Below are 85,227 nucleotides of genomic sequence, written 5' to 3'. Positions count from 1 at the left end.
GGTGTGTAAGGACTGCGAGGTCTTGAGCTAACTGATACTAATTGCCCGTGAGGCTTAACCATACAACACCCAAGTAGTTTTGAACTATGAAGTGATTTGTATGAAGACTGACACAACTATTACCTTAGGGTAAAATCACGTACTTACGTGTTACTTGAATCACGAATAAAGAACAAAACGATATTTATTGCTCTTGAGCATAAGCTTTCTAAGATTGTACCTTTTTTGTTTAGCGACAATAGCGCTGTGGTCCCACCTGATCCCTTTCCGAACTCAGAAGTGAAACGCAGTTGCGCCGATGGTAGTGTGGGAGTTCCCATGTGAGAGTAGGACATTGCTAAACTTCTATTTAGAGAAACCCGTTACGAAAGTGACGGGTTTTTTGCTATCTGACGTTTACAAAAATGAAACGTAGTTGCGCCGATGCTAGTGTGACTTATGTCGCAGTAAAGCCCATGTGAGAGCGTAGCGGGAGATTGCTCGACTTCTAATTTGTGCTTAGGCACTTAGAAACCCGTAGCTGACGCTACGGGTTTTTTGCTGTCTAGTGCTTAGCACTTGAGATATCGAAGTCTAATCTACAGATAAGTGCATGTATGAAGAAGGTTGGACAGTATTAGGTTTTGAGATAATAAGAGGCCACCTTAAATCGTGTAAAATTATATGTTTACTATATACAAATAGTTCATTCGACTTGCATCCGTTAAATCCGTCAGTATTGATAATGAAGTATTTGATCAATGCCAGTTTATGGTCTCGCTAATACCATTAAGAAGTTATTATTGCTTTCCATCGGCTACAGAAAATAATCCAATTTATGTGTATTGCAAGATTCAGAATACCTTCATTAAATTGTGACTTGATGTTTGTCATAAATGTTTAAGCTTAAGGTTCAAAAGCACCGACAACCATCGAAATAAGTAGCATAGCTGAAGCAGGTATCATGGTTAATATGAATAATGTATTTAAGTCTAACATGGTCATTCCTTGTCTATTTTGCACAGATGGTAAAGATAAAATTTATGCAAAAATGTTTGTAGTTATTACTAAGTTGCAATAAGTGTTACAAAGGTTGTGCCAATGTTAATGTTATTTGTTATGTAATTGAAATATAGGGTTATTTAGTTTTGTCAAATGTGTATTCATAATTAACATGAATAGTTATTAGATTAAGGTGGTGAGAAGCACTATAAACTGGTTATAAAGAGTGTTTTGTGGTTTAAGCAGTATTTTTTGATTAGGTAATTAATTGCAACAGAATTTCTAACTCTCAATATCGGGACAACTATTCCCAATATCGAGATCATAGAGGTGCTATTCTGGTAATGTAACTTTATTGAATGCATCGAGAAGGACTTGTCCATCAGCGCCATCTTTACCTGCACATTCACTGAGGTGTTGTCTAAATTTACGTGCACCTGACAGCCCATTACACAGTCCAAGCATATGACGTAATATGTGCCATGCTCTTCCGCCAGTGTCAACATGACTGTCAATGTAAGGAATCATTAACTCAATAACCTCTGTTCTTGTTAACTTTGCTGCATCTGATTTATATATCTCACTATCAGCATCTACCAGCATATAGGGATTATTATATATCTCGCGACCTATCATTACGCCATCAATATGTTGAAGATGATCATTTACTTCAGTGAAAGATTTAATGCCACCATTAATGGAGATATCTAAATTTTGAAAAGCATCCTTAATTTGGTAAACGCGATTATAGTCTAAAGGCGGAACGTCACGATTCTGCTTAGGACTTAACCCGGTTAACCAGGCTTTTCTTGCGTGGATAATGAAATGTTGACAGCCAGCTCGTGCTACCTGATCGATGAAGGTATGCAAGAACTCGTAAGAGTCAAGATCATCAATACCAATACGTGATTTAACCGTAACAGGAATGTTTGTGGCTGCTTGCATCTGATCAACACATTCTGCAACTAAGGAAGGCTCGGCCATCAAACAAGCGCCGAAACGACCATTTTGTACTCTGTCTGATGGACAACCAACATTAATGTTGATTTCATCATAACCGTATTGCTCGGCTATCTTTGTACACTCTGTCATGGCTTTAACGTCACTGCCCCCTAACTGCAATACCAGTGGATGTTCAGCGTCATTATAGGTTAGGTAATCGCCTTTACCGTGCAAAATAGCACCGGTAGTCACCATTTCGGTATAGAGCACAGTATGCTTTGACATAAGTCGGTAGAAGTAACGGCAATGTTTGTCAGTCCAATCTAGCATAGGCGCAACGCTTAGCCTGTGATCTATTGTAGGCCTTGTACTGTATGGTGTTGTGTCAGTAATTATGGTCATTTGGTTATACTCTAAGTTGCCTTGAATCGCCTGTACTTTCGTTGAGTTTCCGTTTATGGTGTTCCAAATGCGCCCCATTTTGGGTAGGACGATTAAGGATAATTCAATGGCTTCAGTAACAATTGATAAACGCCAAAAGGCTAACGGAGATTTCAGTTACCGTTGCACTATTCGCGTAAAAAAGAATGGCGTAATTATACATAGAGAATCCAAAACATTCAGTAAAAAAGAATTAGCCAAAACATGGGGCAAGATAAGAAGAGAAGCTGTAGAGCTAAGCAGTATTTCAGCTCGAGAAAAGATAATTACAATTGGTGAATTGCTAGACCTCTATATCAATGACATTGATTTGTGGGCCGCCACAGGAAGAACGAAGCAATACGTTGTGAAAATGGTAAGAGATTGCCCAATAGCAAATGTATTAACCAACGAACTTAAGAGCAGTGATTTAATAGCACACTGTAAAATGCGGAGAGATGCAGGAGCTGGTGGTGCAACAATTTATCATGACATTGCATATTTGCGCAGTGTAATGAAAGTAGCTTTACCTGTTTTTGATGTAACTGCCAATTGGAAAATATTTGAAGATGCTGTACCCGTATTAATTGAAATGAAGCTAGTAGGTAAGAGCCAAAAGAGAACACGTAGGCCTACAGAAGACGAACTTGAAAAGTTGATAGCCGCATTAACTGAAAGACAAGAGAAGCAAGGAAGCAATATTCCATTTGTTGATATTCTAAACTTCTCAATTCTTACCTACATGAGAATAGGGGAAGTTTGTAAAATTGAATGGAAAGACTTAAACCATGAACATAAAACAGTAATTGTTCGCGATAGAAAAGACCCAAGGAAAAAAGAGAGTAATCATATGATCGTACCATTATTAGCTGGTTCGTATGACTTAGTTAAAAAACAACAAGAAACGGACGATAGAATTTTTCCATATAACTCTCGCTCTGTAACAGCTGGTTTTCAGCGAGTTAGGAAAGCTCTAGATATAACTGACCTAAGATATCATGATTTAAGACGAGAGGGCGCTTCTAGGCTGTTTGAGAAAGGCTACTCCATTGAGGAAGTAGCACAAGTTACAGGTCATAGAAATCTAAATATACTTTGGCAAGTATATACACAGCTCTTTCCGCATAAGCTACACGATAAGTTTAAAGTATAGTGCCCCTATAAGGGGCACAGAATGATTGGTAAAAATAAACGACTGAGAAGTAATAACCAACTGTGAATCATTATTATTTCGTTGAATGCAGTCGTGTTTACATTTCCCAACCAACAGAAATACTAAACCAACCTTCTCCTTCATGTTGCCAATTTTGATCACCTATTCTGTCTTGCCCATACACGATACCTATATTAACGCTATCCCAGTTCTTGATCAAAATTCCTGTAGCCCATGTGAAACCAGACTTAGAATCAGTTTTACTGGTTCCATCTGCAGCTTCGGACAAAACAGAAACTTGTGTTAAACCTGCAGATAAGAATGGTGTAAAAGTCACGTATTTATCACTAATATCAAAAAAATTAGTTTCAACCCCCCAACCTGCGTAATAACCTATAGTAGCATCACCAGAGATGCTTTTATCATCCAATCGATATTTGAATGGAACAATTAGTGGGCCACTAACAAGACCCCCAAAGCTCTGTTGAACCCTATTTTCAATGGGTACACCATCTACGGGAGCTCTACTTAAATAGTAAATGTCGCCTTTAATAACTTGTGAAACCTTCAACTCTATAAAATCGTCGTCTTTTTGTTTATCTACCGGTAACAATTTTGCGTATTTATAAATATTCATAAATTTTATGGCATATTTATTTTTATCAGTATTATTAAGGACTACGAATTTAGACTGATATCCAACTTTGAGTACTTCTTTAGGTTTTTTGCTTGGGTCAATATAAACTTCTAGGCTTGTTCTAGCCCTATAAGATTTATCTTTAATCAGTTCAGCTGATTGTGAACTAAGAGAAAAAACAATAGCTATAGTCATTAAAATTAATTCTTTCATTCAAAACTCCATGTTTTATTTGTGATTCTCCGACTACAGAATTCCTGAAGATATATATTTTTACGTTAATAGTTTTCTATAAAGCAACAACCGATCTAACAGGAAAAAACTTGCCATTAAAAGTCCTGATTAAATACATTTTATTATTGATCGATTTTTACTCGCTTGTAAATGAGAAGTAAACAAAAAGTCGTGGTGAAGATAGTTTTATCTATTGCGTTAGGATTAGTGGGCGGTTAATCACCAAAGATAATCCCTTACAAGCGGGACTAGAAAACAAATATATTAAGCCAAGGCTGCATAGTTTGGTGGAATCTACCCCCGTAATACATGACGGGGTTTTTCATTCTCCGCTCATTCCTCTTCCTCCTTGCTCAGGCTTCGCCGTCGCTCATCGTCGTTCGCTACCTAAACAAAGACACCTAAAGTTCAAAAGAAAGTTCAAGAGAAGGTTCCAAAGAGCTTCAAGCCTAATTTAGTAAAGTAAAATGACGGTTTCTAAGAACATTTTCAAAGACACGAAAATAACCTCAGACACTCCGCAATTTTCATTGACAAAATTATTATCTCACTCTGTTTGATTAGCATCAAATTAAGCGCGCACCCCTATGTCGCTACGCGACGGGTACACATTAAATTGAGCTATCAAGGAACATTGAGCATGACTAATACTACAAATGAAATCGAAGAGCTTGAAAAAGAAATTGCTGAATTAATGAATGAGACTAGAGCAATAGTTGCGAAGGCACTTAATGAAGCTGATGTGATAAAAAATGAAATTGTTAAAGTCGAAAGAGATCGATTGGCCGTAAGCTTTAATGAAAAGAAAGATATCATATCTCTGACTGCTTGCACTTTAACTTCACCACTAATTAAGGATTCTCATTATGTTAATCAAAATAAATGAATCTGAGCCTGAGTTTGTAGAGTTCGTTGAGGGACTGAAGCAACAGCAGCTGGTGCAACAAAAAAAGCGATCGTTAGCCATGTATCGGTTGTTAATGATTTAACGAAAACAAAAAAGAAGCTGGAAAGGCTAGAGGACATACTTGCTGAAATCAAAAAGATAAAACTACAGCAAAAAGGTTTAAAGCAGCCTTAGATATTTTAACTGATTAGTACCAAAATAGAGAATGCTAGTCGTTTAGCCAATAAAAAATTTAAATCTATGGCTTTGCTTCAATATGCCATTTCTCGGGACTTGTAGGGTGATTCAATAGTGGGCGATGTAACCCATATAAAGCTAAATATGCGTCTAGTGTGCCTGCTTTTGCTGCGGTAAGTTTAGAGGTTAGTGTAACTAAATGGCTGCTGTTTAGATCTGCTGCAACACCATCTAAATGTTTAGACCTTCCAGCTCCACATTTACATGGTTGACCACAAGGTTTTAAGCCCGAAGATACCATCGCTTTACCTGCATTGCCGATACCTGCTTTAGTTTGCAGTGACTTTACATGTTTCTCAGTTGCCTTTTGGTCAGGTTCAAAACCACTTTTCCACTTTTGCCCTTCTTTTATGGGTGATTGGTTTTTGGCTGTTTTTAAAAAGTCGCCAAACTTAACTGTGGCCCAAATAACTTTTGGGTCAGAAAAGTGTGACCAAGCGATGGTTCTTTTCCCTGTAGCAACTTTTGAAGGTTTAGTAGATTTATATGAGTTGTATAAAAACATGTGGGCAACATGATATTTTTGTTGCCAAGCGATAGTGCGTCCAGAGTCTTGGCCTACTGTAATATTGTATGTAGATTTAGCATCGTCTAAAAATGCTTTAAGTCTCTTTGAAAAAGGTTTACCTTTTGGATCGAATTGATTAGCCATCCTAGCTCCTATTATTCTTTAAATTAATTGATATATATTGCACGCAGTTTCAAAGATTTTTTGTCTAATCCTAAAACTACAATATGTTCAACATCACCTTGCCCACGAAAAAAAACAAATAACTCCAAAGGCTCCCAGTAGTATTCGATACCCGAAAATTCATCAGTGAAATCTATAAGATTAAATCCTTGCTCTAATGGGTAATCACCTTCAATCTCTACGTTTTTTAAGATACTAAAAATACCGTCTAGTTCTTCAGTATTATTTGCTACCAGAGTGTTTTTCGACCCAAATACAAAACCATATCCATCATCAGCTGTTTTCCAGTCTTGCTTGCTAAGAATTATGGGCAGGGAGATAGAGTTAGCCAGAAAAGCAAAGTTGTTTGTGTTTATTGCATTACGTATAGAGACAGCCTTTTTTTCAGGTGTTTCTGTAACAGATTGATTAGTACAGCCAGAGATAAATATGACTAAGAATGCCGCGAAAAAAATATGAATATATTTACGCATGAAAGAAATCCTCCTTGAATTTCGAACGAGTATATCTTAGATAAGTATGCTCATCAAGATAAGGTGATTTCTCTTAAAAATCAAAATGATTAGCTTGCATTCTTACATGCCACAGAATCTCAGGAGGATTAGATTAGGTGCCGTATCAAAGTAATAGTTACAGCATTTAATTTTACCCACTAAACAAAATACAAAGGGTTATGCATAACAATGGAGTTAAGTTATAAGATATCACTAAGCATAGCGTGATCAACATACACAATGAGTAGTTACTTTGTTAGAATATAGGCAAATCAAAGGAGAGCACTTTCATGCCAAATTACGTTGTAGGTCACAAGATACCAGATTCAGACTCTATCTGTTCGGCTATCGCATTATCATATTTGAAAACTACCTTAGGTGAGGAAACTGTTCCTGCTCGTCTAGGTGAACTTACCCCTGAAACTATGTTTATCTTAAATAAATTCGGTTTTGAGCAACCTGAGCTAAAAACAAGTTATGCGGGAGAGGGAGTATACATTGTAGATCATAGTGATATTGAACTTGCACCTGATGATATTGATCAAGCGACAATTTTAGGCATTATCGATCACCATAAACTTGGTGACTTAACAACTACTTCTCCTCTTGAGATTTGGGTACGCCCTGTGGGTTGTACTAATACAATCATTAAGATGATGTATGATTTTCATAATGTAGAGATCCCAAAAAATATTGCAGGTGCTATGTTATGTGCAATTTTAAGTGATACGGTTATTTTTAAATCTCCAACTTGTACTACAGCAGATATTAAATGTGTTGAAGCATTAGCTGATATCGCAGGTATTGAAGATTTTAAAGAGCTGGGCATGGATATGTTCAGAGTTAAGTCTGCTGTTGCAGGTACGCCAATTAGAGCTTTAGTGAAGCGTGATTTTAAAGACTTCAATATGAATGGTCACAAGGTTGGTATTGGTCAACTGGAAGTTATTGATTTAGCCGTTTTTGATGAAATCAAAGATGAGTTATATGCAGATATAGCTAAGCTTAAAACTGAAGGCGGACGTCATAGTGTCTTTTTACTGTTAACTGATATTATGAAAGAAGGCTCAGAGCTTCTAATCGCCAGTGATAGCGATACCTTAGCTGAACAAGCATTTGGTGTTGTACCAAAAGATGGCAAAGCTTGGTTAGACGGTGTATTAAGCCGTAAAAAACAAGTAGTTCCACCACTGCAAGAAATCCTTCTTAAGTAGCTGTTAAGTCACGCTTAATTAGATTCAATAAAAAACCCAGCAATAGCTGGGTTTTTATTATCTATTCCTTGAAAGTATTCATCGTTATTACCGAAGTTAATAGGTGTTTAGATAAGGAGAAAGCACGGAGTTGACGCTAGTCAATGAGTACTTTTATCGCAGTATAAATACCTACTTAGCAAAGATAATTATGATTAATTAGACTCGTTCGAAGATAGTTGCAATACCTTGACCTAAGCCGATACACATAGTGGCTAAACCAATATTTACATCTTGCCCTTCCATCAAATTAATCAAGGTGCCCGATATACGCGTACCTGAACAACCTAAAGGATGGCCAAGTGCAATAGCCCCGCCATTTAAGTTAATTTGATCCATTTTATCTTCAACTTTTAATGAACGAACACAAGAAAGTGCTTGGGCAGCAAAAGCTTCATTAAATTCAAATAACTCAATATCTTCAATAGACAAACCAGCACGTTTTAATGCTTTCTTAGTTGCCGGTACTGGACCAAAACCCATCGTAGCAGGATCGCAACCAGCAACGGCCATACCACGAACTTTAATGCGAGGTGTTAAGCCTAATTCTTTGGCTTTCTTAGCAGACATAATTAACATTGCTGAAGCACCGTCAGAAAGTGCAGAAGACGTTCCCGCAGTAACGGTACCATTCACTGGGTCAAACACTGGACGTAATGCTGATAAGCTTTCAGCCGTTGTGTCAGGACGAATTACTTCATCATGCTCAACTAACGTTAGTGCACCTGTAGCATCATGACCTTGCGTGGCAACAATTTCATTGTTCCAACGACCAGCCAAGTGTGCTTCATGGGCTTTTTGATGCGAACGTGCACCAAAAGCATCTTGCATTTCACGGGTAATGCCGTGTTGTTTACCTAGCAATTCAGCAGTTAAACCCATATTACCTGATGCTAAGGCAATGTGTTTATTTAGTGCCGGATCAAAATCAACATCATACATCATAGGTACATGACCCATGTGTTCAACACCACCAATTAGAAATACATCACCTTGACCAGACATGATACTAGTACTTGCTTGGTGTAATGCTTCCATAGAAGAACCACATAAGCGGTTAACAGTTACGCCACCAATGGATTTTGGTAAACCTGCAAGTAATGATGCATTACGAGCGATATTAAAACCTTGTTCTTTAGTTTGCTTCACACAGCCCCAAATAACATCTTCAATGTCTTCAGGGTTTAATGCCGGATTACGTACTAAAATTTGTTTCATTAAGTGTGCTGATAATGCTTCAGCACGTACATTGCGAAAAACACCGGCCTTAGAGCGACCCATTGGAGTTCGTATGCAGTCTACAATTACAACTTCGTTCATTTTATTCTCCTAGGCTTAAGCTGATTTAACATCGGTAGTGAAGTAAGATTTGCCTGATTTAGCCATTTCACGTAGGCCATCAGTAACTTGATATATCTCACCTAAATCAGCATATTTATCAGCCATTGCGATGAAGTTATCTAGCCCAAGTGTTTCTAAATAACGGATGGCACCACCTCTAAACGGTGGAAACCCAACGCCATAAATTAAGCCCATATCTGCTTCAGCTGCTGTATCTACAACACCTTCTTCTAAACAACGTACTACTTCGTTAACCATAGGAATCATCATACGAGCAATAATTTCTTCGCTGCTGAAGTCTTTCTTATCAGCACAATATTGGCCAAGTAATTCGTAAGCAATAGGAGCAGGTACTTTCATTGGACGACCACGTTTGTCTTTCATGTGGTCATAGAAACCTTTGCCATTTTTCTGACCAAAACGCTCATTAGCATACAAAGTACTAACCGGATCATTGGCAATTTTTTTCATGCGCGTAGGGAAACCAGCTGACATAACACCTGTGCAGTGATCAGCAGTATCAACACCAACAACATCAAGCAAGTAAGCCGGGCCCATTGGCCAGCCAAATTGTTTTTCCATTACTTTATCGATAGCAGTAAAGTCAGCACCTTCAAGTACTAACTGGCTGAAACCAGCAAAATATGGGAATAAAACACGGTTTACATAAAAACCTGGGCAATCATTAACAACAATTGGTGACTTACCCATTTTCGCTGCATAAGCAACAACAGCCGCTACCGTTTCATCGGAGGTATCTTTACCGCGAATTACTTCAACTAATGGCATTTTATTTACGGGATTGAAAAAGTGCATGCCACAAAAGTTTTGCGGACGTTTTACGCTTTGTGCTAATAAATCAATTGAGATAGTAGAAGTATTGGAAGTAAGAATGGCATCTTCACTGATCACGCCTTCAACTTCGGCTAAAACCATGCCTTTTACTTTAGGGTTTTCAACAACGGCTTCAACAACAATATCTACATCTTTAACGCTGTCGTAACTTAAGCTTGGCGTGATGTTATTTAACACACCAGCCATTTTTTTAACATTCATACGTCCACGTTCAACTTGTTTAGTTAAAATGCCCGTAGCTGTAGTTAAACCTAAATCAAGTGCTTGGTCATTAATATCTTTCATAATGATCGGCGTGCCTTTATAGGCTGATTGATAGGCAATACCACCACCCATAATACCTGCACCTAATACAGCGGCTTTCTTGACAGTTTTAGTGGCAAGTTTTCCTGCTTTTTTAGCCTTGCCTTTAATAACTTGGTCTGCCATAAACAAACCAATTTGTGCTGTTGCGGCATCTGTTTTTGCTAATTTGGCAAAACCTGCATTCTCAGCTGCCATTGCGCCAGTGCGATCTAAGTTTGCACTAGCAATCAATGTATTTATCATCACCATTGGTGCGGGATAATGTTTGCCAGCTTTTGCAGCAATCATACCTTTGCACGTTGTCGATGACATGATTAATTCTGTCGGAGATAAGTTTAATGCTTCTAATTTAGGTTGACGTTTAGCGCGCCAATCTAGCTTGCCATTAATTGCTAATTTAAGCATGCTAATAGCTGCAGCGCGTAAATTTTCTGGTACAACTACAGCATCAAGAACGCCTTGTGCAAGCGCTGCTGCTGGTTTGAATGCTTTACCAGTTGACATCCAAGTTGCAGCATTATCAAAACCGATAAGCCGAGGAAGACGTACAGTACCACCAAAACCAGGCATTAATCCTAGTTTAACTTCAGGCAGACCGATGCTGGCATTAGTATCAGCAACACGATAATCACACGCTAAAGTCATTTCACAACCACCGCCTAATGCGATGCCGTTAACAGCTGCTATCGTGGGTAATTGAATATCTTCAAATGAGTCGAAAACATCAGATGCCTTCTTTGCCCATGATGCTAATGAATCTTCAGGCTGACTAAATGAGGTTAAAAATTCAGTGATATCTGCACCAACAATAAATGTTGATTTAGCTGAGGTAACCATAACGCCTTTAGCCTCACTGCAGTTGTTAATTGCGGCAACTACAGCGATATATTCTTCAAAAGTTGCTTGATCAAATTTGTTTACTGATCCTTGAGCATCGAAATTAAGTTCTACAATGCCGTCTTCGAGTAATTGGGCAGAAAGGCTGTTGCCTTGATATATCATGCTTCGTCTCCTTCACCTAAAAGTGGTGTTGATGTTTGAATGATTTATCTATTTTTTTAGCGAAATTATCACTCTAAAAAACTTAGATAACTAATAATAGCTGACTGAGTGTGCCTTGAAAAAAAGTTAAATGCAATAAATTTAAACAGGTGTTTTAATTGCCTGTATTATTTTATTCATAGAGTGAGCCATACAGACAAAAAAATACCCAGCGAAAATATTACTGGGTATTTAGTAAACAGGCTTTATTGTAATGTGAAGGTAAGCAAAAGCTGATTTATATACTTTAGTTTTGTTGATGGAGAAAGTTTATAAAGTCTTCCGCTGGCATTGGCTTAGCATAATAGAAGCCTTGAACTTCATCACAGCCTAGTTCAATTAAACGTTCTTGCTGTTCAATCTCCTCAATACCTTCTGCAATAACTTTAAGCTGCATCTTTTTGCCTAAGTTAATAATTGTTTCAGCAATCACTGATTGACCTTCTTGATTAATATCGGTGACAAAAGCGCGATCAACTTTAAGTCGATCAAGAGGTAGCTTTTGCAAGTAACTTAATGATGAGAAGCCAGTACCAAAATCATCTAGAGCAATACTTATGCCTTGCGCTTTTAACTTGGTTAAGGCATCAATGATGATTTGTGGCTCATCCATTAAAATATTTTCTGTAATTTCCAATTCAAGTTTACTGGGTTTAATTTTATGCTGATTGATTGTATTAATAATATTATCAACAAAATTATCTTGTCTAAATTGCGGTATAGAAACATTGACTGAAATACTGAGCTCGGAGAAGTCTTGTTCTAGAGCTTGTAGTTGCTTACATGCTTGACTAATGACCCAATCGCCAATTTCTATGATTAAGCCTGAATATTCGGCCAACGGAATAAAAACCGCAGGAGAAACAAATTTCCCATCAGCTGTACGCCAGCGTAGCAGAGCTTCGGCACCAATAACTTTACCTGTGCTTAAGGAAAGCTGTGGTTGATACCAAAGTTCAAGGCAGTTATTGGCAAAGTCGTTACGCAATTGGCGGATCATATTGAGTCGCCATTGCATTTGATCTTCTATATCTGAATGATAATAAGCAAAATGTTCTAATCTATTTTTCTTGGCAATATTTAAAGCGATATTGATTTGATTTAAAACTTGCACACCACTGCTTTGAGCATGCTCTTTAGTGCAAAGGCCAAAACAAGCATTTATCGGTAAATGTTGCTCACCTGCAGAAAATGGCTGGTGAAACAAAGCCATTAATTTTTCAGGAGTTACACAATCAGCAGGACCGATAATGCCAAAAACATCCGCGCCAACACGGGCCAACTGACAGCCACAATCGATACTTTTCAAACGTTGACCAACAGCTGAAAGCAGTTTATTACCAATATCTTGCCCTAAAGCATCGTTAATATCGCTAAAATGATTTATATCAATTAGTGCTGCAACATAGTTTTTCTGACCACTTTGAGCAAATTGGTCAAGTAAACGTACAAATTCGAGACGGTTAGGTAAATTAGTAAGCCAATCTTTATAGGCAGCATTGGTGAGTTTTTGAAATAAATGAACATTTTCATAACCAACGGCAACCCCGGTTAAAAAAACATTAAGTAATTGAATTTGTATTTCAGTAAGAGGGGTTAAAAGTTCGACGTGAATTACCGCACGGTAATCACCTTTTGCAACATATAAGTTTAAGCTGTTATCTAGGTATTGGTGCTTCTGTTGTAAGAAACAAGACTTTACTTGTTTACTTGCTTGCTCATTTTGCAGCATATCAAGTTTTTGATTAATTAAATTATCATCAAAACCTGCTTGTGCTAAAACGTAAAAGCTTAAGTCATCAATATTATCAATGATTCCCTGACCTCTTGCACAAAATACCGCTGAGATATCATCACTAATTAGGCTTTTTAGTTGCGATAGAACACCTTGACTATAAGTTGCCAGTGAATGTTTAGAAGACAACTCGGTAGCACCTGAAACTATACGTTCTAAGCCTAAGCGGTTTTCGTTAACGGTTGCTATTTGTTGGAAGGAGCGAATTGCAGCAAAAACGGTAGTTACTAGCTTACGACGAGTTAATTCAGTTTTTGTCTTATAATCATTAATATCATACTCTTTGATAACACTTTCTTCGGGAGCATAACCCGGTTGACCAGTACGTAAAACAATGCGAATATCTTTACGTTTTAGAGTCTCTCTTATATATTTTACCACGTTCAAACCAGCGTCATCAGTTTCCATAACTACATCTAGCAGTACAAGTACAATATCACTATGTTCTTTAATGAGTTGGCAGGCATCTTTACCTGAGTACGCATGCAAGTACTCAAGGCGTCGCCCTAGTACAACCAAATCTGATAATGCTAATTGAGTAACTGAGTGAATTTCTGGATCATCGTCGACAATCAAAACCTGCCAAGTCTCATCACTGCCAAACGCTAAAATCTCGTCTTCATCACTGTCATCGATAAATAAAAAATCATCGTTTGAATTTTCGGATGCTTGCATACTGCCCTCATAACTAGACATATTTATTACACATATACCTAGTTAAAATTGAAATCTAATTTATTTAGCTTAACTATAACCTAATACTACTTTTTTACACTATTGCACCGGAGATTAAAAGCCTGTTTACTATAATTTTAATTGATTTAATTCGGTGAGTTATAATAAATTGAATTGACTGCTGCTTGGTTAGCTGCACTTTATCATGTAGCTCAGTGATTTAAGTGGCTTAGTAATGAGCATAAAGAGTATTATTTATAATTTATCTGACGATACTGCAAGATGGAGTTAGGGCAATGAGTAAGAAAAAAGCAGAGGTTGTAGTACTTGAAAAGGACCTTCATAAATCACAGGATGAGACTGAAATAGTCACCACTAATAAATCGCGTCAAAGCTCAGCAGAGGGGGGTGTATCTCAGCAATTTTTGAAACTTGCTAAGAAGTTTGCCATTGATGGTGCGTTGTTGCCTGAAGACAAACAAATGCTTATTGAAGATAGGACAGTTAAGCGGGCTAGATTAAGTCAATTAAGAAAACAGCAGAATATTGAACACATTATGCAGAAAACTTTAGGTTACTGCGCAGATTTCGAACTTGGACAAAGAACAGACCTTGATTGGTTTAGTCGTTATATTGCTCTATCTGAAGAGGTTAGTAATGCGACCATGCAAGATTTATGGGCGAAGATTTTAGCTGGTGAGCTGACTAAACCTGGGACTTTTTCTTTTAAGGCATTACAGGTTTTCCGGGACATGAGTATTTATGATGCAAAATTATTAGCAAAGGCTTGCTCTTTAGCAATAAAAGATCCTAATAAAAAAGGCATTCGGTTAATCAGTGGAGTTTACCAACAACCGGGTTTACTTAATTTCTTTTCTAAGCAGCGACAACAATATTGTAACTTAAGTCATTATGGTTTGAATTATGCTGATTTATTAGCTTTATCTGAGAACCATCTTATATATTTACAAGAAAGTGAGTCGAGTTTAATAAGTAAAGGTGAAGCTCTACAATTTACTTATAACGGTTTACCATTAAAGTTCACCGCAAAAAAATCGAATGTTTGTTTACAGTTTTACAAATTCACGCCACTAGGGGCCGAACTTGCTCACTTAATAAGTGACAAAAGTAATGACGAATTTTTTGCACATTTAAAAAATATGTTAAGTCATTATTTTTTAATTAATAGCGATTAACAACCACAGCTATTCTTTTAGTTATCTCTGGCATGTCGGCTTGGATTTTACATGCTTGCAACAGCTAAGTTAATTTACTAATGTTATATTATATCAATTGTGATATTATCTCATTTTGAAGGTCCAAGTTGACCAATGAACAATAAATTAATTTAGCTTCGCGGAATAATCATGTTAGATAGAATAGGCATTACAGCAACTTCCTTATGTGCATTACACTGCATATTATTACCTATTTTATTACCAATGTTACCCTTACTTGGTTTAAGTTTTCTAGCAGACCATGCATGGGAACATGTTTTTCTGCTCATGACAGCTGCGCTAGGTACGATAGCGCTTTTCTCTGGCTTTAAACGCTATCACAAACGTCTTTACCCTTTCTATTTGCTTTATTTAGGCGTGGCTTTATATTGGATAAAACACGATTTTTCTTCTGAATTAGAACCGTTTTTTATTATCGGCGGTGCCAGCCTAATTATTGCCGCGCATTTTATTAATATTAAACTGTGTAATAGCTGTAAACAATGTGATGATGAGACTTGTAGTAGTTAAGCACCCGAAAGTGTTTCTTCTACGCTCTATTGCTTTAGCTTTCAAACTCTTTTAATTTTCTTGTTAAAGTATTCCTACCCCAACCCAATTTTTTTGCCGCATCTTGTTTATGCCCTTGAGTGAATATAAGTGCCCGTTCAAGCATTATTTTTTCAAATTCAATCTGAGCATAATCAAGAATAGCCGATTTCCCTTGGGCTAACTCTTGGTCTACCCATGTACGCAGAACTTCCTGCCATGCATCGGAGGAATGCTTCAATGGTGCTGAATTTTCAGTTAATTCATTAGGTAAATCTTCAACCAGTATTTCTTGGCCACTTGCCATGACGGTTAAAAATCGACAAATATTTTCAAGTTGTCTAACGTTTCCGGGCCAAAGACAGTTTTTTAATACATCACTGGCTTTTTTACTGACGGTTTTAACTTCTACGCTTAGCTCATTTGCGGCTTGGGTTAAAAAATGCTGACTTAACTGGGCGATATCTTCTTTACGCTCTCTAAGACTAGGTAGATGAATTCGAATGACATTAAGTCGATGAAATAAATCTTCTCTAAACTCACCTTTATTTACTCGCTCTTCAAGGTGTTGATGAGTAGCGGCAATTATACGTACATCAACCTGAACAGGAGAATGCCCACCTACACGGTAAAACTGCCCATCTGAAAGAACGCGTAATAAACGAGTTTGAATGTCTAAAGGCATATCACCTATTTCATCTAAAAATAGAGTACCACCGTGGGCCTGTTCGAATCTTCCTTGCCGAACAGCATTAGCGCCAGTAAATGCGCCTTTTTCATGACCAAATAACTCTGATTCAATTAAGTCTTTAGGGATAGCGGCCATATTCAAAGGAATAAAGGGTGCATTGACGCGAGGGCTATGCGAATGAAGTGCTTGCGCGACTAGTTCTTTACCTGTTCCGGATTCTCCATTAATTAAAACACTAATACTTGATCGAGATAAGCGGCCAATGGCACGAAATACCTCTTGCATAGCTGGCGCTTCACCAATCAAACCAACCGCTAATGGGGGGGCTTCTTGCTGCTGATTATTTTCATTTTGCTCTCTAGCATGAGTAAGTGCACGTTTGGTCAGGTTGATGGCTTCATCAATATCAAATGGTTTTGGTAAATATTCAAAGGCACCACCTTGATATGCATTAACGGCACTGTCTAAATCAGAATGTGCTGTCATGATAATTACGGGGATATGGCTATGTTGTTTACTGATTTCTCTTAATAACTCCATGCCATCAATATTGGGCATACGAATATCAGAAACAATAACTTGTGGCTGACCGTGATCTAAAGCAATAAATAAATTCTCAGCGCTTTCAAAAGCAGCGCAACTTATATTTGCCTTGGCGAAAGCCTTTTCTAACACCCATCTGATGGAGCTATCGTCGTCAACTATCCACACTTGTTCGGTGATCATAATGTACTCTCTTGAGATAAAGGTGATTGATTTAAAGGCTGTTGTTTCAATGGCAGTAAAATTGTAAATTCAGTATGGCCAGGGCGGCTACTGCACGATAGTTTACCTTGGTGTTGGTTGATTAAGGTTTGTGATATCGATAAACCTAAGCCTGTGCCATTTGAGCGTCCAGACACCATTGGGTAAAATAGCGTATCTTGAATTTTACTGGGGATGCCCGGACCATTATCAATAATACTAATTTTAACCGCTAATTTTATTCGCTTTCCATGAATGGTTATATTGCTGGCAATACGTGTTTTTAAAGTAATATCATGAACTTCATCAATTGCCTGGATGGCATTATTTACAATATTCAGTACGGCTTGTTGTAATTTTTCTTGATCACATTCAATCGCAGGTAATGAGGGGTCGTAATCGCGTAATAAGTGAAACTTTTGTCCATTAGAATAACTAACAAGCTGGCATACTTTTTCAAGGATGCCATGGATATTTTGTGATTGCATTTGCGGCAATTGATTTGGGCCAAGTAGACGATCAACTAAGTTAGTCAGCCTGTCCGCCTGCTCAATGATCATGTTGGTATATTCTTGTTGTTCATTACTCACTTCCATCCCGAGCAGTTGCGCCGCGCCACGTAGACCACCAAGTGGGTTTTTAATTTCGTGTGCTAAACCTTTTATTAAATCCCTTGCCGCAAGCCATTGTTGGTGTTGAAAAACTTCTAAACTGATTTGCTTTTGTTGATCTATTTGTTTGAACTCAAGTAACACATGAGGAGATCTTTCAAATTCAACCGAAGAAGCGGTTACTTCGGCAGTGAAGTGGTGGTTTTCATTGAGCGCAACGACAATGTCGCTATCGGTGAACTCTTGTCCAGTAGTGAGTAATTGCTGTAGCCGACTGTTATTAATACTGGTATTAGCAAAAATAGCTTCAGTTGTGGTGTTGTATAAACGATAGAGACTTTTATTTAACAACGCTTCAGCAGAAGGGTTTACATAAACGATGGCTAGGTCTTGATTAAGAATAATAACAGCAGTTACTAACTGGTTAGCAAGTGATTGCTGATAAGATAATTTTTGCTCTTGTATATCAGTGCGACTATGCATAAAGACCTTAAGATCATTAACTTTACGCACCATTTTGGTGCGTGTTTTTTAAGTTTACTAAAGAAAGGTCTTATTTGCAGTGCAATTTTAAGTTACTGAAAAGAATGAAAGTATTTATATCTTTAAATACAGTCAGTTAGCGTAAATCAATTAACTTAGTTTGTTGAAGCTCTATGCATATAAAACGTTACTGATGTGGATGATGCAATAACCTTGCCTGTTTCATCTATTAGTAACATTTTGATTTTATGCTCGCCTCTATTAATGTTTCTTAGGGAAAACATAGAGTGCTTTTGTGGTTTTTTGTGAGGTTTACCATCGAGAACTAATTGAACTTCTAGTCCTAGTTTAAATCTAGGTGTTATGCCACCGCTAATATATATTGAGCCTGTGTTGTCACGTATGGTGGCATTATTTTTAGGAATGTTTATCGCTATTTCGTATTCTTCAATAGACTTTTGTGGGGTGATATCGAGTACTTCTGTTTCAACAGAGGTGCTTGATTGTATAATATTACCAGGCTTTGTTTTAACTTCTTCAGCGCCAGCTCTAGGGGAATCAGAAAAAACTAGTACTCCATTTTCATTACGCCAGACATAAATTTTAGCTGTGTTTGGGTGCACAGGCGCAGCTAATGTGATGCCTAATAATGTAAATAGCAATAACTTAATCATAGTTCGTTATATTCTTCCTGGGCTAGATGTTCGATATGCGTAGCAATCCATAATGTACGCTTATTTAAGTATATATCTATAATTTATACAAAAAAATGTTTTTGTTGCTTTATCTGTTAATAAGTATTTTTTTGTAGTTTAACTGCTCTATTTTGTTGTTTTTTGGATGGTGCACAGTTATTTCAGTCATAAAAAAGCTCACCTAAGTGAGCTTTTTTAAATGACGCAAAGCGCTATATGGTTAATACCAGATAGTTATTAAACGCTGTAATACATATCAAATTCTACAGGGTGAGTGGTAGAGTTTAATAATTCAATCTCTTTACGTTTAATACCTACATAGGCATTGATCATATCTATATCCATAACATTGCCCGCAGTTAAGAAGTCATTATCAGCTTCTAATGCATCAAGTGCTTCGCCAAAAGAAGAACATACTTGTGGGATTTCTGCTGCTTCTTCTGCAGGTAAGTCATATAAATCTTTATCCATGGCATCACCAGGATGAATTTTATTTTTAATACCGTCAAGACCAGCCATTAACATAGCTGTAAAGCCTAAATAAGGGTTCATTGTTGGATCTGGGAAGCGAACTTCAATGCGCATTGCTTTAGGTGAAGGCACCATAGGAATACGGATTGATGCAGAGCGGTTACGTGCTGAGTAAGCAAGCATTACCGGTGCTTCAAAACCAGGAACAAGACGCTTGTATGAGTTAGTAGAAGCGTTAGTGAAAGCGTTTAGTGCTTTAGCATGCTTGATGATACCACCAATGTAGTAAAGCGCCATTTCAGATAAACCGCCGTACTTATCACCTGAAAATAAGTTAACGCCATCTTTAGCTAAAGATTGGTGAACATGCATACCTGTACCATTATCACCAACAAGTGGCTTAGGCATAAACGTAGCTGTTTTACCGTATGCGTGGGCGACGTTATGAACAACATACTTATAGATTTGTACTTCATCGGCTTTCAATACCATGGTATTGAAACGACAAGCGATTTCATTTTGGCCTGCAGTTGCTACTTCATGATGATGTGCTTCAACGACTAAGCCCATATCTTCCATAACTAAACACATAGCTGAACGTAAATCTTGAGAAGAATCTACTGGGGCTGTTGGGAAGTAACCGCCTTTAACACCAGGACGATGTCCCATGTTGCCTTCTTCATACTCAGTACCAGAATTCCAAGATGCTTCTTTATCATCAATTTTATAGAAAGAGCCACTCATGTCTGTATGGAAACGTACATCATCAAATACGAAGAACTCAGGCTCTGGACCAATTAAAACAGTATCAGCAAGGCCTGTACCACGCATGTACTCTTCAGCACGATGAGCAACAGAACGAGGATCACGGCTGTAACCTTGCATGGTGTTTGGTTCTAAAATATCACAACGGATATTTAAGGTAACGGCTTCAGCAAAAGGGTCTAAAATAGCTGTTGATGGATCAGGCATCATTACCATGTCAGATTCATCAATACCTTTCCAACCTTCAATTGAAGAACCATCGAACATTTTTCCATCTTCAAAAAAATCATCATTAACTTGATGATGAGGGATAGAAATATGTTGTTCTTTACCTTTAGTATCAGTAAAACGCAGGTCAATAAATTTGACGTCGTGTTCTTTAATTAAGTCGAATACTGCTTGTGACATTTTGTCTCTCCAGTGAGGTTAATTTTATAAGTTGTTATAAATAATCGAATAAGTTTTATAATGGATGAAGTTATAAAGGTACGTTATTATCATTATTCATCTATTAGTGGTTGTTTAATTAGCTAAAATCATGCCAAGACAAAGCTCATTGATTAATAAGCTTTTTTGTTAGTTCATCTGTCGTTTATGCACTTTTATGGTGCTTTATATGCACCTTTTTGGTGCTTTCTTGTCTATTGTAATAATCCCACTATAGAATAAATTTAACTGTTTGCCCTTAATAATTTATATTTTTTTTATTTTGTTATGTTTAAAATACAAAACGACAGCTAGCCCGTAAGACTCATTGGTATGAAAATGCAGATAAACCATGGTGATGCTTGTAGTTTTATTATCTTTAAATTAATGAATGCCATAAGGTTCTTTATGAAAAACCCGATAGTTGCCCGGTTAACTAACATTGTTTTTATCCTATTTTTCCTTTCTATAAATAACGTAAGTTATGCACAGGAAGATACCAGCCAGTGGCAAAAGCCGACACCTATTTTTAAGCAAGATTTTGATTGGGTAAAGCTCACTTCTGACGAGTGGCTAAAAGGCGATATCGTCTCTATGTATGATGAGAAATTAGAGTTCGATAGTGATGAACTTGATATGCAAACAATCGATTGGGAAGATGTTGCTGAATTACGTAGTAAAGAATGGCAAAGCATTCGCATGTTTGATGGCACAATTGCTGAAGGTTATCTTGTACTAAAAGATGGTCAATTATCTTTAGTCAAGAACGGCGTAACTACACATTATGAAATAAGTAATCTGTTATCCATTGCCTCTTCAGGTAAAAATGAAATAGATTTATGGGATGGCTATGTAAATTTAGGTATTAACTTACGTCAGGGTAATACAGTACAAGTTGATTATACGTTCTCTGCGGGCATGCAACGTAGAAGCTCGAGTAGTCGATTCAAGGCCGATTACACCACAGATTATAGTCGTTATGAAGATCAAGAAACAGAACAGACTAAAGTTACTGCTGATAGCGAGCGTTTAACCTCATCTTATGACTGGTTTTTTAATCCTAAGATTTATTTCCGTGTCGCTGACTTCGAATATATCGCTGATGAATTTTTAAACCTTGATTACCGTGTTCATTACGGTATCGCTCTTGGTTATCATATTGTCGATAGTAGTCGTACGACTTGGGATGTTAATGCTGGTCCTAGTTACCAAAAAAGTAAGTTTATTGATGTGCAAGCCGATGCTAGCGATAGTGAAGACTCATTTGGTTTAACTCTAGGTACTGATTTCACCTTCGAATTAAGCAATGATATTGATTTTGATGCCTCATACAATATACAGATGGTTGATAAAGCTTCCGGTGGTAATATCCACCACTTCCAAACAGGTTTAGAAATTGATCTAGCCAATGATTTTGACCTTGATTTAACTTTCTATGCCGATCGTACCAATAATCCTAAAGCTGATAGTGAAGGTGTTATACCGAAGAAAAATGATTACCGTTTAGTGGTTAGTTTTGGTTATGATTTTTAATTAATCTACTCCGTTTTATTAAGGGGTTGTATTTAAGTTTATATCAGCCTTTTTTATTCTCAATACTTTGACTGTAGGCTCTACTAAATAGTGTGAAAAATCTTTTATTACTTGGTTTTGCCATTATTATCTTGGTTCCAGCTATTAGTTATGGGCAGGATTTTTCGGAGCATACAGCTGTATGGAGTCCGCCAACACCTGTTTTTTCTCAACAATTTGATTGGCTTCAGTTACGTTCTGGTGAATGGCTTAAGGGAGACATTATCTCCATGTATGAGGATGAACTTGAGTTTGAAAGCGATGAATTTAATACCTTCATTTTTGATTGGCAAGATGTAAAAGAGTTACGTAGCCGATTCGATCAACAAATACGTTTTGCTAATGGAGAGGTAAAACAAGGGTTTCTTATTGTTAAAGATGAACACTTAATTATAATCAGTGACGGTACTGAGCAACATTATCCCTTATCTGAGCTACTATCGATAACTTCCTCATCTGATGACCGTAAAGATCTATGGGATGGTAAGGTGAGTTTAGGCATTGATGTTAATACCGGCAATGTTAATCAGCTTGATTATATGGCTAGTGCAAGATTGCAACGAAGAACGCCTTTTAGTCGATTTAAAATAGACTTTATTTATAACTATAGTAAGTCAACTTTAGATGAGGATGCACAAGTAATTACTGATACTGGTCGTCTAACGGCTTATTTTGATTGGTTTTACAGTAGTAAGATGTTCTTTCGCGTCTTTGACTATGAGCACTTTACTGACTTACAGCAAAATATTAGTTCAAGAGATACCTTAGGAGTAAGTTTAGGTTACCATCTTGTGCAAAATAAACGCTTACAATGGGATGTGACTCTTGGTCCTAGTTACCAACAAACAGTATATGAAGACAGTCACTTAGAAAGTGATCAACATAGTGGTGTAGTCGCTCTTGGGACTCTATTTGATTATAGCTTGTCAAGTCGAGTCGATTTTCTGTTTGATTATCAACTTCAGTTTGTTGAGAATGACTCAGGCAAACGAAATTCACATTTAAAGACTGGCTTTGAATTCGAGCTTAGTAATGATCTTGAATTAGAAGTAATATTTTACCTTGATCGTGTTGCAAAGCCTGTTTCATCAATAAATACAGTGGTGCCAAAATCAAATGATTATAGATTGGTATTCAGTCTCGGTTATGAGTTTTAATTGCACAGCACTCTGATTTACTGTGTTGTGATTCTGAATTATTCATGGCTGACCACAACATTTGTAAGGGCATTACAACTGCAAAGTAAAATATAACCTTGTTGTCGCTCACTAGCAGATAAGCCATTAGTTGAATGTTGCTTTACTTGGCCACTTATTAACTTTGCTTTGCAACTACCACAACAACCTGCACGACAGGAATAAGGTAAAATTAGTCCTGCAGCTTCTCCTTGCTCTAATAAAGAGTCATTTTTATTACCTTGATATTGTTTATTCCAACGCTTATAAGAAATCGATACTTTCGCTTTGTTGTATCCGGTTTTTACTACTTTACTATCAATCATAGAGTTGGCCATTGTATTTTCTTTAGTAGCAGAGCTGATATCTTGCTTTGAATATTCATATTCACCATAACTTTCGTAATGATAGTAGTTAGGCGGTAAACCTAATTTTCGTAAAAGTTGTTGCGCAGTTTTTCTGAATAACTTTGGTCCACAAACAAAGGTGTGATAGTGACTGATTTGCTCAATATTGTGCAGAATATGTTCATTTAAACGCCCTTGTAAGCCATACCATTGTGAGCTGTTAGCTTGGGTCAGAGTATAAATTATTTGGCAATTACCATGCTGCTTAGCTAAATTACTTACTTCAGCTTGAGCAATTAAATCTGTTTCCTGTTTTGCACTATGAATAAATATCACTTGGTTTTTACATTGTTTAGCAACCATATAACGTAACATTGAAAGCATTGGGGTAATGCCACTGCCAGCACTTAACAGTAATACATGTTGCGGAACAGGATCGGCAAGATAAAAACCTCCTGCTACCTCTTGGGTAGAAATTGATTGACCAACCTTAAAGTGATCATGGAAATAATTAGAGACCTTACCTTGCGGGATGCGTTTTATAGTGATGCTAATGTAATCAGAAGTGGTTGGTGACGAAGATAATGTATAGCAGCATGATTGCAATTTACCTGCCATTTTAAAAGTAAAATTGAGATGCTGGCCAGCGTAGTAGTGAAAAGCCTGGTTTTCTGGCGATCTTGGATAAGAGAAAAAAAATGTCTTTATATCATTGGTCTCAATCTGAATTTTTTGACAGACTAATTGATATGTTTGCTGGGTAGCAGTAGTGCTAGCTTGTGTCATTTTTTACGTTACTCAACTAAGTTTTAAGTGCTTGTTTACAGTTTAAGCTTAGTAATTAAGGTATGATATCGCCAATTATAGCGCTTCTTTTAGTTTGATTATTATATCTATGAGTAATAAAATTCAACACCTACATATATTGGGCATTTGTGGCACCTTCATGGGAGGACTTGCCGCTATTGCCAAAGAGCTTGGTTTTAAAGTCAGTGGCTCTGATGCCAATGTATACCCACCAATGAGTACTCAGTTAGAGCAGCTGGGTATTGAGCTGACCTCAGGTTACCAAGTAGAAAACTTTAACGATGATATTGATATGGTTATCGTGGGTAATGCTATGTCTAGGGGAAACCCTATGGTGGAATATATGTTAGATCGTAATATTCCTTATACCTCAGGGCCTGAATGGCTGTTAGAAAATGTATTAAAAGATCGCTGGGTTCTCGCTGTTTCTGGTACTCATGGTAAAACAACTACCAGTAGCATGCTGGCGTGGATTTTAGAATATTCCCATTTATCACCAGGCTTTTTAATTGGCGGAGTACCGCAAAACTTTCCTAGCTCGGCTCGTTTAGGTGATACTCCTTTTTTTATCATTGAAGCTGATGAATACGATAGTGCTTTTTTTGATAAACGTTCTAAGTTTGTACATTACCGACCTCGAACTTTAGTGATCAATAATTTAGAGTTTGATCATGGAGATATTTTTAATGATCTCAGTGATATTCAAAGACAATTTCATCACCTCATCCGCACAGTGCCCAGTAATGGTTTGATTGTGTCACCAGCCAATGAGGTGGCGATAAGTGAAACGTTAGCCATGGGCTGCTGGACTGCAACCGAGTTTTCTCAACAAAACACTGAGCTCGACTCTGACCTTAATTCTGGCTGGCAAGTTGAAAAACTAAATGCTCAAGGCAGTGAGTTTATTGTTAAATTCGACGGTATAACACAGGGTACAGTCAAGTGGGGCCTTATTGGCGATTTTAATATTGATAACGGCGTTATGGCAATAGCCGCAGCTCGTCATGCTGGAGTACCAAGTTCAGTGGCTATTGAAGCCCTAGCGGAGTTTATTAATACTAAACGTCGCTTTGAGCTGCGCGGCACAGTCAATGGTATAAGTGTTTATGATGATTTTGCCCATCATCCCACAGCCATAGCAAAAACATTAGCAGGCGTACGTGCTAAAATAGGCGAACAAACACAGCCTGGCCGGATCTTGGCGGTATTGGAACCAAGATCGAATACCATGAAGTCTGGGGTGCATAAAGACGCTCTGCCTAAGTCACTGATTGATGCTGATCAGGTTTTTATTTATCAAGGCGAACAAGTAACTTGGTCAGTGAGTGAAATGATAAAACAGTGCCAAGCACCTTGCCAAGTTGAAGACGATATTGAAAAATTAGTTGAAAATATAGCGCAACAAGTACAAGCGGGCGATATTATAGTTGTCATGAGTAACGGTAGTTTTGCCGGTATACATGATAAATTATTAGGCCGTTTAGCAATCATTACCATATAAAGAACAAAGCCGTTTAAGTATTACTATTTAAGTAATACCATTTCGTATCATAGTAGTTTAATTAAATTCGTAAAAAGAGAACCAAGCACAATGACAGTTTTAACCATACTTACCGCCCCAAATAAACAATTATTAAAGCCAGCAACACCTGTAACAGATGTCAGTAAAATTCAAGGCTTAATCGATGATTTACTTGCTACCATGTACGATACGGAGGACGGTATTGGTTTAGCGGCGACACAAGTTGGTCGCGGAGAGGCGGTAGTGGTTATCGATATTTCGGAAGACCGTGATGAGCCGTTAATTCTAGTAAACCCAGAAATCGTCAGTGGTGAAGAAAAAGCTAAAGGTCAAGAGGGGTGTTTATCTGTACCAGGTTATTACGCTGACGTGGAGCGTTTTACTAAAGTTACCGTTGAGGCGTTAGACCGCCATGGTAAAGAAATTACTATCACCAGTGATGATTTTCTTGCCATTGCTATGCAACATGAAATAGATCATTTAAAAGGTACGTTATTTATTGACTACTTGTCGCCACTTAAAAAACAAATGGCGTTAAAGAAAGTGAAAAAAATGATTAAGAACAGCTAACTTTATTCAATGACTCAGAGGACAGTTAATGACAAATAAACCAAGTAATGCTGTGATTGGACAAAGTGACTTTAATGGTAAAATAACACTAGCGATTACCGGTGCCTCAGGTGCTGGTTATGCCTTACGTTTGATTGAATGTTTAATCGCGGCAAATTATCAATTATATATACTGTGCTCAAGTGCTGGCCGAATTGTTGTAGATACTGAAGTGGGTGTCAAAATCCCTAGCTCTCCAGACGGTGCTAGTAAATTTTTAACTGAAAAGTATCAAGCCAAAGCACAACAAATTACTGTGTTTGGCAAAGAGCAATGGTTCTCCCCTGTTGCTTCCGGCTCAGCGGCACCGAAAAAAATGGTTGTTTGCCCTTGCTCGACCGGAACTATGGCGGCTATTTGTCATGGTATGAGTGATAACTTGATTGAGCGCGCTGCAGATGTGGTGATTAAAGAACGTGGTCAGTTAATTTTAATGGTCAGGGAAACGCCATTTTCGACTCTGCATTTACAAAATATGCTCAGTCTGTCTCAGCAGGGCGTTACCATAATGCCAGCCTCACCAGGCTTCTATCATAAGGCGGAGTCAATTGAAGATCTTATCGATTTTATGGTGGCTAGAGTATTAGATCATCTTGGTATTGCCCAAGACATTATGCCGCGTTGGGGTTATAGCTAATACACTCAGCTTCAATTAGAAAATTAACTATTAACTTATTTGTTAAGAATTAGGCTCGTTGGCTAATTTTAGTCATCAAAGCTAAATTCAATATAGGCTTTGCCTAATTCATTTTTTAGCGGAATGATAATGACAGGACCTTTAGCTTTGTGATGAATTGAGTGATTGGGACCTGAAACAACAATAGGTGTGGCCATATCAAACTCAATGCCCTTTTCACTTAACAAACGCTTAGCACCGCCGGTAACCATATTGGTAATTTCACCCACTAAGTCAATAATCTCTTCATTGAGTTCATCGGGTGCTTCTCCGACCATTTTTTTCATTGTAGCTAATGCTAACCCGCCTTCAAAAGTAATTGATAAAGAGCCTTTTGCTTGATCACTAACCATGCCAATTAAACCTGAGACATCACCCATGGAGACTTCATTTTTTTTAAGTCGTGGCTTTTCTGGTATTAATTCCATTTGAGCCATAGTCGACATGACATTAAGCATTGAAGATAAAAATGGATTGATAAACTCTACATTCATGAAGGTTCCGAATCTTAACTGTTTAGATAAACTACTTTCTTTGATTTTGCATGCTTATTTTACAAATGTAAATCAAATAGCGTAATAGTTTTATAATATATGGTGTTAATCGCTTGGCGGTTTAGCTAGTGATCCGTTTGGGGAGTGATTATCGCTTCTTTGATTCTATAATCGAAAGTTAAGCTGCCAAAAAGCGCTACACCTTGAAGATCTTTACCTTGAAAATTAACAGTATTCACTTGCTTAGGGTAAGTATCGATGAGTATTGCATTTTTTACCACTAATTGTGGTAAAAAACTTTGCTGTTGGCTTTCTTGATAAGCAATAACCTTTCCTGAAATCACTTCAAAGCCTAACCAATTGAGGGGGATATTTACTTGATTACGACTTAAAGTAAACTGTCGCTCAAAATACTGCTGAATATATAAATCATAATGTTTATGCTCTGCTGAAAAGTGAATCTGTTTGCTCTGAGCAATGGCATTTTCAATATCATGACCAGTGTATTGATGAATTATTTCAAGATGTTGAGTTTCAGGGTTTACATTTAACTCACTGACGCCAAAAAAATAGGTGTGACCTGTAGCCGAAGCTACAAGTCCCATATAAAAGCTGATAGCAATTAAGTACTTGCTAAATCTTTTAACCATTATTGGTTTTCTTCTTTATGTTCTTTCTCTTCGTGAATTTTTTCATCAGAACTATCTTTAAGCTTTTTATTATAATCACGCATCATATCTTTTTTCTTCGCTTTATAAAGATCAAAACGAGATTGAATAGGTCGTGCTGGCCAATAGTTATTATTAACGTCAACATCGGCTGTTTGCCAGTTAGAATCTAAGGCTATTTCGGTTATTTCTTTATCACGAATTAACAATTTAGAGACCTTTTTGCTGTTTCTACGCCAGATTTCAGCGGGAATATAGATGTGCTCAGTCGAGTTATCAGCATAGGTAATATCCAGTAAAATTGGCATCACTAAACCACCATGATTCGAGAAATCAATAACATAGAACTTGCTGTCATTAACCAATAACGCTTGTTGCCAAGGCTCTAGCGCCTTGTGGGCTTTATTGTATTTATTGCGATCTGCATTGGTGGCAGTAAACTCGTCATGTTCATTGTAAAAGTCTAATAATTCAGGCTTGTCTTGTGTGCGAACCCATTGGCCTTTATTACGTAAATCACTGATGAATTCTGGTTGTTCGTTTTCTAGCGCACGTTCCCAAGCTTCTTCCACATCAGGATTTTGACTGTTTGGACGATATATATAAACATTATCTATAGATAAATCAACGTGGTCTGTAGTGTAGAACCAACCACGCCAAAACCAATCTAAGTCAACAGCAGAAGCATCTTCCATAGTACGGAAAAAATCAGCTGGCGTAGGTCGTTTAAACTTCCAACGTTGAGCGTATTCTTTAAAAGCAAAATCAAACAGCTCACGGCCCATAATAGTTTCACGTAAAATATTTAATGCCGTTGCAGGTTTGCCGTAAGCGTTATTTCCAAATTGTAAAATTGACTCAGAATTGGTCATAATCGGTACTTGATTATCACTTTTCATATAACTTGCAATTTTGCTCGCGTGACCACGGCGAGATGGGTAACCTTCTTCCCAAGCCTGCTCAGCAAGAAATTGTAAAAAGGTATTTAAACCCTCATCCATCCAAGTCCACTGACGCTCATCAGAATTGACAATCATAGGGAAGTAATTGTGACCTACTTCATGAATAATAACGCCAACTAAACCGTATTTGGTACGACGAGAGTAGGTTTTTTCACCCGTTTTTTTATTTAAAGTAGGACGTGGACCATTGAAAGTGATCATTGGATATTCCATGCCACCGACAGGACCGTTTACTGAGATAGATACAGGGTAAGGGTAATCAAAGGTATATTTATTGTATTGCTCCATCGTATGGATAATAGCTTCGGTTGAATATTTCTCCCAAAGAGGATTACCTTCGTTAGGGTAAAATGACATAGCCATAGTGTCGCTGTTACCTTGCTGGTAACCTTGGGCATCCCAAATGAACTTTCGGCTAGAAGCGAAGGCAAAATCACGAATGTTTTTGGCTTTGAAATGCCATGTTTTTGTTTTATTGCTACGAGATTTCTCATTAGCTAACGCTTCTGCAGGGGTAATAATTAAGACAGGTTTTTTAGCTGTTTTAGCTTGTTTTAAACGCTTTTGTTGTGTGCTGGTTAATACTTTACTTTCATTTTGTAAAACACCGGTAGCCGCAACAACATGATCAGCAGGCACGGTAATTTTAACATCGTAGTCGCCAAATTCTAAGGTGAACTCACCACTACCTAAAAATTGTTTATTTTGCCAGCCCATTGCATCGTAATAGGCGGCAGCTCTTGGAAACCAACTAGCTATTTCGTAAAGGTAGTTATCATCTTCTTTAAAATACTCATAACCTGAACGGCCACCCAGTACTTTCTGCTCGTGCAGTTGATATTGCCAACTAATGTCAATTTCAACGCTTTTACCAGTTCTTAACGGTTTAGGTAAATCAACACGCATCATAGTGCCGTTAATTACATAATGTAGTGCTTTACCATTACTGGTAGTTACTTTAATAATTTCATAACCGCCATCGAACTTAGGTGCTTCTACCAGCGAACGAAAGCTTCTAAAGCTAACTTTATCTTTACTAGGAGCTGTACTGGTTATTTTGTTGGCAGAATCACGTTTCATGCGGTTTTGGTCTAGCTGCAACCACAAATAGCGTAAGGTGTCAGGAGAGTTATTCTGATAGTCCATGGTTTGTGCGCCAGTTAAACGCTGGGTTTTGTCATCTATGGCAATTGAAATATCATAATCCACTTGTTGTTGCCAATATTTATGGCCTGGTGCGCCTGACGCCGTACGGTAAATATTAGGAGTAGGTAATACTTCTTCTAGTTGACGAAATTTATCGTCAAAGACAGCTTTACTTGCTTGGCTATTTACTGACAGTAGGCCAGAAAACACCAGTACTAGGCCTATTAAGGCAGTAGATGTTGAATATTTCATAATATTTCCAATATAGAGGTGGCACACGTTTTAACGCTTTTTATGGGATGTATACTCGTTACCATTCAAAGAGCAGGATTTCAGTGGGAATTAAAATGACTTTAGGTAAGGCAAATAATTTCATCATAGTCACTCTATGGTTTGATTATTTAGCGCAGTGTAAAGTCACTTTAAACTCATCATAGAAATTGCTCAAGCACTCTGAAAGCTGCATCTTGATTGATAACGGGTATTTACAATACTTAATACTGATCTGGACTTTATATCACAATCAGAAACGCCTTGTTACTTGCAAAGCCGTATTTGCGATAAAAAGTAGATTAATCAGGGTCAGTGGGGAGAGAAAGTTAGACTTGAGTACAGTTTTTACAGCTACCATGTGCTTCAACAATTTGATGGCTGATGGTAAAGCCGTTAGCATCAGCCATAGTGCGTAGCGCTAAATCAAAATTATTAGATTGTATTTCTTCAACATGACCACATTGATCGCAAATTAATAATTGCACAGGGTGATTACACTCACCAAAATGGTGGCACATAATAAAGGCATTAATGGACTCTATTTTATGGACAAAACCCTGTTTAGATAAAAAGTCTAAGGCACGGTAAATGGTGGCAGGTTTTGCGGCGGCATCTAACTCTTTTAGTTCAGCTAACAAGTCATAGGCACCAACGGCCCCTTTATGGTTAGCCAACAATAAAAAAACCTGCTCTCTTACTTTGGTAAAACGAGCGCCTTTCTTTTGGCAAACGAGTTGTGCTTGTTGTAATAAAGATTCTGCCGTCATGGTGCTATTCGGATATTTTTTGTCTAAGAGTTGATTAGTTTTCCAGTGTAGCATAGCTCTTTATCAGGACGTAAATATTTTTAGTTAAGCTGAACTAGCCCCCTAATTATCATTCTGAGAAATCGATTGTTACAGGGAGAAGAACAGTCCCTATATAAACTATTCGCCATTTATTTATGCTAATACTCAAACCACTTCAAACTGAACAAGTACTTTGAAGTGGCTTGAGTATATATTACAATAAGGTTTACTTATAAGAAAGACAGCGCTGTCTTTTTGCGTTTTCAGACGATAAATATTGCTAGGAAATTAACATGACTCGTTATCTTGCGCTCGATGCTTTTAGGGGCATTACCATAGCTTTAATGATTTTAGTGAATACACCCGGAACATGGTCGCATGTGTATGCGCCGTTATTACATGCTGACTGGAACGGTGCTACGCCAACCGATTTAGTCTTCCCATTTTTCTTATTTATTATTGGCTCTGCGATGTTTTTCTCTTTTAAGAAGAGTAACTTTGCTGCCAGCACTGAGCAATTTAAAAAAATAATTAAACGTGGTTTTATCATGTTTTTTATTGGCTTTATGCTGAATGTTATTCCATTTACCACTAATGTTGAAGATTGGCGCATAATGGGAGTGTTACAACGTATTGGTATTGCTTATGCGATAGCGGCTTGTTTGGTCTTAATGCTAAACCGTACAGGGGTATTTATAGCGTCAGCTGTGATCTTGTTAACGTATTGGGCATTGTTATTAAGTGTGGGGGGAGGGGCTTTGACCATTGATGGTAATATTATCCGTCAGTTTGATTTAGCCGTACTGGGTGCTAATCACATGTATACCATGCGCGGCGTTGCTTTTGAGCCTGAAGGCTTGTTAAGTACTATTCCAGCCATAGTTAATATGTTGCTAGGTTTTGAGTTAACACGATATTTAACCAGCATTAAAGATAAAAAAAGTAGCGTTATTAAGTTAATCCTAATTGGCGGCTTAGCAGTAGGTTTTGGTGCACTTTGGGGTTTAGTATTACCTATAAATAAGTCGTTATGGACACCATCTTATGTGATTTACAGCACAGGCTTTGCTTGTTTGTTATTGGCAGCCTTTATCTGGTTAATTGACATAATGAAGCAAGTTAAACTTGCACAGCCTTTGCTGATTTATGGAACAAACCCATTATTTGTTTATGTATTGTCATTTTTAGTGGTGACAGTTTATTTTCAAATAAGTATTGGTGATAGCAATATGTATGCTTGGTTATACCAACAATTAAGTGCGCTATTTCCTCCTAAATTGGCTTCATTTATTTTTGCATTTTCTCATGTAGCATTGTTTTGGTATGTGTCATTAAAACTCTACCAACGTAAAATTTTCATTAAAATTTAGTCCTAGAGTTTCAACATGCCTTTTAAGACATGGTAAAATTAGGAAGTAAAAACACTGCCAAAAAGCCTTGTTTTTGCTATGATTATCTTACGGGTTGTTGATCATCAATCAGTGATAGACATAGTGAAAATAAGGAGACTTTTTTACGAGTGAATAACGCTAAACTCAGCCAAGATGAAAACCTATCTTTTAAAGTTAGTCATCAATTATTGCCGCAAGATTATCAACGTATCGACTTGTATTTCTCACTTCCGGTTGAAATGGGTATAAATCCGAGCACTCTAAACGAAGAAGAATTCTTTTACTCGAATATTAAAAGCCACAGCGCCTATTTTGCCGATAAATTACATCTGCCGTTAGTCAGAAGTCGCTTTATTAGCCAGAATAAAGGTGAACAAAGTGATTACCGATTAAACCTTAATTTGTATTCCTATCAAGTTAAAAAAGCATTGGATGCAGATATTAAACAAACGTTGAAGCTAAAAGCGGCTGAAGAGTTTTATCCCGCGGCGGTGGAGCTGGCAGAACAAACACTGGCATTAACCAAAAAACTAAGACGTTATACTCCCTCAGATAACAAGCTGAATTCATTTTTTGAGAATGCCGACAACTATTTAAGTTGGCATATCGAACAATCATTTTTAAAGTTATTAACACTTGGGCCAAAAAGCTCGGAGTTTACTAGTGAGCGTGAAGTGCTGTTGAACTTATGCAAAGGTGAAAATAGCTATCGTGTTGATAATAAATATAACTCCCGAGTAACCCTAGATGATGCCAACCGTATCACCAATAAGATGCGTTTATTACAACGATTGATTGAATACGGCGTAGTCTTTAAACGGCAAACTCGCTATTTAAATGCTAATTTAAAGCGTTTAGTACGTGGAGTCATTACGGCAATTATCATGGCTTTTGTTATGGTACTCGTTTTAAATGCCCGTTCTAATTTTACCGAAGTAACGGTTGCTTTAGTGGCATTCCTTGGGCTTATTTATGGTTTACGTGAAACCTTTAAAGAAGACTTAACCAGTTTAATATGGCGGAAAATACAAAAAGGTCGACCAAAATGGCAAAATCTATTTACGCATAGCGTCACCAAAAAACGCATTTTGAGTCAAATTCTTTGGTTAGAATATATCAGCAGTAAAGATTTGCCTAAGTCAGTAAATGCACTATTTCAGCAACGCAGGCAGCAAAACAAGCAAGACGCACAATTATTGCATTTCCGTTGTGATAATAGAGTCATGGCGAAAGAGTTTTTACCAGGTTATGATGAAATTCAGCAACAAACTTTTTTTAATTTAACCCCTTTCGTGCGTTTCTTGAAAAAAGGCGCAGGTCGATTATATAGCTTAGAAGGGCAGAAGATATCTAGCCAAGGTGTCGAGCGCCGCTATCAAATTAATCTTATCTTGCGTCATTATTGCCAGGGCGAAGAATCTTTACAACGATTTAAAATCACTTTAAATCGTTCTGAGATAGTCAATATTGAATCCATTGGCTAACCATAATGGTTGCTAAACACAGGTGGATTTTACTGTTAACCATGACCAAGCTAAGACTGCTTAGTTTTTACTTGCTTTTGCTGGTTGTTTTCCCTACAATACGCCTCCTTAATTCAGCCTGAACTTTTTGTTCCTTGCCTCAACTGGTGTTGGCTGAGCCAGGTTATGAGGCTACAACCGTAAGGAGCTCGTAATGCGTCATTACGAAATCGTATTTATGGTTCACCCTGATCAGAGTGAACAAGTGTCTGGTATGATCCAGCGCTACACAGACTTGATTAATGCTGCTGAAGGCAAAATCCACCGTCTTGAAGACTGGGGCCGTCGTCAATTAGCATACCCAATCAATAAACTACACAAAGCACACTATGTTCTTATGAACATTGAAGCGCCACAGTCAGTTATTGATGAGCTAGAAACAGCTTTCCGTTATAACGATGTTGTTATTCGTAACATGATCATGCGTACTAAAGACGCGGTAACTGATGCATCGCCTATGGCTGTTGCTAAAGATGACCGTCGTGATGACCGTCGCGAAGTTAAGAAAGAAGTTACTACTGCGCCAGTTGAAGCTACAGAAGTCTCTACAGAAGAGAAGTCTGAAGAAGCTGCTAGCGAATAAGTAATTTGTGACTTTCTTGCAAGAAAACTCGCAAGAGAATTGCCTAGTGTTGACCGGTGAAGTGGTGAAAGCCCCTAAACAATCAACCAGCCCAGCAGGTATTGTTCATAGTCAATTTTCTATAGATCATAAGTCTATACAAAATGAATCAGGCATGAGCCGACAAGCATTTGTCAGAATACAAGTTGTCGCTACAGGTGAATTATCACACTTAACACGTGAATTAGTTGCTGGACAAAATGTAAAAGTGAATGGTTTTGTTAACCGCCACGAATCTAGAAACGGAAATCCGCTTTTAGTGTTACATGCTCAGCAAATACAAATGATTAATTAAGACTGATTGTCTATCGCTCTTTTTAAAGGGTGGGTTAAGATAATTAAGTCAGGAGAATATTATGTCTCGTTTTTTTAGACGTCGTAAGTTTTGCCGCTTCACAGCGGAAGGCGCAACCTCTATCGATTATAAAGATGTTGCAACGTTAAAAAATTATATCACTGAAAGTGGTAAAATTGTTCCTAGCCGTATCACTGGTACTGCAGCTAAATATCAACGTCAATTAACTCGTGCGATCAAACGCGCTCGTTACTTGTCATTGTTACCATACACTGACTTACACAAGTAAGCTTAAAAGGGGTTTATTATGGAAGTAATTCTTCTAGACAAAATCGCCAAATTAGGCGGCCTTGGTGACAAGGTATCTGTTAAATCAGGTTATGCTCGTAACTACTTATTACCACAAGGTAAAGCAGTATTTGCATCTGATGCTAACGTTGAGCACTTTGAAGCTCGTCGTGCTGATATCGAAGCTAAATTAGCTGGCGTATTAAAAGCAGCAGAAGCTCGTGCAGCGAAAGTTGTTGAGTTAGCTGAAGTTACTATCGCATCAAAAGCTGGTGACGAAGGTAAATTATTCGGTTCTATTGGTACTCGTGATATCGCTGATGCGATCACTGAAGCTGGCGTTGAAGTTGCTAAAGCTGAAGTACGTTTACCATTAGGTGCTATCCGCGAAACAGGTGAATTCGAAATCGCTATTCACTTACACACTGATGTTGATACTAGCATCAAAGTTGTAGTTATCGCTGAAGCATAATAACTTTGCTATGGCGTTATGCTATAGCGATTAAGTTATTAATAAAAACACCGCACTCTCTTTGAGATTGCGGTGTTTTTTTATGTCTATTGCTTAATAGGTAATTAATAGAAGGCAATGCCGTGAATAGTTAGCATTTAGCGGAAGGTAATTACGTAGGGATAATAATCAAATGCAAGACGCTTGATTGAGTAATAGCGTGCTATTACAATTGAAAGCAACGAAGACAGTTGGCTATTTTACCAAGCAGAGCCTGCTTGGATGTAGAACACTGTATCCTCAGGTCCTTTAGCTATATCAACACCCATATTAAAGCCATAGCGTCTTGCAATTAAATAGCGAAAACCAGCTCCTTTGCTAATGCGACTTGGGCTTTCTGAGAATTCTGAAAAATCATTAGTAGCTTTACCAATGCCAGCAAAGGCATTCACTTCCCAGCGTAAATTAATTTTATAGATTAGTTCAAGCTCAGACATGGCAACAGATTGTCCTTGGTATCGAGCGGCTGGAATACCACGCATACTGATGCTTGGTGTTGCATAGGGAGGTAAAAAACCATCACTGTTAGCATAATTTGCTTCTACTCTAAAGGCGGTGCGCCAATGTTTAGACAACTTGAAGTAGTGTAAAGCAGTTAACTCTGTTAACTGGTAATCAACATCAGAGCCAATAGTTTCATCAAACCAAAGATAATTGAGTTGATACTTTAAGCCATTAGTTGGCGAAAAAATGTTATCTCTTGAATCATACTCTAGAGCAAAGCCGACACCTGAGGTGGTGATATTCCTGGTCAGTAAATTAGTTAATGACTCTTGCCATTCAGGTGGAAAATTTCCAATTAGGTCGTTGATATTAGTAGGCGAAATTTCTGCGTCTATGTATCTATGAGTAGGACCTAGATAAAAGTCACTGCCAGCAAGCTTAAACTTTACTGTTTGCATAATGGCCGTTGCTTGTGTTTTTATTTCTAATGGTTTGTTAAGTGTTATGTCGCCAAAGCCGTAAAAATCAATATTCACATCACCATAACCACCGCCGCCTAAATATCTAATTCTGCCTTGATTGAAAAAACCCATGTGGCCACCGCCAAGGAAATACGAGCCATTACCAGTATAAGCACCAAAGACAGCAGAAACACTCGGAGGTAGTAAATTGTGTGCGGCTTTATCATTGTTTTCATCCTGCATAGTAGCTAATCGGGCAGACTTCTCCTCTTCAGTTTCGTGAAAAAATAAGCCCATCATGCCTAGACCACCTTCTACAGCTGGGTCGGTAATAATGACAGGTACAGGTAAAAAACCATAAGCATTTTCGGAAAGGTAGCGGGAGGCGTCAAACTTGCCATCAAGATTGTCTGTAAATAGACCTGAAGCGGCAAGGAGGCTGGCCGAATAAAGCAGAGGTAAAATAGTTATGGCGATAATTCTTAATAGGGACATGGTTACTCTTTAAAAATATTTAGAGAAAAGTCTGTTAATTGTTGAAATATACGTATATTTGTAACAATTTTCCCCTAGAAATTAGTGATTAGCAAGTGATGAATTACAAGCGGCTCTGTAAAATTTTATCTTTTAACCATTGATGCGCCGCACTATTTAAGGTGCGCTGATGTTGCAGTAAGTACAACTCAACCATATTACTTTGTGTTTGTTCAAACTGATAAACACTGACCAATTGCTCTTTATAGGGGGAGGCGTTGGCGAAAAAACTTGGGGCGATAAGTAAGCTTTCAGATGACTTTAATAATTCAACTAATATGCTTAGCTGACTGGTTTTTAATTGTATATCGCGCTTAAAACCTTGTTTGAGCAGGATACTATCAATGGGGTTAGTTAAGGTGATGCCGGAATCTTCTCGCACATTGAGATCAAGAAATCGGTAAATAAAGCAATCGGCTAATTCAACTTGTGATTGAGTAGTTAACGGATGTCCATTTCTCGCAAAAACCGCTAAGGAGAGTTTACCTAAGGAAGTGGCGATAAATGCAGCATCACTTGGCTTTTCAATATGGATGACGAAGTCTAACAGACCGGACTCAAGTGATTTGATTGAGCTTATTTTTGCAGAGTACTCTGATAACTGCACTGCGGGTGCTTCACTATTAATATTTTGTACTAGCGGTAAGAATATATTATGGCTTGCCAAAGATGGCAGTGAAATAGAAAAATGTTTATCGCAACTTTCTGGCGAAAAATCATTATCTTGTAATATTGACTCAAGTTTTTGTAATAAATCGGGTAATAAGGTTTCGATGTTTTGTGCTTTTTCTGTCGGCACAATACCACTTGAAGATCGATGAAAAAGTGGGTCGTCAAATAGATCTCTTAAGCGTTGTAGGGTTCTGCTCATTGCTGATTGTGATAAATACAAACGCTCAGCAGCTCGGCTAACATTTTTTTCTTTTAATAAAACACTGAGTGAAACTAATAAGTTGAGGTCAACTCTCGCTAATTTTTGCTCTAATGAAGCCATTGTTATCACTTGTCAATTGTCGTATTAACTGGTGAGTATATCTAATTATGCGTATGGATCATATTGTTTATGATTATAAGTCGTTTGATGACATAACATAACAGGTTTACAATTTTTCCATGGTTATTACTGAGTCCCCCTTGAAGTAAAAGAGAGGTTTATATGAAAAATTTAATATTAAGCAAAGTAAGTAATACGAATAAAAAATTTGTTAAATTCACCCTAATCTATTCGGCTCTACCGCTGGTATTACTACTTGGCGCTTGTTCAAGCAACTATGTGCCAGAGACAGATCAAAGTAGTACATATGACTTTTCCAAAATCGAGACTTATAGCGTTATTGGTGATGAGCAGCTTAAAAACCCTATGTTTAGTGATATAGACCGAGAGCGTTTTGATGCCGCGATAGATATTTCAATGCAGCAGCACAGTATTGAAGAAGTTAGTGTTGAACAAGCAGATGTTTTAGTAAGCTACTTTGTCGTTACTAAAGACAAGGTCAAAGTAAGCTCTAACGGCGGTTATGCGAGTAACTGTTATCGCTGTGGTTATAGTTATGGTGGTGGAGTTACCCATATCAGTAGCCGTAACTATGTAGAAGGAACTCTAGTCTTTGATATTGTTGATAATAAAACTAACCACAGTGTTTATCGTAGTACTTTAACTAAACCATTAAAGTCATATGAAACTGCCGAAGAACGTCAGCAGGCAATTAATAAGGTGGTAAGTGATATGATGCAGAAGTTACAGTTAGGTTAACTCTTATATCAGGAAAATACTTTAACTTGTTATATATCAGTGATCCAAGTTTAATTAATAACATATTGTACATAATCCCAATTGGTTTTAGAAAATGGAGAACTTACCAATGAACACATTTCGCAAAGCCGTTGCCGTGTTAGCGACAAGTCTAATACTAACCAGCATGCAAAGCACATGGGCTTTTTCTGATAAAAAAACACCGGGCTTTAATCATAAAATACCTGAGCAAATTATGACGCCTAATACAGTGGAAACTCGTATTGGCGATTTAAACTTTTATGACGGCATTCCTACTGATGAAACACTGAGCAAAGTTTATGACCATTTAGACTTTATCCGAGGCATTGATGTATTTTTAAACTTTATTCCTGCGACTTCCATTGAAGGTATTCGCTTAGGCTTTAAGAGTGTTGGTGTTGAACGTTCTAATGAAGTTTTGGTGTTTGATAACTTAATGGACTCAAGCCCACTATTTCTAACGGGTAATACTGACACTGTTTATGCTGGTGCTATGTTAGACCTAGAAAAAGATGGTGTTACGGTTGTTGAAATTCCACCCGGAGCTGGCCCTGGCACAGTAAATGATGCTTTCTTCCGTTTTGTTGTTGATATGGGGGCACCGGGTCCAGATGCTAAAAAAGGTGGCACTTACATTATCTTGCCGCCGGATTATGAAGGTGAGCTAAAACCAACATTAAATGGCATGCAACACAGGGGTAAAGATACTCGAATTACTACTATGATTGCAGATAAAGAAACTAAAGTTTGGGTTGCCCAATCTACCAGTTATACCAATTGGCTGATATTGCGTGGCTTTTTAAAAGATGGTAAACCTGATCATGCCTCAAATATGTGGCGCACTGGTTTGAAAATTTATCCACTAAAAGATGCTAAAAACCCCAAACCAATGACATTCGTTAATGGTAGTGGTAAGTACTTTAATACCATTCATGCCAATGATTATGAATTTTATCAAGAGTTATGGCATGTATTGCAAAAAGAGCCTATTTCCTTCTTAGATCCCGAACTGCGTGGTCAAGCGGCTGCTATTGGCATTCAAAAAGGTAAACCTTTTAATCCTGATGCACGTATGCAGGCGATATTAAAAGATGCGGTGGCTGTAGGTAACGCTACAGCGCGCAGTATTGCTTTTAAGTCACGTGATGAAAATGCTTACTTGTTTGAAGGCAAGCAGTGGTTTACCGGTTTTATTGGTCGAGACTATCAGTGGTTAAAAGATGGTGGTGCTGGTGGCCGTAATATGGATGCTAGAACATTATTCTTCTATATTGCTACTGTAAATACACCGGCAATGGCATTACAAATCCCTGGCATAGGTTCAAACTATGCGATGGTAACTGCAGATAATAAGGGTGATATCTTATATGGTGAAAAAACTTATCAAGTAACACTACCGGCTAATGCGCCGGCAAAAGATTTTTGGTCAATGGTGGCTTACGATCCGCAAACTCGTTCAGAGTTACAAGTGCCGGGCGGCTCGAAATATCCAAGCAAAAATAATAAGCGTGATGTTTTGGTCTATAACAAAGATGGCTCAGTAACGTTATACTTTGGCCCTAAAGTGCCTAAAGGTAAACCTGTTGCTAACTGGACACAAACGACACCCAATAAAGCCTGGTTTTCTATGTTACGTTTATACGGACCATTACAACCTTGGTTTGATAAAACTTGGGCACCAAGTGATTTTGAGTTAATTGACTAGTGAGTTTACCGTTTTGAGTAACCTTTATACCTAGCCTTATAAAGGTTACTCTCTCATCAGGGCTTTAAGTTTGTTTGATGACAGGCTTAATTGGTATTGACTAGCAAAGAAAATAATAGCGTGATGAGTACATAGGATGAATCATTTAGGCTAACAAGGAAAAATTTTACTTGCTGGCTTATAAATATAATGTCATAAGTTACACAATTGTTTAAAATTGTTATAAATTTCAAACAATACTTAAGCTTGTACCTCCTTATCTTATGAAAAATCTACCTCTGGTTAAATTATTACAGTTACTTTTGTTTTCTTTTACTTGTGCTAGTTATGCTAATGACAATAACCAAGCCGCTAGTGAAATAAGTAAAGCATGCGTTTCTACTTCGAAATCAGAACCACAGGTAGAGCCAAAAACAAACTCAGCTTATTTTGATCGTCTTTCCTTACAAAAAAAGTCTTCATTTGATCCCTATGTAATTACGCCTCATAAAATGACTTATCTTTTACCCTTTAGCGTTTCAGATAATATGAATAGAGAAGTCTATGAGGGAATAGGGCAATGGGGTGAAGAGATACAAAGCCTTGAAGCAAAGTTTCAATTTAGTTTAAAGATACCATTAACGCAAGGTACCATTTTTACTGAGGGTGATAGCCTTGATTTTGCTTTTACTTTGCAATCTTGGTGGCAGCTTTATAACCAAGAATTATCCCGTCCGTTTAGAGAAACAAACTATCAGCCTGAGCTATTTTATACCGCACCATTAGCGTGGCAACCATTAGGTGGTCAAACAAATATGGTGCTTGGCTTTGAACATCAATCTAATGGCCGCACACAAATGTTATCGCGAAGTTGGAATCGCTTGTATTACATTTTTACTTTTGCCAAAGATAATTATGCAGTGTCATTTCGCCCGTGGTGGAAGATTCCTGAAGGCAGTAAAGCAACAACACCTGATGAATCAGCTAATGATAATGTTGATATTTCAGATTATATGGGGCATTTCGATCTGACTTTGCTCTATAAATGGCAAAGTATTGAGTTGTCATTTGTAGGTCGCCGAAACTTTAAAGAGCATAAAGGTGGCATGGAGTTAGGTATCACCTTTCCACTTTCAGGTAAGTTAAAAGGCTACTTTCAATATACGAATGGTTACGGAGAAAGTTTAATTGACTATAATCATTCACAGCAAACGGTTGGGATTGGTATTGCCTTAACCGAAATATTTTAACCTCGCTTAATTGTTTGTTTCGGCCTGATATATGTTGACGGTTTATAGAAAAAGGCGGTTACTGCATTGAGCAGCGCCTTTTTTAATGTTGTTGCCGTTAACTTGTTTCTTTTAAGAAACGGTAGTTACCTTTAATATCATTTTGGTATTGCTGGCAAAATTGACCGAGTGGTGCTTCAGTTTTTAGTACGCCATAACCTTGATGTGCTTTACGCTCTACTCTGTCCCAACTTATACCTTCAACTGTCATATAGCCTTCACTGAAAGCCTTTAATCGAGCAAGTTCTTTGAATTTATTTTTATCTATGGGTTTATCGCAATCTCTTTCAAGATAAATTAACTTGCTGGCAGCTTCAGCCAATAATAATTCAACCGCACCTTTTTCTGCTTTAGTTAATGACTCAGTGGCTAAGGTAGCATTGCTTATTAGTAATAACATTAATATGAATTTTTTCATTGGTAACCCTCACTATTTCCATGTTTGAAGATGATTATTTTTTACTGAAGCTTAAAATAAAGTACATCTTTGTTGTCTAGCCCACGCTTGTTGTATGGCTTGTGCTAACTACAATAGGGAAATGAGTTAACTAAGTACAATGACTTAGTTGCACTAGCATTATGTGTTTGGTACATAGTACTAGTACTTATTGGTCTGTAGGGTTAATAGCGAGGTAGTTTTTCTTGCTAGTTAATGAAGTTAATCAGCTGTGTTGCTATTTAATTTCGCAGTTAACGGCTCGTAGTTAGTAATGGCGGGGAAATCAGTAATAATAGTCGCTGATTTCTTACTGTCAGGGTTGGCAATGGCCAGTAAGTGTTTAATGCCGTACTGCTGAGCAGACTTGAGTATTTCGATACTGTCATCAATAAACAGCGTGCTATCACAATCAAAGCCATGCTTTTCTTGCAGACGTTGCCATAATAACTGCGACTCTTTGCTGACGCCAAATTCATGGGTAGAGTAAAGGGTATCAAAGTATTGGTCTATTTGAGTGCGTTCAATTTTAAGTGACAGAGCCTCTGGATGAGCATTGGTCACCATGACAATATCTTTACCACTGGCTCTTAGTGCTAATAAAAAACCTTTGGCATCACTGCGCAATTGTATTAAATGTTGTATTTCTCGTTTGAGCTCTTTAATTGGCATCTGGGTTTGCTCAGACCAGTAATCGAGACAATACCATTCAATCGTACCTACAACGGCTAAGTAATCAGCTTTTAGTTTTGCTTTTGCAGCCTCTACTGAGATCGACATTTTTTCACTATAACGTAACGGCAGATGCTCTAACCAAAAATGGTTGTCAAAATGTAAATCTAAAATAGTACCGTCCATATCAATTAACACGGTAGAAATTTCTGACCAACTAATGTTTGCCATATTGGCCATTCCTTAAAATAAACTGTAGTGCAATAAATATTAACATTTTGCTATTCCAAAAGTATTGTTTATCGTGTCATTATAGTGATATCTAACGAACAAAAATAACAAAAATAACAAAAATAACTAAAGTAGCTAGCTATATGGCTGATAATAATCAACTACCTACCATAACTAATCGTAAACAAGTGGCTAAAAGTGCTTTATTTGCCATTGAGCAAGTAGATCTAACTTTTAGTAATGGTGAAGAAAGGCAATATGAGCGCATGATGGGCTCTGGTCGTGGTGCTGTGATGATAGTACCTATGCTTGACGATGAGACATTATTATTAGTTCGAGAGTATTGCGCAGGCACACACAGTTATCTATTAGGCTTTCCTAAGGGGCTTATTGACGAGGGTGAACTTCCTCATCAGGCGGCAAATCGGGAGCTAATGGAAGAAATTGGTTATGGTAGCGAGCAGCTCAATCAAGTTACCGAGCTTATGATGGCTCCTGCATTTTTTAATGCAAAAATGACTGTTTTTTTGGCTAAGCAGCTTTATAGTGCAGAGCTTGAAGGTGATGAGCCAGAGCCATTACAGGTGGTATCTTGGCCAATTAAAGACTATAAAGAACTATTACAGCAAACAGACTTTACTGAAGCACGCAGTATTGCCGCATTAATGTTAGTACGTGACCTTCTTGAAAATTAATGTTCAATGAATTGAAACGTATCACGGGTATAGTACCAAAGCACGATGAAAGAGGTATAACGATGGACCAAGATAAATTACTAAATATTGCTTTAGAAAGTGCCAAAAAAGCCGGCGTAGAAGTAATGAAATATTATCGTCAGGGAAACTATACCGCGGAAATGAAAGCTGATGAAAGCCCTGTTACCAGCGCCGATATCGCAGCCAATGATATTTTAATGGACCAGTTGAAAACACTAACACCTGATATCCCTATTATTTCTGAAGAAGTAGGAACTGTGCAGTTGAGCGAGCGAAAAGATTGGTCTCGCTATTGGTTGCTTGACCCTATAGATGGTACCGGGGAATTTATTATTGGTAGTGGCGATTTTGCTGTGAATATTGCTTTAGTAGAAAATGGCTGGCCAACGCTTGGGGTTATTCATGCTCCGGATCATTGCCTTACTTATTATGGTCAAAAGAACCTAGGTGCCTTTAAAGATAATTGCCAAGCCAGCCATGCAATTAAAGTTGCACAGTATGAAGAAAATCGCCGTATTAAAGTTGCTATCAGTCGGCGTCAGCAGCTGGAACTGATGGGGCAATATTTGAATAATGAGTATGATTATGACTATGTCGCTTTGGGAAGTTGCTCATTAAAAAACTGTCTTATCGCTGAAGGTGGTGCTGACTGTTATTTGCGTATTGGCGTAACAGGTGAGTGGGATACTGGGGCAAGTCAGTGTATTTTAGAGCAAGCTGGCGGAGATATCCTTGATAGTGAGTTTAATCCGTTAAGTTACAATAAACGAGAAAGCTTACTTAACCCTGATTTTGTTAGTTTAGGTGCGAGAAATTTTTCTTGGCAGAATATTATTAAAGCGCATAGAAAAGTATATAAATAACAACTAGCTAAACTCATAAGTTGAATTCATATTGATACTCAGTGGTGAGCAAGTAAATTAGCGTCAAAACGAAGTTGTTCGTTTTGAGTAAGATTTGTGCTAAATTAGCGTTATTAATCGAAGTGCATATACAGCTCACTTCCAGTACTACTGTTTTTAGGTAATTTTGTTTTAGTTATGTTATCAAGCGTATTAAAAACACATACATCTCAGCATCAAGCAGGACAACGTCCGTGCTTCTTTAAAAGTATCGATCAAATCTAATTTTTTTGGTGGATAGCGCCTGCTGTCAGCCAAATAACTGTTTGTTATTTTCCCGACCATTTTGCTAGCTACTATTTTCAGCTATTACCCGTATTAATACTTTTAACTGTACGTTAATAGCCTGAGTTATACCCTATAAATATTCAATTAATCTTAATTAACCAATACAGTTTAGCTAATACTATTTAATTAAAACTACTCAATAAGTAAGAGGACAAACCATGGCTGCTCAAGTAACCACACTTTTTAATGAGATCTGGCAACAATACCTTAGCGTAACACCGTCAGCAAAAAAAATTCACCAATTATTAGGTAATGGCAATGATATTATTAATGACCATGTAGCTTATCGTACCTTTAATCATCCTAAAATCAACCTCGAACAATTAGCTAAAGGACTTTTGGCTTTAGGTTACACCGAATGTGGTCAATATGATTTTTCGTCTAAAAAACTCGATGCAAAACATTTTGAACATCCAGATAGTACTATGCCAAAAGTATTTATTAGTGAATTACGCGTTGAAGAATTCTCAGTTGAAGTACAAGATATTATCGCAGCTTTAGTTGCTCAGTTACCAGAAGACGTTAGTGATCGTGCAGATTTTCTTTATTCTGGTCGCCTTTGGGAAATTAGCTCAAAAGACTACGCAACATTATTAGACGTTAGTGAATATGCAGCATGGTTAGCAGCATGGGGATACCGCGCAAACCACTTCACGGTTAGTATTAATCATTTAGAAGGTTACGACGACATTGAAGTAGTCAACTCAACGCTTAAAGACGCGGGCTATGCGCTGAATACAAATGGTGGTGAAGTGAAAGGTGATGAAGCAGTGAAATTAGAGCAATCATCAACACTTGCCGATAAAGCCCCTGTTGTTTTTACTGATAAAACTATGGAAATTCCAAGTTGTTTCTATGAGTTTGCTAAACGTTACCCACTTGCTAATGGTGAGTTATATACAGGTTTTGTTGCGGCATCAGCAGATAAAATTTTTGATAGTACTAATGTTAAAGGCTAAATAAAGCCGTAATGTGAGTTACTAATCATTGTTGAAGACTCAAAATTAAAAACCAGTGCTAAGTCACTGGTTTTTTATGGGTCAACGTACATCGATGTAATACTTTTTTAAAATCGCGGCAATTACCCCTTGGTCTTTTAATTTCTTTAAGGCTTGATTAAATTGATTGATCGTAACAGGCGCATTAGGTGATAAAGCAGCTCGAATATTTTGCTGGCTAACCGTAAGTGGCAGTACTTTAAAAATGTGAGAATTTTTGTTTTGCATTAATTGGTAGTTGATCAGAATGTCAGCATCAACAAGAGCGTCTATTCTATCGAGTTCTAAACGAATAAAGTTAACATTTAAATTACTGACGTCATAACGGATAAAATAATCTTTATCAAAAAAGGGCTGCAACTTGGGGTATTTATAACCTCGAATAGTGCCAATAATCATGCCTCTAAAATCTACTAAACCATTATATTGTTTAGGATTGTCTGCTTTTACCACCATAATATCCCTTTCAATAAAAATTGTTTCACTCCACTGGAGCTTCTCACTATTACTTAGCCAAGCGGGACTGGTGATTAATTCTACATGAATGGTATTGCTTTCTAAATAGCGCTCTATTCGCTTTCGTGGCGTTTTGGCAAATGTGATAGTAATATCTAGTTCACCAGCAATTTCTGTGGCAATGTCTTTGATGATGCCTGCTGACAGTTGCTCACCTTTCTCAATGGCATAGGGCGCCGAGTTATGATCGCCATAACTAATAATTAAGTTAGCTTTATTGTCAGCGAAGACAGCAAGAGGAATGAGAGTAGAATAAAAAATTAATAACTTAAGCGTATTGAATATGTTCATAATCAAGTTTGCATCGTCTATATATTAGGTAAGGTTTGTTCTTATTATAGATGAAGCAGGGTAAATGCCTGTTAATATGAAATCAGCTTAAACCTGTTCTTCCATACCCTCTTTAAATTGGTCGTTAGGTAATATATTGACACTTTCATGCAATTCGGAATAAACCAATACCGCACTGCCTTGTTCAAGCTGCCTTTTCACTTGGGTAATCTTAGCTTGTTTACTAATATCTTCTGCGCCGTACTCTGTTCCTTCACGTAAAATAAAGTCTTCAATAATCGCGTTCAAGGTTTCATTGGACAGTTGCTCAAGGGGGATAATCATAAAGGATCTTCAGTATGGTAAGTTATGGATCACCATTGTACCGCTGAATTGTAGTATTGCTCTATACTAATTTATTAAAGAGTATGCCTTTACGCTCTTCTTCATTTTTCTTAGTGATGATGGCACTTTGTAAAAGTATTTCATTTTTCTCTAGCTCACCAGTAACTGCGGCAAAGTCTGTGTCTTCAATACGAGATCGCGAAGCACTAACATTGATAATACTGGTTTGGTAAGTGTCAACTTGGCTAACAAGCGCATTTGTTTCAGCGCCTAAAGCACTGGCACTGTCATTCACTAAGGTTGATGTGTCTTCAAGTATGGCTTGAGTTGCTGCCGGGTTACTGGCATCAAGACCACTAATAAAGTTGTCTTGACCTAAAACATCACTGGCAAGGGTATTTATTTGTTCAGTAATCTGATCTAATTCACCTTGTATAGCATCACCGCTATAAATTGGGTTGCCTGATTGAATCGATAGCTCTTGTGCACGTAATAAACCATCATTAATTGCCGATAAGGCGCCAGCTTCAATATTGTTTATATTGGCTTGATCTTGGGCGTTAAAGCTCAGTTGTTGGTTTTGATTAACTTGGCTGGTAAGTCGGTTAGCTATTTGAAAACCCGCAGCATCATCAGCGGCTTTATTAATACGCTTGCCAGAGGCGATCTTTTCAGCTAACTCTTCACGTTGCTGACTGAGCTTTTCAATAAAGCTTAAGCTTGCGGATGACTTATTGACTGATAACATACTCCACCTCTACAGACTAACTATTGCTACATAGTAGTATAGCAATAGCGTACTATTTAGCGTGTCTTAGTGGGACATTATTTTTGGTTTTAGGAGACTAATTTAGCGGCCTTTACTATCGTCTTGAATATGTTTGAGAAAGTAATAAACATAATAAGCAGAAATAGCTAGCAGAATAGCTAAACCACCAAAAGAGAACATCACTACAGGATCGTTAGCTATCATTGATAATAAGTTCATATTGAGCTCCATAATTTTCTAGGTAATTATTGATATACCTAGTGTAATTTAGTCGCCCAATAACTAAGCTGATTTAGATCAATAGAAGCGCTGTTTTTCTGCCATTTTTGCTTTGATTTTTTGCTGCTCTCTAATATTTTGATAAATTTTATTTGCGGTGTCGATGTTATTTTCAATTTTCTTTTTAGATAAGTCCCTTTCATCCATTAAACGACTTTGTTCAGCATCAGGGTAACCATTCCAAGATGCTATGGTATTCCAAACAAAAGACAGCTCCGTACTTTTTTCTACGCCTTTACCTTCGCTATAGAGTAGGGCTAAATTATATTGAGCAAGTGCATAGTTTTGATTGGCAGCGCTTTTATACCAACGTGATGCTTTAAAGTCATCTTGCTTTATCCCCGAGCCGTTAGCATACATAACGGCTAAGTTAAATTGAGCACTTGCTAAGCCTTTTTTCGCAGCCATATGGGTTAAATCAAAAGCCTTTTTCAGATCTTGTTTTACCAGCTTACCCTCAGAGTAAATTAAAGCTAATTCAAATTGAGCATCGGGATAGTTTTGTGCCGCAGAAAGCTGTAATAACTCAAGAGCTTGCATGGCATCTTTAGGTACAGAGTAACCGTGCTGATAAACCAAAGCCATTTGATATTGGGCAGGAGCATATCCTTCACTTACTAGCGGACGAAACTGCGCGATAGCTGCTTGGAATTCTCCACGGTTTAATTCATAAATACCCTGTTCAAGGTCATTACCCTGACTAATAGCTGAAAAGCTAGCTAGCAGGAGTATGGTAGGAATAGTTACCTTGATATTAAAAATCTTTTTAAAGTTAGCATTGGCTTTGGAGAACATAAATTTCCTTGGTCGGCTGAATTACTATGAATAAGTGTAGCTTAGAACTTATGCTAGTAACATTAAAGAACTGTTTTTTCAGAATATAATTTTTACTTCTATGATCATTTGTTCTTTGTCGATATTATCGATAGCTATTATGTATGGGAGTATTGAAAGGGTTTTAACGCTATTAAAAGAGTTATTATGGACTGAAAAGTGCTCTTCGGCCGAAAAGCACTTATGTGTATATTCCTTTTGAAGCTAACTTGAAACAGACATCATTTCCTCAATCTGCTCGGCAAGTTCAAGCCAATCCATCTCATTTTCTTCAATATCACCTTTCAATTTAGCTTGTTTCTTCAGTAAGTCTGTCAATTCGCTTTTACGCTCTGCTTGGTAAATATCACTGTCACTTAATAACGCTTCGACTTTTGTTAACTCTTCTTGCCATTGATGGATTTTTTTCTCTAATTTGTCTGCTTCTTTGCGCAACGGCGCCGATTTTTTTCTCAATTCGGCTTGTTGTTGGCGTAATTGTTTTTTATCTAAACCTTTATCTGTATTTAACTCTGCACTTTTTACCGACTTTAATGTTTGCTTTTTATCATCATTAAGCCACTGCTGATAATCATCAATATCACCGCTGAAATCACTGACTCGGCCGTTGGCGACCAGATAAAATTCATCTACACAAGATTCTAATAAAAATCTATCATGGGCAATCAAAATAATGGCGCCGCCAAAGTCTTGTAGGGCCATCACTAATGCTTGGCGCATTTCTAAATCTAAATGGTTGGTTGGCTCATCGAGCAGTAGTAACTGTGGCTTCTCTAAAACAATCAAGGCCAGTACTAAGCGCGCTTTTTCACCACCAGACATGGTAGAAACTTGTGACAAGGCTTGGTCACCACTAAAGCCGAACTTTCCTAAAAAGGTACGGGCTTGTGGTTCACCCAGAGCAGGTTTTGCACGCAAAATATGATCAACAGGGCTTGATGGTGCATGTAACTGTTCTAATTGATGTTGAGAAAAGTAACCTACCTTTAAATCTTGTGCGCAGTAACGTTCACCATTTAGTATGGCAAGCTCACCAGCAAGGGATTTTATCAAGGTTGATTTACCGGCGCCATTTCTGCCCAATAAACCAATACGGCTGCCAGGTACTAACGTTAAACCAACATCATTTAAAATAGTGACTTGCTCACTATGGTCAGATTTAGGGTAACCACATTCACTTTTATCGAGTGATAATAGCGGATAAGGCAAGCTTTCTGGCTCTTCAAAACTGAAAGTGAATTGGCTATCAACATGTGCTGGTGCTAAATCGGGTAATTTTTCTAAGCGCTTTAATCGACTTTGTGCTTGTTTGGCTTTACTGGCTTTAGCACGGAAACGATCAACAAATGCTGTTAGGTGTGCCGCTTCTTTTTGTTGCTTTTGATATTGTGCATCTTGCTGTGCTAAATGTTCACGGCGCTGGCGTTCAAAGGCTGTATAGTTGCCGCTGTATAATTTAGCGCGTTGGTGTTCAATATGTAGTATTTGGCCAATAACCGTATCTAGGAAGTCTCTGTCATGTGAAATCAGCACTAAGGTGCCAGTGAAACGCTTTAACCAGCGTTGTAGCCATATAACGGCATCTAAATCTAAATGGTTGGTCGGTTCATCGAGTAATAATAAATCAGCACGAGATATTAATGCTTGCGCCAAGTTTAAGCGCATGCGCCAACCACCAGAGAAATCTTTCACTGGATTAGCAAGCTGCGACTGTAAAAAGCCTAAACCATGTAATAACTCACCCGCACGAGCAGGTAAACTATAGCCGTTGATGGTATCAATTTTGTTGATAATAGTGGCTTCAAGATTGCCGTTATCAGTAATACGAGCTTGTTCAAGCTCGTGCTCTAATTGACGAAATTCTGTATCGCCATCCATAACGTAATCAAGAGCGCTTTGCTCTAAAGAAGGGGTTTCCTGTCTTACCGTGGCAATATCCCAACTTGTCGGCATAGCTAAATCACCTGAGTCAGGAGATAACTCACCTAGAAGCGCGGCGAACAGAGAAGATTTACCACAGCCATTACTGCCGACTAAGCCAACTTTATGGTTAGGGTGAATAGTAAAGCTAGATGATTTTATTAGGTTTTTAGCCCCTCTATCTAAACTTAGGTCTGTGGCGATAATCAATGGTACTTCCTCGATAAAATGGCATAGTATGGTATTCATAATACCCACTAAAAAAATGCAGGTGCATTGTCGCTTTTCCTATGACCACTATTCAAGGTAAAATAACTATAATTCTGGATTTTATGTCGAGCTTGTTGGTCTTTCATGTTGAAAGTTATCACTGAAGTTCAGCAGTCATCAAACATAAGTAGTATATAAAAATGAACAAAGCTTTAAAAAAGAGGTTTATCGCCGGCGCAGTTTGTCCAAAATGTAAAGCGATGGATACCATGGCACTAACTAAAGAAAATAACGTGGAAAAAGTGACATGTGTAAGTTGTGGTGAGCAAATGGTGCAAACTGAAGCACAAGTTGAAGAGGTAGTTCGTGTAAACGAGCAAGTTATTGGTGTGTTTAAACCTTAATCGCATACCCTTTATTTCTTATCATCTTCAAAGTCTCGGATCGAAGCACCATGCACTGAAGTTTTATGATTTTTCTGGATTATCGACAAGTAAACTCGTGGATAATTCTTTAAGTTAGATATAATTTAGGCTTAGTTATCTAGGCATTAATAATGCGGCGGTGGTGGTTCAACTTCCTCGGCATCACCTGATAAGCTGCCAGCATCTTTAAGGCGATTAGCAACCAATTGAATTTGATGTTTTAGATCAGAAATTTCATGTTGATGGGCAGCTAGCTCTTCACTTAACTGATCAATAACATCATCTTGAAAAACATTACGCGATTCTAGGGCGTCAACACGTTCTTCTAGTTGTTGAACATAGTTAACATTCGGGTTGTGAGCGCTTAAGGTAATTTCGGCATTGGCCATGATTCAACATATCCTGATGAGCTTATCGTTAATAGATCCTTATTATCGCCAAATGCGACGCTATACACAACCGCACCAGTAGGTCTTTTTGCTTCTTTAGGGGTAACAAACCAATGCGCAAGGCGTTTGCCTGTGGCAATATCCCAAACACTGACTTTTTTGGTGGCTGCACCAGTGATCATAGTTTTTCCATCGGGTGAAAAACGCACGGTACTAAATACTTCATGGCGTTTTGTCCCTTGTAAGGCACTAATGCGTTTACCTGTTTTTAAGTCCCAAATGTAAGCCGCTTTCATACTGTCAGCAGAAAAGGCATACCGACCTCTTGCATCTAAGGCCACTTTTGATACCCGCGAGCTATGGTTAAATTGATAAACCACTTGTCCTGATTGTGTATCCCATACATAGGCGGTGAAATCGTTACCACCTGACATAGCCACGCGGCCATTAGGTAGCATATCTACAGAGTTTATTTTTTCTTTGTGACCTAAAAATTCTAAGCGTCTACCGGTATCAACAGCAACATGAACTACGGTAGCGTTACTTTTGCCAATAAGTAAGTAATCACCTCCATTGCTAATAGCAATATCTCTGATGTGAGACTCACGTACTCGCCAGTAACCTTCAGACTTACCAGATTGTAAATTCCATAGTGCAAAGTTATTTCTATTAGCCGTTAATACATGACTAGCGTTCTCACTAATATCAATGGTGAGTACTAAATTGTCACTGGTGTTTTGCTCTTGCGACCAATTATAAAGTCGCTCATGCTTGGTTAAATCCCATACACTCAAACCATGATGAATTGACGAAACCACCGAAAATTTGGCATCACTTGAAATCTGACCAGCATAAGCACCTTCAGCAGCTTGTTGCCAGCGCGCTAATGGTTTTTGCGTTACAGGCTTGCAGGCCGTGATTGTCGTCAATAAGATGACTGGAATAATCCAATTACATTTTAACAAAATATTAATACTTTTTTATTTGCGCATTTATAGTTAGTATAAGTTCTTTTTTAAAATTGTTTAGTGTTATCTTTTAAGTTGTGACTTTTATAAAATCTTCACAGCGCAATAAAAGACAAGTTAAACAGTAATTAGTCGTAAATTGGGGAATTCTCCAATTGTATCGTATAAATGGAGATATAAATGAAATTGTTCAAGCCTACCCTAGTAGCCCTTGCGTTAGTTGCCGTTGTTGGTTGTAACGAAAAAGCTGTTGAAGAAGTAAAAGCACCAGTATTAGACACTGAAGTACAAAAACAAGCCTACGGCTTGGGTGCTTCAATTGGTATGTACATGCAACGTAACTTAGAAGAGCATGACAAGCTAGGTTTAACGTTAGACAAAGAGCTAATCGTACGTGGTTTTGTTGATAGCATTGACGGTAAAGCAGTTATCGAAAAAGAAGAGATTCAAGCATTATTAATGAACCTTGATGCGAGCATGAAAGAAAAACAACAAGCAGCATCAATCGCCGCTTCTGAAGCTAGCTTAGCTGATGGTGCTAAGTTTCTTGCTGACAACGCTAAAAAAGAAGGCGTAACAGTTACTGAATCTGGTATTCAATACGAAGTATTAACAGCTGGTGAAGGTGATACACCTTTAGCAACTGATACTGTTACAGTTCACTATAAAGGTACTTTCTTAAACGGCGAGACGTTTGATAGTTCATATAAACGTGGCGAACCAGCAGTGTTCCCACTTAACCGTGTAATCAAAGGTTGGACTGAAGGTGTACAATTAATGCCTGTAGGTGCTAAGTATAAATTTACTATCCCTTCAGATTTAGCATACGGTCCTAATGGTAACCCACCAAGTATTCCGGGTAATTCAGTACTACAATTTGAAATTGAATTATTAGAAATTCAAAAAGATGCTGAAGCACCAAAAGCAGACGGTCACGACCATGCTGCTCACTAGTTAAATTAGTATTGGTTAAGCTTTCTTAGCTTAGGCAATGCACTAACTAGATAAAATATAAAGCCATCAGTAATGATTTACTAGTGGCTTTTTTGTTTTCTGAGTACCTTATTGAAAAACTATATTTAAAGTCAGATCTTGTCGTTTGTTTTATAAGTAAGAATTCAATTAGAATAAATTTTCAAGAACAAGGCGCTTGATTGAGTAATAGTGGGCTATTATAATTGAAAACAACGATGTTATTGGATATTTAGCCCATTGAAATATAATATAGTCCAATGAAAAAACTTCTTATTATTGGCTATGTATGGCCTGAGCCTAACTCTTCTGCGGCAGGTAGCCGTATGATGCAGTTAATCCATTTTTTCCAATCACAAAGCTTTCATATTACCTTTGCTAGCCCAGCGCAAAAAACCGAGCACATGGTTGATTTAACCGCTCTAAATATATCTGTTGAAAATATAAGCCTAAATTGCACTAGCTTTGATGATTTTATCAAAAGCTTACAGCCTGATGCGGTAATGTTTGATCGCTTTATGATGGAAGAGCAGTTTGGTTGGCGGGTTAGTGAGCAGTGCCCACAAGCATTACGTATTTTAGATACCGAAGATTTATTTTGCCTACGGAACAGTCGTCATCAAGCCTATAAACAAAAACGTAACATCACTGATGAAGATTTATTAACAAGTGAGCTGGCTAAACGTGAAGTTGCATCAATATTTCGCTCTGATATCAGCTTAATGATCTCCCGTATTGAGGTGGATTTATTGCAGCGCTTATTTAAAGTGGATGCCAGTTTAATTCACCATTGCCCTTTTATGTTAAGCCAGGGGCAGTTAACGCAAGAAAATCCGAGCTATCTACAGCGGCAAGATTTTATGGCCATAGGAAATTTCCGCCATGCACCTAATTGGGATGCGGTATTGTGGCTAAAACAGCAAGTTTGGCCACTTATTCGTAAACAACTGCCTAATGCCAAAGTTAATATTTATGGCGCTTATCCACCGCCAAAAGCGACTGACTTACACGATGAAAAGTCAGGCTTTCTTGTTAAAGGCTGGGTTGATGATGCAGTATTTGTCATGCAAAGTGCCAAAGTGTGTTTAGCACCGTTACGTTTTGGCGCCGGCATTAAAGGCAAACTAGCTGAAGCTATGTATTGCCAAACACCATCGGTGACTACAGATATTGGTGCCGAGAGCATGCAAACAGAGTTACCTTGGGCCGGCGTTATTGCCAATGAGCCACAAGCGATAGCTGATGCGGCGGTACAACTTTATCAAGACGAAAGTGCATGGCAAAGAGCCAGTGATTTAGGGCAGCAAAATGCCCAGTTAATGTATCAGCAAGAGAGTATATTAGCTGGGTTAGCTGGTTGCTTATCTGGGCTAGAAGCTAACCTTGAGCACCATAGGCAAGCCAACTTTATTGGCAGCATGCTTAACCACCATCATCATAAAAGTACCCAATATATGGCGCAGTGGATAGATGTTAAAACTCAGTTGAAAGTTATAACTGAAAGCGATAGCTGAATAAGATATGGATAAATAACCTGAACTCTGAAATAAGCAGCCCCCCTTTATCCAATTCTCAGCGTTAAAACGTCGATAAACATCAAGCACTCATTATCCATAGTTCAGGTTAAATAGGGAAAGTGGCTAGCTTTTGGTTAATCAACTAGCCGAAATTAAGTCATTCCGGTTGTTTCTTTGGCCGGAACCTAGTTTTTAGTGTCTGATAAAGTTGAGTAAGCAAAGATAATGCATTCCCACTTAACAGTCTTAGAGAAAGACATTTACCTGAATACTCATGTGGTACCGTTTAAATAAAGCACTAATCAACAAAAATCTGCATTTCTTCACCAATTTGTTTGCGCATTTCCATCAGTTTTACAGCGGAGGCATGTTGCTTCTTATCAGCTTCACTTTTTGGTTGCCATTGCGGGACACTTTCTGATTGTCCGTTTTGATCAACCGCTACCATAATAACAATACAGTGAGTCGTTAAACGGCGGTTTAATGATTTAGGGTCACAGGCATTCACTTCTAGAGCTATATGCATGGAAGAATTGCCGGTGTAAATCACTTTAGCTTCAACTTCGACTAAGCTGCCAACATGAATCGGCGCAACAAAACGAATTCCACCAGCATAGGCGGTAACACAGTAACGACCACTCCAACCGGCAGCACAAGCATAAGCAGCTAAATCTATCCATTTCATCACTGCACCACCGTGTACTTTACCACCAAAATTAACATCTTGTGGTTCGGCTAAAAATCGTAAGGTAATGTCGCGTTGTGGTGCATTCATATGTGTGCTCTTTATCGGTAATGAGTTAAATAGGGTGGCTCTGTAGGAGTTAGCACAAAAGTATAATGTTCATCGCTAATTAGCAAATAATATCTATCAGGCATTTCACAAAAGTAATCTAACGGTATCTTTTGATAACGGTTAGTGATTTATTTCTTCTATTGTCAGCTTTATTAAAAATTACAGGCCTATTGGAACACTAAAGTTCAATGATATAGCAAATTAGCTCTTTACTGTGTTTAATAACTGCAATAGAATGAGAATCATTATCATTTAATGTGTTTGGTGTGTTATGGAAGTCTGGCAATTACTGTTATTAAAGGGTAACGATAGTTTTAACAGACTAGAGTTGCCGTTAGCTGAGGAATATTATCACCAAGCCATAGAGTGCTTAGAGCAGAAGTGGTATGCCAATATTGAAGACAGTGATTTGCTTATGGCTTGGATCAGTGCTTTTCATAACTTGGCGGTTTTGTATGAAGCTCAAGAGCAACCCAAAATGGCTTTTCGGTATTTACAAATACCTCATCAACGCATGGCTGAATTATCACAACAGTCTCAATATAGTGAAGATTTACAAACCATTGCATTACTTTCATTAAAAATCACGTTAATGCCACTACTGGCGTTTAGCAAGAAATACCCTGCGTGCGATGGTTGTTTATCATCGCTTAATAAGATGGAAATCGCCGTTAATGCCAGCCAACCGGTAATGCATTAGCTAACTTAGCCTGAACTCCATTTAAAACATTAAACAGGTTTCAGGTGACAAATATTAAGGATATAACGATGAAAAAAACAGCTTTTACTTTTGCCTTGATGGCAATGCTACTAAGTAACCCATTGTTTGCACATCCCGGACATGACCATAGCGCTGCTGACTCAGGCTTAGTGCATTTACTTTGGTTAGTACCGGTGATTATTGCTGCTGCAGTGCTGGTATTTAAAGAAATTACCGCCCCAAAAGGCTAAGTAAACACATAAAAAGGAGATGATGATGCTTTATAATATTATTGCTAAATTAGATAAAAAACTTAACTTTCCCGTTGTTATGGCGCACTGCGATATACCTTGTAAAATTTATGATCCTATTAGTGCACAAATTGCGGCACTGACCATTATTCGTATGGTTGATTTACTGAATGAATTAAAAACTAAGCCATCACTTACTTTAGACGAGCAGGCGCAGTTTTTACGGTTAGTCAATCAAAAAGAAATTCACGGTATAAAGGTGAAAGAAGAAATAAATGTGATCTGGGGCGATTACATTAAAGCCCCACAATTAACCCAATACCCAGAATTGCATGAATTGGTACACAATATAATGCTCGCTAGCTCACAAGCCAAACAGCATATCAGCAGGGATGCTGCACTGAATTTATTGCAGCAAGTAAACCGTTTTTCTGAAATATTTTGGGCAACGAAACAAGTCAGCACCTTTAAAGCTATTTGTCCGTATCCGCCGGCAGAAACGATCGTTTATCCCAACTTACACGCTTAGTTATAAGAATTGAGAGCAGATTATGTTTGGTTTTCATTTTTGTAAAGTTACCGGGGTGAGCATGTCACCACGGATACCTGAAAACAGTTATGTTTTTGTTGTGCCTTGGTTAAAAATATTCACGTTAAAAGAGGGCTGTTTACTTAAAGTATTTCACCCTCGCTACGGCCATATAGTCAAATCTTTAGCACAAGTGGATAAGAATGGTTTATTTTGGCTTAAAGGTCATCATAAAAGCAGTGTGCCAATTGAGAAGCTAGGTCCTGTGGGCAAGTCGCAAATACAAGGCAAAGTCTTATGGGTATTTCCGCCTAGATGATGGCAGAAATCAATTTTCAGAATGAAAGCCACCCAATTAACTAAGTAGTGGCTGTGTAATACTAGGAATGCATTATAAGAAGCTTAACCCCTGTTTTAATAATGCAGCAGCTTCTTTATAACGACTCTTGTCTAAATAACCACTAAAGCTATTTATTAAGTCAGGCACTTGTTCGCTAGATACGCCTAACTTTTTAAAAGCAGAATTTAAGTAATCTAAACCCTCGGCTTTTTTACCTGCTGCACCAGCACTTGAAAATAATGAACTCATTGATGACTTAGCCACTTTAGGGGCTTTGTCTAAATAGTTTTGTGCGTCAGGCACGGATTTACTGATTAAGGCAAAGTTATCTTGGTTTAAGTTATCTTTTGCAACCTTTAATAGTGAACCAAAACTTGCGGAGACTGTATCTTTGGATAAATTTAATTGCTTGGCTGCATATTTGATCATCGCATCAGTTTGTAGTGGTACCTTTGCATCTTTTGCCGCAGACTTAAGCTGCTCTGATGATGATTTAGTGATAGCAACTAGGTCGATAGCTGTGGCTGAGAATGAGATTAAGCCAGTTTAACTAAGCAAGGTAACTGAGGTAGCAAGATAAATGGTTGTTAATTTCAAGGGAAATTCCATGTTAATTTTTTGGTATAGTTTACTTTAACATATTTATGGAAAGGTCTTTGAAGTAGCTTTATTGAGATGCTCTGATGATAACTTTGTATTTATACGCTTAAAATATGCTAGCACAAATAAAAAAGCCTTTCTCAAAGAGAAAGGCCTGAAATGCTCGCATTTTGGTCTTGTTAAACAAGATTCTTATTATTAATTTCCAGCTAATGTTTTTTATTATTATTAATTTTTAGCTATATTAATTTTAATTCTATTTATTTTTGTTTTTGTTTTTATTATTGTTTTTCTGTAGCGCATGCATTTTATACCAAAGCATTTTTGCCACCGCAACAACTTTAGTAGAGCATAAACTCCACGACTTTTTTCGTACTAAACTGGTCGGACAAGATGGGGCTGCTAAGCTATTGATTCAAAGTTCATTGGAAAAAATCAAGCTTAAATTAAGTCGTTTTAAAAAAATATTAATAAATTGAACTTTTATGCTACCGAAGTGTTTTATTGTTGAATCCGCATTTGTGTATTTTTTCAGGAGTGTTGATTTAGCGCATAGATCAAATGCCTGGTCGGTGTTAAACTGCGCTGCATTAAATACATTGGCAAAATGCTTAATAAACAGTAGTAGCTAATCAAATAAACTAAATTAATTGGGTCGTGCAGGGATTATTACTAAAGAGTAAAACCCTAATATGATTGCAAAGCAGAAAATTAAGAGGAACTATTGGTGACAGAATTAAAGAATGATACCTATTTACGTGCGCTATTAAAGCAGCCAGTAGATTACACGCCAGTATGGATGATGCGCCAAGCGGGTCGTTATTTACCTGAATATCGTGCCGTACGTAAAGATGCCGGTGATTTTATGTCAGTATGTAAAAATGCTGAACTTGCTTGTGAAGTAACCATACAGCCATTACGTAGATTTCCATTAGATGCAGCTATTTTGTTTAGCGATATTTTAACTATTCCGGATGCAATGGGCTTAGGTTTATATTTTGAAACGGGTGAAGGGCCAAAATTTGAACGTCCTATTACTTGTAAAGCTGATGTAGATAAAATTTCCGTACCTGATCCAGAAGATGAATTAGGTTATGTAATGAACGCTGTACGTACTATTCGTAAAGAGCTTAAAGGTGAAGTACCACTGATTGGTTTTTCTGGTAGCCCATGGACATTAGCAACATATATGATTGAAGGTGGTAGTTCTAAAGCTTTCACTAAAATTAAAAAAATGATGTTTGCAGAGCCACAAACTTTGCACTTATTGCTTGATAAGTTAGCAGACTCAGTTATTAGTTATTTAAACGCACAAATTGCTGCCGGCGCACAATCAGTAATGGTATTTGATACTTGGGGCGGCGTATTGTCTCCACGTGATTATAATGAATTTTCATTACAATATATGGCAAAAATCGTTGATGGTTTAACCCGTCACAACGAAGGTCGTAAAGTACCGGTAACCTTGTTTACTAAAAATGGTGGCATGTGGTTAGAATCTATCGCTGCTACAGGTTGTGATGCGGTTGGCTTGGATTGGACTATTGATATTGAGAATGCTAAAGCACGTGTTGGTGATAAAGTTGCTCTGCAAGGTAATATGGATCCATCAATGTTATACGCGCCATTACCACGTATTGAACAAGAAGTTTCAAAAATATTAGCAGGCTTTGGTGAAGGCGGTACAGGCCATGTATTCAACTTAGGTCATGGTATTCACCCTGATGTGAACCCTGATCATGCAGGTCACTTCATTGAGTCTGTACACCGTTTAAGTAAGCCTTATCATAAATAAGATCTTACTATAAGCTAGTGAAGCTTAGCAGCATTAGTATATTTCAAATTATAAAACCGTCGATATCTTATTTAAGGTATCGACGGTTTTTTGTTTTCAGCTCATAGGGTGTAACTAACTTGAACTCTGGATAATGAATACTTGCAGTTTAAGAAAAACAGTAGCTTACGGTTATTAAAAATAAAATTCATAGGATTAAATAGCGATGTACGCTATCAATGTTTCAATTTATTCGGTTATCAAGGCAAAACGTTTATGAATAACGGGTTATTTATCGACGTTTTAACGATGAGAATTGGATAAAGGGGGAATGTTGAGCAAATGCTGATTATCCAGAGTTCAGGTTAACTAACCTAATCATCAATTCAAAACGGCCACAGCTTGTTATTCATCTTTTGTTACATTCATGCTCATCACATACCCTGTAAAATTTAATATTCCTATATATCAATTGATTAGTTTGTTTTATACACATTTTATTTTCCTTATTTAACAAGTCAGGCGAAAAAAAGATCAAAACTGTACTTGTGTTATGGTGTGCTGGTGGTGTATAACACTATTATCTTTTTGGTATTATTCAAGGAAAAGGGCATGACACCTCAATGGGATCCAGAAAAACCGATATACCTACAACTATATCAGCAAGTAGTCACTCGCATATTAGATGGCTATATCAAGGAAGGAGAAGCGTTACCTTCAGTAAGGAAAGTAGCGGCTGAGTATCAGCTTAATCCAATTACAATTTCTAAGGCGTATCAGATGTTACAGGATGAACAGGTTGTAGAAAAACAACGCGGTAAAGGTTTGTTTGTTATGCCAGGCGCACAAGAATTAATGTTAGATAGAGAGCGTGATAGTTTTTTGTCGCACCAATGGCCTGAAATTCTAATGAAAATTTCACGATTAAAACTTTCAGCGGAGCAGTTACTCTCAGTGAATATGAATAACCCAGTGGAGGGCAAGGTATGAGCTCACTCATTTCAATTTCGAACTTAAATAAATCATTTGGCAATAAAAAAGTATTGTCGGGGGTAAATTTATCACTGAATGCCGGACAAATTGTCGGCTTAGTTGGCCCCAACGGTGCAGGTAAAACTACTTGTCTACAAGCAGTTTTAGGACTAACTGACTATGAAGGTGATATCAGTGTTCTAGGGCACCACCCGAGAAAAGATCGCGTTAACATGCTTAAAGATGTCGCCTATATTGCTGATGTTGCGATTTTACCAAAATGGTTAAAAGTCTCGCAAGCATTAAGTTATATGCAAGATATCCATGAGAACTTTGACATTAAAAAGGCACAAGAGTTTCTCGCTAAAACCAACATTGAAGTGAATGATAAAGTAAAAGCATTATCTAAAGGTATGGTAGCGCAATTACACTTGGCGCTTATTTTAGCCATTGATGCCAAGGTGCTAATTTTAGATGAACCAACTTTAGGTTTAGATATTTTGACTCGCCGTCAGTTTTATAGCCACTTGTTGGAAGATTTTTATACGGAAGACAAATGCATTGTTATTACTACTCATCAAATTGAAGAAATTGAACATATCTTAACTGACGTAGCTTTTATACAAGACGGTAAGATTGTACTTGCTCAAAGCACAGATGATATAAGACAGCGTTTTAATTTAGTGGCAGTAACCAGTGAACAATTACCACAAGCTGATGAGTTACAACCCTTGTTTAAAAATAGCATGATGGGTTTAACTACCATGTTATTTGATAATCAAGATAAAGCAACACTGCGGGGTTTAGGTAAGGTAACCGTGCCTAGCTTGGCTGATGTGTTTGTCGGTATAATGAATAAGGAGACTTGCTAATGAATACGTCAATAATGAAAGCCTCAATTAAAAAAGAGTTATGGGAATTCAACGGCATGTTGAAGTGGGTACCTATTTGTTTGGCCGGTGTGTTTATTTTAATTCCGCTGTTAAGTTTATTGCTTAATGGTCTTGATATGTCAGAGGTATTAGCAGGTCTGAAGCACTTAAGTGAGTCGCAAGATACGCAAGGCTTAACAAAAGTATTCTTTGTCGCTACTGCTGCATTATTTATTCCTTTTGTCTTAGTGGGTTTTATTGTGCAATTATATTACTTTGTCACTTGTTTATACGATGAGAGGCGAGATCAGTCGGTAATGTTTTGGCGTTCGCTACCAGTATCTGACGAAGTTACAATCATTAGTAAGTTATTAACCGGTGCTATTGTTATCCCAACTATCTTTTATTCTGCCGCGACCGTGTTGTTTGTTGGTGGCTTATTGCTGGCGTTTATTGGCACGGTGATTTTATCGATAGGTTTTGATATTTCATTATGGGGTGTATGGTCAAGTGCTCAAATTTTTAGTGGCTTAGGTTCAATTTGGCTAACTATGATACCAGCAGCAATATGGTTGTTACCATTATACTCTTGGTTAATGTTAACCTCTATTTATGCGAAGAAAGCGCCATTTTTATGGGCGGTATTACCGATAGTTGTATTGTTAATTATTGAAGCCATTGTGGTACATTATTTACAATTATCGCAACCTTTCTTTGGCCACTTTATTGGTGATTACTTCTCTATTACGCCAGATAAGGTAGTTACTGATGCTAATGATGTAGGCTCTGTACGTTGGGCGCCTTTACAAGCCGTACTTGCACAAATCGATTACCGCACTGCATTAGTCTCAGCAGGACTATTATTTGCTACTTATTGGGTTAGGGTGAATAAACAAGAGTCGTAGTAATCAGCAAAGCTTAGCGAAATGATTAAAATAAAATGCCAATATCTAAGTATTGGCATTTTTTATAGATAGGAAACTTTATTTCTGCCAGAGTTTTTTGCTTGATAGAGGGCTTTATCGGCACGGGAAAATAAAACATCGAATGCTTCATCATTGGCATTAAAGCTAGATACACCGACACTAACAGAAAGCTTTATTGTTCCTTGCCAGCTTCCCGTAATACACAAATCATTTTGCTCTTTACGAATACGTTCTGCAAAGGCCATTGCTGCACACTTGGGCGTTTCAGGTAAAAGGATAGAGAACTCTTCTCCGCCAATTCGTGCTAGTATATCGGGTTGTCGTAAACTCACTTTAAGCTGCTTTGCCACTTCAATTAATACTTGATCGCCAGCAGGGTGTCCTAATTTATCATTAATACTTTTAAAGTGGTCAATATCAATTGAGATGAGGGTCATTGAAAGCGAATAACGTTTTGCTCTTTGGTACTCTTTTTCTGCTTCTTTAATGAAATAACGTCGATTATATAAATTGGTTAGCGGGTCAGTATTCGCTAGTTGCTTGAATTTTTCTTTAAGCTCAAACAACTCAGTTACCTCACTTGAGAAACCAATTAAAGCAGGTAGTTTTCCTGGTTGTAATAAGGGGATTTTAGTACTGATATAGTGATGTATAGCGCCTTCATCATCAGTAGCGGTTTCTTCAATTATTTGTTTTTTGTTGCTCGAGAACACTAAACTATCTGATTGATAAAAATGATCGGCAATCTCTTTTGGTAGTACCTCCATATCTTTTTTGCCGATAATATTTTCTGCTTTATCACCAAATAGTTGTGCTACTTGAGTGTTGACGTATAGGAAGGTACGTTCGGCATCTTTCATATAAACGTGTGCGTCTATATTGTTTAAAATACTGTCTAATAGATATTTTTGTTCTACCACCTGATCTTGAAGTGCTTTTTCTGCGGTGATATCTGTTGAAATTCCGCACATACCATTTATCACACCACTTTCATCGAGCAGTGGCTTTTTAACAACACGATATATGCGTGTTTCATTGATTGATTTTATATAATTACTTTCTTCATTTTCGACTCTAATGCCTTGTTCCATGACTATGTGATCATTTATTTTTAATTGAGTAGAAAGTGCTAAATCAAAAAAATGACTATCGTCAAAACCAATAACTTCATCGAGTTTTTTTCCAAAGAGCTTTAGTACAGCTTGGTTGGCATAGGTATACTTACCTAACAAATCTTTGGTATATATAAACGAATCTATATTATCTAATACTTGGCTTGTGATGTGGTTAGCAGCAGTAGTGGTATTTTTTTTAATGCTCAAATTTTTGGCCTAGGTAGCAAGAGGTGTTAAATCACTATCAAAGAAATATGGACTATTAAGTTACATATTAGCATATTTACTTGTTTTTAAGCCTCTGCTTGACGGAAGAACAATATATAAAACTAAGTGAATAAGTTACTTGATTTGTTAGTTGCAATACGGAAGGTTTTTGTCATTATGGCTTTTCATCAGGACAATGATGAAAGTTATCTTAGTAGAGACAAGGGAAGCCATTGATTAGCAAGGAAGTAGAAGTGAACTTGTACGTTTTAGAGCAACTAGTTAGCACTTAAACGTTATGGCCTAGCTTAATTGTTATGTTATTGACCTTGATGGGCTATTTTAATGGCTTAACAGTAAATTTTGCTTTGACGGTTTGCATTTTTAGGCAATAAAAAAGGCACTTTCATAAGTACCTTTGTTGAATTATTAAAATGAGCTAATGAAGGTTACTCATCATCTACTTCATAAGCGCTAAAGTCGGTAATGCCCTTAGCTTCAAGCAAGCGCCTAACACTGGCTGGTAACTTCTCATTATTATCTTTTGCTAAGTCTTCATCATCAGGTAAAGGCTGGCCACTAAATGCATGTAAGAAAGCTTCACATAACAATTCGCTATTAGTCGCATGACGTAAGTTGTTTACTTGACGCCTAGTTCGCTCATCAGTCAATACTTTTAATACGCGCAAAGGAATAGATACGGTGATTTTTTTTACCTGTTCACTTTTTTTACCGTGTTCAGCATAGGGATTTATGTACTCGTCATTCCACTTAGCCATGGATATTCCTCTGTATTGTTATAACGTATTCGATAATGTAATAGTGTAGATTTTACCTGTTGCAAAAAACCAGTCAAGTAGAAGTTTAGATGTCTAAAATTACTTGACCCATTTAATTAAAGTGTTTAGAGTTATAGACGTCCAAACATCTAAACGTAAAACATGCTATTTGCTGATACACTTATTAATAAATAGGTGGAAAATAATAACGTTTGAGTGCTAAATAATTAACGGAGAGAACTAAATGTCGATTGAAAAAATAAGTAATATTACTACTTCGGCAGTAAGAGCTGGTATTAATACTGATGAACACCATGGCGCAGTGGTTGCTCCTCTCCATTTATCTAGTACGTATTCATTAAAAGGTTTTAATGATAAACGTCAATTTGATTATTCTCGCACCGGTAACCCAACACGAGCGACGTTTGCACAAGTTATAGCGGATTTAGAGCAAGGCAGTGTTGGTATTGTTACCAGCACGGGCATGGCGGCAGTGCATTTAATTTGTCAGTTATTATCAACTGACGATACGGTTGTTATCCCACATGATTGTTACGGTGGCAGTTTTAGATTATTTACCCATTTAGCTAAACGTGGTCAGTTTAAACTAATCGTTGTTGACCAAAATGATCAACAAGCACTTGATAATGCCTTAGCACACAAACCCAAACTTGTTCTACTTGAAAGTCCGAGTAACCCTTTGTTGCGTTTGGTAGATATTGAAGAAGTAACCAAAGTTTGTCACGCAGTTGGTGCATTAGTCGCGGTTGATAACACTTTCTTATCGCCTGCACTACAACAACCCTTAACGCTTGGCGCTGATATTGTTTTTCACTCAACCACTAAATATATTAATGGTCATAGTGATGTTGTTGGTGGTGTTTTAGTTACCAAAACTGCAGAGTTAGGTGAGAAGTTAGCGTGGTGGGCAAACTGTATTGGTATAACTGGCAGTGCTTTTGATAGTTTCTTAGCTTTACGTGGTTTAAAAACTTTACCTGTACGAATGAAGCAACATCAAGAAAATGCCTTACAAGTTGCTGATTTTTTGCAAAACCATGACGCAATTGACGCGGTATATTTCCCTGGTTTCCCAGAGCATCCAGGTCATGAAATAGCGACAAAACAACAAGCTGGTTATGGCGCTATGTTAAGTTTCGAAGTTAAAGGTGGCGTTGAAGCGGTTAAGAAGTTATTTAATAACCTTCAGATATTTACCTTGGCGCAATCATTGGGTGGTGTTGAGAGTTTAATAAGTCATCCATCAACTATGACGCATGCGGGCATGGAAATAGCCGATCAGTTAGAAGCAGGCATAACCCAATCTTTAGTACGTATTTCGGTTGGTATAGAGGATGTTGAAGATATCTTGACAGACTTATCGCATGGTTTAGCACAAAGCCAATTGTAATTATTACCGCTTCAAATAAGCACATATACATAAGCACATATACATAAGCACATATACATAAGCAATTATGATAGCAACGTCACAATTGAGTAGGCCAAGAGATGACACAAGAAAATATTAAGCTAAATAAGGTCAATGAAAATAAATCAGTACCAAGTAATGCAGCTACCGAGCATGAATTTATGGCTGACGTTAGCACTCAAAATAAACTAGCTAAGCATGCTATACAAGTGCATAAGTTTGGTGGCAGTTCATTAGCAACACCTCAGTGTATTAAACGCGCTCTTGAAATAATTCGTGAAAATTGTCAATTAAACGATATTGTTGTGGTTTCTGCTAATGGTAAAACTACCGACAGTTTATTTGCTGTTTATTCTCTAGTTGAGCAAGCTATTTCTGCACAATTAACACAAAAAAGCGATGAATTAACGCAAGCAATCGCTGAGTTATCGCAACAGCAAGGGCAATTAATTACTGAGCTATTAAATACTAAAAATACTAAACAGCTATTACAGCTACTAAAGAAAGATATTGAGCAATTAACTCTGTGGTTAGCGGGAGATATTGTTCAATACCACAATGATATTTTAGCTTTAGGTGAAGTGTGGTCAGCAAGATTACTGTCAGCACTACTTAATGAGCAAGTGTGTCCAAGTAATAGTATTGATGCGCGTGATTTTCTGGTTATTGATAATGAACAAAGCTGCGTAGTAGATACAGCGACAAGCGCTGCACAGCTAAGACAAAGACGTCAGTTTGGTAAATTAGCGGTAATCACTGGCTATATCAGTAAAGATATTCGTGGTAATAGCTGTACTTTGGGGCGAAATGGCAGTGATTACTCTGCCACTATTATTGCTTCTTTAGTCGCTGCGGGTAATGTGACCTTGTGGACAGATGTCGATGGCATTTATAGTGCTGATCCACGTGTGGTTCCTAGTGCTCGAAAACTCAATCGTTTACCCAATGGAGTAGCGAAAGAATTAGGCCGCTTAGGTAACCCTGTTTTGCACGCAAAAACTTTATTGCCGCTGATTAACCCTTTAAGTGAACATCATACTCACTTACATGTTGCTAGTAGCTTTGATGCACAAGTTAGTGGTACTGAAATTGGTAAGTTTGGTCAGATAGCTAAACAAGAATTATCAGTAACGTATTTGAACGATTTGTTGCTCGCACAATCAGTGAGTTTTATTGGCGAGGCGGCGGTCAAGGCGAAGGCAGAGTTTGCTCCTATATGTATGGATGACCAAAAAGGTTTCATGGTCATCACACAGACACAACAAAAATCGTTGAGTCAATGGTTGGCAAGCCATGACGTTGAAATTAGCTTTAAACCAGTCGCTATTATTGCAACCGTAGGCCATAGAGTAGCTGAACGTGGCGATATTCGAGCACGTTTTAAACGCTCACTAAAAAATGCAAAGCCATTAAACTTAGTTAGTAGCGATAATAATCATAGCGTTATAGCTATATTGCCAGAGCCCTGTTCAATCGAATTATTAAATACAGTGCACCATGAGATAACTAAAGATGCCCGCAACATAGGTTTAGTTGTTGCTGGTATGGGTAATATAGGTGAACGCTTTTTAGAGTTATTACCCACGCAACTTAATAAAGTATATGCTTTAGAAAACTTGCATCTTGTTGGTTTGCTTTCATCGAAAAAAGCCTTGATCAATAACGATGGTATTGATGTTAACCAAGCAACCTCATTATTTACTCAAGAAGCTCAAAGTTATGATAGTGAGCAGCTTCTTTCTTGGTTGACTCATCACCCATACGACGAATTAATTGTTGTTGATATTACCCCAAGTGAAGACTTTAGCTTATTGTATGAAAAGATTTTCGCTTTAGGTATTCATGTTATTGGAGCTAATAAATGGGCTGCTTCAAGTAGTACTGAGCATTATAATAATTTAGTCAATACTGCCGATAGCAATAATAGTATATGGTTAGGAAATACCACTGTAGGTGCTGGTTTACCTATCAACTACGCTATTGATGATTTACGTCAAAGTGGTGATAACATCAGCGAGTTATCAGGCATATTTTCAGGTACATTGTCTTGGTTGTTTGAAACATATGACGGTAGTTCCAAATTTTCAGAGCTGTTATTAAATGCCCTCGCACAAGGTATTACTGAGCCAGATCCTAGAGAAGATTTATCGGGTCGAGATGTACAGCGTAAATTATTAATTTTAGCGAGAAAGGCAGGTTTTGAATTAGCATTAGACGACATTGATTGTCAAAATTTAGTGCCTGAAGCTTTGCAGTCATTATCAACCAATGACTTTTTAGCTAGAGCGAATGAGTTAGATGAATATTTTGCCAATGCTTTATCTCAAGCGAACAGTAAAGATGCCTGCATTCGTTATGTGGCTCGTTTTCAGCATAATAATGTATCAGGTGTTAGTGCAAAGGTTAGTTTAGAGGTTTTGCCGCAGAGTGATGCTTTTGCCAATTTAACGCCTTGTGACAATATTTTTCAAATCAGTAGTCATTGGTACCAAGATAACCCATTAATTATTCGTGGCCCAGGTGCCGGTAGAGATGTCACTGCTGGCGGTTTACATTCTGATCTTGTGAAGGTGTGTCAGCAACTTGCTCATAAACAAAATCAAGTGAAAATTAAAGGCATAAACTAATTAATTGCTGCTGGGATTAATCTTATAAGTAAATAAAGTGTAATAACTATGATGAATAAGTTAATGAAATCAATTAATTTGTTCATCATGGTAACAGCCCTCTCTCTAACTATTGCTTTTAACTATTTTTACTAGCATGATAGTTCTTATTTATTCCCTTCAGCGATGCAATGGCTAAAGACTCACCAAACCAAACACATTACACTCGACAAATTAACCATTTGTTAGCAAAAGTTTACGGGCGAAGTGCTGTTAAAGACTCTATGTTAGATCGCGCTATCGACTACTTTGAGCAAGAAGAATTTCGAAAGTCAGATGAGAAGAAAACTACAGAAGGTTCTGCGCTTGAACAAATGCAACGTACAGAACGCCATTCGAGCTTATTGTCTATAGCACTCTTAATTATCGAACTGGCAGAAGGGGATAGTTACGCTGAAAACAACCGGAAATCCGCACAATTCCTTGGCACTATACAGCTGATTAGTCCTAGCGAAGGCAAGCGTGTTGCTATCACTAATGAGAAAAGTAAGTCGATATATAAAGCAGTATTATGCCTGCGTTTGCTTGACCGTTTAATTATTGATGGTCAAATGGTAGAGCCCTACATAAATAAATTTTTAACTGATGTTTCTCCTGAGCAATATATTGATTTTTCCAGCCACGATAGCCAAGCCCACCAGCGATTTTGCGCACAGGTAAAAATCCCACTGATTATGGCAGCGCTTTTACAAGATGTTGGCAATTACCACCCTAAAGCTCAAACAATACTTTTAGGAGGGGATGGTAAATTAGACCCTTTTCGTACATTAGAGATGAAAGAGCGAAAAGAACTGCTACAAATTAATTATCGTGAAACACTTAAATACCTTAGTGAAGGGGTTGGGTTACCGACTTTTGTTGGCAATACTAAGGCCGAACGGGATCAGTTTCTCGTCGACGAGCAAGGCAAACTTTCCTTTATCAAACAGCTATTAAAAAGTAGCGTTAATCCAAAGAATAGCATTGGTAATATTTTAAAAGTACCGCAAATTTATACTTCAATTATTTTGTCAACTAAAGCTAGTTATAATTACAAATTACTACCGAAAGTGTTTCAGGTGTTAAATAAAAATGCAGAGCTGGGCGCTTGTGCACAGAGTGTAGTTGATGCTTTTTATAAAATTACCGGCATGTTCCCGCAAGGTTTTGGTATTGTGTATATGCCGTTAGGAGATTTTGGTGAACAAGGTGATTGTTATGAATATGCTATTGTAAATAACCTATACCCAGAAAAACCTGAGCAACCTATTTGTCGTATGACCACACGTAAACTCACTTTTATAGGTTATGGTCAAAATAGTATTATAAAAAATAACAGTAACCTTTATTTCCCTCAAACGGCAAAGAAATTAGCTACCTTGAGTAAAGACAGATTAAACGAAATATTGGAGCTATTAAGCTCTAACTCGCAAGAACGTCAGGAATTAGATTTATTACCTCGTTGCTGGCATGCCAATGAATTTTTCTCGATAAAAGCAAATCAAAATTTGTGGAACAAAGCCGAATCATAAATTTCGCAACATTAGGTGATTATTAGATTTCTCAAAAGGAAGTGAATATATGGCAACTCAAGTAAAAAGCAAACGTATTGCTGCTATAGATTGGATGCGTGGTTTTGTGATGATCATTATGGTGCTTGATCACGTTTCAATGGTATATAACAGAGATCATTTGGCGAATGACTCTGCGGCTAATTACATTTTAGGCACAACACTACCAGCCTTTGAGTTTTTTAGCCGCTGGATTAGCCATATTTGTGCACCCGTCTTTGTCTTTTTAGCTGGCACTGCCTTAGCTATAAGTGTCGAGCGTAAGTTAGCTAAAGGCTTCGACAGCAAAGGAATTGATAAAGACATCTTGATTCGAGGCGCTTTTATTGCCTTGTTAGATCCAACCATTACCTCCTTTTTCGGTGGCAAACTTACTTTTCAAGTTCTCTATGCCATTGGCGTTGCTATGATGTTTATGGCCTTCTTTAGACGTCTATCAAGTACGCAATTGCTTGTTATTGCCATAGCCTGGATATTAGGTGGTGAATTAGTTACCGCACAGTTCTGGTTCGATGGCGGTCAAGAACAATCAATTATTGTTGGCTTGTTAATTGGTAAATATTCATCGGCAAACTTAAGTATTTCTTATGCATTAGTACCTTGGTTATCAGTGATGATATTAGGCTGGGTTTTTGGCCGTTATATTCTTGATTACGGTGATGGCAAGGTGTCTGTTAGTCCCGCTAAATTACTATTTGGTTTAGGCTTTTCTGCGTTGGCAGCTTTTGTCGCCATCCGTTATTTTAATGATTACGGTAATATGTTTCTATTAAAAGAAGATAACAGCTGGCAGCAATGGTTACATGTTAGTAAATATCCCCCATCAGCCAGTTTTATAATGCTGGAATTAGGACTAATGGCTGTGATATTGGCGTTAATGATTAAAGTTGAGCAGCGCATAGGTGTGCGCTCTAATGGTGTATTACTGGTTTTTGGCCAAACTTCTATGATGTTTTATTTAGTGCATAGAATATTCTTAACAGGAACCGGTACATTTGGCGGCATGAGGGATATAACTGATCTTTCAGGCGCTTATATTATTAGTGGCGCTATATTATTGGTGTTATACCCATTTTGTTTGTGGTATCGAGGTTTTAAAACTAAACACCCTGACTCCATTTGGCTGAAATATCTTTAGAACATACAAGTGGTAAAAAGTCAGTCATAGCAAAACTATGGCTGACTTTTGGTTTCTGTTTATAAATATAGTCATAGGTTACAAGCAGTAATGCTGGATCATTTTTGTTAATAACAGCTCTGTTTTATCAATTTCGCTATGGGCTAAAAACTCATTGGGTTGGTGAGCCTGATCAATAGAACCAGGGCCTAACACTATAGTTTGGCAGCCTAGTTGTTGAATATAAGGCGCTTCGGTTGCGTAGTTAACAGCACAGCACTTATGGCCACTAATCTCTTCTGCAATATCAATCAATGTACTGGGTTTCTTTTGCTCAAAGCTGGGTGAGCTTGGATGCATTTCTGCAAAGGTAATTCGGCCAGGGTAAAGTTCTGCTAAAGGTTTTAAAGCTTCGCTCAACCAATTAATCAATTCGTCATCACTCATGCCAGGTAAAGAGCGTAAATCAATATCTAGGTTACAGTGACCACAAATTCTATTGGCGTTATCACCGCCAGAAATTGCACCTAGATTTAAGGTTGGTGCAGTTACATCGAAGGCTTTATTTTCGTAATTGAGCTGAAATTTTTCTTTAAGCTCAATTAATTGACCTATAACCTTGTGCATTATCTCTATGGCATTAATGCCAAGGTTTGGTTTACTTGAATGGCCAGATTTACCTTCAACACTAATACGGTGAGACATATGACCTTTATGCATAACCACAGGGACCAAATTTGTAGGCTCACCAATAATGGCAACATCAGGCTTTATCGTTTGGCTTTTAGCAAAAAATCGTGCACCCGCCATGGTGGTTTCTTCATCTGCGGTAGCAAGAATGTATAAAGGTTTTTTAAGTTGTTCAGTGCTTATATTTTTACAAACTTGCAAAATGAAAGCAAAAAAACCTTTCATATCACAGGTACCTAAACCAAAAAATTTATCTCCTTGATTTAGTACTTTATGAGGGTCTGATTGCCAACTGTTTTCATCAAAGGGCACAGTATCACTGTGGCCTGCCAGCAACAATCCACCTTCACCACTACCTAACTTAGCAAGTAAATTAAACTTGTTGTCAGTATCAGGTACTGCTTGAATTTCAATAGTAAAACCTAGTTGCTCAAACCAAGTGGCCAACAGTTGAATAACGTCTTTATTGCCTTGATCCCAACTAGGTTGGGTAGAGCTAATGGAGGAGCAAGCAATTAACTGGCTTAAGCTTTGACTGAAATTAGGCAGTTTTGTCATATAGAACCTATGGTTTTTTAATAATATTGTAATAGTTATGCTGATAAGTTGCATAACTACCCATGCGATGTTACCTTAGCTCTATAGTGTAAATAACCTGCTTTAATAAGGCTACTTCAAAAATGACAAAGGCTATACCAGATTCGAATAACAGTATGCAAAAAGTGGCAATTATTGGCGCCAGTGGTTATGCGGGAGCAGAACTTGTTGGTTTGTTGTCTAAACATAGCCAAGCAGAAATTTGTCACTTGGTAGTCTCTGAAAATAGTAGCTCAGAAGGTAAATGTTTTAGTGAATTACATGGCCGTTTTCAGGGGATATGTGATTTACCATTGCAAGCGTTTTCAGCCAGCTGGTTTGATCAACATGCAGCTTATTTAGATGTGGTGTTTTTTGCCACACCACATGAATTTAGTGCTGATTGGGCGCAATCTTTTGTTGAAGCGGGTGTTAAGGTTTTTGATCTTTCTGGTGGTTTCAGATTAAAAAATGCTAATGACTACCCTAAATATTATGGTTTTGAACATGCTAATACCGATGCTTTAGTCACGGCCAAATATGGTTTAGCTGAATGGCAGCATGATGATATTGCTAATACTAACTTAGTTGCGGTACCTGGATGTTATCCAACGGCAAGTTTACTTTGCTTAAAGCCTTTAACGAGCAACAATTTAGTTGTAGATAATTCATTGGTTGTAGTGAATGGTATCAGTGGCGTTAGCGGTGCAGGCAGAAATGCCTCGTTAGCGACTAATTTTAATGAAGTGAGTTTAAAAGCTTATAACATTTTACAACACAGACATCAGCCAGAAATTTCACAAGAAGCTGCTCTTGAGGTGATTTTTAACCCGCATTTAGCACCTTATAAAAGAGGGCTATTAGCTACTGTAACTTTACAAGTTAAAAGTGGTGTTACTAATGAGCAAGTGCAACAGGCTTTTGAAAAGGCATATTCTGATAAACCTTTGGTAAGACTAGTTACTAATTGGCCAGAAATTGGCAATGTTGCCCACACCCCCTTTGCTGATGTGCACTGGAAACTTGATGAAGAGAAGCAGGTTGTTGTAGTGAGTTGTGCCATTGATAACTTATTAAAAGGTGCCGCTTCGCAAGCAGTGCAATGTTTTAATATTTCATTGGGTTTGGCCAGTGAGTATTCATTGTTAAATATATAGTCACATAGTTATAAGAGCCTATTAAGGTATAGAGAGAAATAAAGATGAGTCATTCTGCAGTAAAGCCATCAGTGAAACCATTAGTTATTAAAATTGGCGGTGCCATTCTTGAAAAAGAACCTGCCCTAAGTGCTTTGTTATGCGTCATTGCAAAACTTGAGAATAAACAAGTGGTGTTGGTACATGGTGGTGGCTGTGTGGTTGATGAAATGTTGGCACAAGCGGGTTTTACCACAGAGAAAAAACATGGCTTACGGGTTACCCCAAAAGAGCAAGTAGCATTAATCAGTGGCGCTCTCGCCGGCACGGTTAACAAAGCTATTGTTGCTACGGCCAATAGCATAGATTTAGCAGCGGTCGGTCTATCGCTAAATGATGGTGACATGATCAGTTGCACGTTATCGACGCAAGACCTAGGTCAGGTAGGAGTGCCACATACTAATAGCAGTAAGTTATTAGATGTTTTATTAACATCTAAATTTCTACCGGTAATTTCTTCAATTGGTGCATTAGATAATGGTGACTTAGTGAATGTTAATGCTGATGATGCAGCAGTGGCAATTTGTCAGCTGTTAAATGCAGAGTTATTGTTACTCACCGATGTGAATGGCGTTAAAGGAGCCGATGGCAAATATTTATCGTCACTTAATGAAGAGCAAGCTCAACAGCTTATTAAGCAAGGTGTTATTGCCGGTGGTATGACGGCAAAAGTAAATGCTGCCTTGCATGCCGCGCAACAATTACGACGAAGTATCGCGGTTGCCAGCTGGCAATCGCCTGAGCAAATCAGCCAATTACTTGATGGAAATGGCATTGGCACACAAATACAGCCAAATTAGCCTAAACGAAATATTGAGATAAAACCTTATGTCGACAGATAACACATTACAATCATTAAACAATTTTTTAGCTGATGACCAGCTAAACAAAGCGCAATTATTAGCATTAATCGAATTAGCGATTAATATCAAACAACATCCTAGCGATTATAGCCAAGCATTAGCGGGCAAATCAGTGGCGATGATTTTTGAAAAACCTTCTTTAAGAACACATGTTAGTTTTGACATGGGCATTAATAAATTAGGTGGTCATTCGCTCTACTTAGGTCAACAAAATGGCAAATTAGGTGAACGTGAGCGAGTTAGTGATTACGCAAAAAACTTATCTTGTTTTGCTGATCTTATTGTCGCTCGTGTTTTTAGCCATGATTCTATTCAAGGTTTAGCTGAACATGCCAGTATCCCGGTTATTAATGCTTTATGTGACGTTTATCACCCGTGCCAAGCACTTGCCGATTTTGTCACTTTAGCAGAAACCTACCCTGATTTAAGCCAAGTAAGACTCGCTTATGTCGGTGATGGCAACAATGTTTCTAACTCATTAATGATTATGGCGGCAATTCTAGGGGTAGATTTTACCTTAGTATCTCCTCAAGGCCATGAAGCGAAAGCAGAAATCATTGAAAAAACCAAGCAACTTGCCCAAGAGTCAGGCAGTAAATTGCACCTTACTAATGATATTAACGCTATTGGTAAACAAGACGTTATTTATACAGATACTTGGATTTCTATGGGTGATGAAGATGTCAGTAAAAAAGCGGAAATACTCGCTAAGTTTGCCCCGTATCAAGTTAATCATGCATTGATGGAAAAAGCACAGGCGAGCATGGTATTGCATTGCCAACCTGCGCACTTGGAAGAAGAAATAACAACGGAACTATTTGATAGTGAATTATCGAAAGTATTCCAACAGGCAGAAAACAGAATGTGGGCACAGAACGCCGTACTGGTCGCACTATTCACAAATTAACCATTGTTCTAACTGTTTGCTGCAATAGCTACGTCAAAAGTACTCACATACAAGAGTATGCTCCGTGCTTTTTTCTTGCTCTAGTAGCAAATAGCTTAACGAACATTGGCTAATTTAACAGTTTATAAAAATTAGTAATGAAAGAATATGAGTTAAGTTAGTAATGATACTAGCTAGTAACATTTAAAAAATTTAAGAGAGAACATCATGGCTTTAGCAAAGAAACAAATCAAAAAAGTAGTATTAGCGTATTCAGGTGGCTTAGATACCTCGGCTATCATTCCATGGTTAAAAGAAAACTATGATGGCTGTGAAGTTATCGCATTTTGCGCAGATGTTGGTCAAGGTGATGAAGAGCTGGAAGGTGTGAAAGAAAAAGCCCTTGCATCAGGCGCATCTGAATGTTATGTAGTTGATCTTAAAGAAGAGTACGTAAAAGAATATATTTACCCAATTTTAAAAACCGGCTCAGTGTACGAAGGTCAATATTTATTAGGCACTTCAATGGCCCGCCCTATTATCGCTAAGGCACACGTAGAGATTGCTCTTAAAGTTGGCGCTGATGCGGTTTGTCATGGTTGTACCGGTAAAGGTAATGACCAAGTACGTTTTGAGTCTTGTTTTGCTGCCCTAGCGCCAGAGCTTACCGTTATTGCGCCATGGCGTGAGTGGGATATGGTTTCACGTGAAGACTTGCTAGATTATTTAGCTGAGCGTGATATTCCTTGTGCAGCTTCATTAACTAAAATTTATAGCCGTGATGCTAACGCTTGGCACATCTCTCACGAAGGTGGTGAGTTAGAAGACCCATGGTGTGAACCATCAAAAGAAGTATGGACCATGACGGTTGATCCGATGGATGCACCCGATGTGCCAGAAAAAGTACAACTGAGCTTTCTTGAAGGCGAACTAGTATCTGTAGATGGTAACGATTTTTCTGATGCTGAAAATGGCGCCGGCGCTTATGATGCTTTGATGTACTTAAATGCAAAAGGTGCAGCACACGGTGTAGGTAGAATCGATATCGTTGAAAACCGTTTAGTGGGTATGAAATCACGTGGCTGTTATGAAACACCAGGTGGCACTATTTTAATGGCTGCATATAAAGGTTTAGAAACACTTATTCTCGATAAAGAATCACTTAAATATCGTGAATCAGTTGGTCTTGAGTTCTCACATGTTATTTATGATGGTCGTTGGTTCACACCACTGGCTAAAGCACAATTAGCTTCAGCAGCATCGTTTGCAGAAAAACTAACGGGCGACGTTGTTGTCAAGTTATACAAAGGCATGGCACAAGTGATTCAACGTCGCTCACCAAATAGCTTGTACTCAGAAGAGTTTGCTACTTTTGGTGCAGATGATGTTTATGACCAAAAACATGCCGAAGGTTTTATCCGTTTATTTAGCTTATCAAGCAGAATTACCGCGTTAAGTCAGAAAAGCAGCCTAAAAGATCAGGAGAAGTAATCATGGCTTTATGGGGTGGAAGGTTTAAAGAAAAGGCGAGTTTACAATTTAAGAAATTTAATGACTCACTGCCGGTAGATTATCGTATGGCTGTGCAGGATATTGTCGGTTCGATTGCCTGGGCACAAGCTATTCATGAAGTAGGTGTATTAAACGATGATGAGTTAGTGCGTTTAACCGCAGCACTTGAAGAATTAAAAGCCTCAGTCGAAGAAAATCCTAAACAGATTTTATTATCTGATGCCGAAGATATTCATAGCTGGGTAGAAATTCAGTTAATTGAAAAAACCGGTGATTTAGGTAAGAAGCTCCATACTGGTCGTAGTCGTAATGATCAGGTAGCAACCGATTTAAAGCTTTGGTGTAAAGAGACCGGCGGCGATTTATTATTTGCCCTAGTGAACTTACAACAAGCGATGATGAATTTGGCCGAACGTGAAAAAGATACTGTACTGCCTGGTTATACCCATTTACAACGTGCCCAGCCCATTACTTTTGGTCATTGGTGTTTAGCCTATGTAGAAATGTTTAATCGTGATATAGGACGTTTAAAAGATGCGCTTTATCGTTTAGATGTTTCACCACTCGGCTCTGGCGCCTTGGCAGGTACAGCCTACCCAATTGACAGAAATGCTTTAGCTAGTCGTTTAGGTTTTAGAACCGCAACCCTAAACAGCCTTGATGCTGTTTCTGATAGAGATCATGTGATTGAATTATTGGCATCAGCCAGTATTTCAATGATGCACCTATCACGTTTTGCTGAAGACTTAATCTTCTACAATTCAGGTGAAGCGGGTTTTGTCGAAATGAGCGACTTGGTTAGCTCTGGATCGTCGTTAATGCCGCAAAAGAAAAACCCGGATGCTTGTGAATTAATTCGTGGAAAGTCAGGGCGTGTTTTTGGTGCCTTAACGGGTATGTTAACCACAATGAAAGCGCTTGCTCTTGCTTATAACAAAGATATGCAAGAAGACAAAGAAGGTTTGTTTGACGCCCTTGATACTTGGCAAGAATGTATGGAAATGGCGGTGTTAGTCGCCGATGGTTTAAAAGTAAATAGATCACGTACCTTAGCCGCAGCACAGCAAGGGTATGCTAACGCCACTGAACTTGCTGATTACTTAGTCGGTAAGGATATTCCGTTCCGTGAAGCCCATCATATCGTTGGTGAAGTAGTCTTAGCTGCAATTGATAAAGGTGTGCCTTTAGAAGATTTAACCATCAGCCAATTACAAGACTTTAGCGATAAAATTGAACAAGATGTTTATCAACACCTTTCCATTGAGTCGACGCTTAATAAGCGTGAAGCGCTTGGTGGCACTTCACGGTCACAAGTTGAAAAAGCCTTAGCGACTACCCAGTCTGGTAATGAAGCTATTTTAAACGAACAAGTTGTTGGTGCGCCCGGAAAGCAAAGAATTCAAGTGGCACTTAAACAGGTTAAACAACGTTTGAATGCACAGCGTGCTGCAGCTATGTCGGTACGTCGCGCAAAAATGTCGGATGTTGATAGCATTTTTACGTTAGCCAATTTTTGGGCTGACAAAGGTGAAATCCTGCTACGTACACGTGATAATATTATTCATGATATTCAGAACTTTGTTGTGGCTGAGCTTGAGGGTAAAGTTGTCGGAATTGCCTCACTTTATATCTATCAAACAGGCCTAGCAGAGATTCGCTCGGTGGTGGTTGAGGAAAGTGCCCAGCAGCAAGGTCAAGGTGAAGCGCTGGTACAATATTTGTTAGAATTCGCCCATCAAATGGAGTTAGAACAAATTATTGTTTTGACTTATATTCCGAAATATTTTGAGCAACTTGGTTTTAACTTAATTGATAAAAGTTCACTAGCCGAAAATATTATTGAAGACAGTGAGCCTAGTCCACATAAAGATCCTGCTGATGAAGTAGCGATGGAATACATTGTTGGTCAAAGTAAGTAGTTAAAATAGAACAAGTTGAATAGAAGAATTAAAAGTATGAATAATAGTGATCAGAATTACGTAAAATGGTTTAGAAACGCAGCACCCTATATTAATGCCCATCGTGGAAAAACAGTGGTGCTTATGTTCGGTGGTGAAGCGGTGACTCACCCTAATTTTGCCAATATTATTCATGATATTTCGTTATTACGTAGCTTAGGAGTGAAATTGGTGGTGGTGCATGGAGCACGGCCACAAATTGAAGACCGTATGCAGCAGCGTGGTCTTGAAGATAACGTAGTAAATAATATTCGAGTAACTGATGCACAAACATTAGTTGCCGTTAAAGATGCCACTGGCTCATTACGTCTTCATATTGAGGCATTGCTGTCTACCGGTTTAGTTAATTCTCCAATGCACGGATCTCAAATTAGAGTGAGTACCGGTAACTTTGTTATTGCTAAGCCTATGGGTGTTCGTAATGGCGTGGATTATAAGTACACTGGAAGTGTCAGAAGAATTGACTCTGACGGCATCAATATGCAGCTAGATTATGGCTCAATCGTTTTGTTATCTCCCATTGGTTATTCTCCAACAGGTGAAGTGTTCAACTTGGCTCTTGAAGATGTAGCTACTCAAACCGCTATTGCACTTAAAGCCGATAAGCTTATCGCGCTTACTGAAGATGAAGGTCTTATTGATAAGTCGGGTGAACTAATTCGCAGTTGTAGTGTGCGTACCGTGAAAACTTTGCTTGATGAAAATGATTGCCATGTTCGTCAGTTATTGCTGCGCTCTATTATTCAAAGTGGTGAAAATGGTGTAGAACGTTGTCATTGTGTGAGCTATCAAAGTGATAGTGCCTTGTTGCAAGAACTGTTTACGCGCGATGGAGCAGGCACGCTTATTGCCAAGGACCATAAGGAGCTGATAGCTACCGCTACCATTGATGATGTTGCCGGAATTTTAGAACTAATACAGCCACTTGAGGAAGAGGGGGTTTTAGTTAAGCGCTCTCGAGAGTTGCTCGAAATGGAAATAGGCTGTTTCACTGTGCTTAAAAAGGAAGATGTCATCATTGCTTGTGCGGCTTTATATCCTTACCCAGAAGCAGAAACGGGTGAAGTTGCCTGTGTGGTTATTGACCCGGATTACCGTAAAGGTAACCGAGGTGAGAGGATCATAAGTGCTTTAGAGTTGAATGCTAAAAGTAAAGGCTTAACATCGTTGTTTTTATTAACAACTGTGAGTGGGCATTGGTTTAGGGAGCAGGGTTTTATCGAAATGCCCTTAGATAAACTACCTGAAGGTAAAAAGCAGATGTACAACTTTCAACGTAATTCAAAAGTCTTTATGAAAGATATTTAATCACACTTAAAGTAACATGTTCAAATAAAAACTTAAGCAGCTGGCATTCATAACTAGCTGCTTTTTTAGTTCTTGCAAATCTTGCGATGAGAAATTGTTATAAATAAAGCTAAAACAGCTCTTCTTGCGCTTCTTTTTGTTGACCACCAGATAATATCTCGCTGCTATTATCTTCTGTCACATATTCCGTTGGTACATTACCTAGACGAAAATACTCAAACTGACTCGTTTTATCTGTTTTAGTGGTTAGTTTTCCTGTTTTTTTATCAATACGTACAGAAACTATATCTACAGGTGGCTGAAATGCTATAACCTCAACATCCGCTAGGGCAACGCGCATAAATTCTATCCAGGCTGGTTGTGCCGATTTAGCGCCAAACTCTGTACCTGTGGTTTGATTCTTGCCCAAATTATTGTTATAAACTGTTTGGCCAAGCATGTGCCTTGGATCATCAAAACCTATCCAAGAGGTGGTGATTATATGACGGCTAAAGCCAGAAAACCATGCATCTTTCGCTTCGTTGGTAGTGCCTGTTTTACCAGCAATATCACGACGTTTTAAAGTTCTTGCGCGCCAACCAGTACCCTGCCAACCTGGGGTTGCTGACCAATCAGCGCCCCAAATAGCACTATTAAGTGCCTGTGTAATTAAAAAAGCATTTTGTGAGCTGATTACGCGAGTTGCCTGTTTAACATTAAAGGATTGCAACTCATCATTAGACTTAATTTGAGACTCACTTACTGATACAAGTTCTTCAAGTGCATTACCGCTATCTAATAAGTCTGCTTTTTGTTCAATGGTATCTAAATCACTAGTTTGAAGACAAGGATCACAAGCTAATGCAGGATTAGCTTGATAAATAACCTCTCCTTTACTGTTCTCTATTCGGTCAATTAAATAAGGCTTGACTAAAAAACCACCATTTGCAAATGTGGCAAAGCCAGTAGCAACCTCTAGTGGTGTTAATGACGCTGACCCAAGTGCCAGCGTTTCATTACGAGGTAGGTCACTAGCGTTAAAGCCAAAAGCTGTTAAATGCTTTACTGTATTGGCAACGCCGATACTTTGAAGTAATCGTACCGCAATAACATTTTTCGATTGCGCTAAACCTAAACGGACACGTAATGGACCAGCATACGTTTCAGGAGAGTTTCTAGGACGCCACACAATACCTGAACTTCTATCCCATTGATTAATCGGAGCATCGTTTACTAGTGAAGCAAGAGTAAAGCCATGTTCAAGTGCCGCAGAATAGATGAATGGTTTAATGTTGGAACCAACTTGGCGCTTAGCTTGAGTAACACGGTTAAATTGACTTTGTTTGAAACTAAAACCGCCAACTGCTGCTTTAATGGCACCATCATCGGGAGAAAGCGACACTATAGCGGCACTTGCTGTAGGGAGTTGTCCGAGACGATAGTTATTGTCAGGCATTTTACTGACTAAAATAATATCACCATAACTGAGTATATCACTTGCCGTTTTAGGTGGTATACCTTGCTTCTGATCGTTAATATAAGGGCGTGCCCAAGCTAACCCTTGCCACTTAATAGTAGCTGATTTTGCATTGCGTAGTTGAATCGTGACAGACTTTTCTGCAACAGCTGTAACTACAGCGGGTACAAGCATTTGATAATAATTAGCTGTTGAAAGTGCTTTTGTGATTTCATCTTGGCTAAGTGTAGTTGGCTGCTCTGACACAGGACTTGGACTAGTTACTACCTTGGCTCTTATTGAGCTTATAGGACCACGATAACCGTGACGTTGGTCATAATTCAAGAGGTTATTGACTAGTGCTTGTTCTGCAGCAGTCTGCAGTTTTGCGGTTACTGTGGTAAAAACCTTGTATCCTTCGGTATAGGTTTTATCTTTCCCATAACGTTGAAGCACTTTATTATGAGCCATTTCAGCTACGTAAGGAGCATTTAGTTCTATTTCAGCACCATGTTTTTTAGCTGTTATAGGTGCATTCTTTGCTGTTTGATGTTGTTGTTCGCTAATATAGCCACTGACAAACATGCGTTGTAAGACAACAGCTCGACGAGCTTTAGCTCGTTTGGGAGAACGGATTGGGTTGAGTGTTGAAGGTGCTTTAGGCAGGCCAGCTAAAACAGCTATTTGAGCAAGACTAAGTTCGGAAATATCTTTACCATAATAAACTTGTGCAGCGGCGCCAAAACCGAAAGATCTATGACCAAGTTCAATTTTATTAATGTATAACATTAATATCTCATCTTTGCTCAATAAGCTCTCAATATGAAAGGATAAGAATATCTCTCGAATTTTACGCGTGTAGGTCACTTCTCGGGTTAGAAAAAAGTTCCTAGCCACTTGCATTGTTATGGTACTAGCACCGCCTTTGTCTTGCCCCATTAACTTGCCTAACACCGCACGACCCATACCAATAGGGTCTACACCGAAATGCATATAAAAACGATCATCTTCGGTAGCAAGTAAAGCATCGATAAGTTGTTGTGGGACTTGCTCTAAAGATAAAGGTATCCGTTTCTTTTCACCGAACTGGGAAATAAGTAAACCGTCTAGGCTATAAACTTGTAATGGCGTTTGCCAATGCAAGTTTTTTAGTGACTCTACACTTGGCAATTCTGAGCGCATTGATAAGTATAAACTATAAACAGCGATTGAGGATAAAATTAGCAGTATCAGACTGACTTTTAATAATTTTTTGATAGAAAGCACAACAAAAGACCAATAAGTGGATAAAATTGTAAGATAATACTAGTATATCGTGTAAAAGCATGTAATAAATGTATTTATGCGTATTTTACGTCTAAAATAATTACAAAAATAAAATTGTAGGTCGTTTATGCTAGACAAACTATGGAAAAAGAAAACCTCAATGATGGTTGGGATCGATATCGGTTCTCATTCCGCCAAAGCCGTTTTGTTGAGTCAAGGAAATGATAGGCTTGTAGTAGAAGACTTTGCAATTGAACCTATGCCACGTGGTTCAGTTGTGGACCGCGAGATTCAAGATATTGAAGCGGTGGGAATTGTTATCGCAAAACTCCGTAAAAAAATTTCAACTAATGCAACAGAGGCAGCAGCTGCTGTGTCAGGCCAGACCGTTATTACGAAAGTAATATATATGGATGTCGCATTGACAGAAGATGAGCTCGCTAGTCAAATTGAAATTGAAGCCGATAGCCTCATCCCATTCCCATTAGATGAAGTTAGTTTAGATTTCGAGACTTTAGATGTAAATGAATCGGATCCGAGTAAAGTGAATGTTTTACTTAGTGCTGCGCGTACAGAGTCCATTGAAGCGCGAGTAGCCGCTTTAGATGCAGGTGATTTTCATGCCAAAGTGATTGATGTTGAATCATATGCCGTTGGGCGATCTTACGATCTTTGTTTATCGCAATTACCTGATGATGCAAAAGATAAAATCGTTGCCATAGTGGATATCGGTTCAACTGTGACACTTTTTTCAGCGACTGATGCGGGTAAACATATCTATAGTC

78 protein-coding genes and 1 rRNA gene (1 of these 79 cut by a window edge) are annotated in these 85,227 nt (G+C 38.0%); 45 read left to right on the top strand and 34 right to left on the bottom strand.

Annotation, left to right across the window (positions count from 1 at the left end):
* Window positions 1-228: 228 nt before the first annotated feature.
* Window positions 229-343, top strand: a 5S ribosomal RNA gene (gene rrf / locus GAB14E_RS04180).
* A 971-nt stretch (window positions 344-1,314) separates the two neighbouring features.
* Here rrf and dusA read toward each other — a convergent pair.
* Window positions 1,315-2,325, bottom strand: coding sequence for a tRNA dihydrouridine(20/20a) synthase DusA (dusA, locus tag GAB14E_RS04185; protein WP_052093979.1), 1,011 nt, complete (start codon window positions 2,323-2,325; stop codon window positions 1,315-1,317).
* A gap of 106 nt (window positions 2,326-2,431) precedes the next feature.
* Here dusA and GAB14E_RS04190 point away from each other — a divergent pair, with 106 nt between their 5' ends.
* Window positions 2,432-3,496 carry a site-specific integrase gene (locus tag GAB14E_RS04190; protein WP_033083843.1) on the top strand — a complete coding sequence of 355 codons (1,065 nt, stop codon included), beginning with the start codon at window positions 2,432-2,434 and terminating at the stop codon, window positions 3,494-3,496.
* A gap of 97 nt (window positions 3,497-3,593) precedes the next feature.
* Here the strand turns inward: GAB14E_RS04190 and GAB14E_RS04195 are convergent, their stop codons facing one another.
* A complete protein-coding gene (locus tag GAB14E_RS04195; protein ID WP_033083842.1) occupies window positions 3,594-4,346 on the bottom strand; it encodes a hypothetical protein in 753 nt (250 codons plus the stop codon).
* Window positions 4,347-5,007: 661 nt separating this feature from the next.
* On the opposite strand from GAB14E_RS04195, the gene GAB14E_RS04200 reads away from it, so the two are divergent.
* Complete coding sequence (locus GAB14E_RS04200; protein ID WP_033083841.1) at window positions 5,008-5,253, top strand: hypothetical protein; 246 nt, start codon at window positions 5,008-5,010, stop codon at window positions 5,251-5,253.
* 259 nt (window positions 5,254-5,512) lie between these two features.
* Here the strand turns inward: GAB14E_RS04200 and GAB14E_RS04205 are convergent, their stop codons facing one another.
* Entirely contained in the window at window positions 5,513-6,163 is a 651-nt protein-coding gene (locus GAB14E_RS04205; protein WP_033083840.1) for a hypothetical protein, read from the bottom strand.
* 23 nt (window positions 6,164-6,186) lie between these two features.
* Window positions 6,187-6,675 carry a hypothetical protein gene (locus GAB14E_RS04210; RefSeq protein ID WP_033083839.1) on the bottom strand — a complete coding sequence of 163 codons (489 nt, stop codon included), beginning with the start codon at window positions 6,673-6,675 and terminating at the stop codon, window positions 6,187-6,189.
* A 311-nt stretch (window positions 6,676-6,986) separates the two neighbouring features.
* On the opposite strand from GAB14E_RS04210, the gene GAB14E_RS04215 reads away from it, so the two are divergent.
* Window positions 6,987-7,910: a manganese-dependent inorganic pyrophosphatase gene (locus tag GAB14E_RS04215; protein WP_033083838.1), complete on the top strand. Its 924-nt coding sequence runs from the start codon at window positions 6,987-6,989 to the stop codon at window positions 7,908-7,910.
* Between the two features lie 198 nt (window positions 7,911-8,108).
* Here the strand turns inward: GAB14E_RS04215 and fadA are convergent, their stop codons facing one another.
* The 3 genes from fadA to GAB14E_RS04230 all read right to left on the bottom strand — a co-directional run bounded on the left by fadA (window position 8,109) and on the right by GAB14E_RS04230 (window position 13,962).
* Window positions 8,109-9,269, bottom strand: a complete 1,161-nt coding sequence (gene fadA, locus GAB14E_RS04220) for an acetyl-CoA C-acyltransferase FadA (protein ID WP_033083837.1) — start codon at window positions 9,267-9,269, stop codon at window positions 8,109-8,111.
* A gap of 15 nt (window positions 9,270-9,284) precedes the next feature.
* Window positions 9,285-11,453 (bottom strand): fatty acid oxidation complex subunit alpha FadB, encoded by a 2,169-nt coding sequence (fadB, locus tag GAB14E_RS04225; protein WP_033083836.1) that lies wholly within the window; start codon window positions 11,451-11,453, stop codon window positions 9,285-9,287.
* A gap of 286 nt (window positions 11,454-11,739) precedes the next feature.
* Window positions 11,740-13,962, bottom strand: coding sequence for a bifunctional diguanylate cyclase/phosphodiesterase (locus tag GAB14E_RS04230; RefSeq protein WP_033083869.1), 2,223 nt, complete (start codon window positions 13,960-13,962; stop codon window positions 11,740-11,742).
* Between the two features lie 296 nt (window positions 13,963-14,258).
* Here GAB14E_RS04230 and GAB14E_RS04235 point away from each other — a divergent pair, with 296 nt between their 5' ends.
* Window positions 14,259-15,158 (top strand): TIGR03899 family protein, encoded by a 900-nt coding sequence (locus GAB14E_RS04235; RefSeq protein ID WP_033083835.1) that lies wholly within the window; start codon window positions 14,259-14,261, stop codon window positions 15,156-15,158.
* A 171-nt stretch (window positions 15,159-15,329) separates the two neighbouring features.
* The gene (locus GAB14E_RS04240) at window positions 15,330-15,710 is read left to right on the top strand and encodes a MerC domain-containing protein (RefSeq protein ID WP_033083834.1); all 381 of its coding nucleotides are present in this window, start codon (window positions 15,330-15,332) and stop codon (window positions 15,708-15,710) included.
* A 34-nt stretch (window positions 15,711-15,744) separates the two neighbouring features.
* Here GAB14E_RS04240 and glnG read toward each other — a convergent pair whose 3' ends face one another.
* The 4 genes from glnG to glnA all read right to left on the bottom strand — a co-directional run bounded on the left by glnG (window position 15,745) and on the right by glnA (window position 20,596).
* Window positions 15,745-17,145, bottom strand: a complete 1,401-nt coding sequence (glnG, locus tag GAB14E_RS04245; protein WP_033083833.1) for a nitrogen regulation protein NR(I) — start codon at window positions 17,143-17,145, stop codon at window positions 15,745-15,747.
* Entirely contained in the window at window positions 17,142-18,257 is a 1,116-nt protein-coding gene (glnL, locus tag GAB14E_RS04250) for a nitrogen regulation protein NR(II) (protein ID WP_033083868.1), read from the bottom strand. The genes glnG and glnL overlap by 4 nt, the downstream gene beginning before the upstream one ends.
* A 155-nt stretch (window positions 18,258-18,412) precedes the next feature.
* Window positions 18,413-18,931 carry a DUF4124 domain-containing protein gene (locus tag GAB14E_RS04255; protein WP_033083832.1) on the bottom strand — a complete coding sequence of 173 codons (519 nt, stop codon included), beginning with the start codon at window positions 18,929-18,931 and terminating at the stop codon, window positions 18,413-18,415.
* A gap of 258 nt (window positions 18,932-19,189) precedes the next feature.
* Window positions 19,190-20,596 (bottom strand): glutamate--ammonia ligase, encoded by a 1,407-nt coding sequence (gene glnA, locus GAB14E_RS04260; protein ID WP_033083831.1) that lies wholly within the window; start codon window positions 20,594-20,596, stop codon window positions 19,190-19,192.
* 426 nt (window positions 20,597-21,022) lie between these two features.
* Here glnA and GAB14E_RS04265 point away from each other — a divergent pair, with 426 nt between their 5' ends.
* Together GAB14E_RS04265 and GAB14E_RS04270 are read left to right on the top strand one after the other, a co-directional pair.
* On the top strand, window positions 21,023-22,147 hold the full coding sequence (locus tag GAB14E_RS04265; RefSeq protein WP_052093978.1) for a DUF481 domain-containing protein: 1,125 nt from the start codon (window positions 21,023-21,025) through the stop codon (window positions 22,145-22,147).
* Between the two features lie 92 nt (window positions 22,148-22,239).
* Window positions 22,240-23,343 carry a DUF481 domain-containing protein gene (locus tag GAB14E_RS04270; RefSeq protein WP_033083830.1) on the top strand — a complete coding sequence of 368 codons (1,104 nt, stop codon included), beginning with the start codon at window positions 22,240-22,242 and terminating at the stop codon, window positions 23,341-23,343.
* Window positions 23,344-23,381: 38 nt separating this feature from the next.
* Here the strand turns inward: GAB14E_RS04270 and GAB14E_RS04275 are convergent, their stop codons facing one another.
* On the bottom strand, window positions 23,382-24,494 hold the full coding sequence (locus GAB14E_RS04275; protein WP_033083829.1) for an FAD-binding oxidoreductase: 1,113 nt from the start codon (window positions 24,492-24,494) through the stop codon (window positions 23,382-23,384).
* 109 nt (window positions 24,495-24,603) lie between these two features.
* Between GAB14E_RS04275 and mpl the strand changes: the two genes are divergently transcribed.
* The 3 genes from mpl (at window position 24,604) to GAB14E_RS04290 (ending at window position 27,283) form a co-directional block, all read left to right on the top strand.
* Window positions 24,604-26,016 carry a UDP-N-acetylmuramate:L-alanyl-gamma-D-glutamyl-meso-diaminopimelate ligase gene (gene mpl / locus GAB14E_RS04280; protein WP_081967886.1) on the top strand — a complete coding sequence of 471 codons (1,413 nt, stop codon included), beginning with the start codon at window positions 24,604-24,606 and terminating at the stop codon, window positions 26,014-26,016.
* 90 nt (window positions 26,017-26,106) lie between these two features.
* Window positions 26,107-26,607, top strand: a complete 501-nt coding sequence (def, locus tag GAB14E_RS04285) for a peptide deformylase (protein WP_033083827.1) — start codon at window positions 26,107-26,109, stop codon at window positions 26,605-26,607.
* Between the two features lie 28 nt (window positions 26,608-26,635).
* Window positions 26,636-27,283 (top strand): flavin prenyltransferase UbiX, encoded by a 648-nt coding sequence (locus GAB14E_RS04290; RefSeq protein ID WP_052093973.1) that lies wholly within the window; start codon window positions 26,636-26,638, stop codon window positions 27,281-27,283.
* A 68-nt stretch (window positions 27,284-27,351) separates the two neighbouring features.
* Here GAB14E_RS04290 and GAB14E_RS04295 read toward each other — a convergent pair whose 3' ends face one another.
* The 4 genes from GAB14E_RS04295 to GAB14E_RS04310 all read right to left on the bottom strand — a co-directional run bounded on the left by GAB14E_RS04295 (window position 27,352) and on the right by GAB14E_RS04310 (window position 31,632).
* Complete coding sequence (locus tag GAB14E_RS04295; protein WP_033083826.1) at window positions 27,352-27,816, bottom strand: chemotaxis protein CheX; 465 nt, start codon at window positions 27,814-27,816, stop codon at window positions 27,352-27,354.
* Window positions 27,817-27,941: 125 nt separating this feature from the next.
* Entirely contained in the window at window positions 27,942-28,466 is a 525-nt protein-coding gene (locus tag GAB14E_RS04300; protein ID WP_033083825.1) for a DUF6702 family protein, read from the bottom strand.
* The gene (locus GAB14E_RS04305; protein WP_052093972.1) at window positions 28,466-30,844 is read right to left on the bottom strand and encodes a M1 family metallopeptidase; all 2,379 of its coding nucleotides are present in this window, start codon (window positions 30,842-30,844) and stop codon (window positions 28,466-28,468) included. The genes GAB14E_RS04300 and GAB14E_RS04305 overlap by 1 nt, the downstream gene beginning before the upstream one ends.
* A 347-nt stretch (window positions 30,845-31,191) precedes the next feature.
* The gene (locus GAB14E_RS04310) at window positions 31,192-31,632 is read right to left on the bottom strand and encodes a transcriptional repressor (protein ID WP_033083864.1); all 441 of its coding nucleotides are present in this window, start codon (window positions 31,630-31,632) and stop codon (window positions 31,192-31,194) included.
* A gap of 314 nt (window positions 31,633-31,946) precedes the next feature.
* On the opposite strand from GAB14E_RS04310, the gene GAB14E_RS04315 reads away from it, so the two are divergent.
* The 6 genes from GAB14E_RS04315 (at window position 31,947) to rplI (ending at window position 36,244) form a co-directional block, all read left to right on the top strand.
* A complete protein-coding gene (locus tag GAB14E_RS04315; protein WP_033083824.1) occupies window positions 31,947-33,023 on the top strand; it encodes an acyltransferase family protein in 1,077 nt (358 codons plus the stop codon).
* A 149-nt stretch (window positions 33,024-33,172) separates the two neighbouring features.
* Window positions 33,173-34,528: a hypothetical protein gene (locus tag GAB14E_RS04320; RefSeq protein WP_033083823.1), complete on the top strand. Its 1,356-nt coding sequence runs from the start codon at window positions 33,173-33,175 to the stop codon at window positions 34,526-34,528.
* A 193-nt stretch (window positions 34,529-34,721) separates the two neighbouring features.
* Entirely contained in the window at window positions 34,722-35,150 is a 429-nt protein-coding gene (gene rpsF / locus GAB14E_RS04325; protein WP_033083822.1) for a 30S ribosomal protein S6, read from the top strand.
* A gap of 7 nt (window positions 35,151-35,157) precedes the next feature.
* A complete protein-coding gene (gene priB, locus GAB14E_RS04330) occupies window positions 35,158-35,484 on the top strand; it encodes a primosomal replication protein N (RefSeq protein ID WP_231562093.1) in 327 nt (108 codons plus the stop codon).
* A gap of 61 nt (window positions 35,485-35,545) precedes the next feature.
* Window positions 35,546-35,773 (top strand): 30S ribosomal protein S18, encoded by a 228-nt coding sequence (gene rpsR, locus GAB14E_RS04335; protein ID WP_019029522.1) that lies wholly within the window; start codon window positions 35,546-35,548, stop codon window positions 35,771-35,773.
* 18 nt (window positions 35,774-35,791) lie between these two features.
* A complete protein-coding gene (gene rplI, locus GAB14E_RS04340) occupies window positions 35,792-36,244 on the top strand; it encodes a 50S ribosomal protein L9 (protein ID WP_033083821.1) in 453 nt (150 codons plus the stop codon).
* A gap of 239 nt (window positions 36,245-36,483) precedes the next feature.
* On the opposite strand, the gene GAB14E_RS04345 is transcribed toward rplI, so the two are convergent.
* Entirely contained in the window at window positions 36,484-37,683 is a 1,200-nt protein-coding gene (locus GAB14E_RS04345; protein ID WP_033083820.1) for a BamA/TamA family outer membrane protein, read from the bottom strand.
* Window positions 37,684-37,786: 103 nt separating this feature from the next.
* Window positions 37,787-38,716 carry a LysR family transcriptional regulator gene (locus tag GAB14E_RS04350; RefSeq protein WP_033083819.1) on the bottom strand — a complete coding sequence of 310 codons (930 nt, stop codon included), beginning with the start codon at window positions 38,714-38,716 and terminating at the stop codon, window positions 37,787-37,789.
* Window positions 38,717-38,878: 162 nt separating this feature from the next.
* Here GAB14E_RS04350 and GAB14E_RS04355 point away from each other — a divergent pair, with 162 nt between their 5' ends.
* The 3 genes from GAB14E_RS04355 to GAB14E_RS04365 all read left to right on the top strand — a co-directional run bounded on the left by GAB14E_RS04355 (window position 38,879) and on the right by GAB14E_RS04365 (window position 42,430).
* The gene (locus GAB14E_RS04355; RefSeq protein WP_033083818.1) at window positions 38,879-39,475 is read left to right on the top strand and encodes a DUF4136 domain-containing protein; all 597 of its coding nucleotides are present in this window, start codon (window positions 38,879-38,881) and stop codon (window positions 39,473-39,475) included.
* Window positions 39,476-39,584: 109 nt separating this feature from the next.
* Window positions 39,585-41,201 (top strand): DUF1254 domain-containing protein, encoded by a 1,617-nt coding sequence (locus GAB14E_RS04360; protein ID WP_033083817.1) that lies wholly within the window; start codon window positions 39,585-39,587, stop codon window positions 41,199-41,201.
* 263 nt (window positions 41,202-41,464) lie between these two features.
* A complete protein-coding gene (locus GAB14E_RS04365; RefSeq protein WP_033083816.1) occupies window positions 41,465-42,430 on the top strand; it encodes a phospholipase A in 966 nt (321 codons plus the stop codon).
* A 97-nt stretch (window positions 42,431-42,527) separates the two neighbouring features.
* Here GAB14E_RS04365 and GAB14E_RS04370 read toward each other — a convergent pair whose 3' ends face one another.
* Both GAB14E_RS04370 and yrfG read right to left on the bottom strand, forming a co-directional pair.
* Window positions 42,528-42,887 (bottom strand): hypothetical protein, encoded by a 360-nt coding sequence (locus GAB14E_RS04370; protein WP_081967883.1) that lies wholly within the window; start codon window positions 42,885-42,887, stop codon window positions 42,528-42,530.
* A gap of 240 nt (window positions 42,888-43,127) precedes the next feature.
* Window positions 43,128-43,808: a GMP/IMP nucleotidase gene (gene yrfG / locus GAB14E_RS04375; protein ID WP_033083814.1), complete on the bottom strand. Its 681-nt coding sequence runs from the start codon at window positions 43,806-43,808 to the stop codon at window positions 43,128-43,130.
* A 143-nt stretch (window positions 43,809-43,951) separates the two neighbouring features.
* On the opposite strand from yrfG, the gene nudE reads away from it, so the two are divergent.
* The 3 genes from nudE to GAB14E_RS04390 all read left to right on the top strand — a co-directional run bounded on the left by nudE (window position 43,952) and on the right by GAB14E_RS04390 (window position 46,673).
* Window positions 43,952-44,503 (top strand): ADP compounds hydrolase NudE, encoded by a 552-nt coding sequence (gene nudE, locus GAB14E_RS04380; protein ID WP_033083813.1) that lies wholly within the window; start codon window positions 43,952-43,954, stop codon window positions 44,501-44,503.
* A gap of 62 nt (window positions 44,504-44,565) precedes the next feature.
* Window positions 44,566-45,387 carry a 3'(2'),5'-bisphosphate nucleotidase CysQ gene (gene cysQ, locus GAB14E_RS04385; RefSeq protein ID WP_033083812.1) on the top strand — a complete coding sequence of 274 codons (822 nt, stop codon included), beginning with the start codon at window positions 44,566-44,568 and terminating at the stop codon, window positions 45,385-45,387.
* A 485-nt stretch (window positions 45,388-45,872) separates the two neighbouring features.
* Entirely contained in the window at window positions 45,873-46,673 is an 801-nt protein-coding gene (locus GAB14E_RS04390) for a DUF1338 domain-containing protein (protein ID WP_033083811.1), read from the top strand.
* An 81-nt stretch (window positions 46,674-46,754) separates the two neighbouring features.
* Here GAB14E_RS04390 and GAB14E_RS04395 read toward each other — a convergent pair whose 3' ends face one another.
* From GAB14E_RS04395 to GAB14E_RS04415, 6 genes are all read right to left on the bottom strand, one after another.
* The gene (locus GAB14E_RS04395; protein ID WP_033083810.1) at window positions 46,755-47,519 is read right to left on the bottom strand and encodes a substrate-binding periplasmic protein; all 765 of its coding nucleotides are present in this window, start codon (window positions 47,517-47,519) and stop codon (window positions 46,755-46,757) included.
* A gap of 87 nt (window positions 47,520-47,606) precedes the next feature.
* Window positions 47,607-47,843: a YheU family protein gene (locus GAB14E_RS04400; RefSeq protein ID WP_033083809.1), complete on the bottom strand. Its 237-nt coding sequence runs from the start codon at window positions 47,841-47,843 to the stop codon at window positions 47,607-47,609.
* Window positions 47,844-47,904: 61 nt separating this feature from the next.
* Window positions 47,905-48,591, bottom strand: a complete 687-nt coding sequence (locus GAB14E_RS04405; protein WP_033083808.1) for a flagellin — start codon at window positions 48,589-48,591, stop codon at window positions 47,905-47,907.
* 102 nt (window positions 48,592-48,693) lie between these two features.
* Entirely contained in the window at window positions 48,694-48,831 is a 138-nt protein-coding gene (locus GAB14E_RS25150; RefSeq protein WP_197061235.1) for a hypothetical protein, read from the bottom strand.
* A gap of 78 nt (window positions 48,832-48,909) precedes the next feature.
* A complete protein-coding gene (locus GAB14E_RS04410; protein ID WP_052093970.1) occupies window positions 48,910-49,686 on the bottom strand; it encodes a tetratricopeptide repeat protein in 777 nt (258 codons plus the stop codon).
* A gap of 243 nt (window positions 49,687-49,929) precedes the next feature.
* Window positions 49,930-51,894, bottom strand: a complete 1,965-nt coding sequence (locus tag GAB14E_RS04415; RefSeq protein WP_231562092.1) for an ATP-binding cassette domain-containing protein — start codon at window positions 51,892-51,894, stop codon at window positions 49,930-49,932.
* A gap of 161 nt (window positions 51,895-52,055) precedes the next feature.
* Between GAB14E_RS04415 and GAB14E_RS04420 the strand changes: the two genes are divergently transcribed.
* The gene (locus GAB14E_RS04420) at window positions 52,056-52,259 is read left to right on the top strand and encodes a YheV family putative zinc ribbon protein (protein WP_033083806.1); all 204 of its coding nucleotides are present in this window, start codon (window positions 52,056-52,058) and stop codon (window positions 52,257-52,259) included.
* A gap of 146 nt (window positions 52,260-52,405) precedes the next feature.
* Here the strand turns inward: GAB14E_RS04420 and GAB14E_RS04425 are convergent, their stop codons facing one another.
* Window positions 52,406-52,669, bottom strand: a complete 264-nt coding sequence (locus tag GAB14E_RS04425; protein ID WP_033083805.1) for a SlyX family protein — start codon at window positions 52,667-52,669, stop codon at window positions 52,406-52,408.
* Window positions 52,645-53,598, bottom strand: a complete 954-nt coding sequence (locus GAB14E_RS04430) for a WD40 repeat domain-containing protein (RefSeq protein WP_331386605.1) — start codon at window positions 53,596-53,598, stop codon at window positions 52,645-52,647. The genes GAB14E_RS04425 and GAB14E_RS04430 overlap by 25 nt, the downstream gene beginning before the upstream one ends.
* A 219-nt stretch (window positions 53,599-53,817) precedes the next feature.
* On the opposite strand from GAB14E_RS04430, the gene GAB14E_RS04435 reads away from it, so the two are divergent.
* Both GAB14E_RS04435 and GAB14E_RS04440 read left to right on the top strand, forming a co-directional pair.
* A complete protein-coding gene (locus tag GAB14E_RS04435) occupies window positions 53,818-54,591 on the top strand; it encodes an FKBP-type peptidyl-prolyl cis-trans isomerase (RefSeq protein WP_033083803.1) in 774 nt (257 codons plus the stop codon).
* 278 nt (window positions 54,592-54,869) lie between these two features.
* Complete coding sequence (locus tag GAB14E_RS04440; RefSeq protein WP_033083802.1) at window positions 54,870-56,123, top strand: glycosyltransferase; 1,254 nt, start codon at window positions 54,870-54,872, stop codon at window positions 56,121-56,123.
* A gap of 301 nt (window positions 56,124-56,424) precedes the next feature.
* Here the strand turns inward: GAB14E_RS04440 and GAB14E_RS04445 are convergent, their stop codons facing one another.
* Window positions 56,425-56,901 carry an acyl-CoA thioesterase gene (locus tag GAB14E_RS04445; RefSeq protein ID WP_033083801.1) on the bottom strand — a complete coding sequence of 159 codons (477 nt, stop codon included), beginning with the start codon at window positions 56,899-56,901 and terminating at the stop codon, window positions 56,425-56,427.
* Window positions 56,902-57,193: 292 nt separating this feature from the next.
* Between GAB14E_RS04445 and GAB14E_RS04450 the strand changes: the two genes are divergently transcribed.
* The 4 genes from GAB14E_RS04450 (at window position 57,194) to sodX (ending at window position 58,721) form a co-directional block, all read left to right on the top strand.
* Window positions 57,194-57,622: a hypothetical protein gene (locus tag GAB14E_RS04450; protein ID WP_052093966.1), complete on the top strand. Its 429-nt coding sequence runs from the start codon at window positions 57,194-57,196 to the stop codon at window positions 57,620-57,622.
* A gap of 68 nt (window positions 57,623-57,690) precedes the next feature.
* Window positions 57,691-57,873, top strand: a complete 183-nt coding sequence (locus GAB14E_RS04455; RefSeq protein WP_033083800.1) for a hypothetical protein — start codon at window positions 57,691-57,693, stop codon at window positions 57,871-57,873.
* 25 nt (window positions 57,874-57,898) lie between these two features.
* Entirely contained in the window at window positions 57,899-58,402 is a 504-nt protein-coding gene (gene sodN / locus GAB14E_RS04460) for a superoxide dismutase, Ni (RefSeq protein WP_033083799.1), read from the top strand.
* Between the two features lie 22 nt (window positions 58,403-58,424).
* Window positions 58,425-58,721, top strand: a complete 297-nt coding sequence (gene sodX / locus GAB14E_RS04465; RefSeq protein WP_033083798.1) for a nickel-type superoxide dismutase maturation protease — start codon at window positions 58,425-58,427, stop codon at window positions 58,719-58,721.
* A 72-nt stretch (window positions 58,722-58,793) separates the two neighbouring features.
* Here sodX and GAB14E_RS23765 read toward each other — a convergent pair whose 3' ends face one another.
* Window positions 58,794-59,243, bottom strand: a complete 450-nt coding sequence (locus GAB14E_RS23765; RefSeq protein ID WP_231562094.1) for a DUF2780 domain-containing protein — start codon at window positions 59,241-59,243, stop codon at window positions 58,794-58,796.
* Between the two features lie 826 nt (window positions 59,244-60,069).
* Here GAB14E_RS23765 and hemE point away from each other — a divergent pair.
* The 4 genes from hemE (at window position 60,070) to GAB14E_RS04485 (ending at window position 63,865) form a co-directional block, all read left to right on the top strand.
* On the top strand, window positions 60,070-61,137 hold the full coding sequence (gene hemE, locus GAB14E_RS04470) for a uroporphyrinogen decarboxylase (protein WP_033083797.1): 1,068 nt from the start codon (window positions 60,070-60,072) through the stop codon (window positions 61,135-61,137).
* Window positions 61,138-61,728: 591 nt separating this feature from the next.
* Window positions 61,729-62,106: a GntR family transcriptional regulator gene (locus GAB14E_RS04475; RefSeq protein WP_033083796.1), complete on the top strand. Its 378-nt coding sequence runs from the start codon at window positions 61,729-61,731 to the stop codon at window positions 62,104-62,106.
* Complete coding sequence (locus GAB14E_RS04480; RefSeq protein ID WP_033083795.1) at window positions 62,103-62,960, top strand: ABC transporter ATP-binding protein; 858 nt, start codon at window positions 62,103-62,105, stop codon at window positions 62,958-62,960. Before GAB14E_RS04475 ends, GAB14E_RS04480 begins: the two co-directional genes overlap by 4 nt.
* Entirely contained in the window at window positions 62,960-63,865 is a 906-nt protein-coding gene (locus GAB14E_RS04485; protein WP_033083794.1) for a hypothetical protein, read from the top strand. The genes GAB14E_RS04480 and GAB14E_RS04485 overlap by 1 nt, the downstream gene beginning before the upstream one ends.
* Before the next feature lie 62 nt (window positions 63,866-63,927).
* Here the strand turns inward: GAB14E_RS04485 and GAB14E_RS04490 are convergent, their stop codons facing one another.
* Together GAB14E_RS04490 and metJ are read right to left on the bottom strand one after the other, a co-directional pair.
* Entirely contained in the window at window positions 63,928-65,208 is a 1,281-nt protein-coding gene (locus GAB14E_RS04490) for a sensor domain-containing diguanylate cyclase (protein ID WP_033083793.1), read from the bottom strand.
* 449 nt (window positions 65,209-65,657) lie between these two features.
* Complete coding sequence (gene metJ, locus GAB14E_RS04495) at window positions 65,658-65,987, bottom strand: met regulon transcriptional regulator MetJ (protein WP_033083792.1); 330 nt, start codon at window positions 65,985-65,987, stop codon at window positions 65,658-65,660.
* A 244-nt stretch (window positions 65,988-66,231) separates the two neighbouring features.
* Here metJ and metB point away from each other — a divergent pair, with 244 nt between their 5' ends.
* The 4 genes from metB to GAB14E_RS04515 all read left to right on the top strand — a co-directional run bounded on the left by metB (window position 66,232) and on the right by GAB14E_RS04515 (window position 72,773).
* Window positions 66,232-67,398 carry a cystathionine gamma-synthase gene (gene metB / locus GAB14E_RS04500; RefSeq protein WP_033083791.1) on the top strand — a complete coding sequence of 389 codons (1,167 nt, stop codon included), beginning with the start codon at window positions 66,232-66,234 and terminating at the stop codon, window positions 67,396-67,398.
* A 101-nt stretch (window positions 67,399-67,499) separates the two neighbouring features.
* Complete coding sequence (metL, locus tag GAB14E_RS04505; protein WP_033083790.1) at window positions 67,500-70,046, top strand: bifunctional aspartate kinase/homoserine dehydrogenase II; 2,547 nt, start codon at window positions 67,500-67,502, stop codon at window positions 70,044-70,046.
* 170 nt (window positions 70,047-70,216) lie between these two features.
* Complete coding sequence (locus tag GAB14E_RS04510) at window positions 70,217-71,596, top strand: hypothetical protein (protein WP_033083789.1); 1,380 nt, start codon at window positions 70,217-70,219, stop codon at window positions 71,594-71,596.
* A gap of 49 nt (window positions 71,597-71,645) precedes the next feature.
* Window positions 71,646-72,773: a DUF1624 domain-containing protein gene (locus tag GAB14E_RS04515; protein ID WP_033083788.1), complete on the top strand. Its 1,128-nt coding sequence runs from the start codon at window positions 71,646-71,648 to the stop codon at window positions 72,771-72,773.
* Between the two features lie 78 nt (window positions 72,774-72,851).
* Here the strand turns inward: GAB14E_RS04515 and argE are convergent, their stop codons facing one another.
* Entirely contained in the window at window positions 72,852-74,000 is a 1,149-nt protein-coding gene (gene argE, locus GAB14E_RS04520; protein WP_081967882.1) for an acetylornithine deacetylase, read from the bottom strand.
* Window positions 74,001-74,155: 155 nt separating this feature from the next.
* On the opposite strand from argE, the gene argC reads away from it, so the two are divergent.
* The 6 genes from argC (at window position 74,156) to argA (ending at window position 81,741) form a co-directional block, all read left to right on the top strand.
* Window positions 74,156-75,175, top strand: coding sequence for an N-acetyl-gamma-glutamyl-phosphate reductase (argC, locus tag GAB14E_RS04525; protein ID WP_033083859.1), 1,020 nt, complete (start codon window positions 74,156-74,158; stop codon window positions 75,173-75,175).
* A 44-nt stretch (window positions 75,176-75,219) separates the two neighbouring features.
* A complete protein-coding gene (gene argB, locus GAB14E_RS04530; RefSeq protein WP_033083787.1) occupies window positions 75,220-76,014 on the top strand; it encodes an acetylglutamate kinase in 795 nt (264 codons plus the stop codon).
* Window positions 76,015-76,042: 28 nt separating this feature from the next.
* Window positions 76,043-76,984, top strand: a complete 942-nt coding sequence (locus tag GAB14E_RS04535; RefSeq protein WP_033083786.1) for an ornithine carbamoyltransferase — start codon at window positions 76,043-76,045, stop codon at window positions 76,982-76,984.
* 207 nt (window positions 76,985-77,191) lie between these two features.
* On the top strand, window positions 77,192-78,454 hold the full coding sequence (locus GAB14E_RS04540; RefSeq protein WP_033083785.1) for an argininosuccinate synthase: 1,263 nt from the start codon (window positions 77,192-77,194) through the stop codon (window positions 78,452-78,454).
* 2 nt (window positions 78,455-78,456) lie between these two features.
* The gene (gene argH, locus GAB14E_RS04545; RefSeq protein WP_033083784.1) at window positions 78,457-80,394 is read left to right on the top strand and encodes an argininosuccinate lyase; all 1,938 of its coding nucleotides are present in this window, start codon (window positions 78,457-78,459) and stop codon (window positions 80,392-80,394) included.
* Window positions 80,395-80,430: 36 nt separating this feature from the next.
* A complete protein-coding gene (gene argA / locus GAB14E_RS04550; RefSeq protein WP_033083783.1) occupies window positions 80,431-81,741 on the top strand; it encodes an amino-acid N-acetyltransferase in 1,311 nt (436 codons plus the stop codon).
* A 109-nt stretch (window positions 81,742-81,850) separates the two neighbouring features.
* Here argA and GAB14E_RS04555 read toward each other — a convergent pair whose 3' ends face one another.
* Window positions 81,851-84,442, bottom strand: coding sequence for a penicillin-binding protein 1A (locus GAB14E_RS04555; protein WP_033083782.1), 2,592 nt, complete (start codon window positions 84,440-84,442; stop codon window positions 81,851-81,853).
* Between the two features lie 127 nt (window positions 84,443-84,569).
* On the opposite strand from GAB14E_RS04555, the gene GAB14E_RS04560 reads away from it, so the two are divergent.
* On the top strand, window positions 84,570-85,227 hold the 5' portion of the coding sequence (locus GAB14E_RS04560; RefSeq protein ID WP_033083781.1) for a pilus assembly protein PilM. The gene runs 422 nt beyond the window's last position; 658 of the gene's 1,080 nt are visible here — the first part of the coding sequence; its start codon is at window positions 84,570-84,572; its stop codon lies off the right edge, out of view.

The sequence above is a fragment of the Colwellia psychrerythraea genome (genome assembly GCF_000764185.1).
GTDB lineage: Bacteria > Pseudomonadota > Gammaproteobacteria > Enterobacterales > Alteromonadaceae > Colwellia > Colwellia psychrerythraea_B.
The sequence above is the reverse complement of the archived record's forward strand: the minus strand, read 5'-3'. Positions and strand labels throughout refer to the sequence as shown.

Excerpts from the sequence above, each read along its gene's own strand:
- GAB14E_RS04390 (WP_033083811.1), top strand. The coding sequence starts at position 45,873 with ATGGCTGCTCAAGTAACCACACTTTTTAATGAGATCTGGCAACAATAC.
- GAB14E_RS04485 (WP_033083794.1), top strand. The coding sequence starts at position 62,960 with ATGAATACGTCAATAATGAAAGCCTCAATTAAAAAAGAGTTATGGGAA.
- GAB14E_RS04475 (WP_033083796.1), top strand. The coding sequence starts at position 61,729 with ATGACACCTCAATGGGATCCAGAAAAACCGATATACCTACAACTATAT.
- GAB14E_RS04195 (WP_033083842.1), bottom strand. The coding sequence starts at position 4,346 with ATGAAAGAATTAATTTTAATGACTATAGCTATTGTTTTTTCTCTTAGT.
- rpsF (WP_033083822.1), top strand. The coding sequence starts at position 34,722 with ATGCGTCATTACGAAATCGTATTTATGGTTCACCCTGATCAGAGTGAA.
- GAB14E_RS04365 (WP_033083816.1), top strand. The coding sequence starts at position 41,465 with ATGAAAAATCTACCTCTGGTTAAATTATTACAGTTACTTTTGTTTTCT.
- sodN (WP_033083799.1), top strand. The coding sequence starts at position 57,899 with ATGCTTTATAATATTATTGCTAAATTAGATAAAAAACTTAACTTTCCC.
- rplI (WP_033083821.1), top strand. The coding sequence starts at position 35,792 with ATGGAAGTAATTCTTCTAGACAAAATCGCCAAATTAGGCGGCCTTGGT.
- GAB14E_RS04450 (WP_052093966.1), top strand. The coding sequence starts at position 57,194 with ATGGAAGTCTGGCAATTACTGTTATTAAAGGGTAACGATAGTTTTAAC.
- GAB14E_RS04200 (WP_033083841.1), top strand. The coding sequence starts at position 5,008 with ATGACTAATACTACAAATGAAATCGAAGAGCTTGAAAAAGAAATTGCT.
- argB (WP_033083787.1), top strand. The coding sequence starts at position 75,220 with ATGAGTCATTCTGCAGTAAAGCCATCAGTGAAACCATTAGTTATTAAA.
- glnG (WP_033083833.1), bottom strand. The coding sequence starts at position 17,145 with ATGATCACCGAACAAGTGTGGATAGTTGACGACGATAGCTCCATCAGA.
- GAB14E_RS04370 (WP_081967883.1), bottom strand. The coding sequence starts at position 42,887 with ATGAAAAAATTCATATTAATGTTATTACTAATAAGCAATGCTACCTTA.
- GAB14E_RS04205 (WP_033083840.1), bottom strand. The coding sequence starts at position 6,163 with ATGGCTAATCAATTCGATCCAAAAGGTAAACCTTTTTCAAAGAGACTT.
- glnL (WP_033083868.1), bottom strand. The coding sequence starts at position 18,257 with ATGCATAGTCGCACTGATATACAAGAGCAAAAATTATCTTATCAGCAA.
- fadA (WP_033083837.1), bottom strand. The coding sequence starts at position 9,269 with ATGAACGAAGTTGTAATTGTAGACTGCATACGAACTCCAATGGGTCGC.
- GAB14E_RS04190 (WP_033083843.1), top strand. The coding sequence starts at position 2,432 with ATGGCTTCAGTAACAATTGATAAACGCCAAAAGGCTAACGGAGATTTC.
- dusA (WP_052093979.1), bottom strand. The coding sequence starts at position 2,325 with ATGACCATAATTACTGACACAACACCATACAGTACAAGGCCTACAATA.
- argA (WP_033083783.1), top strand. The coding sequence starts at position 80,431 with ATGAATAATAGTGATCAGAATTACGTAAAATGGTTTAGAAACGCAGCA.
- GAB14E_RS04345 (WP_033083820.1), bottom strand. The coding sequence starts at position 37,683 with ATGTCCCTATTAAGAATTATCGCCATAACTATTTTACCTCTGCTTTAT.
- GAB14E_RS04415 (WP_231562092.1), bottom strand. The coding sequence starts at position 51,894 with ATGAATACCATACTATGCCATTTTATCGAGGAAGTACCATTGATTATC.
- GAB14E_RS25150 (WP_197061235.1), bottom strand. The coding sequence starts at position 48,831 with ATGAACTTATTATCAATGATAGCTAACGATCCTGTAGTGATGTTCTCT.
- GAB14E_RS04235 (WP_033083835.1), top strand. The coding sequence starts at position 14,259 with ATGAGTAAGAAAAAAGCAGAGGTTGTAGTACTTGAAAAGGACCTTCAT.
- GAB14E_RS04290 (WP_052093973.1), top strand. The coding sequence starts at position 26,636 with ATGACAAATAAACCAAGTAATGCTGTGATTGGACAAAGTGACTTTAAT.
- GAB14E_RS04405 (WP_033083808.1), bottom strand. The coding sequence starts at position 48,591 with ATGTTATCAGTCAATAAGTCATCCGCAAGCTTAAGCTTTATTGAAAAG.
- GAB14E_RS04350 (WP_033083819.1), bottom strand. The coding sequence starts at position 38,716 with ATGGCTTCATTAGAGCAAAAATTAGCGAGAGTTGACCTCAACTTATTA.
- fadB (WP_033083836.1), bottom strand. The coding sequence starts at position 11,453 with ATGATATATCAAGGCAACAGCCTTTCTGCCCAATTACTCGAAGACGGC.
- GAB14E_RS04400 (WP_033083809.1), bottom strand. The coding sequence starts at position 47,843 with ATGATTATCCCCCTTGAGCAACTGTCCAATGAAACCTTGAACGCGATT.
- GAB14E_RS04455 (WP_033083800.1), top strand. The coding sequence starts at position 57,691 with ATGAAAAAAACAGCTTTTACTTTTGCCTTGATGGCAATGCTACTAAGT.
- GAB14E_RS04275 (WP_033083829.1), bottom strand. The coding sequence starts at position 24,494 with ATGACACAAGCTAGCACTACTGCTACCCAGCAAACATATCAATTAGTC.
- GAB14E_RS04315 (WP_033083824.1), top strand. The coding sequence starts at position 31,947 with ATGACTCGTTATCTTGCGCTCGATGCTTTTAGGGGCATTACCATAGCT.
- argE (WP_081967882.1), bottom strand. The coding sequence starts at position 74,000 with ATGACAAAACTGCCTAATTTCAGTCAAAGCTTAAGCCAGTTAATTGCT.
- GAB14E_RS04265 (WP_052093978.1), top strand. The coding sequence starts at position 21,023 with ATGAAAAACCCGATAGTTGCCCGGTTAACTAACATTGTTTTTATCCTA.
- def (WP_033083827.1), top strand. The coding sequence starts at position 26,107 with ATGACAGTTTTAACCATACTTACCGCCCCAAATAAACAATTATTAAAG.
- GAB14E_RS04445 (WP_033083801.1), bottom strand. The coding sequence starts at position 56,901 with ATGAATGCACCACAACGCGACATTACCTTACGATTTTTAGCCGAACCA.
- GAB14E_RS04440 (WP_033083802.1), top strand. The coding sequence starts at position 54,870 with ATGAAAAAACTTCTTATTATTGGCTATGTATGGCCTGAGCCTAACTCT.
- GAB14E_RS04295 (WP_033083826.1), bottom strand. The coding sequence starts at position 27,816 with ATGAATGTAGAGTTTATCAATCCATTTTTATCTTCAATGCTTAATGTC.
- nudE (WP_033083813.1), top strand. The coding sequence starts at position 43,952 with ATGGCTGATAATAATCAACTACCTACCATAACTAATCGTAAACAAGTG.
- rpsR (WP_019029522.1), top strand. The coding sequence starts at position 35,546 with ATGTCTCGTTTTTTTAGACGTCGTAAGTTTTGCCGCTTCACAGCGGAA.
- GAB14E_RS04300 (WP_033083825.1), bottom strand. The coding sequence starts at position 28,466 with ATGGTTAAAAGATTTAGCAAGTACTTAATTGCTATCAGCTTTTATATG.
- glnA (WP_033083831.1), bottom strand. The coding sequence starts at position 20,596 with ATGTCACAAGCAGTATTCGACTTAATTAAAGAACACGACGTCAAATTT.
- GAB14E_RS04215 (WP_033083838.1), top strand. The coding sequence starts at position 6,987 with ATGCCAAATTACGTTGTAGGTCACAAGATACCAGATTCAGACTCTATC.
- GAB14E_RS04435 (WP_033083803.1), top strand. The coding sequence starts at position 53,818 with ATGAAATTGTTCAAGCCTACCCTAGTAGCCCTTGCGTTAGTTGCCGTT.
- GAB14E_RS04425 (WP_033083805.1), bottom strand. The coding sequence starts at position 52,669 with ATGGCCAATGCCGAAATTACCTTAAGCGCTCACAACCCGAATGTTAAC.
- GAB14E_RS04355 (WP_033083818.1), top strand. The coding sequence starts at position 38,879 with ATGAAAAATTTAATATTAAGCAAAGTAAGTAATACGAATAAAAAATTT.
- GAB14E_RS04395 (WP_033083810.1), bottom strand. The coding sequence starts at position 47,519 with ATGAACATATTCAATACGCTTAAGTTATTAATTTTTTATTCTACTCTC.
- GAB14E_RS04310 (WP_033083864.1), bottom strand. The coding sequence starts at position 31,632 with ATGACGGCAGAATCTTTATTACAACAAGCACAACTCGTTTGCCAAAAG.
- GAB14E_RS04230 (WP_033083869.1), bottom strand. The coding sequence starts at position 13,962 with ATGCAAGCATCCGAAAATTCAAACGATGATTTTTTATTTATCGATGAC.
- cysQ (WP_033083812.1), top strand. The coding sequence starts at position 44,566 with ATGGACCAAGATAAATTACTAAATATTGCTTTAGAAAGTGCCAAAAAA.
- GAB14E_RS04540 (WP_033083785.1), top strand. The coding sequence starts at position 77,192 with ATGGCTTTAGCAAAGAAACAAATCAAAAAAGTAGTATTAGCGTATTCA.
- metL (WP_033083790.1), top strand. The coding sequence starts at position 67,500 with ATGACACAAGAAAATATTAAGCTAAATAAGGTCAATGAAAATAAATCA.
- GAB14E_RS04305 (WP_052093972.1), bottom strand. The coding sequence starts at position 30,844 with ATGAAATATTCAACATCTACTGCCTTAATAGGCCTAGTACTGGTGTTT.
- GAB14E_RS04210 (WP_033083839.1), bottom strand. The coding sequence starts at position 6,675 with ATGCGTAAATATATTCATATTTTTTTCGCGGCATTCTTAGTCATATTT.
- argH (WP_033083784.1), top strand. The coding sequence starts at position 78,457 with ATGGCTTTATGGGGTGGAAGGTTTAAAGAAAAGGCGAGTTTACAATTT.
- yrfG (WP_033083814.1), bottom strand. The coding sequence starts at position 43,808 with ATGGCAAACATTAGTTGGTCAGAAATTTCTACCGTGTTAATTGATATG.
- GAB14E_RS04510 (WP_033083789.1), top strand. The coding sequence starts at position 70,217 with ATGGCTAAAGACTCACCAAACCAAACACATTACACTCGACAAATTAAC.
- argC (WP_033083859.1), top strand. The coding sequence starts at position 74,156 with ATGCAAAAAGTGGCAATTATTGGCGCCAGTGGTTATGCGGGAGCAGAA.
- GAB14E_RS04410 (WP_052093970.1), bottom strand. The coding sequence starts at position 49,686 with ATGTTCTCCAAAGCCAATGCTAACTTTAAAAAGATTTTTAATATCAAG.
- GAB14E_RS04515 (WP_033083788.1), top strand. The coding sequence starts at position 71,646 with ATGGCAACTCAAGTAAAAAGCAAACGTATTGCTGCTATAGATTGGATG.
- GAB14E_RS04255 (WP_033083832.1), bottom strand. The coding sequence starts at position 18,931 with ATGATTAAGTTATTGCTATTTACATTATTAGGCATCACATTAGCTGCG.
- GAB14E_RS04240 (WP_033083834.1), top strand. The coding sequence starts at position 15,330 with ATGTTAGATAGAATAGGCATTACAGCAACTTCCTTATGTGCATTACAC.
- GAB14E_RS04420 (WP_033083806.1), top strand. The coding sequence starts at position 52,056 with ATGAACAAAGCTTTAAAAAAGAGGTTTATCGCCGGCGCAGTTTGTCCA.
- GAB14E_RS04480 (WP_033083795.1), top strand. The coding sequence starts at position 62,103 with ATGAGCTCACTCATTTCAATTTCGAACTTAAATAAATCATTTGGCAAT.
- GAB14E_RS04360 (WP_033083817.1), top strand. The coding sequence starts at position 39,585 with ATGAACACATTTCGCAAAGCCGTTGCCGTGTTAGCGACAAGTCTAATA.
- metB (WP_033083791.1), top strand. The coding sequence starts at position 66,232 with ATGTCGATTGAAAAAATAAGTAATATTACTACTTCGGCAGTAAGAGCT.
- metJ (WP_033083792.1), bottom strand. The coding sequence starts at position 65,987 with ATGGCTAAGTGGAATGACGAGTACATAAATCCCTATGCTGAACACGGT.
- GAB14E_RS04535 (WP_033083786.1), top strand. The coding sequence starts at position 76,043 with ATGTCGACAGATAACACATTACAATCATTAAACAATTTTTTAGCTGAT.
- sodX (WP_033083798.1), top strand. The coding sequence starts at position 58,425 with ATGTTTGGTTTTCATTTTTGTAAAGTTACCGGGGTGAGCATGTCACCA.
- mpl (WP_081967886.1), top strand. The coding sequence starts at position 24,604 with ATGAGTAATAAAATTCAACACCTACATATATTGGGCATTTGTGGCACC.